Source organism: Nonomuraea sp. K271, from assembly GCF_009908215.1.
GTDB lineage: Bacteria > Actinomycetota > Actinomycetes > Streptosporangiales > Streptosporangiaceae > Nonomuraea > Nonomuraea longispora.
This window is the reverse complement of sequence record NZ_JAAAHR010000013.1, coordinates 1-96,913: the sequence shown is the minus strand read 5'-3', so window position 1 is coordinate 96,913 and position 96,913 is coordinate 1. Positions and strand designations below refer to the sequence as shown.

The following is a 96,913-nucleotide window of genomic DNA, read 5'->3' as shown; positions in this document are numbered from 1 at the left end:
CCCGGACACCTGGCGACCTGCCGCCCCAGAACCCGCGGCTGACGAGCCCGGCCCCGCAGCCCCGGACACCTCCGGAGACTCCTGGTTGTTCTCGGAGGGCGAGCCGGTGCCGCACACGTTGGGCGACCCGAACCCGGACGCCCCCCGTTGAGGTCTTGGCCGTTTCCCGTACGGGCGATCGGCCTTGGCCACGTCAGAGGTAGCGGGCGATCGACGTCATCACCGAGCCCCGGTTGCGACAGCCCAGGAGCGGCCGGGCGCCGCCGTCAGCGCAGCGGGCGTTCCAGCTCGGCCCGATGCTCGGCGACCCAGTCGTGGCAGGCGCGGATCCGGGCCACCACCCCGTCGTCACGCAGTCTGATCGCGTGCGGCATCCCGGCGGCCGCGTCCGTCTCGATGCCACGCGCGCAGCGGTCCTGCCACCACAGGATCGCCTCCACCAGGCCACCCCGCCCAAGCAGCCCGTACGCGTCGCAGATGAGCCGGATCCGCCTCCCGGCGTCGACGGCTCCTGGACCGAGGCCGAGGTACTGCCAGCAGACGTGCGCCACGTCGTGGATCCGCCGTCCCGGCGCCGCGATGTCCCAGTCGATGAACGCCACCGGCCGCAGGCCCGCGCCCTCGTCGCGGTAGACGGTGTTCTTCGGGGACAGGTCGTTGTGGCAGACGACCTCGTCGTCGCCGGCCAGGGGTGTGCCCGCGGTCAGGTCGTGGAACGCGCGTACGAGCTCCGCCACCCGCGCCAGGCTCTCGTCGGAGGTGACGCCGTCGGGCTGGACGTCCTCCCAGGCCACGTGGCCGTCCACGAAGCTGAGAATCTCGCGCCCGCGCTCGTCCGTCCCCAGGAATCTCGGCGCGCCCGGCCATCCGCCGCGTTCCAGCAGGAGCAGCAGCTCGTGCACGTACGCGGCCCGGTGCGCGGGCGGGCGGCGGACGGTGTCGCCGACCCGGACGACGGTGTTCACGTACCCGCCGGGCAGGTGTGTTTCGGACATGCGTCCCAGCCTGCCCGATCAGGCCGGGGGACGCCGCTCCATCGGCCGGACCGCGGCTTCTTTTCATGGACTCCACAAGCGACCGGCCCGCGCGGGCTCCTGCTCAGGGGCTCGCGGTGGCCAGGGCGCCCGCGACCGTGAGGCTGTCCTCATAGATGTGGTAACGGGTGATCAGACCGTCCTCGACGGTGAGGTGCAGCGCGAACGGCGACCTGTAGGCGGTGCCGCTTCCTCTCGCGGTCTGCGCGATCTCCCCGAGCACCACGGCGTCGGCCCCGTCGACCAGGACCCGGTCGACGGACGTGCCGTTCAGCTCGGGCACGTGGTGAGCCTCCAGCACGCGGAAGTGGTCGGCCACCTCGGCCCTGCTCGATCGGGGCCGGATCCAGGGCGCCTGCGGGCACCCTTCCTCGGGCCAGCTGAGCCGCCAGTCGATGGGCTCGGCGAACAGGTCCGCCGCGCCGTCGTGGTCGCCCTCCGCGATGCGCCGCAGCAGTTCCCGCACGGTGCCGCGGGTGTCCTTCGTCTCGTGCGTCATGCCGCACAGCCTGCCCGGCCCCGGGCACGCCCGTCGATTACCTGCCGGGTAAGCGTGACTGCGCAAACGGGCCTGGCCGCCCGTACCTGAGAGTGCGCTGTGAACCTCCGCCAACGTCTTTCTGACGCTGACCCCATACGTTACTTTTGTCCGACTACGGCGGCCGTTACCTCTGGTTTCGGCTGCCCATTCCCAGGGGGAATGGGGAACGCGCGGGGAGAGAGAGGGTCGCAGGCGCGCATGGGCGTTGTGAGAACCGGCATCAAGAGAAGGTTTCGGCTCCTGAACGAGGCGCTGCGCCCTCCACGCCAGCTGACGCCGCCGGAGACGAGTCCGATGAAGGTCTCCCGCCCGCGTCCCCCGAAGCGCACGCACGTGGTCGACTACTCCATCCCGATCCTGCCGCGGCAGGTGGACTCCCCGGTCTTCGTGATCGCCTCGGTGCGCTCCGGCTCCACGCTGCTGCGCATGCTGCTGAACAGCCACTCCCGTATCCGGGCCCCGCACGAGCTGCACCTGCGCACCATCGGCGTGCAGCTGACGCCCGACTTCTCGGAGCAGTCCATGCAGGAGCTCGGGATGGACAAGGTGGAGCTGGAGCACGTGTTGTGGGACCGCATCCTGGAGCTGGAGCTGGAGCGCAGTGGCAAGGAGATCATCGTCGACAAGACGCCGGGCAACGTCTTCGTCTGGGAACGGCTGCACTACGCCTGGCCGAAGGCCAAGTTCCTCTTCCTGCTACGCCACCCGGAGGGCGTGGTGTCCTCGCTGCAGAACCGCAAGGGCAACACCTCGACCCGCGAAGCGCTGGAGACGAACGCGCTGAAGTACTTCAAGCCCATGGAGGAGGCCCGCCGCACGCTCGACGGGCTGACCCTGCGCTACGAGGAGCTCACCGCCGAACCGGAGCGGATCACCCGCGACGTCTGCGCGTACCTGGGTGTGGCATGGGAGCCGGAGATGCTCGACTACAGCAAGCACGATCAGGGCCGGTTCGTACCGAACCTGGGAGACCGCAGCGACACCATCAAGTCCGGGCGGATCCAGCCCGCCCGCACCTTCGACAACACCGACGCGCTCTCGCCCGAACTCGCCGAGTACGCCAAGGCCTGGGGGTATTCCTGACCTCGCGGAAACCCGCGTGACCGGCCGGGCGGCCGTGTGACACCATCCGACGATGAGCATCGAGTTCACCCCCTACTCCTCCGGTGACGTCGACGCGCTGGCGGACTTCCTGACAGGCAGCCACTGGCCCTTCCACGCGGGCACCCAGGACGCGGAGACGGTCAGGCAGCGGGCGGGGAGCGGGCTCTACTGGAACGACGAGAGCAGGACGTTCTGGGTGCTGGCCGACGGGGAGCGCGCCGGCCTGGTGCGGCTGCAGGACCTCGCCGACGACACGCCCATGTTCGACCTGCGGATCCGCGCCGACCGGCGCGGCAAGGGCCTCGGCACGGCCGCGGTCGCGTGGCTGACCTCCTACCTGTTCACCGAATTTCCGCACGTCACGCGGATCGAGGCCACGACCCGCCAGGACAACCACGCCATGCGCGCGGCCCTGCGCAGGAGCGGGTACGCCAAGGAGGCCCACTACCGCGAGGCCTGGCCGGCCCCGGACGGCGGCACCCCGCACGACTCGGTCGGCTACGCCGTCCTGCGGCACGACTGGATCTCCGGCACCGTGACGCTCCCCGACTGGCACGACGAGCCCGCGACCCGGTCGAGCTGATGAACGTCCGCCCGGCGGTCCCGCAAGGAAGGTGATCAGGTGCGCTGGCTCTGGTGGGTGGGGGCGCCGGTGCTCGCGGGCATGCTGCTGTTCCTGGCCGTACGCGACGTGGTGCCCGCCTACACCGCCCAGTTCGGTTCCGGCGTCACCGGCGTCTTCACCGCCACCGAGCACGACTGCGGCGGCCGCTCCTGTTCGTGGGTGGGCTACTTCACCGCCGGGGACGGCTCGGCGCCCCCGCGGCGCGTCACTCTGTCGACGGGCGGCGACCTGGAGCGGGTGGGCGACGCCATCCCCGCCGTGGACACCGGCAACCCGTACACCGTCTACCCGGCGACGGGTTCCGCCGACTGGCTGCTGATCACCATCCTCGGCGCCGCGAGCATCGTCACGCTCGGCGTCTGGCTCTGGGGTGTGATCCGCGCGATCCGCCGTACTTCCGGGGCGTGACGGGGGCGCCGCCTCACATTCCGGACCGCTGCGTCGTCGATCCGGTGAGACACCGTCCACGCCCGGAGGAATCCCCCATGTCCAGCTACAAGGCGACGTTCCAGCGTTTCCACAAGGCCTTCAACAGCGGCGATGCCCGGCTCATCGCGGCGACGATCGACGAGGTCTTCCATCCTGACGTGATCTTCCACGCCCCCGTGCCGACGGACGTGACGGGGACGCAGGCGCTCAAAGAGGTGTGGACGGTGCTTCTCAGCGCTTTCCCCGACATCCACGTGGAGGTCGAGGACGTGATCGCCGAAGGTGACCGGCTCGTCTCCAGGCACACGGTCACCGGCACCCACCAGGGCGAGTTCAGGGGGCTGCCGCCGACCGGCCGCTCTGTCGCGTACAACGAGATCTTCGTCTACCGCTTCGCGAACGGCCGGATCGTCGAACTGTGGGGGGTCGTGGACATCCTGACGCAACTGCGCCAGCTCGGCGCCGTCCCGTCCTGACGGCTACGGCAGGCCGCGCTCCGGGCGGTCCAGCCAGACGTACTGGCCGCCCTGGGTGACCGTCATCCCGAACCGGTCCCGTCCGGGCCCACCCCAGCCCACCCACCGGAAGTAGGCGGCGGTCACCTCGTCCCACAGAGGGCGCTCGCCTACCTGGTAGACCTCGTACTCGGTGCTGCCCGGGCGCCACTTCACCGTTCCCCAGGCGTAGGGATCGGCGGGGTCCGACAACCACAACCGGTACAGCTCGCCGTCCTCGTCCCGGTCGGCGCCGCCTTCGGAGGTCAGCCCGGTCAGGGCCGCGATGGCCAGGTCGGCGCCGGCGGGGGCGAAGGCGATCGTGCGCGGATCGATGCCGGTCGTCGAACGACGCCTGTCCTCGGACCCGCGCGGCAGCCGGTCGGCGGGGTCCCGCTGGGAACGCATCATCATGTAGTCGGCATAGCCGGCGAAGCGCCCGTGCGCCGCGCCGTCCGGCGTGACGGTCAGGCGCAGCTCGTGGCCCTCGCCGAAACCGGGACAGTACGGCACCACGTTCACAGCGCCGGGCCGGCACTGCTCGATCCAGGCATAGGGAACGTCACGGACGCCGCAGGTGACATGCACCCGGTCGTACGGGGCTCCTTGCCGGTGCCCGGCCGCGCCGTCACCGGCGAGCAACAGCGGGCGGGCGCCGACGGTGCGCACGGAGCGGCGCTGACCGCGTCGGCCAGCGCCTCGATCTTGCCGGCGACGTCGGCCGTCAACCCTTGCCGCCGGCGTTTCCGCCCTCACCGGCGTTGCCCTCGCCACCACCGTGTTTGCCGCCACCCGCTTGGCCGTCTGGATGCGGCTTCCGCGGCTTACCACCCATGTAGTTCCCTCCCACCCGCAGTCACTTAAAGTAAGAGTAGGATTACGTCGAGGGTCGGGCAAGGGCGGTCAGTCGCTCCGGCGGGTGCCGGTGTCCTTCAGCGCGGCGCGGCCGGCTTCCAGGCGGGCCACCGGGATGCGGAACGGGCTGCAGGAGACGTAGTCCAGCCCCACCTCGTGGCAGAAGTGCACGGAGCCGGGGTCGCCGCCGTGTTCGCCGCAGATGCCCAGGTGCAGGCCGGGCCGGGCGGCCCTGCCCTCCTCGGCCGCGATCTCGATCAGGCGGCCGACGCCCTCCCGGTCGATGGTCTCGAAGGGAGAGGTGCCGAAGATGCCGAGGTCGAGGTAGCGCGAGAAGAACGACGCCTCCACGTCGTCCCTGGAGAAGCCCCAGGACATCTGGGTGAGGTCGTTCGTGCCGAAGGAGAAGAACTCCGCCGCCTCGGCGATCCTGCCCGCGGTCAGCGCCGCCCTCGGGACTTCGATCATGGTGCCGATCAGGGCGTCGACGCCGGCCTCCGCGAGAATCTTGACGGCCTCCTCGCGTACGGACTCCAGCTCCTGTACGGCGGCCACCAGCGGGATCATGATCTCCGGCCGGGAGCCCGGCACCTTCTTGGAGGCCTGGGCGATGGCGCGGACCTGCATGGCGAACAGGCCGGGGATCACGAGGCCGAGGCGTACGCCGCGCAGGCCGAGCATCGGGTTCTGCTCGTGCAGGCGCTTGACGGCGGCGAGCAGCCTGCGGTCCTTGTCGGTGGCGTCCGGTGACGTGGCGACCCTGACGGACAGGTCCACGATGTCGGGGAGGAACTCGTGCAGGGGAGGGTCGATGAGGCGGATGGTGACGGGATCGCCGTCCATCGCCTGAAATATGGCTACGAAGTCGGCTTTCTGGAGGGGCTCCAGGGCGTCCAGCGCCGCCTGGCGTTCGTCGTCGTCCGACGCCAGCACCAGGTCCTCCACCAGCCGCCTGCGCTCCCCCAGGAACATGTGCTCGGTACGGCACAACCCGATCCCCTGCGCGCCGAACCGGCGGGCCCGCGCCGCGTCCCGCGGGGTGTCCGCGTTGGCGCGTACGCCCAGCCGGCGGTTGGCGTCCGCGTGGCGCATGATCCGGTCGACGGCCCTGACCAGCTCGCCGTCCGGCTCGGCGCCCTCGAAGTATTCGACGACCTCCGAGTCGACCACGGGCACCTCACCGAGGAACACCTCCCCCGTGGTCCCGTCGATGGAGATGAGGTCGCCCTCGGAGACGACCACGCCGCCCGGCGCGGTGAACCTGCGCTCGTCCGTGGACACCTCCAGGTCCTCGGCCCCGCACACGCACGTCTTGCCCATGCCGCGGGCGACCACGGCCGCGTGGGAGGTCTTGCCGCCGCGGCTCGTCAGGATGCCCCTGGCGGCGATCATGCCGGCCAGGTCGTCGGGATTGGTCTCGCGCCGGACCAGGATGACGTCCTCGCCCTGCTCCGACAGCTCGATGGCCCGCTCGGAGCAGAAGACGGCCCTGCCGACGGCGGCGCCGGGGGAGGCGTTCATGCCTTTGGCGATCGTCTTCCTGCCGGCGCCGGCGTCGAAGCGCGGGAACATGAGCTGGGCCAGCTGGTCGCCGGTAACACGGGTGACGGCTTCGTCAAGCGTGATCAGGCCCTGGTCGACGAGCTGGGTGGCGATACAGAAGGCGGCCGCCGCCGTGCGCTTGCCGACGCGCGTCTGCAACATCCAGAGCTTGCCGCGCTCGATCGTGAACTCGATGTCGCACAGGTCCTTGTAGTGGTTCTCCAGGGTCTCCATGATGGCGAGCAGCTCGTCGTACGCGTGCTTGTCGAGGCGTTCGAGCTCCTGGAGCGGGATCGTGTTGCGGATGCCGGCCACCACGTCCTCGCCCTGGGCGTTCTGCAGGTAGTCGCCGTAGATGCCCTGCAGGCCCGAGCCGGGGTCGCGGGTGAAGGCGACGCCGGTGCCGGAGTCGTCACCGTAGTTGCCGAAGACCATGGCCATGATGTTCACGGCGGTGCCGAGGTCGGCGGGGATACGTTCCTGGCGGCGGTAGAGAATGGCGCGTGGCGCGTTCCACGAGTCGAAGACGGCGGCGACGGCCAGGCGCATCTGCTCGCGCGGGTCGGCGGGGAAGTCGCCGCCCGTCTGCTCGCGCACGATGCCCTTGTACGTCTCCACGAGCCGCTGCAGCTCGCCCGCGTCGAGGTCGGTGTCCTGGCGCTTGCCCTTGACGGCGTCGAGCGCCCGCTCGAACAGCTCGCCGTCGATCCCGAGCACGGTCTTGCCGAACATCTGGATGAGCCGGCGGTAGGAGTCCCACGCGAAACGTTCGTTGCCGACCGCCTGCTTGGCCAGGCCGTGCACCGACTCGTCGTTGAGCCCGATGTTGAGCACCGTCTCCATCATGCCCGGCATGGAGAATTTCGCCCCGGAGCGCACGCTGACGAGCAGCGGGTCGTCGGCCTGCCCGAGTTTCCTGCCCATTCGGCTCTCGAGCGCGTCCAGATGCTCCGCGACTTCCTGCTCCAGACCTCCCGGTGTCGAGCCTTCCGCCAGGTAGTGGCGGCAGGCCTCGGTGGTGATCGTGAATCCGGGAGGAACGGGGAGCCCGAGGTTGGTCATTTCGGCGAGGTTGGCTCCCTTACCGCCGAGAAGATCCTTGAGATTCCTGTTGCCCTCGGTGAAATCGTAAACGTACTTGGCCACCACAGCTCCAATCCGACGCCTCTGCACCGGACTCTACCGACGAAATTGATGACGAAACTGCACCCCCCTCACTAGTTGGCATTTACGCAGGTGAACGGCCTTGAACAGGTCTAATCCAATTGTACGGCCAGAAGTCGAGAAATTGGATTAGACCAATTGGTTTAAACCAATTCTTGGGAAAGGCGCGGAAAGGCGGGGCGTTGTCCCGGGCGCGCGGACGGGCGCCCCTGCCTGCCCGATGACGGGGCGCCCTACGACGCTTCAGACGAGCGGGTTGTCCTCGGGCGGCGAGCCCGGCATCCCGCCGCGCGGCGGCAGCCAGAGCACGAACGTCGCGCCCGCCCCCAGTTGCGAGTACACCGCCACCCGCCCCCCGTGCGACTCCACGATCTGGCGGACGATGGCCAGGCCCAGTCCCGTGTGGCGGTCGCGGCGGCTGGCCTCGCCTCGCCAGAAACGGTCGAACACGCGCTGCTGGTCCGCCTCTCCCAGCCCGGGCCCGTCGTCGCGGACCGCCACCCACAACCAGCCGTCCGCCCGCCCCGCCGCCACGCGGATCGTGCCGCCCGGCGGCGAGAAGCGCACGGCGTTGGAGAGCAGGTTGGCCACGGCGCGGCGCAGCGCGTCGGAGTCGCCGGTCATCTCCAGGCCGGCGCCCAGGTCGCGGATGATCCGCACGTGGCGGGCCGCGGCCGGGGTGGCGTGCTCCTCGCACGCCTCCGCCGCCACCCTGGCCAGGTCGAGATCGGCGTCGGCGAACGCCGTGCCCTGACGCCTCGCGCTGGCCAGCAGGTCCTCGACGAGCCTGGTCATGCGGGTGGTCGCGCGGTCCACGATGGCCACGGCCCTGGTGCGCTCCTCGTCGCTGGCGTCGGGCGCGGACAGTACGGCGTCCACGTTCGCCCGGATGATCGTCAGCGGGCTGCGCAGCTCGTGCGAGGCGTCGTCGATGAGCTGGCGCTGCGCGCTGAACGCCTCCTCCAGCCGGTCGAGCATGGTGTCGATGGTGTCGGCCAGGTCCTTGAGCTCGTCGCGCGGCCCGTCCAGCTTGATGCGCCGGGTCAGGTCGGTCGCCTGGATCTCCTCCGTGGTGCGGGTGATCGACCTGACCGGACGCAGCACGCGGCCGGCCAGCACCCAGCCGATGCCCAGGCTGGCGAGATAGAGGCCGACGAGCGTGACCAGCGAATAGTCGCGCAGCGTGGCCAGCGTCTTGACGTTGACCGCGTTCTCCACCTCCTGGACGAAGACGACCTCGCGCCTGCCCAGGTACTGGTCGCCCGAGTAGGCCTTGGCGTACTCGGTGGTGTAGGGGCGTTGTTCGGTGGATTTCGAGACGGCGACGTAGATGCCGCCGAGCACGAGCGCGGCCAGCACGAACAGCAGCCCGGAGTAGAGCACCGTGAGCCGGAAGCGGATGGTGTGGATCATGTCGGCTCCTTGAGCCGGTAACCCCGGCTGATCACCGTCTCGATGAGGCCGTCCTCCTGGAGCTTGCGCCGCAGGTTGCCGACCGTGACGCGCACGGTGTTGGTGAACGGGTCGGCGTGCTCGTCCCAGACGTGCTCCAGCAGTTCCTCGCTGGACACCACGTGGCCCGGCCTGGTCATCAGGTAGTGCAGCACTCCGTACTCCTTGGGGGTGAGCGCCAGCGACCTGCCGTCCAGCGACACCTCCAGCCTGGCCGTGTCGATGCGCAGCCCGCCCACCTCCAGCACGGAGGTGCCGCCGACGCTTTCCCTGCGCAGCAGCGCCCGCACCCGGGCCAGCAGCTCGGGGAAGGCGAACGGCTTGACCAGGTAGTCGTCCGCCCCCTCGTCGAGCCCGCGCACGCGGTCGTCGAGCCGGTCGCGGGCGGTCACCATGATGATCCGCACCCCCTGCCCCGCCGCGCGGACGGTGCGGCAGAGCTGGAAGCCGTCGCCGCCAGGCAGGTTCAGGTCGAGCAGGACCAGGTCGTACGTGTTGACCTGCAACTTCTCGTTGGCGGACGGCGCGTCGTAGGCCACGTCCACCGCGTAACCGGCGCGGACGAGGCCGACCCGCAACGCGTCGACCAGGTCCTCCTCGTCCTCCACCACAAGCAGTCGCATGCTTTCGACCCTAATTTCGCATGATGCGTTCCGCGATGGGCGCGGCCCGGTCGATGGGGATGGCGAAACCGATGCCGATGTTCCCGCCCCCTCGCCCGGCCGCGATGGCGGTGTTCACCCCCACGACCTCGCCCCGGTCGTTCACCAGCGGCCCACCCGAGTTGCCCGGGTTGATGGACGCGTCCGTCTGCACGGCCGTACGCTGGGCACCGCCCAGCCATACCCCCCTGTCCAGGGCGCTGACGATGCCCGCGGTGACCGTGCCGGACAACCCCAGCGGCGAGCCGATGGCCAGCACCCGGTCACCGACGGACAGATCGGACGAGCGGCCGAGGGTGGCGGGCGTCAGCTCACCCGGGCGGTCGACCACCAGCACGGCCAGGTCCTCGTCGTCGTCCGCGCCGACCACGCGGGCGCTCAGCCTGCGGCCGTCGTTCAGCACCACGGTCGCCATGCCGCTCGCGCCCACCACGTGCGCGTTGGTGAGGATGTGGCCGCTCCCGTCCACCACGAAGCCGGACCCGCCCCGGCTGCCGGCCTCCACGGAGACCACGCTGGGAAGCACCCGCGCCGCCGTCGCGCTCAACCCGGTCAGACCGGACGACGGCGCGGGCGCGACCCGGGGCAGGGCCGCGACGGGGGCCGGCTCGGACACCCCGGAGAGCCGGGCTCCCGCCACTCCCGCCGCCGCGCCGGCGAGCGCCGCGACGAGCGCGGCGACCACCAGCAGGCGTCCTCTGGGCGCCACCGCGCCCTGCCCGTGCCGCGTCCCCGGCACCGGCGGCTGTCCCTGCACGGGGAGCCCCTGCGTGCCGAGCTGTCCCCGTATGAGCGGCTGTCCCTGTGCGGGCAACCGCCCCTGCGTGGCAAGCCCCTGCGCAAGGGGGCCCTGCGCGGGCGGACCCTGCGCGGGCCGTGGCTCCAGGATGGGCGGCGGCTGCGCGGGAGGCTGCCGCGGAGGCGGTGGCCCCGGCACGGGTGGCGGGCCCTGGACGGGCTCCTGGGGGCCTCCGAGCGGCACCGTACGGAACCCCGGCCCGCTCGGCCGGCCGAGGCCCTTCACGGCAACCTCGAGAACCACACCATCGACGTCACCGCCGCGATCAGTCCGGACATCAGCCCCGCCGCCACGAACCACTGCCATACCTCCTGCTGCTCGGTGCGGTAGCCGACCGACGTGCCGATGTCCTCGTACACCGCCTGCAGCTCGCTGCCGCTGGCCGCCTCGTAGAACCCGCCGCCCGCCGACTCGGCCAGCCCGCGCAGGGCAGGGCCGTCCACCGGCACAGGGACCTCCTGGCCGGAGAGGCTGATGGTGCCGTCCGCGGTGCCGTAGGCGATGGTGGTGACCGGGACGCGTCTCGACTGCGCCTCGGCCGCCGCGTCGTTCAGCGTGCGGCCGGTCGTGTTGGAGCCGTCCGACAGCAGCACGATGTGCGCGGGCGGCGCCTCCTCATCCGAGTCGAGCGCGGCGATGGCCTCCAGCGAGGAGTAGACGGCCTCGCCGATGGCGGTGCCCGAGGCCGTGCTGAGCCGGTCGAGCGCGCTCAGCACCGCCTGCCGGTCCGTGGTCGGCGGCACCGCCACGGAGGCCGACGACGAGAACGACACCAGTCCCAGGTTGAACCTGTCAGGCAGGCCCTCCACGAACTGCCTGGCCGCCTGCCGGGCCACCGAGAACCGGTCGGGGTTGACGTCGGTGGCGCTCATCGACGCCGACACGTCGAACGCCACCATGATCGTGGCTCGTTCCCTCGGCACCTGCACCTCGGCCGTCGGCCTGGCGAAGCCCACAACCGCCAGCGCGAACATGAGCAGCAGCGCCGACGCCGGAACATGCCTGCGCCACCCCGGGCTTCTCGGAGCCACCCGGTCGAGCAGGTCGAGGTTGGTGAAACGGACGGCGTACGCGCTGCGCCGCAGCGACATGAGCACGTAGGCGACGGCGAGCAGCGCCACGGGGATGAGCAGCAGCAACCAGACGGGCGAGATCAGCCTCACGCCACATCACCTCCTGTGCCGGGCGTGCCGCCACCACGGGCGGGCAACATCGGGCTCGGGGCCAGCGCGGCCAGGCGGCGCTGGCGCATGACGTGCTGAACCAGGTCACGCACCCAGTCCCGGTCCGTACGCAGCCGCAGGTGCGTGGCTCCGGCCCGGCGCAGCGCCTGCGCGATGGCGTCGCGCTGCCCGGCCGCCGCCTCCGCGTACCGGCGGCGCAGCCGGGCGTTGCCGGTGGCGACCTCGCGCCGCCGTCCCGTCTCCGGGTCGATCAGCGTGAGGATCCCCACGTCCGGCAGGGTCAGCTCGCGCGGGTCGACCACCTCCACGGCCAGGACCTGGTGTCTGGCGGCGAGCCTGCGCAGCGGCGGCTCCCACGTCTCGGGCGCGTCCAGGTAGTCGGACACGACCACGACCAGGCCGCGCCGCCGTACGACCCGGGCGAGTTGTTCCGCCGCGACGCCGAGCAACGGCTCGGCCACCCCCGGCGGGGTGCGCGGCAGCGCGAACGCCGCCTGCAGCAGCGCCATCAGGTGCGGCCGGCCCGTCCTGGCGGGCAGCGTCCTGACGCCGCCGCCGTGCAGCAGGTGGGTGCCGATGCGGTTGCCGGTCCGCTGGGTGAGGAAGCCGACCGCCGCCAGCGCGGACAGGGCGAGTTCCCTCTTCTCCAGCACGGCGGTCCCGAAGTCCATGCTCGCGGTGACGTCGAGCAGGGCCCACATCTCCAACTCCCGGTCGGCGACCAGATCCCGCACGTGGGGCTCGTTGGTGCGGGCGGTGACGTTCCAGTCCATCCGCCGCACGTCGTCCCCCGGCTGGTACGGCCGCGACTCCGCCGGCTCGCTCCCGGGACCTGGCACCAGGCCGAGGTGTTCGCCCTGGAGCAGTCCGTCCAGCCTCCTGGTGATCGTCAGTTCGAGCCTGCGCAGCGCGGGCTCCGCGATCAGGTACGGCTTCATGCCACCGCGTCCTGCCGCACCGATTCCTGCCGCACTGATTCCTGCTGGGGCGCGATGAGGGGCAGCGGTACGGTGGCCAGCACCCGGTCCACGATCTGCCGGGGCTCGATCCCGTCGGCCAGCGCGTCGAAGGAGAGCACCAGCCGGTGCGCCATCACGTCGTGCGCCAGGTCGCGTACGTCCTCCGGCAGCACGTAGTCGCGCCCCCTCACAAGCGCCAGCGCCCTGGCGGCCGCCAGCAGGCCGAGCGTGGCCCTGGGGCTGGCCCCGAACGCCAGCAGCCTGCGTACGTCCTGCACCCCGTACCGGTCGGGGTCGCGGGTGGCGTAGACGAGGCGGACGGCGTACTCGGCGATGGCGTGGTGCACGAAGACCTCATCGGCCCGCCGCTGGAGCGCGAGAACCTGCGCCGGGTCGAGGACGGCGGTCGGCTCGGGCGGGTCCACGCTCATGCGGTAGACGATCGCCAGCTCCTCCGATTCGCTGGGATAGCCCACGTCGATCTTCATGAGGAAGCGGTCGCGCTGCGCCTCGGGCAGGTGGTAGACGCCCTCCGACTCGATGGGGTTCTGGGTGGCCAGCACCAGGAACGGCCTCGGCACATCGTGGGTGACGCCGCCGATGCTGACCTGCCGCTCGGCCATGATTTCCAGCAGGGCGGACTGCACCTTGGCGGGCGCCCGGTTGATCTCGTCGGCGAGCAGCAGGTTCACCATGACGGGGCCCAGCTCGATGTCGAACGACTCGGTCGAGGGCCGGTAGATCCGCGTGCCGATGATGTCGGACGGCACCAGGTCGGGCGTGAACTGGATGCGGGCGAACGTCCCTCCGACCACGCTCGCCGTGGTCTCGGCGGCCAGTGTCTTGGCGATGCCCGGCACGCCTTCGAGCAGACAGTGCCCCTTGGCGATGACCGCGACGAGCAGCCGCTCGACCATGTGGTCCTGGCCGACGATCACCCGCTTGACCTCGAAGAGCGCGCGTTCGAGCAGCGCGGGGTCGATCATGGCTGCACGATCTTGTCGGGGCAGTTGTCCACGACCAGCCGCAGTTCCAGCGCGGTCGGCTCAGGTTGGGCGAATGCGGCGCTCCCCGTCATGAGCACCGCGCCCGCGGCGAGCAGCACAAGAGCGAAACGTGATGTACGCATGGTTACCCTCGTCCCTCGTATGGCCGTTTGTCGGCTTACGAGGCATGTCATCAGGCAACCGCGAAAACCCGCGTAACCCCCGCCTTTACACGATTTTTCGGTCAGCCAGGCCGTCACGAATGGCCACGGAGCCGGGCAAGAATGCGCGCGTCACGGCGGTGAGGCGGTGAGGCGGAGGAGCGTCTCCCTGGAAGGCCGCAGCACACGGCGGCGGGTGGGGCCCAGACGGCATGCCGTAAGACAGCACCGCCCACCCCACCCGAACGCAGACCAGCGGACATGCACCTACCGAAGTACGGCGGTCAGTCGTTCAGGTGCTGGCGCAGGTAGGCGTCGACGCCGTCGATGGAGATGCGCTCCTGGGCCATGGAGTCACGCTCGCGGATGGTCACCGCGTTGTCCTCCAGGGTGTCGAAGTCGACGGTGATGCAGAACGGCGTGCCGATCTCGTCCTGGCGGCGGTAGCGGCGGCCGATGGCGCCGGCGTCGTCGAACTCGACGTTCCACCGGCGGCGCAGCTGCGCGGCCAGGTCGCGTGCCTTCGGCGACAGGTCGGCGTTGCGCGAGAGCGGCAGCACCGCGGCCTTGACCGGAGCCAGCCGGTGGTCGAGCCGCATGACCGTGCGCTTCTCCATGACGCCCTTGGCGTTGGGCGCCTCGTCCTCGCTGTAGGCGTCGATCAGGAAGGTCAGCGTGGCCCGGTCGACGCCGGCGGCCGGCTCGATGACGTAGGGGACGTAGCGCTCCCCGCTGTCCTGCTCAAAGAAGCTGAGGTCGGCGCCGGACGCCTTGGCGTGGGAGGTGAGGTCGAAGTCGGTGCGGTTGGCGATGCCTTCGAGCTCACCCCACTCGGAGCCGACGAAGTTGAAGCGGTATTCGACGTCGACGGTGCGCTTGGAGTAGTGGGACAACTTTTCCTGCGGGTGCTCGTAGAGACGCAGGTTGTCCTTATTGATGCCGAGGTCGGAATACCACCGGAAGCGCTCGTCGATCCAGTATTGGTGCCATTCCTCGTCGGTGCCGGGCTTGACGAAGAACTCCATCTCCATCTGCTCGAACTCGCGGGTGCGGAAGATGAAGTTGCCCGGCGTGATCTCGTTGCGGAAGGACTTGCCGACCTGGCCGATGCCGAACGGGATCTTCTTGCGCGCCGACTGCTGAACGTTGAGGTAGTTGATGAAGATGCCCTGCGCGGTCTCGGGGCGCAGCCAGGCCAGGCCCGACTCGTCCTCGACCGGGCCGAGGTAGGTCTTGAGGAGGCCGCTGAACTGCCGGGGCTCGGTGAAGGTGCCCTTGTTGCCGCAGTTAGGGCAGGTGATGTCGGCCAGGCCGCCCTCGGGTGTCTTGCCGTTCTTCTCTTCGTAGGCCTCGATCAGGTGGTCGGCCCTGAAACGCTTGTGGCAGGACAGGCACTCGGTCAGCGGGTCGGTGAAGGTGTCGACGTGGCCGCTGGCCCGCCACACCTCGGGCGCCAGGATGACGCAGGAGTCGAGGCCCACCACGTCGTCGCGCGACTGCACCATCGACAGCCACCACTGCCGCTTGACGTTGTTCTTCAGCTCGACGCCCAGTGGACCGTAGTCCCACGACGCGCGCAGTCCGCCGTAGATCTCGCTCGACGGGTAGACGAGCCCGCGGCGCTTGGCGAGGCTGACGATGGTGTCCAGGACGTCGGTGCGTCGTGCCATGTTGGTTGGTTCTCTTTCCGGCTGGAGGTCGGCGAGTGAAATCGGTGAGATCCCAGCTTAGGGGACGCTCGAACGCCTTCGCGCGCGAGTATTGTTACGCGCCGTCCCGAACGTGAACGTCCTCATATGCGCTGGGTTCGTTGACCATGAGGATCATCAGCGGATACATCGTCATCCGGGCGGCGGAGAGCGCTCTGCGGTAGAAGCCGGCGCCCTCCCACTCGCTGACCAGCGCCCACAGGTTGGGCTCGTCGACCGAGCGGGCCAACCGGCCGCGCCGGTAGCCCGGCTGGGTGGCGAGCAGGTCGAGGATGGCGTGGCCCTGTTTGACGAAGTCCTGCGACTGGGACTCTGGAACGGAGTATCGGATCACGGCGAGCACGCGACCAGCCTAGAGGCCCGTCCAGAAGCGCCGCGCCCGCGCGACACGCGTAGGCTCTTCCCGTGACCCCTGACAGTAAGCGCGGCGACAAGCGCACAGGCAGGCAGGGCGGCAAGCGTGCGGTCCCGCAGGGTGAGCAGTTCTTCACGCCGGGCGCGACCGGCCTGCGCAAGGCCGTCGAGCAGCGCAGCGCCGTGCCGATGACGTTCCTGTTCACGCAGGTGCCCCGGTGGGTGGCGCCGGCCGTGATGGTGATCCTGCTGCTGGCGGGGTTCGCCGTGACCAATCCGCTGGGTGGCGTGGCCGTCCTGCCGGTGATCGCGTTCATCGGGTGGCTGGCCTATCTGTCCTGGCCGTCGCTGACCGTCGGCGGGAAGCTGTTGCGGGTCGCCATGCTGACCTTTCTCGTCCTGCTCGCGGCGACCCGCTTCGGCGCCTTCTAGAGGGTTCGCCTCAGGGCACCTTGTCCGGTTCCTGGTGGCCTTGCGGGTGGCTGGTCCGGTTCCTGGTGGCCTGGCGGGACCCGTTCTGGGGTAGCGCCTCAGGGCCGTTCTGGGAGAGCGCCTCAGGGCAGGAGCGTGTAGTGCGGGAAGTTGCCCGGCAGGCGTTCGCCGTCGGAGCCGCTCGTCGCGGCGCGCACCAGCAGCTCGCCGCCGACGAACGCGCCGCGCCACGACGCGCCGAGCCCGCCGAACAGCTCCTCGCGGTCGCCGCGCGAGCGGGGTTTGTTGTGGCCCACCTTGAACGCGCGCACCTGGGGTGCGAGGCGGTGGAAGGTCTCCTCCTCGTCGCAGGAGAGGGTGGCGACGAGGGCGCCGTTGCTGGCGTTCATGGCGGCCAGCAGTTCGGCCTCCGTGTCCACCAGGACGATCGTGTCGACGGGGCCGAACGGCTCGGCGTGGTGCAGGGGCGAGGACGGGGGCGGGTTGAGGATCGCGGTCGGAGCGAAGTACGCCGAAATATCCTGCCCCGGGAGGAAATGTCCGGACTCGATGGCCGCACGGTGGACCGGCACGCCGCCCCGCGCCACGGCCTCGTCCACCTGGTCGGCCAGCTCCTTGGCCTTCGAGGCGTTGATCAGAGGGCCGAAGGCGAGCTCCGGCAGCGGGTCGTCCGGCTCGGCCACCGCGAGCGGATGGCCGAAGCGCAGCGACCCCACGGCCGACAGGTACGCCCCCAGGAACTCGTGGAACGCCGACCGCTGCACCACGAACCGCGGATAGGCGGTGCACCGCTGCTTGGCGTAGTCGAACGACGCCCGGATCTGCGTCGTGAGCAGGTCCCAGTCGCCGTACTCCCACACCCCCCAGCAGTTCAGCCCTTCCTGCTCCAGCACGTGCCGGCGCCCGAGGTCGGCCAGCGAGGTCGCCACCTTGGCCCCCGCGTCCCTGCCGCCCACGAACGACACGCAGCCCAGCGCGCGCCCGGCCACCAGCACCGGCGACAGCTCGGCCCCTCCCCCGCTGACCAGCGTGAACGGCAGCCCTTCCCGCACGGCCAGCGCGCAGGCCAGCGTGAGGCAGCACAATCCGCCGTCCGTGGGCGTCTTGGCGATCACCGCGTTGCCGGCCAGCGCCTGCACGAGCATGGCGTGCATGAGCACGCTCATCGGATAGTTCCAGCTCGCGATGTTGCTGACCGGGCCGGGCAGCGGCGTGCGTCCCGCGACCATGCGGTCGATTTCGTCGAGGTACCAGCGCACGCCGTCCAGGCAGCGGTCCACGTCGGCACACGCCGTCTTCCACGGCTTGCCGATCTCCCAGACCAGCAGCAGGGCGAGCAGGTCGCGGTGCGCGGCCATGGACTCGACGGCCGCCGCGACCATCGCCTTGCGCTCGGCCATCGGCAGGTAGCGCCACCGGTTGTGCTCCTCCACCGCGCCCGCCACCGCCCGCGCGGCCCCGGCGCGGTCGAGCCGCGGCAGGCCGGCGATGGCGGTGCCGTCGAGCGGCGAGAACCCCGGCACGGGACGACCGTCGCGGCGCCACATGCCGCCCCAGTGGTTCAGCACGCGGTCGTCGTGGAAGGCCTCAGGGGCCGCCGCGTGGCATCGGCCATAGGCGTCCTGCCAGGCCGTACCCGGTTTGAGCTGCATGAGAGCTCCTCTCAGTCGGACCAGTCGGCGGTGATGAGCTCGGGCAGCGGCTCGAACTCCTTGATCTCGTCGAGCGAGGGCCCCATGGCGGCGTTGGCCTCGCGTTCGACCATCACCTCCACCAGCACCGGCACCCGCTCCCGCGCCGACGCGGCCGACGCCCACGCCAGCGCGTCCGGCAGGTCACCCGGCAGCTCCACGCGACGCGCCGGGCAGCCGAACGCCTCCATGGCCTTGACATGGTCGATGCCGCCCTCCCCGTAGTGCAGGTCCACGGCGAAGTTCATGCCGTACGGGATCTCGGCCTGCCGGATGAGGCCCAGATACTCGTTGTTGATCATCACGATGACGAACGGGATGCGGTACTGGGCGGCCACCGCGACCTCCTCCATCAGGAACTGGAAGGAGTAGTCGCCCACCACGGCCACCACCTGCCGCTCGGGATGTGCGCACTTGACGCCCATGGCCGCGGGCACCTCCCAGCCCAGCGGCCCCGCCTGCCCGCAGACCAGGTAGCGGCGCGGCAGGTAGGTCGTCTGGAACTGCCCCGACCAGATCTGGTAGAGCCCGATGGCGGTAACGAACGTGGTGTCCCTGCCGAAATACGCGTTGATCTCCTTGAACACCCTGGGCGGCTTGATCGGCACGTCGTCGAAGTCGTCGCGGCGGGCCATAGTACGGCGCAGGTCGGCGACCTTGCGCACCCATTTGCCGGGCTCCTTCGGCCCGCCGCGCCCGCGCGCCTCGGCCAGCAGGTCGGCGAGCACCGGTTTGGCGTGGCCGACGATCCCCAGGTCGGGCTCGATGACCCGGCCGAGCTGCATGGGCTCGATGTCCACGTGCACGAATTTGCGCCCGCGGCGGTAGACGTCGAGGTCGCCGGTGTGCCGGTCGCCGAAGCGGGCGCCGACGGCGAGCACCAGGTCGCTTTCCAGGAAGGCGGCGTTGCCCCATCGAGTCTGCGTCTGGATGCCGGGCATTCCGGCGAACAGCGGGTGGTCCTCGGGGAAGGCGCCCTTGCCCATGAGCGTCACGTGCACCGGCACCTGGAGGTGCTCGGCCAGCGCGCGCAGCTCGTCGCAGGCGTCGGCGATGATCACGCCGCCGCCGGCCAGGATGACGGGTCGCTTGGCCGCCGTCAGCAGGTCCATGGCCTTGCGCACGGCTCCGGGCAGCGGGCGTGGGGTCTCGACGGGCAGCGGCGCGTCCACGTCGCGGTCGTACAGGCAGGTGCCGCGCTGGACGTCGATCGGCAGGTCGATGAGCACCGGCCCCGGCCGGCCCGACCGCGCGACCCTGAACGCCTCGCGGAACACCCACGGCGCCTGGGCGGGCTCCTTGAGCTGCACCGCCCACTTGGTCACGGGCCGGGCGATCTCCACGATGTCGACCGCCTGGAAAGCCTCCTGGTGCAGTTTCGAGGTGGCCGCCTGGCCGGTGACGCAGATCATCGGGATCGAGTCGGCCATCGCCGTGTAGAGACCCGTGATCATGTTGGTGCCCGCGGGGCCTGACGTGCCGATGCAGACGCCCACGTTCCCCGTCACCCTGGCCCAGCCGTCGGCCGCGTGGGTGCCGCCCTCTTCGTGGCGTACCGTGATGTGCCGGATCGAGCTGTTCTGGAGTGCCGCGTAGAGCGGCAGGATGGCCGCGCCCGGGATGCCGAAGACGGTGTCCACGCCCTCCGACTCCAGCACCGCGACCACGGCCTCCATGCAGGGAATGCGAGTCATCCATTCAGCCTTTCGATCACTTTGAGCAGGGCGGAGTGGTCGAGCGAGCCGTGGCCCTGCGCCCTGGCCGCCGCCATGAGCTGGGCGATCTGACCGGTGAGCGGCAGGCTCACCCCGGCCTCGCGGGCTGCGGCGACGGCGATGCCCATGTCCTTGTGGTGCAGGTCGATGCGGAACCCCGGGGCGAACTCGCGTCTGACCATGGTGTGCCGTTTGAGATCGAGGATCCTGGAGCCCGCCAAGCCGGCCGCGAGCACGTCCAGGCCGGCGACCGGGTCCACGCCCGAGGCCTCCAGCAGCACGATGGCCTCCGACACGAGCCCGTACACGCCGCCGACGACGAGCTGGTTGGCCGCCTTGACGGTCTGGCCTGCGCCCGCGGGGCCGACGTGCACCACGGTCGTGCCGAGGCTGCCCAGCACCGGCCTGGCCGCCTCGACGTCCTCGGTGGCGCCGCCCACCATGATCGACAGGGTGCCGTCGATCGCGCCGCGCTCGCCGCCGCTGACGGGGGCGTCCAGCGCCCGCACCCCGGCGGCCGCCGCCCGGCGGGCCACCTCGCGGGAGGTCTCCGGCCTGATGGTGCTCATGTCGACGTAGAGCAGGTTCGGCCTGCCGTACTCGACGACCAGCGGCGCGACCTCCTCCACCTGCGGCGAGTCGGGCAGCATGGTGATCACGACGTCCGCGCCGGCGACCGCGTCGACCACGCTCGCCGCGCCCTTGCCGCCCAGCCCGGCGAGCCGCTCGACCCGCTCGGTGCCGAGGTCGTACCCGGTCACGGTGTGCCCGGCCTTGACGAGGTTGGCGGCCATGGGGCTGCCCATGATCCCCAGGCCGACGAAGCCGATGTTCATGTGCGCCTCCAGTCGAATGCGCCCGGCCCCTCGTGCCGGTACTCCAGGCCGACGTGGCCGCGGTAGCCCGCGGCCGTCAGCCGCGCGAAGATCTCCTGGTACGGCATGCGCCCGCTGCCCGGCCGCCCCCTTCCGGGGTCGTCGGCGATCTGTACGTGGCCGAAACGTCCCGCGTGCCCGTCGATGAGCGCGAGCACGTCCTCGCCCATCCGGTGCAGGTGGTAGAGGTCGGCCAGGAAGGCCACGTTGTCCCTGCCGGCCTCGTCGATCAGGTCGAACGCCGCCCGCGACGACGTGATCGGGTATTTCGGGTTCTCGTGGGAGTTGAGCGCTTCGACGACCACGGTCGCGCCGATCCCCGCCGCCGCGTCCGCCGCCCTGCGCAGGTTCGCCACGGCCAGGTCCCTGTCGGTGCCCGGGCCGTTGCCGTACAACGCGTTGAGCACCCCGCAGCCCAGCTCGCCCGCCAGCCGGACCGCGACGTCGATGTTGGCCTGGAACCTGGCCGAGTCGCCCGGCCTGGCCAGCAGCCCGCGATCGCCGGCCGCCATGTCACCGGCGTCGAAGTTGAGCCCGGTGAGACGCACTCCGGCGTCCTCTACGGCCTGGCGCAGCGCCGCGAGCTCGGCATCGCCGGGTTCGGGGCCGTCGAACGGCCACCACAGCTCCACGGCGTCGAACCCCGCCTTGGCCGCCGCGGCCGGACGTTCGAGCAACGGCAGGTCGGTCAGGAGAATGGACAGATTGACGGCGAACTTCACGACGACACCCCGGCGCGGAGGAGACGGGCCGTTTCCGAGGGGGTGCGGCCGACGCGGACGCCGACGGCCTCCAGAGCCTCCTTCTTGGCCTGGGCGGTGCCGGACGAGCCGGACACGATCGCGCCCGCGTGCCCCATGGTCTTGCCCTCCGGCGCGGTGAAGCCGGCGACGTAGGCGATGACGGGCTTGGTGACGTTCGCCGCGATGTAGGCGGCGGCCCGCTCCTCGGCGTCGCCGCCGATCTCGCCGATCATGACGATCGCGTCGGTGCCGGGGTCGTCCTGGAACGCCTTGAGGCAGTCGATGTGGGTGGTGCCGACGACCGGGTCGCCGCCGATGCCGACGGCGGTGGAGAAGCCGAGGTCGCGCAGCTCGTACATCAGCTGGTACGTCAGCGTGCCCGACTTCGAGACCAGCCCGATGCGCCCGGCGGAGGTGATGTCGGCGGGGATGATGCCGGCCGACGACTGGCCGGGGCTGATCAGGCCGGGACAGTTGGGCCCGATGATCCTGGTGCGGCCGCTCGCCAGGGCGCGGAAACGTACGGCGTCATGCACGGGGACGCCCTCGGTGATGACCACGCACAGCGGGATGCCCGCCTCGACGGCCTCCTCCACGGCCGAACCGGTGAAGCGGGGCGGCACGAACACCACGGAGACGTCCGCCCCCGTCTCGGCCATCGCCTCGGCCACGGAGCCGAAGACCGGCACCGCGCGTTCGCCGAAGTCCAGCGAGCGCCCGCCCTTTCCGGGGGTCACCCCGGCCACGATGTCGGTGCCCGCGGCGAGCATGCGGGCCGTGTGCCTGCTGCCTTCCGCGCCTGTCATGCCCTGCACGAGCACCCGGCTGTCCTTGGTCAGGAAGATCGCCATCACGCACCTGCCGCGAGTCTGGCCGCCGTCTCGGCGGCGCCGTCCATGGTGGAGACCTGGCGGACGGCCGGGTGCCTGGCGTCGCTGAGGATGCGCCGGCCCACCTCGGCGTTGTTGCCGTCCAGCCGTACGACGATGGGCCTGCCGTGGCCGCGTTCGCCGAGGAGTTCGAGTGCGGTGACGATGCCGCTGGCCACCGCGTCGCAGGCCGTGATGCCGCCGAAGACGTTGACCAGCACCGAGCGCACGTCGGGGTCGGCCAGGATGATCTCCAGCCCGTCGGCCATGACCTTGGCGGACGCGCCGCCGCCGATGTCGAGGAAGTTGGCGGGGGCGGCCCCCGCTCCCGCGACCACGTCGAGCGTGCTCATGACGAGGCCGGCCCCGTTGCCGATCACGCCGACGCGTCCGTCGAGTTTGACGTAGTTGAGTCCTTTGGCCCGGGCGCGGGCCTCCAGGCCGTCCGCCTGTTCCTCCGGCTCCCACGAGTGCCGGAACGCGGCGTTGTCGTCCAGGGTCACCTTGCCGTCGAGCGCCACGATGCGCTGGTCGGTGGTGCAGATCAGCGGGTTCACCTCGACCAGCAGGGCGTCCTCCGCGACCAGCACCCGCCACAGCTGCTCCAGCACCCCGGCCGCCTGCTCGGGCAGGCCCGCCTTGGCGGCGAGAGCCCGCGCGGTCTCCGCGTCCACCCCGGACACCGGGTCGACGGGCAGCTTCACCAGAGCGTCGGGGTCGGTGGCCGCGAGCTCCTCGATCTCCATGCCTCCCTGGCTCGACACCATGGCCAGGAACCCGCCCTCGGCCCGGTCGACCAGGAAGGCCGCGTAGTACTCCTCGAACGGCACGGTCGCGGTCTCGACCAGCACGGTGCGCGCGACGTGCCCCTTGATGTCCATGCCGAGGACGCGGTCGGCCTCCACCTCCGCGGTGACCGGCCCCGCCGCGCTCCTGATGCCACCCGCCTTGCCGCGCCCACCGGTCTTCACCTGGGCCTTGATGACAACGGGCGCGTTCAGCTCGGCCGCGATCGCGCCGGCCTGCGCGGGGGTGGTGGCGACCCTGCCGGCGGGGACCGGGATCCCGTGACGCCCGAAGAGCTCCTTCGCCTGGTATTCGTACAGGTCCATTCGAGCCTCCTTTGTAGACGGTATACCGTATGGAATATCCCTCGTCTAGGGCTCGACAGGGAGCCGTCTACTGGATATTCCATACAGTATGGAGAATGCAGTCAGAGATTGGCGCGGCCGCTCGTACCTTCCCGGGCCCGTCCCCGCCGACCGCACGCGCATGTTCCGGCTGGCCTGGGCCGCGATGGCCGCGATCAGCCCGCTCCAGTACGGCTACGCCGCGCTGCTCGCCCAGAAAAGCGCCGGGCTGACCCTGCTGGCCGTCTGGATCGCCTGTCAGGCGGCGGGCGCGCTGCCCGCCCTGCACATGGTGCGGCGCGGGCGCCTCAGCGTACGCGTGAGCCTGGCGCTCGGGGCCGCGCTGAGCGGGCTCGGCCTCGTCACGGCCGCCCTCACGAGCGGCGCGTCGCTCGCCGCGGCCGGGCAGGCGGCGCTCGCGGGCGGCGGCCCCGTGAGCCCGGCCGCCCTCGTCGGCTACGGGCTGCTCGGCGGGCTGGGCGCGGGCCTGGTCTACGGCGTCTGCGGCGAGGTGGTCTCCTCCTGGTTCCCTGAGCGGCCCGCCGCCCGGGTCGGCCTGATCACCGGCGCCTTCGGGTACGGGGCCGTGCCACTGCTGGTCTGGGCCGGGATCGCCCCCGACGCCACGCCGGCCGCCTTCCTGACCGCCGCGGCCGTCGCCGTGGCCGTCATCGGGACGGCGGCCCGCCACCTGCGGCTGCCCCCGGCCCTGTGGTGGCCCGCCGACGTGGACCCGCGTACGCACGCCCTCGACGCCGCGCGGCTGCGCGTCACCCCGGAGGCGGCCAAGCAGTTCCTGCTCGCCCAGGCGCTGCGCACGAGGACGTTGCCCGCGCTCGCCCTGATCCTGACGTGCGCCGGCGCCGTGTCGGTCTTCGACGTGATCGTGGTCGCGGGCACGGGGACGTGGGGCGCGGTGGCCCTCATGGTGGCGCTGAACGGCGCCAGCAGGGCGGTGGCCATGCGCTGCTCGGAGTTGTTCGGCCGCAGGCGGGTGCTGGCCGCCGTGCTGGGCGCGCTCGCGGCCGGCCAGGTGCTGCTGACCGCCGGCGGCGCGCACGTGGGCGGCCTCCCCGGGCCGGCGAACGTCAGCGCTCCCCTGCTCTGGCTCGGCGCGATCGCGGCCGGGCTGGGCGGCGGCGCCTTCTACCCGCTGCTCGCCAGCCTCGTACGCGAGTTCTTCGGCACCGAGCGGGCCGGCGAGATCCACGCCGTCATCTACAGCGCCAAGGCCCTGGCAGGTGTCGGCGCCGTGGCCCTGGCCACGGCGGCCCTGGCCGCCCCCGGCGCCGCGCTGCTGGTCGCCGCCGTCCTGGCCGCGCTGCCCGCGCTGGCCGCCTCCCGCCTGCGTCTACCCGGCCTGCCCGCGACGATCCCCCTGTGATGAGACTCACGACCATGGACAACGCGCGGCCGGTATGCTGTAGGCAGTCGACTAAAAACTTTTCAGCTCAGTCCTGGAGACGTGCCCATGTTGCTGTCGGATCAGGCCGGTCAGACGGCGGCCGCGAAGATTCCCCGTCCTGCCACGCTCCGTGAAAGCGTCATAGAGGCTATCCAAGAGCTCATCGTCTCCGGGCAGCTCAAACCCGGCCAGCACCTCGTCGAGAGCGAGCTGGCCGAGCTGCTGGGGGTCTCCAGGCAGCCGGTCCGCGAGGCGTTGCAGCAGCTCAGCGGCGAGGGCTGGGTCGATCTGCACCCGGGTCAGGGCGCGTTCGTGCACGTCCCGACATTGGAGGAGGCCGACCAACTGCTGGCCGTCCGCACCCTGCTCGAGACCGAGTCCGCCCGGCTGGCCGCCGAGCACGCCGGCGAGGACGGCGTGAAACGGCTGCGCGCGTTGTGCGCCCGCGGCATCGCCGCGGTGCAGTCCGACGACGTCGACGCGGCCGTGGCCACCAACTCGGAGCTGCACGCGCTGGTGACCGACCTGTCTGGCAACAAGGTCCTGGCCGAGCTGGCCGCCCAGGTGGCCAGGCGCGTGCGGTGGTATCACACGCCCGTGGCCCGCCAGCGCGGCATGGCCTCATGGGACGAGCACACCTCGCTGATCGACGCCATCGAGGCGGGCGACGAGCGCCGCGCCGCGAAGATCATGCGTGAGCACACCGAGCACACCCGCGCCTCCTACATGGAGCAGCGGGAGAACGAGCCCGTGGAGCCCGCGCCCAAGCCGGTGCGCCGGCGACGTCCGCGCACCCCCTCCGCCGGCTGACGACCCCGAAGACCCTCGCGGGGCGTCCCGCGAGGTGCGTCGAGCACGCCTGCGCGAAATCGCCGTGGGGTGACCTGCGGGGACGACCGCGGGGAGATCTGACGTTCACAGAAGACGACATGCTGCGTAACACCTCGGGCAGAGGATGCGTAGCAGAGATTGGAGGTGCATGACCGTGAAGGCGTTCATCCGCTTTCTCCTTGGTGATCCGGCAGGCCATCCGGCCGACGGCCGGGTGATCGGCCTCGGCCTCAGCACGGCGCTCAGGAAACACCACTCCGCCGACGACGCGGAGCGCTACCTGCGCCAGTGGACCGCCGAGCACGACGTACGCAAGAGTCCCCGGCCGTAAAACGTCCGGTGAGACACGTCCCGTGAGCACGGTCGTCGCGGGCACGCCGCAGAGCCGCGGCAGGGGAGGGTTCGCCCCCGCGCGCGGCCCCGGTTCGGGGGGGTCAGCGATCGGCGGTTTCCGGCTCCACCACCTCCGCCCTGGCACGAGCCGACTTCACCAGGCTCAGCACCGTGGTGACCGCGAGGGTGCCGACGATGACGCCGAGAGAGACCAGGATCGGGATCTCCGGCGCCCACGACACACCGTCGTGGTGCAGGGCCTCGAGGATCAGCTTCACCCCGATGAAGGCCAGCACCACCGACAACCCCTTGCTCAGGTAGACGAGCCGGTCGAGCAGCCCGCCGATGAGGAAGAAGAGCTGCCGCAGCCCCATGAGGGCGAAGGCGTTGGCGGTGAAGACCAGATAGGGCTCCTTGGTGAGCCCGAAGATGGCCGGGATGGAATCGGGGGCGAACAGCAGGTCGGTCGTCCCGATGGCGACCATCACGATCAGCATCGGGGTGACCATCCTGCGGCCCAGGTGCACGGTGAGCCGGGCGCCGTGATAGGTGTCCGTGGTCGGGAGCACCCGGCGCACCGTGCGCAGGGCGATGTTCTCGGAGAATTCCGCGTCGTCGTCCTCGTGACCGATCAGCTTCCACGCGGTGTAGACGAGGAACGCGCCGAAGACGTAGAAGAGCCAGTCGAACCTGGTGACCGCCTCGGCGCCGGCCGCGATGAAGACGCCGCGCATCATCAGCGCCAGGATGATGCCGATGAGCAGCACCTTCTGGCGATATTCGCGCGGCACCCGGAATCGGCTCATGATCAGCAGGAAGACGAAGAGGTTGTCCACGCTGAGCGAATACTCGGTGATCCACCCGGCGAAGAACTCCCCGCCGTGCGCGGGGCCCGACAACAGGAGCAGGCCGACGCCGAAGGCCGCGGCCAGGCCCACGTAGAACGACACCCAGCCCACACATTCCCTGAACGAGGGTTCGTGCGGGTTGCGGGCGACGAGGTAGAAGTCGAACGCGAGCACGATGCAGAATCCGCCGATCGTGGCCAGCCAGACCCAGACGGGCAGGTTCATCGACGCGACCCCTTCCTGGTCGCCTGCAGCGCCTGGGCGTGCTTGATGTACTGGCCGAGCAGCGCCTTGGCCTCAGGGTTCGCGCCGGCCCTGCGCATCAGCCAGTGCGGCATGAGCCGCTCGTGCAGCCAGACGAAGCCGATCGCGAAGCCGAGCGCCACCATCGCCTGGTATGCCAGGAACGGCAGCACGCCGTCGGCCATGCCGACCCCGGCCAGACTCTCCTGGACGAGCCGGGACACGGGGAAGGCCACCATCCAGAACAGTCCGACGGGGCCGAAGGTACCCGGCCGGAACACGCCGTGGCCCAGGAGCACCCCGTACAACCCGCCGAAGAGGCCGAGCGGCACGGAGAGCGCGAGGGCCGACAGCGCGGCCATCCCGGTGGGCTGCCCCGCGAGCAGGGTCAGCCCACCGGCCATGGCACCGGCGGCGGCTCCGATCGACGCCCCTGGCAGGGCGAGTTCGAGGCTGTGCCGTCCGATCATCAGCCCACGACCACGCCATAGGCGAACAGGCTGTAGAACAGCATCCCCAGGTAGAACACCGCGCCGAATCCGATGATCACGTTGGTCCACCACTTGGGCCTGATCGGTTTGGGCAGCATGCGGTTGTTCACCAGGAGCAGCGTCACGCAGTACGCGCCCATCGCGAACGTCGACAGGAACGCCAGCGTGTCGAGGATCCCGCTGGGTCCGTCGGCCGGGCCGAACAGCAGGATCAGGATGCCGAAGATGATCACGCCCCAGAGGAAGATGGCGTACAGGTGCGACATGCGGACCTTCTTCGCGCCGGGCACGAAGTTGTACGTCATGTCGGCCTGACCTCTGGAGAAGGAGTCGAACAACCCCAGCGTCGCGTTCAGGCCGATGAGCGCGATGAACCCGAGGAAAACGACCCCGAGTACCGAGCTGCCCGCGGAGGAGACCGCGTCCGCCATCGCGGTGAGGGCCACCTCCCGGTCATCGCCTGCGATCACGTCGCGCACGCCCGGGTTCTGCCGCACCGCCGACTGGGCGATCACCGTGAAGGAGATCGTGACCAGCATGGTGATGCCCCAGAACAGCAGGAGGGCGTCGAAGGTGACCCAGCGCCGCCACCCCCTCCACTTGGCCATCTCCGCCGGGTTGTCGGTGTCGAACATGAACCCGCGCGCGGGCATCTCCTCCTGCTCGCCCGCGTGCCGCAGCCCGCGGACCTTCGGCATGTGCGCGCCCATGCCGGCGCCGGAGTCACGCAGGTGCAGCGTGTACCACATCTGCTGCATGCCCGACGGGCCGGCGAACGCGCACGCCCCGACGATCACGGGGAACCAGGCCGCGGTCATGGCCTCCGGCGGCAGGTAGCCGAAGGAGAACATGCCCGTGATCGTGGTGACCACGTCGTTCCAGGTGCCGACCATGGCGGCGACCACGGCGGTGCCGAGCACGAGTGCGCCGATGAGCAGCGACAACACGTTCTCCAGCACGTTGTAGATCACCTTGGCCAGGCTGAAGATCACTCCGACGAGGATCAACCCGGCGACCGCGGTCACCACCCAGGGGATTCCGGTTATCTCCTCGAACGCCGCCGCTCCCGCCGACAGGTGTCCCGGCCAGATGTAGACGGCGATGGCGACGATGAAGAAGAACCACATCAGCGGCTTGAACACCCTGGCCGCGCCGGAGAAGATGCTCTCCCCCGTGGCCATGGCGTAGCGCGCCATCTCCAGCATCACCACGGCCTGCAGGCTGACGCCGATCAGGAACAGCCACCGGATCTCCGGCCCGAACAGCAGCACCAGCCGGGGCCACATGTACGACTCGCCCATGCCCACGCCCAGGGCGACGAGAAAGACCGTCGGCCCGAGAATGTGCACCGAGGGAGGCGCGTCGGGGAGCTTCCTGATGGGCATCGGCTCAAGCCGGCCCGCTTTCCATACTCGTTCGTCCTCTGCCGGTGGCGCGGTCTGCGCCGCCGGTGGTGTGTTCGATGTGTCCACCTACGGACCTCCTGGGGGGTTGTTGCCTTTCTGCGCTGCTGCCCCGAAATGGCCCCCTCGCCTGGCTGCTGTGCGGTCAATCGGCTCTAGCGCAGCAGTCCGGCAGCCCTGGCCCAGCGGTACTTCGCACCGAGGACCGCCACGGGCTTCTCTGTCGTGTACGGGTACGCGACCACGCCATGCTCGAACAGGTACTCGCTGGCCTCCTCAACTTCGGTGTCCCCGGCGAGCGACGCCACGACCGGCTTGACGTTGCCCTTCTGCCGCTCCTCCGCCACGACGCTGGCGATGAGCTCGGCGAAGACCATCGGCGGCGTCACGATCGTGTGCCAGTAGCCCAGGACGAGCGCGTGGATGCGCTCGTCGGCCAGGCCGAGGCGGACCGTGTTCTCGTACGTCGATGGCGGTTCGCCGCCGGTGATGTCGATGGGGTTGCCCGCCGCCCCGAACGGGGGGATGTAGGCGCGGAAGGCCTCGTCCAGGTCGGGCGGGATGTCCATGAGCGTCAGGCCCGCGTCGACGATGGCGTCGGAGAGCAGCACGCCCGAGCCGCCGGCCCCGGTGATGATGACGACGTTCTCGCCCTTGGGCGCGGGCAGGATCGGCAGCGCGCGGGCGTACTCCAGCATGTCGTTGAGTCCCGGCGCGCGCACCACCCCGGCCTGCCGGAGGATGTCGTCGTAGACCTTGTCGTTGCCGGCCAGGGCCCCGGTGTGGGAGCCGGCCGCCCGCGCGCCCATCGCGGTGCGTCCCGCCTTGAGCACGATGACCGGCTTCTCCTTGACCACGCGGCGGGCGGCGTCGACGAAGCCGCGCCCGTCCTTGAGGTCCTCCAGGTGCATGGCCACGGCCTTGGTGTTGTCGTCCTGCTCGAAGAAGGTGAGCAGGTCGTCCTCGTCCACGTCGGCCTTGTTGCCGACGCCGACGATGGCGGAGACGCCCATCTTGGTGGTGCGGCTGAAGCCCAGGATGGCCATGCCGATACCGCCGCTCTGCGAGGTCAGCGCCACGCTGCCCTTGACGTCGTACGGCGTGCAGAACGTCGCGCAGAGGTTCTCCGGCGTGTAGTAGTAGCCGTAGATGTTGGGCCCGAGCATGCGCACGCCGTGCCTGCGCGCGATCTCGACGATCTCCTGCTGACCCTCGACGTTGCCGGTTTCGGCGAAGCCCGACGGGATCATGACGGCGCCCGCCACGCCCTTCTTGCCGGTCTCCTCCAGCGCCGCCGCGACGAACTTGGCGGGGATGGCGAACACGGCCACGTCCACGTCGCCGGGGACGTCGGAGATGCTCTTGTACGCGGGCAGCCCCATGATCTCGTCGGCCTTGGGGTTGATCGGCAGGATCTGCCCCTGGTAGCCGCCGTTGATGAGGTTGCGCATGACGGAGTTGCCGATCTTGCCGGTCTCGGCGGAGGCGCCGATGACCGCGACCGAGCGCGGCTTGAAGATCCGCGTCATCTGCCGGAGGATCTCCTCGCGCGACAGCCGGGCGACCTCGGCGGGCTTGTCGCCGATGAGGATGCGCACGTCGGCGGCGACCGCTCCGCTCGCGTCGGCGAAGACCGGGTTGAGGTCGATCTCGACGATCTCGGGGACGTCGGTGACCAGCCGGCCGACCCGCTCGATCAGGCCCGCGAGCGCCTCCCGGTTGGCGGGTTCGGCGCCGCGAGCACCACGGAGGACCTCTGCCGCCCTGATGTCGTCCAGCATGCCAAAGGCATCTTCACCCGAAAGTGGGGCAAGCCTAAAGGTAACGTCTTGCAAAACTTCGACCAGGACACCGCCAAGCCCGAAGGCGACGACCTTGCCGAACGTGGGATCGGTGACGGCGCCGACGATGACCTCGTGGCCGCCGCCGACCAGTTGCTGCACCTGGATGCCGTCGATCTTCGCGTCGGGGTTGTAGGCGCGGGCGTTGGCCAGGATCGTGTCGTAGCCCTCCCGCACCTCGTCGGCGCTTCTGAGGCCGACCAGCACGCCGCCGGCGTCCGTCTTGTGCAGGATGTCAGGCGAGACGATCTTGAGAACGACCGGGAGCCCGATCTTCTCGGCGACCTCCGCCGCCTCCGCCGCCGACGTGGCCAGCCCTTCGCCCGGGGTCGCGATGCCGTACTCCTCGCAGAGCCTGCGCCCTTCCGGTGCGGTCAGAGCCGTCCGCCCTTCGGCGAGCGCCTTGTCGATGACCTCCCTGGCCACGCTTGTGGTCGCCACTTAGATGACTCCGTTCGTCTTGAGTTCGGCGAGCTCGTCCGCGCTGACGCCCAGCTCGCCGTAGATGTCCTGGTTGTGCTCACCGAGCAGCGGCGGGGTGACGACGTCCACCGGCGAGTCCGACAACTGCAGCGGGCTGCCGACCGTCACGAACTCACCGCGTTCCGGGTGGTCGACCTTGACGACGATGCCCTCCTCGCGCAGGCTCTCGTCCTCCACCAGCTCCTTGGTCGACAGGATCGGCCCGCACGGGACGTTGGCGCCGTTGAACCGGTCGAGCACCGTCCACTTGTCGTGGCGGATCGTCCACTCCTCGATGAGCTGGAACATCTTGTCCAGCTTGGTCAGCCGCGCCTCCGGCGTCGCCCACTCGGGGTCGGCGGCCAGCTCGGGACGGCCGATGATGTTCGCGATCGGCTCCCAGCCGACCGGCTGCACGATCACGTAGATGTAGTCGTTGGGACCGCCGGGCGCGCAACGCACCGCCCAGCCCGGCTGGCCGCCGCCGCTGGCGTTGCCCGAGCGCGGCACCTCGTCGCCGAACGTCTTGTTCGGATATTCGCGCAGCGGGCCGTGCGCCAGCCGCTGCTGGTCGCGCAGCTTGACGCGGCACAGGTTCAGCACGGCGTGCTGCATGGCCACCTGGACGCGCTGGCCGCGCTGGGTCTGCTGGCGCTGGTAGAGGGCGGCCAGGATGCCGGCGACCGCGTGGATGCCGGTGCCCGAGTCGCCGATCTGTGCCCCGGTGGCCAGCGGCGGGCCCTCCTCGAAGCCGGTGGTGCTCATCGAGCCGCCCATCGCCTGCGCGATCACCTCGTACGCCTTGAACTTGGCGTACCGGCCGGGGCCGAAGCCCTTGATCGAGGCGTAGATGAGGCCGGGGTTGAGCTCCTGGAGGCGTTCCCAGGTGAAGCCCATGCGGTCGACGGCGCCCGGCCCGAAGTTCTCCACCAGGACGTCCGCGCTCTTCACCAGTTCGGTGAAGAGCTCCTTGCCGCGCTCGCTCTTCATGTTGAGGGTGATGCTGCGCTTGTTGCAGTTCAGCATCGTGAAATACAGGCTGTCTACGTCTGGCACGTCACGGAGCTGCTGTCGGGTGATGTCGCCTTTGGGGGCTTCCAGCTTGACCACGTCGGCGCCCAGCCACGCGAGCATCTGGGTGGCGGACGGGCCCGACTGGACGTGGGTCATGTCGAGGACGCGGACACCTTCGAGAGCCTTCATGTCGCTGTTTCCCCTACTTGTACATGGTCTGGTTCATCGTTCCGGGGGCGTAGACGTCCGGATCGACCCATACGTTGATCAGTGAGGGCTTGCCCGACTCCCTGGCCCGCTCCAGCGCGGGCCGGATCTCGGACGGGTCGCGGACCTCCTCGCCGTGGCCGCCGAGGAGCTTGGCGAACTCGCCGTAGCGGATGTCGCCGAGGGTGTTGCCGACGCGCGCGCGGTCCTCGCCGTACTTGGCGGCCTGGCCGTACCTGATCTGGTTCATCGAGGAGTTGTTGCCGATGATCCCGATGAACGGCAGGTCGAAGCGGACCATCGTCTCGAAGTCCCAGCCGGTCAGGCTGAAGGCGCCGTCGCCGAACAGGCACAGCACCTCCTTGTCCCGCCGCGCCTGCTTGGCCGCCATCGCGAAGGCCGTGCCGACGCCGAGCGTGCCGAGCGGTCCCGGGTCCATCCAGTGGCCGGGCGACTTCGGCTGCACGACCTGGCCGGAGAAGGTGACGATGTCACCGCCGTCGCCGATGTAGATGGTGTCCTCGGTGAGGAACTCGTTGATCTCGTGCACGAGGCGGTAGGGGTCGATGGGCCGGGCGTCGGAGTGCTGGCGGGGCAGGCGCTTCTCGTACGCCTGGGTTTCGACCGTGCGCAACTCCTCCAGCCACGCCTTGCGCTTGGCTGCGGCGTCCCCGATGCGGCCGCTCGCGGCCTGGGCTGCGGCGGACAGGACGAGGCCGGCGTCGCCGACGATGCCGAGGTCGATGTCCCTGTTCTTGCCGACGGTGCGGTAGTCGAGGTCGATCTGGACGACCGTCGCGGTCGGCGACAGGCGTTTGCCGTAGCCCATCCGGAAGTCGAACGGGGTGCCGACGATGATGATCAGGTCGGCCTCGGTGAAGGCGTACCTGCGGCTGAGCTGGAAGTGGTGCGGGTCGCCCGGCGCGAGCGTGCCGCGGCCCGAGCCGTTCATGTACGCGGGCACGTTGAGCGACCTGACGAAGCCGGTCGCCGCGTCCGTCGCCCGGCACGTCCAGACCTGGCTCCCGAGCAGGATGGCCGGCTTCTCGGCGTGCGCGAGCAGGTCGGCCAGCCGCTCGATCGCCTCGGGGTCGCCCGCCTGGCGGGTGGAGGCGCGGTAGCGGCCGGCCTCCGGGATCCGCGCCTTCTCCAGCGGGACCTTCGCGTCGAGCACGTCGCGCGGGATCTCCAGGAACGACGGGCCGGGAGCGCCGTGGTAGCACTCGCGGAAGGCCATGGACACGATGTCGGCCACCCGTTCCGTGCTGGGCACCGTGGCCGCGAACTTGGTGATGGGCGCCATCATGTCCACGTGGGGCAGGTCCTGGAGCGAGCCCATCTTGTGCTGGCTCAGAGCCCCCTGGCCGCCGATGAGCAACATGGGGCTCTCGGCGCGGAAGGCGTTGGCCACGCCGGTGACCGCGTCGGTCGTGCCCGGTCCGGCGGTGACCACCGCGCAGCCGGGCTTGCCGGTGATGCGCGCGTATCCGTCCGCGGCGTGCGCGGCTACCTGTTCGTGGCGTACGTCGATGACCTCGATGCCCTCATCGACGCAGCCGTCATAGATATCGATGATGTGGCCGCCGCAGAGCGTGTAGATCACTTCTACGCCCTCGGCCTTGAGTGCCTTGGCTACGAGATGACCGCCAGAGATCGTTTCCGACATCCTTCAAACCCTTTCCCGGGGACGGATCGCCTGTCTTCCGCATACTGCATACCGTATGAACGCAATGGTTACTCCCTCCTGAACGGCCTGTCTAGCCCCCCAGGGGCAACTCGATCAGCTCGACCTGCTCACCGGACCACCCCGGAGGCACCACGGCCAGCGCATCCGCGAGCGCTGCGCCCCACAACGAACCCGGCCGGTCATGTCCCACAGGCACGGCCCCGCGGCCGGATCTCCTGACCGGCACCAGCCGGGTGTCCCTCGGGTGCACCCTGACCGGGCCGGCCAGCGCGCTCGTCTCCCGGCCCGCCGCCGTGCCGGCCGCCTCGCGTACCAGCGGGGCCAGCAGCGTGAGCGCGGCGGCGAGGGCCGCGAACGGGTTGCCGGGCAGGCCCACGACGAGCCCGCCGCCCGGCAGGCGGGCCAGCATCTGCGGATGCCCAGGACGTACGGCGACGCCGTCGACGAGGAGCTCCGCCCCGAGCCGCGCCAGCACACCCCGGAGGTGGTCGGCCGGCCCCTTCGACGACGCCCCGCACACGACGGCCACCTCACCCGCGCCCGTTCCCGGCGCCCCATCCGCGAGAGCGGCGCGGAGAGGGCCGGGGCCGTCGGGGAGGCGGGTCTCGCCGGCGACCCGGCCGCCCGCCCACTCCACGAGGGCGGGCAGGAACGGCCCGATGGCGTCGCGGACCCGGCCCGGCGCGGGCAGCCCCGCGTGCACCACCTCGTCGCCGGTGACCAGCACCGTCACCCGGATCCGCGGACGTACGAGCAGGGTGTCGTGACCGAGCGAGGCGGCAAGCCCGAGTACGGCGGGGGTGACCATGGCGCCCGCGCCGAGCACGACCGCGTCCTCGGCGATGTCCTCGCCCCGCCGCCGGATGTGCCGCCCGGCCTCGACGGCGCCATCCACCCACGTGACGGGTTCGTGCCCGGCGCCCCCATGCCCTGAAGACGGTGCCGCGACCGTGTGCTCGTAGGGCAGCACCGCCTCCGCCCCCGCCGGGGCCGGGGCGCCGGTGGCGATCTCCACCGCCTCCCCGGCCCGCAGCACTTCCCCGTACGGCGCTCCCCCGGCCAGGACGCCGCCCACGACCAGCCACGGGCCCCGTCCCGCCACGGCGTAACCGTCCATCGCCGCCACGTCCACGCCGGGCACCGGCACGAGCGCCGCCAAGGGGGCGGTCAGGCGGCGGCCGAGCGCCTCCTGGAGCGGCACCCGCGCCGGCTCCAGCCGTCCCGCCGACCGCGCCGCGAGGGCCCGCGCGGCGGCCCATGGCATCGCTTCCACCACTGGTTCATGCCGAACAACGGTCACAGCTACGCTCCTTGACCCGACTTTTTCCATACTGTATACCGAATGCACAGTCGCTCGCCTCCAGCGGGCCGCGTGAACGGTCGGCCGCGGCGGCGGCCCACCGCTGTACGGGGCCGTACAGACAGTCCGACGCGAGAACGGAGCGGATGATGAAGGTCGCTGTTCTTGGCGCCGGCGCCATCGGCGCATACGTGGGGGCCGCCCTCCACAGAGCGGGAGTCGAGGTGCACCTCATCGCCAGAGGCGAGCACCTGCAGGCGATACGCTCCGCCGGTGTGCGGGTGCTCACCCCCAGGGGCGATTTCGTCGCCCATCCCCATGCCACCGACGACCCCACCGAGGTCGGCCCGGTGGACCACGTCTTCCTGGGCCTCAAGGCGAACAGTTACGCCGCCGCGGGCCCCATGATCCAGCCGCTTCTGCACGAGACCACGAGCATCATCGCCGCGCAGAACGGCATCCCGTGGTGGTACTTCCACGGACTGAAGGGCCCGCACGAGGGCTACCGCATCGAAAGCGTCGACCCGGGCGGCGCGGTGACGGCCGCGCTGCCGCTGCACCGGGCGATCGGCTGCGTCGTCTACGCCGCCACCGAGATCGAGAGGCCGGGCGTGATCCGCCACCTCGAAGGCACCAGGTTCTCCATCGGCGAGCCGAACGGCGAGCCGACCGAGCGATGCGCCGCCTTCAGCCGGGCGGCGGTCGAGGGCGGCCTGAAGTGCCCGGTGGAGCCGGATCTCCGCCGGGATGTTTGGATCAAACTCATGGGCAACATCGCCTTCAACCCCATCAGCGCGCTCGCCAGAGCGACGATGGCCGGGATCTGCCGCCACGACGGCACGAGAGGGCTGGTCGTGGCCATGATGCGGGAGACGGTCGAGGTCGCGAGGCGGGTGGGCTGCGATCCGGGCATCTCGATCGAGCGCCGTCTGCGAGGCGCGGAGAAGGCCGGCGAGCACAAGACGTCCACGCTCCAGGACCTGGAGAAGGGGAAACCGCTGGAGCTCGACGTGCTGCTGGCTGCGGTGGTCGAGCTGGCCGATCTCACTGGAGCGGAGGTGCCGACGCTGCGCGCGATCCACGCTGTGAGCGATCTGCTGAACGCGAACCTTGTCCGCGCGGTCTAGCTGGGAATACCGTGATTGTATACAGAATGGAGGGATCATGAGCTATGACCGCCTGACCCATCCACTGGTGCGCGAGAACGGCGTACTGCGCCAGGCGAGCTGGGAGGAGGCGCTGGAGCGCGCTGCGGAGGGCTTCCGCCGCAACGTCGCCGAGCACGGCCCCGACTGCTTCGCCATGTTGTCGTGCGCCCGTTCCACCAACGAGATGAACTACGTCGGGCAGAAGTTCACCCGCGTGGTAATAGGCACCAACAACGTGGACTCCTGCAACCGCACCTGCCACGCGCCCAGCGTGGCGGGGCTGTCGGCGGTGTTCGGCAGCGGCGGCGGCACCTCCTCCTACCAGGAGGTCGAGGACACCGACGTGATCGTCATGTGGGGTTCGGCGGCCAGGAACGCCCACCCCATCTTCTTCCAGCACGTGCTCAAGGGCATCCGCAAGGGCGCGCGCATGTTCGCGGTCGACCCCCGCCGCACCGGAACGGCCCAGTGGGCCGACCTGTGGCTGGGGCTCAACGTCGGCACGGACATCCCGCTCGCCCACGCGGTGGCCCGCGAGATCATCCACGCCGGCCTGCACAACGAGGCGTTCATCGAGCGGGCCACAAGCGGCTTCGAGGAGTTCAAGGAGTCGGTCGAGCCGTGGACGCTCAGCGTGGCCGAGCAGGTCACCGGCGTGCCCGCGGCCGCCATCCGCGAGCTGGCCCACTCCTACGCCCGCGCCGACCGCGCCCAGCTGTGCTGGACGCTCGGCATCACGGAGCACCACAACGCCACCGACAACGTACGTGCGCTCATCAACCTGTCCCTGCTGACCGGCCACGTCGGCCGCTACGGCTCGGGCCTGTCGCCGCTGCGCGGGCAGAACAACGTGCAGGGCGGCGGCGACATGGGAGCCATCCCCAACCGCCTGCCCGGCTTCCAGGACATCCTCGACCCCGGCATCAGGGCCAGGTTCGAGAGCGCGTGGGGCCGGCCGATCCAGCCGAGGTACGGGCACAACCTCACCGAGATGCTGGAGGCGATGGCCGAGGGCGAGGTCACCACGTGCTATCTGATCGGTGAGAATCCCGTGCAGTCGGAGGCCGACTCGCTGGCCTGCATCAAGCGCCTGTCGATGCTCGACCACCTGGTGGTGCAGGACATCTTCCTCACCAAGACCGCCCAGATGGCCGACGTCGTGCTGCCGGCCAGCGCCGCCTGGTGCGAGGCCGACGGCACGTTCACCAACAGCGAGCGCCGCGTCCAGCGGGTGCGCAAGGCCCTGGAGCCGCCGGGCGAGGCCCGCGACGACATCTGGATCATGTGCGAGATCGCGCGCAGGCTGGGCCACGACTGGCACTACGACGGCGCGGAGGAGGTCTGGAACGAACTGCGCGCCCTGTCCCCGCAGCACACGGGCATGACCTACCAGCGGCTGGCCGACCTGCAGGGCATCCAGTGGCCCTGCCCGTCGGAGGACTCGCTGGAGCCTCCCTACCTGCACGGCAGGCTGTGGGAGAACGACCCGTCGAAGCGCGGCACGCCGGCGCCGTTCGCGGTGCTGCGGCACTCGCCGCCGGTGGACCTGCTCGACGACGAATATCCGCTGCGGCTGACCACCGGCCGCCGGCTCGACTCCTACAACACCGGGGTGCAGTCGTCCGGGTTCGCCTCGCCGCTGCGCCGTGGCGAGACCGTCGAACTCTGCCCCGAGGACGCCGAGCGGCTCGGCCTCACCGAGGGCGAGGAGGTGCGGATCACCTCGCGGCGAGGCTCGGTGACCGCGCCGGTCTACATCGACCCCGCCCTGCGGCCGGGGCTCGTGTTCATGACGTTCCACTTCCCCGACGAGGTGGACACCAACTCCTTGACCATCGAGGCCACCGACCCGATCTCGGGCACGGCCGAGTTCAAGGCCGCCGCCGTACGTGTCGAGAAGCTCGTCAAGGCCGGGTGATCAGATGGATCTGAGATTTCGTGGGGCGGAGCCGTCCGAGGAGGAGCGCGCGGCGGTCGACGCCCTGCTCGGGCCGCCCGCCTCCGCCTGGGACGGCGGCGCGAGGACCGAGCAGGACCTGCGCTTCGCCGCCCGCGCGGAGGCCGCCCGGGACCAGTTGCTGCCCGCGCTGCACGCGGTCAACGACCGGGTCGGGTGGATCAGCGAGGGGGCGCTCGAGTACATCTGCCGGCGCCTGACGATCCCCCCGGCCGAGGCGTACGGCGTGGCCACGTTCTACGCGCTGTTCTCCGTGCAGCCGAGGCCGAAGCGGGTGCTGCACGTCTGCACCGACCTGGCCTGCCAGGCGAAGGGCGCGGAGTCCGTACGCAGGCGCGTCGAGGACCACTTCGGCCCGGCGGGCACGTCGTGGCAGGAGAGCCCCTGCCTGGGCATGTGCGAGCGGGCCCCGGCCGCGCTCGCCCTGGAGGCCGGCACGCCCCCCGTGGCGCAGGTGTACGCCCCCGCGACCCCTGAAACGATCACCACCATGGCCGAGGCGCCGCCGAACTCCAACGGCAGCACGCCGAGCGTCAAGGTCACCGGCGAGACCCCGGAACGGGCGGCGGTGCCGCAGACCGGGCAGGACGGACTGCTCCTGCTCAGGAGAATCGGCACCGTCGACCCGGCCAGCCTGGACGACTACCGGGCGGCCGGCGGCTACACCGCGCTGCGGCGGGCCTTCGAGCTCGGCCCCGCAGGCGTGATCCGCGAAGTGCTGGAGTCGGGCCTGGTCGGCAGGGGCGGCGCGGCGTTCCCGACCGGGCGCAAGTGGGACGCCACGGCCCGCCAGCCGGACCACCCCCACTACCTGGTCTGCAACGCCGACGAGAGCGAGCCGGGCACGTTCAAGGACCGGGTCATCATGGAGGGCGACCCGTACGCGCTCGTCGAGGCCATGACGATCGCCGCCTACGCCACCGGCTGCGCCCGGGGATACCTCTACATCAGGGGCGAATATCCCCGGGCGGTCGCGCGGCTCCAGCACGCGATCGCGACCGCCCGCGCGCGGGGCCTGCTCGGCGACGACATCCTCGGCAAGGGCCTGTCCTTCGACATCGAGCTGCGGAGGGGCGCGGGCGCCTACATCTGCGGCGAGGAGACCGCGATCTTCAACTCGATCGAGGGGCAGCGGGGCGAGCCGCGCAGCAAACCGCCGTTCCCGGTGGAGAAGGGGCTGTTCGGCAAGCCGACCGTGGTCAACAACGTCGAGACGCTGGTCAACGTGCTGCCGATCCTGGAGCGCGGGGCGCAGGCGTACGCGGCGGCCGAGCCCAAGCTGTTCTGCGTCTCGGGCGCGGTGGAACGCCCCGGCGTCTACGAGCTGACGTTCGGCGCCACGCTGCGCGAGCTGCTCGACCTGTCGGGCACCACCGGCACGACCAGGGCGGTGCTGCTGGGCGGCGCGGCCGGCGCGTTCGTCACCGATCTGGACATCCCGCTCACCTTCGAGGGCACCAGGGCCGCCGGCGCGACGCTCGGCTCGGGCGTGGTGCTCGTCATCGACGACGGCGTGGACCTCAAGAGCCTGCTGCTGCGCATCGCGGAGTTCTTCCGCGACGAGTCCTGCGGCCAGTGCGTGCCCTGCCGGGTGGGTACGGTACGCCAGGAGGAGGCCCTGCACCGGTTGTCGCGCCGGGTCGACGACGATGATCTCGTGCTGCTGCGCGAGGTCGGGCAGACCATGCGTGACGCCTCCATCTGCGGCCTCGGACAGACCGCCTGGAACGCCGTCGAATCAGCCATCGACCGCCTGGGAGTTTTCAGATGATCCCGCTCCAGCCGCCCCGCCGGCTCATCGACGTCGAGATCGACGGCGAGACCGTGCGCGTGCCAGAGGGCTCGACGATCCTCGACGCGTGCGCCGTGGCGGGCAAGGACATCCCGACGCTCTGCTACGGCGACACGCTCACCCCGAAGAACGCCTGCCGGGTCTGCGTGGTGGAGGTGGAGGGCGCGCGGACGCTGGCGCCCGCCTGCTCCAGGAAGGCCGAGAAGGGCATGAAGGTCGGCACCGACACCGAGCGCGCCCGGCAGAGTCGCAAGGTGGTGCTGGAACTGCTCGGGTCCTCGGTGGACCTGTCGACCACCCCGAGGGCGGCCGAGTGGACGGAGGAGTACGACGCCGACCCGGCCAGGTTCGGCGACGACGCCGCCACCGTCGAGCAGCCCGCCAAGGTCGACAACGAGCTCTACGTACGCGACTACAGCAAGTGCATCATGTGCTACAAGTGCGTGGACGCCTGCGGCGACCAGTGGCAGAACACCTTCGCCATCGGCGTCGCGGGCCGGGGCTTCGACACGACGATCTCCACGGAGTTCGACGCCCCGCTCACCGACTCGGCCTGCGTCTACTGCGGCAACTGCGTCGAGGTGTGCCCCACGGGCGCGCTGTCGTTCAAGAGCGAGTTCGACATGCGGGCCGAGGGCACCTGGGACGAGTCGAAGCAGACGGAGACCACGACGATCTGCAGCTACTGCGGTGTGGGCTGCAACCTGACCCTGCACGTGCAGGACAACAAGATCGTCAAGGTGACCTCGCCGCACGACAACCCGGTCACCAAGGGCAACCTCTGCGTCAAGGGCCGCTTCGGGTACGGCTATGTCTAGGGTCTCCGTCAAACGCCGCATCCTGCGGGTGAAGGACACCGCCCGCACCCGCAGGATCGACTCGCTGGCCGCCGAGGAGCCGCTGGAGATCCGGCTCAACGGCACGCCGCTGACGGTCACCATGCGCACGCCCGGCGACGACTTCGACCTGGCCGCGGGCTTCCTCGTCAGTGAGGGCGCCGTGGGATCGCCGGACGACATCGCCACGATCCGCTACTGCGCGGGCGCGACGGTGGACGGCGGGAACACGTACAACGTGCTCGACGTGCGGCTCGCGCCCGGCGTCCCGGCGCCGGAGCCGCGTAACTTCTACACCACCTCCTCCTGCGGCGTCTGCGGCAAGGCGTCGCTGGAGGCGGTGCGCACCGTGGCGCGCTGGAGCGCCGGCGACGACCCCGTCGAGCTGACGCAGCCGGTGATCGCGTCGCTGCCGCTGCGGCTGCGGGCGGCCCAGCGGGTCTTCGACAGGACCGGCGGGCTGCACGCGGCGGGCCTGTTCACGGCCGACGGCGAGGCGTTGTGCGTGCGCGAGGACGTGGGCCGGCACAACGCCGTCGACAAGCTGCTCGGCTGGGCGCTCAGGAACGGCCGGCTGCCGTTGCGGGGCACCGTGCTGATGGTGTCGGGGCGGGCGTCGTTCGAGCTGGTGCAGAAGGCGGTCATGGGGGGCGTCCCCGTGCTCGCCGCGGTGTCCGCGCCCTCCTCGCTCGCGGCCGAGCTGGCCGCCGAGGAAGGGCTGACGCTCATCGGCTTCCTCCGGGGTGACTCGATGAACGTCTACGCGGGCGAACACCGGCTGAGCGAGGAGGCCCTGCTCCCCGACTGATCACCCCATTCCGCGAGGCGCGGCCGGGCCGGCCGGCGCCTCGCGGCCGCGAACGTCGCTCCGGGCACCGGCAACGGCTCTGCCGGCGCACGACCACCGGGGCGACCGCGGGATGCCGAGCGGCGTGCCCGGGCCCCCAGCCGCCGTCCGGCATCCTGTCCTCCTGGCCTGGAACGCTCCCGCCGCCGCGTCACCCTGCGTGGAGATTTTGACAATCATTTTCATTCTGCAGCATACTGGGTGCATGATTTCAGGATTTTCCCGGTCTTGTGCTGCACGCTTGCTGGCGGGAGCCGCGCTGGTCACCACCACCGCCGCGTGCGGCGCCGGCTCCGCCACCACAGAGGCGGAGGGCGGCAGGCCCGAGGTGGTCGCCGCCTTCTACCCGCTCCAGTGGCTGACCGAGCAGGTCGGGGGATCCGACGTGCAGGTGACGAGCCTGACCGCGCCCGGCGTCGAGCCCCACGATCTGGAGCTGGGCATCCAGCAGGTCACCGCGGTCAGGAACGCCGCGCTCACCGTCTACGTCAAGGGTGTGCAGCCGGCCGTGGACGACGCCGTGGAGCCCGACACGAGCTTCGACGCCGCGACCGCCGTCAAGACGATCCCGGCGGCCGGCGGGCACGCGGAGGAGCACGGACACGCCGAGGAAGGCGCCGAGGAGCATGAGCACGAGGTCGCCTACGACCCGCATCTGTGGCTCGACCCGTCCCGCCTGGCCACCGTCGCCACGAAGCTGGGCGAGCGGCTGGCCGCCGCCGACGCCCCGCGCGCCAAGGCGTACCAGGACCGCGCCGCGAAGACGGCCGCCGCGCTCGGCACACTCGACCAGGAGCTCGCCCAGGGCCTCGGCACATGCAAGACGAGGACGCTGGTCACCGCGCACGAGGCGTTCGGATATCTCGCGGATCGTTACAAGCTCAAGCAGGTCGGCATCACGCTCGACCCCGAGACCGAGCCGTCGCCCACCCGCATCTCCGAGGTGGCCAAGCTCGCCAAGGCCGAGGGCGTGACCACGATCTTCACCGAGACCCTGGTCAGCCCGAAGGTGGCCGAGGTGCTCGCGAGCCAGGTCGGCGCGAGGACGGCAGTGCTCGACCCGCTGGAGAGCAAGCCCTCGGGCGATTACATGTCGGCCATGCGCGATAACCTCAGAACCCTACAAACAGCACTGGGGTGTACGGCATGAGCGAAACGGCCTTCGCGATGACCGGCGGCCGGGTCTCCTTCGAGGGCAAACCCGTCCTCCAGGGGATCGACCTGACCGTCCGTCCCGGGGAGGTCGTCGCCCTGCTGGGCGCCAACGGCTCGGGCAAGTCCACGCTGGTCCGCGCACTGCTCGGCCTCACGCCGCTGTCCGGCGGCTCGACCCTGCTGTACGGCTCGCCGCCCGCCAGGTTCCGCGAGTGGTGGCGCATCGGCTACGTGCCGCAGCGGCTCCACGTGGGCGGCGGCGTGCCCGCCAGCGTGCGTGAGGTCGTGGCCTCCGGCCGGATCGCCAGGCAGAGCAGGTTCCGCAGGACCAGCGTGGCCGACAGGGCCGCCGTGGCGAGCGCGCTGGAGGCCGTCAGGCTGGCCGACCGCGAAGGTGATCCCGTCCAGTCGTTGTCCGGGGGCCAGCAGCAACGGGTGCTCATCGCCCGCGCGCTGGCCGGGGAGCCGGACACGTACGTCATGGACGAGCCGACCGCGGGCGTGGACGCCGAGACGCAGAAACTGCTCGCCGACACCCTGGCCGCGCTGGTGCTGGACGGCAAGACCGTGGTGCTGGTCGCGCACGAGCTGGGCCCGCTGGAGCCGATCATCACGCGCGGCGTCGTGATCCGCGAGGGCCGGGTCGTGCACGACGGCAGGCCGCCGCGTCCCGAGGGCGACTGCGCCCGGCCTGGGCACGAGCACCAGCACCCGCACGCGCCCGTCGAGCCGGGTGCGGGACCGCTCACGGGGTGGCAGGGGGACCCACGATGATCATCGAGTTGCTTCAGGAGGAGCTGTTCCAGCTCGCGCTGATCGCGGCGCTGCTGGTGGGGCTCTGTGCGCCCGCGGTCGGCACGTTCATCGTGCAGCGCAGGTTGTCGCTGCTCGGCGACGGCATCGGGCACGTGGCGCTGACCGGCGTGGCGCTCGGGTTCCTCACCGGCACCGCGCCCGTGCTGACCGCGGTGATCGTGTCCGTGCTCGGCGCCGTGGCCATCGAGCTGGTCAGGGCGCGCGGCCGCACCAGCGGCGACGTGGCGCTGGCGCTGCTGTTCTACGGCGGGATCGCGGGCGGCGTCATGCTCATGGGCATCGCGCCCGGCGGCAGCACCACCAAGCTCAACTCCTACCTGTTCGGCGCCATCGCCAGCGTCACCCCCGGGGACATCTGGGTCATCGCCGCGCTGGCCGCCGCGGTGATCGCGGTCGTGGTGATCTTCGGCAGAGAGTTGTTCGTGCTCTGCCAGGACGAGGAGATGGCCAGGGCCAGCGGCCTGCCGGTGCGTTTCCTCAGCCTGCTGATCGCTGTCACGGCGGCGCTCACCGTCGTCATCGCCATGCGCGTGGTCGGCCTGCTGCTGGTCAGCGCGCTGATGGTGATCCCGGTGGCCACCAGCCAGCAGCTGACGCGGGGCTTCCGCACGACGATGCTGCTGGCCATGGTGTTCGGGGTGCTCGCCTCCGTGGGCGGTCTGCTGGCCTCCACCTACTCGGCCAAGGTCCCGCCGGGTGCCGCGATCGTGCTTCTTGCGCTCGCCGGCTTCGTCCTGGCCCTCGGGGTCGGTAGATTCGTACGGCGAGGCCGTACCCAGGAGTCACCATTGAGCGAGCGACCAAAGCTGCGCGTCGAGGAGGTCGCATGACGACGAGACGCGATGCCGTGCACGACACCCTGCGCAGGAGCGAGGGTTTCCGCAGCGCGCAGGACGTCTATGCCGAGATGCGCCTGCACGGCGCCAAGATCGGCCTGACCACGGTCTACCGCGCTCTGCAGGCGCTGGCCGACGGCGGCCAGGTCGACGTGCTGCGCACCGACGAGGGCGAGTCGGTCTACCGCGCCTGCGCGAGCGACACCCACCACCACCACCTGGTGTGCCGCCGCTGCGGCCGCACCGTGGAGGTCGACGGGCCCGCGGTCGAGCGCTGGGCCGAGACGGTCGGCAGCGAGCACGGGTTCACCGAGATCACTCACACGGTCGAGGTCTTCGGCACCTGCTCGTCCTGCTCGGCCCCGGCCAGGACGGGCTGAGCCCGGCGCGAGCCGTAGAGCACGCCGAGCACGATGATCGCGCAGCCCGTGAGCTGCAACACCGACGGGCGCTCCCCGAGCGCCAGCGCGGAGATGCCCACGGTCGTCATGGGCTGGATCAGCAGCAGCAGCGCGGTGAGCGCGGCGGGCTGGCGCGGCAGCGAATACGTGATCAGCGACCATCCGAGCACCTGCGGTCCCAGCGCGAGCAGCAGCAGCCAGCCGTGCGCCGGCTGGTCCGGAGTGAAGTCCGCGCCGCCGAACACGGGGCTGAGCAGCGCGATCGTCGCGGCGGTCACCACGGTCGCGTGCGCCAGCGGGCCCGCGCCACGATCCGGCCCCGCCTTCATCAGCAGCAGGAAAACCGCGTACGACAACGACGTGGCGACCCCCGCGAGCACCCCCATCATGGGGTCGCTGCCGTAGGCCGCGCTGTCGAACACCCCGGAGATCAGCACCACGCCGCCGAACACGACCGGCGTCCCCGCCATCAGCCGCGTGGACGGCCGCTCCCCGAACACCGCCCAGGCGGCGAACGCCACGATGAACACCTGCAGGTTGCCCAGCACGGTGGCCAGCCCCGCGCCGACGTACTCGATGGCGTGGTGCCAGAACAGCAGGTCGAGCGCGAACACCGCGCCCGCCGAATAGGCCGTCAGGAGCGCCTTGCGCGGCATCGGGCCTAAGCGGCGCCGCTCCAGCCAGGCCAGCACGAGCATCGGCGGCACGGCGTACGCGCATCGGAAGAACGCGGAGGTCGCGGGTGACACGTCGGCCATGCGGACCATGGGGCCAGAGGTGGAGATGATGAGCGCCCCGGCGATCGCGACCATGACGATACGCCGATGTGCACTCACGGAAACCCCCGATGCCCCGAGCAGGAGATACGCTGCGACAACGCTAGAACCCGGCGCGTACAGGAGTCAACATGCCGTTTGGCCATGACATGGTGCATTCGTTGGCCACCGTTGTCGAGCTGGTCAACACCTCGCCCTCCACCGGCGGCGACGAGGGCCTGGCCGGCCTGGCCGAACTGCAGGCGTTCGTTGAGTCCCGCGAGATCAGCGGCGTGGGCCGGCTCACGGCCCGCGACCTGGGGCAGGTGCGGATGGTGCGGGAGGCGTTCCACCGCGTCTTCACCGCCACCGACCAGCCGAGCGCCGTCCGCCTCCTCAACGCCCTGCTGTCGGAGACGCGCATCACGCCAAGGCTCACCGAGCACGACGGGCATCCGCTGCACGTGCACTATTTCGCCGCCGACGCGACGCTGGCGGAGCACGTGGCGGCCGACTGCGGGGTGGCACTGGCCCACCTGCTGGTCGAGGGCGAGGCCGAGCGCCTGCGCACGTGCGCGGCGCCCGACTGCGACCGGGTGTTCGTCGACGAGTCCCGCAACCGCTCGCGCGTCTACTGCGACAGCCGCACGTGCGGCAACCGCATGCACGTCGCCGCCTACCGCGCCCGCCGCCGGGCATGAGCCGCTAGACCTGGTTGGGCATGGCCCCGCCGTAGCGGCGGTCGCGCTTGGCGTAGATTTCGCACGCCTCCCACAAGTCTCTGCGGTCGAAGTCGGGCCAGAGCCGGTCGAGGAACACCATCTCGGCGTAGGCCGACTGCCACAGCAGGAAGTTGGAGAAGCGCTGCTCTCCCGACGACCGTACGAACAGGTCGACCTCGGGAATCCCCGGCTCGTCGAGATAGCGGGCGAACACCTTCTCGTTGACCTTGGACGGCCTGACCCGCCCGGCCGCGATGTCCTCGGCCATCCGCACCGCCGCGTCGACGATCTCGGCCTGCCCGCCGTAGTTGACGCAGAACTGGAGCGTCAGCGTACGGTTGTCGACGGTCATCTCCTCGGCCGTCTGCAGCTCGGAGATGACGCTCTTCCACAACCGCCCCGGCCGGCCGGCCCAGCGCACGCGCACGCCCATGGCGTTGAGCTCGTCGCGGCGCCGCCGGATCACGTCGCGGTTGAAGCCCATGAGGAAACGCACCTCGTCGGGAGAGCGCTTCCAGTTCTCCGTCGAGAACGCGTAGGCGCTCAGATAGGGGATGCCCAGCTCCAGAGCCCCCTCGATGACGTCGAACAGCGATGACTCGCCTGCCTTGTGCCCCTCGGTGCGCGGCAGCCCCCGCGCCTTGGCCCAGCGGCCGTTTCCGTCCATGACGATGGCGACGTGCCGGGGCACCAGCTCGCGCGGGATCGGCGGCGGCGTCGCGCCTGACGGATGCGGGGACGGTGGTCGGACGTTCACGCGGGCTCCCTTTCGACGTGTCGGAGAGAGCGTATGCCGTGTTCGAGGTGCCACTGCAGATAGGCGGCGACCAGACCGCTGCACTCGCTGCGATGGCGCGACTCCGACACGTCGGCCGCCGCCCAGTCGCCCCGCAGCAGCGCCGCCATGAGCCCGATCGTCTCTCCCGCGGGCACGGCCGACCCGGACGGTTTGCACGCCCCGCACACCACGCCGCCCGCGACGATGGCGAACGCCCTGATCGCCGGGGCCCGGCACTTGGCGCACGCGTCGAGCGCGGGGGCGTAGCCCGCCACGGCCAGGGAGCGCAGAAAATAGGCGTCCAGCACCAGCCTGGCCTCGTGGTCCCGGTCGGCGAGCGTGCGCAGCCCGCCCACCAGCAGCAGGAACTGCCGCAGCGCCGGCTCCTTCTCCCCGTGCGTCAGCCGGTCGGCGGTCTCCAGCATCGCGGTGCCCGCGGTGTAGCGGGGATAGTCGGCGGCCAGCGCCTCCCCATAGGGTCTCAGCGTCTCCGCCTGGGTGACGACGTCGAGGGTGCGCCCGGTGTGCAGCTGCAGGTCGACGTGCGTGAACGGCTCAAGCCTCGCCCCGAAACGCGATGTCGTGCGGCGCACGCCCTTGGCCACCGCGCGGACCTTGCCGGTGCGCTTGGCCAGGATGGTGACGATGCGATCGGCCTCACCGAGTTTCTGTGTACGCAGGACCACGCCTTCGTCACGGTAGAGACTCACTCGGACATCTTACGGCCACTCTCGGTACCGACGGGCGAACGTTACGGGCATGCTCTGTTGACGCAACTTTGCGTAACCCTCACTAGACTTTGACGCCTGTCCCCGCATCACCCGTTGTTCAACCCCCCGCAACCGCCTCGAAAGGGAGACATGACCCGCGTGGTCCTGCTGGGCGCCTCGCCCGGCCCCGAAACCTCTCCGACCGGCCTGAGGCTGGCCGCGCTAGCCGGCAACCCGACTGTGGCCGAGCGACTACGCAGCCAGGTCACCTCCATGGATCCGCGGCCCGCCACCATCGAGTCAGGCGATGTGGCCGCCGCCCTGCGAGCCCTGGCCGATGTCGCAGCATCAGCAACGGAAAACCTCTTCATCATCCCCACCAACTCCGTCGTCCACGACGAGCTGATCTACCAGATCACCAAGTCCAAGCGCGGTGCGCTGGCGCTCGTCGCGAAGGAGCCGCGCTACGGGATCTCCGAGGAGGCGCAGGAGGACACCGGTCAGGAGGACAACGGTCCTGAAGACGGCGACGACGAGCCCGCCCAGGAGGGGCGCGTCCCGATCTCGGAGGCGGAGCCCGAGATCGGCTACGAGCGCCTCGAAGGCCTGCCCGTCCGCGCCCGCATCGGCAAGTCCTCGCGTGTGGTCTCGGTGGGCACCGCCTACCACGCCGTCACCAGGCCCAACGCGGCCCTGCTCGGCCCGCTGCACGTGAGCGCGCGCAACGCCCCCGTGCTGGCGCAGACCTGCCGCGAGCTGGCCGAGATCGCCCACCGCTTCGGCGATGACGACGACCTGGTGCAGCTCATTGTGTTCGGGCTCGTGCGCAACGGCGTGTCGGTCGGCATCCGCGGCCGCCGCGACCTGTTCTACCGCCGGGTCACCACCCAGGAGGAGGTGAACGAAGCGGGCGCCGAGATGACCGGCATGAACGAAGACCGCTCCAGGCTCAACAACGCGGTCAAGGGCGCCGACGGCTTCTTCACCACCTACTTCGTCTCCACCTACTCCCGCTTCATCGCCCGCTGGGCGGCCAGGCGCGGGTGGACACCCAACCAGGTCACGCTGATCTCGATCGCGCTCGGCGTGGCGGCGGCCGTCTGCTTCGCGACGGGCGATCGCCCGTGGATGGTGGCGGGCGGCATCCTGATCTACTTCGCGTTCGTCTTCGACTGCGTCGACGGCCAGGTGGCCCGCTACGCCCGCAAGTTCGGCGTGCTGGGGGCGTGGCTGGACGCCACGTTCGACCGGTTCAAGGAATACGTGGTCTTCGCCGGCCTGGCCATCGGCTGGGTCGTCTCCGGCAACAGCGAGGACATCTGGATCCTGGCGCTGGCCGCGATCGGCCTGCAGTCGGTGCGCCACCTGCTCGACTTCTCCTTCGGCATCTCCAACCGCCGCAAGCCCCCGGCCAAGCTGCCCACCCTGGCGCTCGACGTGCCTGACGACCGCGACCTGCGCGAGGCGCTGACGCGGCGCAAGGTCGAGCGCAACCAGGGCGTGCGGGGCGTGCTCAAGATGTGGAGCAAGGCGGGCAAGCACCGCGCCGTCCACTGGGCGCGCAAGATGATCGTGTTCCCCATCGGCGAGCGGTTCGCGGCCATCGCGATCACCGCCGCCCTCTTCGACGCCCGGATCACCTTCCTCACCCTGGTGATCTGGGGCTCCGTCGCCGCCATCTACACCCTCACCGGACGCCTCATGAGGTCGCTCGTATGATCACCCAACCGCAGGCCATGGCCACTCCCACGCCGGACCCCGACGAGGAACGCCGCCGCACCCAGACCGCCCGCCTGCTCGCCTACCGCGACGACGGACCACTAACCCACGCGCTGGCCGGCAAGCTCGGCAAGGGCCTGCCGCCCGTCCCAGCCACGCTCGTCGCCCTGCTGGCGATCGTCGGCCTCATCGTCGCCGGCGTGCTGGAGCCGGGCCCGGTCCTGCTCCTGCCCGTGGCGATCATGCTGCTGCTGGTGCTGCCCACCGCGCCGCGCGACCACCTGGGCCGCTTCGACTGGCTCACCCCGCCGCTGTTGCGCGGCACCGAGTTCCTCACCATGATCGCCGTCGGTCTCGTGGCCGACGCGCCGAGGTGGCTGCTGTTCGTGCTGGTGTACGTCGTGGGCTACCACACCTACGACACCGTCTACCGCACCCGGCAGAGCATCTGGCCGCCCGCCTGGGTGTTCTACGCGGGGCTCGGATGGGAGCTTCGGCTGCTCATCATCGGCGCCGGGGCCGCGCTGGAAGCGCTGACCCCGGTGCTGGCGGTGCTGACGGCCTACCTGTTCGTGTTGTTCGCGGTGGAGAGCGTGACGAGCTGGGTCCGCCTCGACAAGGCCTCCGCCGCGGGCGCCGACGCCGAGCAGGACCTCGAAGCCTCTCCGGAAGAGGCGATGGAGCAGGCGCAGGCCAACGGCGAGGCCAAAGGCTGACCGGGTCACCGCCGCGGCACCGGCCCCGCTCGGTGCCGCGGCGTCCCCCCGCGCTCCAGACAGTGGCCCGGGATGCGCTTTCCTTGTCTGAAAGGCCGGTCTCCAGGGCCTGTCTCAAGCCACACCGGCGCAGAACCACCCGTGCGTGCCGCCATCACCCGGAAATGAGCACTTAGTCTGGGGGCCAGGGACACTCGGGCCGGGTTCCGGTCCGGCCGGAGCCAGGAGAGACGCGGATGGCGTTCTTGTCACGGCTGTTCAGGCGGGGCGATCCGCTGGCCGAGCGTGAAGAGGCACGCCGGCAGGGGATGCGGGACGCCCGGCGGCATCCCCTGGGCGAGTTCACCGATCCGGAGTTCCAGCCCGCGTACGTGACGGAGATCCGTGCCCGGGCCCGCGAGCAGATCACCGAGGTCGACCGGCGGCTGGCCGCCACCCGGACGGCGCTGACGGAACGCGCGCTCGGCGAGCGGGAGATCATCCTGCGGGAGCTGGGCAGGAGCGACACCCTGCCCCAGCCGTCCCCGAACGGCCACACTTCCGAGCCGCACCCGGGCACCACCCCCGGGGCCCCGCCCCGCGCCGCCCTCGAGAACCACCAGGGCACCGCCGAGGCCCGGCCGGACGCCGGGCCCGGCGCGGCGGCTGAGGGGGCACGATCCACGCAGCGGGATCCGTTCATCTCGATCGCCGAGGCCAGGGCGCTGCGGGCGGAGGCGCGGCGGCGGGCCCTGGTCGAGGAGGCGAACGCCGGCGTGCAGCGGGCCAGAGCCCGCATCGAGCACCTCACCCAGGAGTGGGAGAGCGCGCTGATGCAGCGCGACCACGAGGTGGAGGCGGTGCAGGCTAGGGCCGAGCAGCTCATCGCCGCGTACAAGAGCGGCGTGCTGCGGGCCCATCCCCGCAAGGAGGAGGTCCCGTCGTTGTGGAAGGGCGAGATCATCGCCATGGACGCCACGGCGGGCAACCCCACGGCGGTCTCGGGCCGGCGGGAGATCGGGCGGATCCTGCGCGAGGTGGAGAACCGCATCGAGGTGTGGCACGCCGAGGTGCTGCCCAGGGAGTTGCCCGGCCGCTCCCGCCGCCGGCTCTCACCGGGCGGACCACCCGCTGACGACGCCGGCGCGGAGGACGACCCGGGCGGGAGAGCCGGCGCGGACCCGGAGGACGGTGACGAACCACCGCGCGGGCAGCACGACGACCCGCCTTCCCTTCGCGATCAGGAGGACGGCGCATGAGGAGGAAGGCCGCGCGGGCACGGCGACGGCTGACGGCATCTTCACACGATCGGGAGGACGGCGGGTGGCGGAGGACAGCGGCGGGGCCCGGGCGCGGCGCGTGGCCCCGGGACGAGCCCGTACGGCGCGTCGCGTGGTCGCGGCGTTGGCGGTGCTGCCGGTGGTCGCGGCCGGCGTGACGGCGTGCGGGACGGAGGCCAGGGGGCTCTGCGGCGTGGTCGTCGACTCGACCAGCTACGCCGATCCGGCCACCTCCAGGAACGACGTCACCTCCAAGATGCCGGCGTTCGCGGAGGGGTGCGACTGGATCGGGTTCGCGGCCGTCACGGGCAGTTCGGAGAGCAGCGCCTGCCGCCAGGACCCGGTGCCCGTCGCGGCTACCCGGGCGGAGAACCCTAACGACAACCCCGTGGTCGAGGATCGGGTCAGGAAGCACCGGATCACGCAGGTGGTGCCGAGGGCGGTCGAGCTGTTCGACTGCCCGACGGAGGGCGAGGGGTCGGACGTGCTGGGGGCGCTGCGCTACGTGGCCAAGCAGCTCGCCGCGCAGCGGCAGCCGGACAAGGCGCACCGGCTCATCGTGTTCAGCGACCTGATCAGCAACCGGGGCGAGCTGGACGTCAACAAGCTGGACCTCGGCGAGGACGCCCGCCGGCAGAAGATCAAGGAGTTGCGGGACGCGCGCCTGCTGCCCGACATGAACGGGTACGCGGTGGTCGTGCATGGGTTCCTGCGGAAGAAGACGTCGAGCCCTGACCGGTTCCCGCAGCTGGAGGCGTTCTGGCAGGAGGCGTTCGAGGCGGCCGGCGCGGCCACCGTGGACCTGCTGTGAGGCGCGACCCCTCGCCGAGAGCGCTCTCTGACCTGTGACGCGCACCTGCCCACGCAGCCGCTGTGCGGATTGTTGACACGGGGTAAGCCGTGTGTTCACATCGTTGAGAGAGCGCTCTCTCGCATCCACACCCCCCATGGAGCGATGATGACAACAGCGAACAGGCGCCGGCGCCGCCTGGCACCCGTGGCCGTGGTGCTCATTGCACTTACCGGCCTGCTCGTCCAGATGACCGCCGGAGCCTCGGCCTCCGTGCCGCCCCCGCCGGCCGGCTGGTCCCTGGTCTGGGCCGACGACTTCGAAGGCCCGGCGAACACCCTGCCCTCATCGAACAACTGGATCATCGACACGGGCCACGCGTACCCCGGAGGACCGGCCAACTGGGGCACCGGCGAGATCCAGAACTACACCTCCAGCACCTCCAACCTCAGCCTCGACGGCTCGGGCAACCTGCGCATCACCCCGCTCCGGAGCGGCTCGGGCGAGTGGACCTCGGCCCGCATCGAGACCCGGCGCTCGGACTTCAAGCCCGCCGACGGGCGCGTCCTGCGCATCGAGGGCCGCATCCAGATGCCGAACGTGACCGGCAACGCCGCGCTCGGCTACTGGCCGGCGTTCTGGGCGCTCGGGTCGCCGTACCGGGGGAACTACTGGAACTGGCCGGGGATCGGCGAGTTCGACATCATGGAGAACGTCAACGGGCTCAACTCCGTGTGGGCCGTGCTCCACTGCGGCGTCGCCCCCGGCGGCCCCTGCGAGGAGAACAACGGCCTCGGCGCCAGCCGTGCCTGCCCCGGCGCCTCCTGCCAGTCGGCCTTCCACACCTACCGCTTCGAGTGGGACCGCAGCACGAGCCCCAACCAGCTGCGCTGGTACGTCGACGGCCAGCTGTACCACAGCCTCAGCCAGTCCCGGTTCGACGCCACGACCTGGAACAACATGACCGGCCACGCCGGCTACTTCCTGCTGCTCAACGTGGCCATGGGCGGCGCCTTCCCCAACGGCGTGGCGGGCTTCGGCACCCCGACCGGGGACACCGTGCCTGGCAGGCCGATGCTGGTGGACTACGTCGCGGTCTGGCAGAGCGGCACGGGCGGCGGCGATCCCGACCCCGACCCGAGCGACCCGCCCGGCAGTGTCGACGCCCGCTCCACCATCCAGGCCGAGCGCTACACCGCCCAGTCGGGCACCATGGTCGAGTCCACCACCGACTCGGGCGGCGGCCAGAACGTCGGCGGCCTCTCCAACGGCGACTGGCTGCGCTTCGACGGCGTCACGTTCGGCTCGCAGGCCGCCCGCCAGTTCAAGGCCAGGGTGGCGTCCGGGGCGGGCGCCGGGGTCAGCGGGCTGGTGCAGGTGCGGCTCGACAGCCCCACCGCCGCCCCCATCGGCGACTTCGCCATCGGGAACACCGGCGGATGGCAGAGCTGGCGCACCGTCCCGGCCAACATCTCCGGCGTGACGGGAACGCACACGGTCTACCTGACCTTCAGCAGCGGCCAGCCGGCCGACTTCGTCAACGTCAACTGGTTCACCTTCTCCACCTCCTGACCGCCTGTCCCGGCCTCCGCCGGCGGGCCCGTACGCGCGTGAGCCCCGTGCGTACGGGCCCGTGCGCGGTCAGGAGCGGGTGCGGCGCTGGAGGACGATGCGTTCGGCCCAGCTGGCGGCCTCTGGGTCTTTCAGGCCCTCCACCACTCCCCCGAGGTAGGCCGTGGCCAGGCTGTCGAAGCCGCTGTCCAGTTGCCGCAGCCGGCTCGCCCGGCGGCGCTCCGCCGCCTCGACGTAGTGGACGATGCTCTCCGCGTAGCCGGCGTCGTGCTGGTAGGCCGCCTGGGCCTCGGCGAAGACGCGGGCCTCGGCGTCACGTTTGGCCCGCAGCTCCCTGAGGCGGCGGTCGTTGGGGTTGTGCATGCGGCGGCCCAGGTCGGCGGCGATGAGCGCGGTGGCCACGAGCAGCGCCAGCAGGAGGACCATGGTGGGCAGCTGGCCGACGCCCTCGGAGGTGGGGCCGATCTCCTGCCCGTCCACGACCAGGGGCCTGACCAGGGCGTCCCGGCGCAGCACGGCCACGGCGACGATGAGGCCGAGCCAGACCGTCGCCACGCCGATCAGCAGCCAGCGCCCCTGGGACGAGCTGCCGTGCTCCTGCCAGGAGCGGAACGCGCGACCGTACATGTGCGGCGCCACCAGCATGATGAGGGCGGCGCCCGCGGCGAGGAGCGCGGTCATCGCGACGCTGTCGCCCCAGCTGAGGATCACCTGGTAGAGGATGGGCACCTCGACGACCAGCAGGAGCAACAGGAGGAGCGCGGCGGGCAACCAACGGCGGACGACCGGCCAGCGGCTGCCGGAGACCGCGATCGAGCTGGGGCGTCCGTCGCCGGGACGCCTGCTGGGTTGTTCGAGCTCGGTGACGCGCTGCCTGCTGTCGTCGAGGGCCTTGCGTGCCTCCCCGAACGCGCGCTGCGACTCCGCCAGGCGGATCTTCTGCGCTTCCAGCTCGGCGCGGGCCCGCTGGATCTCCCGTTCCGTGCACTCGTCGATCCTGGCCAGCTCTTCCAGGCGTTCGTCCTCCAGCTCGTGGAAGCGGGGCACGCTGCCGGTCTGGAGCGTGAGCGTGTCGAACTGGCCGCCTTCGGCGTGGGCGCGGCCCAGCGCGCGTTCCTCGCCGCGGCGCCGCGCCCACTCGGGCAGGCGGTAGAGGTCGCCGTCGTACGCGGCCGCGGGCGCGACTCGGGTGACCTCGCCGTCGGGCTCGGCGGATGCTTCCTGCTTGCGGCGGACGAAGCGCATCTGGCCTCCCTGCGGGGTCCTGCCCTCGATGCTAAGTCGCCGGGCCGCTGATCGACGGCTGGAGCCCGTACGGGAAATCCGGGTGCGGCCGGGCGGCCGTCAGGTGGAGTCCCTGACCACGAGCCGGGCCGGCAGCACGACGGATGTGGCGTGGCCGCCGTCCAGGCGCGACATCAGCAGCCGGGCGAGCGCCAGCGCCTGCTCGGCGACGGGGACGCGCACGGTGGTGAGCGGCGGGGTGGTGGCGGAGGCGGCGTCGATGTCGTCGAAGCCCACGATCGCCAGGTCGTCCGGCACCCGCCGCCCGGCCTTCCGCGCGGCCCGCAACGCCCCGATGGCGAGCTGGTCGCCGGCCGCGAAGATCGCGTCGAGTGACGGGTTGTCCTCGATGAGCCGGCGTGCGGCCGCCGCGCCGGAGGCGCGGGTGTAGCCGTCGGCCGGGGTCAGGAGCGGTCTCAGGCCGGCGCGGTGCAAGGCCGCGCGGTGGCCGGCCAGGCGGTCCTGGATGGAGATGAGGTCCATGGGGCCGCAGACCATGCCGATGCGTCGGCGCCCGCGTGCGACGAGGTGCTCGGTGGCGGCCGCCGCTCCCCCGGCGTTGTCGACGTCCACGTACGGCACCAGGGAGGCGACCGCGGGTTTGCCGAGCAGCACGATCGGCACGCCGGTCCGCGAGAGCCGCTCGGCCAGGGTGTCGCCTCGGTCGGGCGGCAGCAGCACGACGCCGTCCGACAGCCGCCCCTCGACGTGGGAGACGATGCGGCGGTGGCTCTCCGCGGTGTCGGCCAGCATGAGCGTGATCTGTTTGCCCGCGCCCTCCAGCATGCTGGTGACGTACTGGACGACGGCCGCGGTCAGCGGATCGCCGCCCTGCCGGGGCACCGACAGGACGAGCGCGACCGTGTTGGTGCGCCGGGTGACGAGGCTGCGGGCGGCCGCGTTGGGCACGTAGCCGAGCTCTCTGACGGCCCGCATCACCGTCGCGCGGACCTCGGGGCTGACGGAGGTCTCGCCGTTGACGACGCGCGAGACGGTGGCCCTGGAGACGTGGGCGCGGGCGGCCACGGTCTCCAGCGTGGGCCGCCTGGCGCGGGTCCCTGGCAGGCCGTTGCGCGCGATGACGTCGCGATACCACCGGGCGCTGTCCTTCGGCCGGCGTCGCTGGGTGGCGAAGTCCACGTGCACGAGTCCGAACTTGCGCTGGTAGCCGTCGGTCCATTCGAGGTTGTCGAGCAGCGTCCAGACGAAATATCCGCGGACGTTGGCGCCGTCGTCGATCGCAGTTTTCAGAGCGCGCAGGTGTTCCTCGATGAAACCGATTCTCTCGAGGTCGTGAATGCCGTCGCCGGTCGCCACGTCGACGAAGTCGGCGCCGTTCTCGGTGATCAACAGCTCGGTCTGCGGATATTCCCGGGAAAGGCGCCCGAGCAGCTGGGAAAGGCAACCGGGCACGATGGGCCAGCCCATTGCGGTGACCGCCGTGGGCACCGTGCAGAAAAGCACACCCTCGCTTCCCGGGAAAGCAGGGTCCGCGGGTTCGCTGGGCTGCGCCTGCACCACCAGCGGCGCATAGTAGTTGACGCCGAGCAGGTCGACGGGCTGGGCGATGACGTCGAGGTCGCCGTCGCGGACGTGACCGAGCCCCGCGTGCCGCTCGATGAGCGGGACCAGGTCGGCGGGGTAGGCGCCGCGCAACATCGGGTCGAGGAACTGCCGGTTCACCAGGGCGTCGATCCTGGTCACGGCCTCGGTGTCCTCCTCGGTCAGCTCCCTGCCGAAGTCGCTAACCTGGGCGGGCGTGAGCACGGGCGAGATGTTGAGCGCGGCGCCCACCTCGGAGGCCCCGGCGGCGCGCAGCGCCTGGACGCCCAGCCCGTGGGCGAGCAGCATGTGGTGCGCGCTCATGAAGGCGTCGGCCGTCGACGTCCTGCCGGGCGCGTGAATGCCCGAACCGTACCCGAGGAAGGACGCCACCCACGGTTCGTTCACCGTGAACCACGTGCCGACCCGGTCGCCGAGCCGTTCGTGCACGACCGTGGCGTAATCCGCGAAATGGTGTGCCGTGTCGCGAACCGGCCAGCCGCCTCCATCTTCCAGCGCCTGCGGCAGGTCCCAGTGATAAAGGGTGGCATAGGGCGTGATGCCCGCGGCTATCAACTCGTCGACCAGCCGGTCGTAGAAGTCGAGCCCCGCCGCGTTCACCTTTCCGCGGCCGTCGGGAATCACCCTGGCCCAGCTCACCGAGAACCGGTAGGCGGCTATTCCGAGGTCTTTCATCAACCGCACGTCCTCGGCATGGCGGTGATAGTGGTCGCAGGCCTCGGCGCGGTCGGCGGAGAAGCCGTCCCAGATGGACGGGCCGCGGCCGCCGGCGGTCGTGGCCCCCTCGATCTGGAAAGCGGAAGTCGACACCCCCCAGACGAAACCCTCGGGGAAACTCGCTGCGCTCATCGTGGTGAAAACCCTCCGGACAATGTACGAGCGCCCAGTCTCCCGCGCGCCGCGCGTCGCGCGCCAGCCTGGCCAGGCTGTATACAGAGCGCGTGGAACTGGACCGGCTCGATCGTGACATCATCGCGGCGCTCGTCGACGACGCCCGTGCGACGTACGCGGACATCGGCGCCCAGGTGGGGCTGAGCGCGTCGGCGGTCAAGCGACGGGTCGACCGGTTGCGGGCGACGGGGGCGATCACCGGGTTCAGCGCCCGGGTGGCGCCCCAGGCGCTGGGCTGGACGACCGAGGCCTACGTGGAGCTGTTCTGCCAGGGCAAGACCAAGCCGTCGGACATCGCTCTGGCCGTTGCCAGGTTCCCCGAGGTGGTGGGCGCGGCCACGATCACGGGCGAGGCCGACGCGCTGCTGCACATCAGGGCGACGGACGTGCGCCACGTGGAGCGGGTGATCGAGCGCATCGCGGCGGAGACGTTCGTGGTGCGGACCAAGAGCGTCATCGTGCTCTCCAGGCTGGTCGACGCACCACCCGGCACCACTGTGCCGGAACCGCGCAACGGACCACGCACGGACGCCTGAAAGTCGCAACAGACCTGCGCGTATGCGCAATGTCGGAGTCTTGGCCGCCACCGGCAGCGGTTCCTAGGCTGGCTGCGTCACCCCGGGAGGGGATTTTCCCTGGTCAACGATGATGGAGCGCTGCATGCCCAAACACTTCCTCATGTGTCGCCCTGAGTTCTTCGCCGTCGAATACAGCATCAATCCGTGGATGCGCCCAGAGGCGGGCGCGTCGCGCGACGTCGCGGTGCTGCAGTGGGAAGGGCTCAAGGCCGCGTACGAGGAACTCGGCCATCGCGTCAGCCTGATCGACCCGATCGACGGGCTGCCCGACATGGTGTTCGCCGCCAACGGCGCGCTGGTCGTCGACGGGCGCGTCTACGGCGCCAGGTTCGCCTACCCGCAGCGCGGCCCCGAGGGCCCCGCCTACCTGCGCTGGTTCGCCGCGCGCGGATACCCGGTGCACGAGCCCCGTCACGTCAACGAGGGCGAGGGCGACTTCCTCGCGCTCGACGAGGTCGTGCTCGCCGGCACGGGGTTCCGCACCGACGTGCGCGCCCACCAGGAGTCGCAGGAGGTCCTGGGCCGCCCGGTGATCTCGCTGACGCTGGTCGACCCGCGCTTCTACCACCTGGACACGGCGCTGTTCCCGCTGGACGGCAGGAACGTGGCCTACTACCCGCAGGCCTTCTCGCTGGGCAGCCAGGAGGTGCTGCGCCGCATGTTCCCCGACGCGGTCCTGGCGACCGCCGAGGACGCCGAGGTGCTCGGCCTGAACGCGGTCAGCGACGGCACCCACGTGGTGATGAACGCCGAGGCCTCCACCCTGCAGTTGGAGATCAAGCGCCGAGGGTACGAGGTGATCCCGGTCGACCTGTCGGAGTTGCGCAAGGCGGGCGGGGGTCCCAAGTGCTGCACACTGGAGATCAGGGGGAACAAGTGACCATGACCACCAGCGCGGAGCTAATCGAGGTCAGCGAGAGCCGCAGCGCGCACAACTACCATCCACTGCCCGTGGTGATCCACGAGGCGCACGGGGCGTGGGTCACCGACGTCGAGGGGAAACGTTATCTGGACTGCCTGTCCGGCTATTCCTCGCTCAACTTCGGCCACGGCCATCCGAAGATCATCGAGGCGGCGCGGGACCAGCTCGAACGGCTGACCCTGACCAGCCGCGCGTTCTACCACGACCAGTTCGCGCGGTTCTGCGCCGGGCTCGGCGACCTCACGGGCAAGGACATGATCCTGCCCATGAACACCGGCGCCGAGGCGGTCGAGACCGCCATCAAGGTGGCGCGCAAGTGGGGCTACCAGGTCAAGGGCGTCGAGCCCGACCAGGCCAACATCATCGTGATGGAGAACAACTTCCACGGCCGCACCACCACGATCATCAGCTTCTCCACCGACCCGGACGCGCACGACGACTTCGGCCCCTACACGCCGGGCTTCAGAACCGTGCCGTACGGCTCGGCCGAGGCGGTCAGGCAGGCCGTCGACGCCAACACGGTCGCCGTGATGGTCGAGCCCATCCAGGGCGAGGCCGGGGTGCTGGTGCCGCCGGAAGGCTACCTGACCGAGCTCAGGCAGTTGTGCTCGGACGGCGGGATCCTCATGATCGCCGACGAGGTCCAGTCGGGTCTGGGACGCACCGGGCAGACGTTCGCGTGCGACGTCGAGGGGGTCGTGCCCGACATCTACGTCCTGGGCAAGGCCCTCGGCGGCGGCGTCGTACCGGTTTCGGCCATCGCGGCCGACCGCGACGTGCTCGGCGTCATCCACCCCGGCCAGCACGGCTCCACGTTCGGCGGCAACCCGCTGGCGTGCGCGGTCGGCATCGCCGTCGTCGAGCTGCTGAACACCGGCGAGTTCCAGGCCAGGGCCGCCAAGCTCGGCGAGAGCCTGCACAGCCGGCTGCGCGGGCTGCTCGGCAGGGGCGTCACCGAGATCCGCGGGCGGGGCCTGTGGGCGGGCGTGGACATCGACCCGTCGCTGGCCACCGGGCGCGAGGTGTCAAACTCACTGCTGAAGCGGGGCGTGCTGGTCAAGGACACGCACGGCTCCACGATCCGGCTGGCCCCGCCGATCGTCGTCTCCGAGGACGACCTGATCTGGGCGATCGACCAGCTCGCCGACGCGATTCACGCCATGAAGGAGCAGTAGGAAGAAGGCATGGCGTCAGCCCCGGGAGCGGTGACGGTCTTCGTCTCAGCCCACGCGTACGGACTCGATCGGCTGCATGACGTCGTTGCGCGACTCGTACCAGGTGAGCGTGCCGGGGAGGGTCAGCGTGGCCAGCGCGTTCTGGAACCAGGGGCCCTTGATGATCTTCCAGCGGAACGGCGGCCGCGGGATGCCCGCCGAACGCGCCAGCAGGCCGCCCACCAGCGTGGCCAGGCCGAACTGGGTGACCACGTTGGCCCAGCGCAGTAGCCGGCTGAGCGGGTTGCGGATGGGCGAGCACACGACCTGGTAGATCGGTCCCGAGTCGGCCTTGGCCAGGTAGGAGTAGTGCACGTCGCCGGAGAGGATCAGCACGGGCTTGCCGAGCTCGACCAGCATTCCGGCCAGGTCGTCGAACGAGCGCCGGAACGCCGCCCAGTGCTCCAGGTCGAAGGCCTGCCGGAGCGCCTCGGAGCACCTGGCGACGAGGCGGCCCCACGTGCCGTCGCACAGGGCCTCGTTCCAGTTCTGCACCCCGTGGACACCCTCGGGCAGCAGGAACGGGATCGACGAGCCGATGATCAGGCGCTCGGCCGGGCGGGTGACCTGCTCCTGCAGCCAGGCCCACTCTTCGGGGTCGAGCATGCGGCGGTCGCCCGGGGTGAGCTGCCTGGCGCACCGCGTGTCGACCATGATCAGGCGGGTGTCGCCGAGGTCGCGGGCGTAGCTCCAGCGGTTGCTGCTCGGCTCGGTGTCGGCCTTGTCGGCGAACGCGTCGAGCGCGTCCCCGGCGTCGCCCTCGCCGCTCAGCAGCTTCTGCAGGAGCGGATCCTCGGCGCGCTCGGCCGGCGAAAGATTGCCGAGATGCTGGTAGACGTAGTACGCCCCGAGCCCGGCGACGACCCTGCGGCGCCACCATGGTGTCCTGGCCATCTGCTCCCGCCAGGTTTTCGAGGTGTTCCAGTCGTCGCGCACGTCATGGTCGTCGAAGATCATCGCAGTCGGCACGGTGGACAGCACCCAGCGGATGTCGGGGTGGGTCCACGCCTGGCGGTAGAGCTCGGCGTATTCCTCGAAGTCGGCGATCTCGCCCTGCGGCTCGGTGTCCCGCCGCGCCCTGATGTAGGCCAGGATCTCGGGTGACGGGCTGTCGGCGTAGACCTGGTCGCCGAGGAACAGCAGCAGGTCCGGCCACTCCTCGTCGCCGGCCTGCGCGAGATGGGTGCCGAGCTCGCCCAGCATGTCGTAGCCGTGCGTGATCACGTGCGGGGCGTCGCGCGGCACGCTGGTGCGGCAAGAGCCGAACATCAGCTTGCGCATTCCCTCCGCGGGCAGCAACCGGATCCGGCTGGGCGGGTGACTCTCCAGGGGCCATACGGCCTCCCCGTCGAGTGTGACGGAATAGGACCCGATATCCTGGGTGAGTCCAACGAGATCCACGATCGCGTAGTGGTGTCCGTGCACGGTGAAGGTAGGCGACCGGTAAGCCCTGCCGTCCGCTTCGACGGTGACCGTGCAAGGGTCGGCGGTCTCCACCCAGATCGAAGCGCTGTCACGATCGACATAACGCAGCATCGGCCCCACCACGAGTGCGGGCATTCCACTCCTCAGATCGACGATTCGGCACACATCCGCACGCAAGCCTGCCAGAGTGGCGACGCTCGTGACACCTCTGATCACCGGCTGGGATTTGTCCAACACCTAGGCAAGATCAAACCCCCGCCATAGGATGATCGTAACAAGATCGCCCAAAAAGGAAGGCAAAGGCGCCTTCCCTACATAAAGGGCGTAAATACCAGGAGGAAACTCTTCGATGAGCATCATGGTGCCGTCAACGACGCCGGCCCTGATCACACCGGGGCGTCAAGCACTCGACTCCGCTCTCCACCAACTCGACCAGGCCGCCGAGCATCTCGGGCTCGACGACGGGCTCCGTACGATGCTGGCGACGCCCCGCCGCTCCCTGACCGTCTCGGTCCCGGTGCGGCGCGAGGACGGACGTCTCGACGTCGTCCAGGGCTACCGGGTCCAGCACAACGTCTCACGCGGCCCCGCCAAGGGCGGGCTCCGGTTTCATCCCGGCACCGACATCCACGAGGTCACCGCGCTCGCGATGTGGATGACGTGGAAGTGCGCACTGGTCGGCATCCCGTACGGCGGCGCCAAAGGCGGCGTGGCCGTGGACCCGTCCGGGCTCACCACCCGCGAGCTGGAACGGCTGACCCGCCGCTACGTCAACGAGATCCTGCCGCTGATCGGCCCGGAGAAGGACATCCCCGCGCCCGACGTCGGCACCGACGAGCAGACCATGGCGTGGGTCATGGACACCTACAGCGTCAACGCCGGCTACTCCGTGCCCGGTGTGGTCACCGGCAAGCCGATGACGCTGGGCGGCTCGCTCGGTCGCGCGAGCGCGACCTCGCGCGGTGTGCAGATCGCGGCGCTGGCCGCGCTGGGCGGCTCGCCCGAGGGCGTGACCGTGGCCGTGCAGGGCTTCGGCAAGGTGGGGGCGCTCGCCGCCCAATACCTGTCCGACGCCGGCTGCAAGGTCGTGGCCGTCTCCGACGTCACGGGCGCCGTCCACGCGAGCGGCGGCCTCGACATCGCCCGGCTGCGCGCCTGGGTCGCCGAGGCCGGCGGCGTGCACGGCTACCGCCATGCCGACGCGCTGGCCCGCGACGACCTGCTCGAACTGGACGTCGACCTGCTGGTCCCGGCCGCGCTGGAAGGCGCGATCACCGAGGCCAACGCGCCCAGAATCCGGGCCAGGCTGATCGTCGAGGGCGCCAACGGCCCGACCACGCCGCAGGCCGACGAGATCCTCGCCGCCTCCGGCACCATGGTCGTGCCCGACATCCTGGCCAACGCGGGCGGGGTGATCGTGTCGTACCTCGAATGGGTGCAGAACATGCAGGCCTACTCCTGGAGCTCCAGCGAGGTCGAGCTGAAACTGCGCGACCTCATGCAGGGCGCCTACTCCGAGGTGAAGTCGCTGGCCGCCGAGCGCGGGCTGACGCTCAGGCAGGCGGCGCACGTCATCGGTGTGGGCCGAGTGGCCGACGCGCACCAGATGCGCGGCCTCTACCCGTAACGTCCAGCGAGTTCAGACCAGCGGTGGTCAAGGACGACCGCCGGCCTGAACGACCGGGGCCCGCCGTCCGGGGCGGGCCCCGGCGCTCTTCTTGGACTTATTTCCGCAGCTCCGCGTAGTCGAGCGCGGCCACCAGGCCCTCCAGATCGCGCATGAGCCGCTCGGTGCGCTCGGCGCCGAACGCGACCGCGACGAGCCCGTGGTGCTCGGCCACCGCTCCGTCGACCCGCGCGAGCAGCTCCGCGCCCCGGTCCGAGACGAACACCGCCACCCGCCGCCGGTCGCCCTTCGACGGCCCGCGGTAGACCAGCGCCCGCTCGATCAGCCGGTCGATCGCCTTGGTCAGGGTCGGATGGGGCATGAGCACGGCCGCGGCCAGCTCGCCCATCGAGTCGCCCCGCCCGTCGGCCAGCGCGCGCATGATGCGCCACTGCTCGACGGTGACGTCCTCGCCCGCCAGCGCGGCCGCCAGCCCTCGGTTGACGCTGCGCTCCGCGCGGCTCAGCAGATAGGCGAGCGAGGACCCGAGGCCTGAGGAGGTCATGGGAGGAGGTCCTTTCGTCGGAGAGCTTGAAGGGAGGATACTCGTCGGCGTGGCGGCGACCGTCGATCCTCTCGAAGCGCGGCTCCTCCCGTCGGGTGCGATCAGGATCGGCCTGGTCGTGCCCGTGTCCGGGGTGCTCGGCCTGATGGGGCCCTGCGCCATCAACTGCGCCGTGCTGGCGGCGGAGGAGCTCAACGCCGCGGGGGGCCTGCTGGGCAGGCCGGTCGAGCTGGTCCTCGTCGACGGCGGACGACCCGCGCGGCAGGTGGCGGCCGAGGTGTCCGAGCTGGTCAGGACGGGCACGGTGCAGGCCGTCACGGGCGCCCACGCCAGTGACGTGCGGGTCGAGGTGGTGGCCGCGATCGCCGGGCGGGTGCCGTTCGTCTACGGGCCTCCGTACGAAGGCGGGGGGCACGCGCCGGGCGTCTACTTCCTCGGCGAGACCCCCGACCGGCAACTCGCGCCGGGCATCGAGTGGCTGGTCGGCACCCGACGGGCACGACGGTGGTTCCTGCTGGGCAACGACTACATCTGGCCGCGCCTGGTGCACGCGAACGCCCGGCCGCTGCTGCGCGCGCTCGGCGCCACCGTGGTGGGTGAGAGCCTCGTCCCGTACGGCGACGCGGCGCGGCGGCTCGACCGGGTGGCGGACGCCCGTCCCGACGCCGTCCTGCTGACGCTGATCGGCAGCGACCTCATGGACTTCAACCGCGCGTACGCGGCCGGCGGGCTCGGCGCGACCCGGCTCTGCGGCGCGCTGGAGGAGCACGGCCTGCTGGGCATCGGCGGTGACGTCACCGGCGGGCTGTACGCGTCGATGGGCTACTTCCGCGACCTGCCGACCGAGGCGAGCCTCGCCTTCGCCCAGCGGTACGCGGCCCGCTTCGGCCCCGACGCCCCCATGCTGAACGCCCACGGCCACGGCTGCTACGAGGCCGTCGCGATGCTGGCCGCGCTGTGCGGGCGGGCGGGTTCGCTGGCCGTGCCCGCGCTCGACGCGGTGGCCGACGGCGCCACCATCACCAGCGCACGCGGGACGCTCACACTGCTGGGACGGCAGGTGCACCATCCCGTTCACCTCGGCAGGGCGGACGGCCTGAGTTTCTTTCTAGAGAAACCTTTTCACTAGAAAGCTTTGGATCTAAGGTGCGAGACGCCCCCGACGCACAAGGAGCCGTCCCATGAGCACGATCGAGCAGTTCGGCTACCGCCAGGAGCTCCAGCGCTCGCTGGGCTTCACCGACCTGATGATCTACGGCCTGATCTTCATGGTGCCGATCGCACCGTTCGGGATCTTCGGCAACGTCTTCTCCGTCTCCCACGGCATGGTGGCGCTGGCGTACGTGATCGGGTTGGTGGCGATGGCCTTCACGGCACTGTCGTACGCGCAGATGGCCAAGGCGTTCCCGATGGCCGGGTCCGTCTACACGTACGCGGGCCGCGGCATCGCCGCCCCCGTCGGGTTCATGGCCGGCTGGGCCATCCTGCTCGACTACGTGCTCGTGCCGTCGCTGCTCTATCTGGTGGCCAGCGTCGCCATGAACTCGTTCGTGCCCTTGATTCCCGTCTGGGCGTGGCTGGCGGCGTTCGTGGTGCTCAACACCGTCGTCAACTACCTCGGTATCCAGATGACGGCCAGGATCACCCGGATCATGCTGGCGGCCGAGCTGGTCGTACTGGCGATCTTCCTGGTGGTCGCCGGCGTCGCGCTGGCGCAGGGCAAGGCGCAGACCGGCGCACTCACGCCGATCTTCGACTCGTCCGGGTTCACGTTCAGCGTGGTGTTCGCCGCCGCGTCGGTGGCCGTGCTGTCGTTCCTCGGCTTCGACGGCATCTCCACGCTGGCCGAGGAGAACCGGGAGGACGCCCGCAGGCTCGGCAGGTCCATGCTGGCCGCACTCGGCCTGGCGGCCGTGCTGTTCGTCACGCAGACCTGGGTCGCGGCCCTCCTCACCCCCGGCCGCGACGCCCTGATCGCCGACGGCGACCCGGCGGGCAACGCCTTCTACGACACGGCCGCGTACGCCGGCGGGCCGTGGCTGGCGGTGCTCACCGCCGTGGCGACCGCCGTCGCCTGGGGCTTCGCCAACTCGCTGGTCGCGCAGGCCGCCACGTCGCGGCTGCTGTTCGCGATGGCCCGCGACCGGCAACTGCCCGCCTTCCTGTCGCGGGTGAACGCGAAGCACAAGGTGCCGGTCAACGCGACCCTCGCGGTGGCCGCCGTCTCGCTGGTCCTCGGCGTCTTCATGAGCACCAGGGCGAACGGCGTCGGCGAGCTGGCCTCGCTGGTGAACTTCGGCGCCATGTCCGCTTTCCTGGTGCTGCACGTCTCCGTCGTCGTGCACTACGCGGTCAAGCAGCGCAGCACCAACTGGTGGGCCCACCTCGTCGCCCCGGTCATCGGCTTCGCCGTCCTCGTGGCCGTCGTGTACAACCAGAACGTCGCGGCCCAGTGGGTCGGCGGCGTGTGGCTCGCCATCGGCCTGGCCATTCTGGGCATCACCTACCTGATCGGCCGTAAGCCCACACTTCCCACGGAGGTCTCGTGAACGTCGTCTCCTACCACCCCGCGCCGGAGGACCTGAGCTACACCTTCGGCGGGCGCACCGCCGTCGGTAAGGTGCGGCCGGGCACGATCGTGGAGCTCTACACCGAAGACTGCTTCGGCGGCCTCGTCCGGCACGTTGACGACCTGCCGTCCCAGGTGTGCGAGTTCCCCTACCTCAACCCCGTGACCGGCCCCTTCCACGTGGAGGGCGCCGAGCCGGGCGACACGCTGGCCCTGCACTTCATCGCCATCACCCCGGCCAGGGACTGGGCGGTCTCCACGACGTTCCCCCACTTCGGCGCGCTGACCGGCACCCACACCACGGCGATGCTCCAGCCGCCGCTGGAGGAACGGGTCTGGCGCTACGACATCGACCTCGCCAAGGGCGTGGCCGTCTACCACGCCCGCAACAGCGACTTCAGCGTGGAGCTGCCGCTCGACCCGATGCACGGCACCGTGGGCGTGGCCCCGGCCGCGAACGAGGCCCGCATGACGATCACCCCCGACGCGCACGGCGGAAACATGGACACCCCCGAGCTGCGCGCCGGCGTCACCGTCTACCTGGGGGTCAACGTCGAGGGAGGGATGTTCTCGATCGGCGACGGCCACGGGCTGCAGGGCCACGGCGAGGTCTGCGGCACCGCGGTCGAGGCGGCCATGAACACGGTCGTCGCGGTCGATCTGATCAAGGGGGTCGCCACGCCGTGGCCCCGGATGGAGGACGACCTGCACCTGATGTCCACCGGGTCGGCCAGGCCCCTGGAGGACGCGTACCGGATCAGCCAGCACGACCTGGTCACGTGGACGTCGGAGCTGACCGGGCTGGACACGCTCGACGCCTACCAGCTCGTCAGCCAGGCCGGGCAGGCGCCGGTCGGCAACGTGTGCGACACCAACTACACGATGGTCGCCAAGCTGCCCAAGGCGTACACGGGTGGCGCGGCGGTCTACGACTCCACGCACGCCCGCCTGCGCGCTCTCGCCGCCCAGTACACGACTTAGTAAAGAGGAATGTCGCAGGTCAGAGGTCTGATCATCTTCGCCGTAGGCTGGCCGGGTGCTCAGGTTGGTGTTGTCCCTCGCCCTGATCGACCCGACCGCCGTCACCGAGGTGTCCCAGCGCAACGTGCCCTCCGCCCGTGTCCTGACGCCTGACGGGGACCGCCTCGGCTACGCGCCGGTCGCGCGCCCCTACGCGGGGGCGCGGCGCCTCACCGGGGTGCTGCTCGGTCACGACCCCGTCTCCCGGCGGGACGTGTTGTGCGGCGGCACGGTGATCGGCTCGCGCAGCCGCAGCCTCGTGCTGACGGCCGCGCACTGCCTCTACAACCACGGCCGGTCGCTCGAGAACCTGGCCTTCCTGCCCGGCTACGACGGCGGGCGGCCGGGGCTCGGCGTCTGGCCCGCCGTGCGCACGTGGGTGCCGGCGAGGTGGCGCAACCGGCCGTACTCGCCGGGGCTGCTGCCGTACGACATCGGGCTGGTGGGGGTCGGGCGCGGCAAGCGCCCGCTGGAGGCCGTGACCGGCCGGGGGCTGCCGACGATGACCACGGCCAAGGGCGCCACGTTGGAGGGCCTGGAGTTGCTGGGCTACCCGGCGGGCAAGGGTTATCCGGGCACCCGGCTGTACCGGTGTGTGGGTGACGCGTCGGAGGCGATCTTCGAGGGGCCGGGGCTGATGGTCACCCGCAACTGCCACGCCGCCGCCGGCGGCAGCGGCGGGCCCGCGATGTACGGCGGCTCCGTGGCGGGGGTCGTGTCGTCGTCCAGCCCGCTGAGCGACTCGAAGGGGTACACCGTGCTCGCCCGGCTCGGTGAAAAGCCGTTCAAACGCATGTTCGCCAGGGCCGACCGGACGATGCGGCTCAGGCAGCGCGGCTGAGCCGTCCGGACGCGGCTCGGGCACACGCGGCGGGGCCGCCCGTCGCGGGCCGGGCGGCGTCCGGCGGGCACCGCCCAGATGTCAGGCGGCGTGCTCGGCGATCTGCTCGCAGAGCGCGTGGGTGGCCAGGGCGTCGCCGGCGTCGATCACCCGGCCCTCGCGTACGGCGGCGAGGAACTCCAGGCAGATCTGCTCGATGCCGCGCTGCCTGGCCACCGGCACCCAGTCGGGCCGCCTGACGAGGCTCTCGCCGCCCTTGTACTCGATGACGTCGCCGAGGTTGACCACGCGCCGCTTGCCGCCGTCGCCCATGGCCTCGCAGGACTCCTCGGAGGCCCCGCCGACCCGGTTCATGACGCCGATGGCGGTGAAGCCGTCGCCGGACAGCTCCAGGACGATGTGCTCGATCAGGCGCTCGCGGACGCGGGTCCTGATCGTGGTGTCGGTGACCGGGCCGGGCGCGAGGAATCTGAGGGTGTCCGCCACGTGGATGAAGTCATCAAATATCACCCGGCGGGGCGTGTCGGGGTGATTAGCGCGATTTTTCTCCATGAGGAGGAGATGGCGCGGATGAGAGGCAAGTCCGACATATCCGGGCGCGTGCCGGCGGTTGAACCCCACCATCAGAGACCGGCCCTCGGACCTGGCCAGCCGCACGAGCCGCTCGGACTCGGCGAGGGTGTAGGCGATCGGCTTGTCGACGTAGACGTGCACACCCGCCCTGAGCAGCGGCTCGACGATCTCGGGGTGGGCGTCGGTGGCGGCGTGCACGAACGCCGCCTCGACGCCGGCCTTGATCACTTCGTCCACGCTCGACGACCGGGCGGCGATCCGGTAGGTGTCGCCGAGCCGGTCCAGCCGGGCCGTGTTGCGCGTACAGAGGTGCAGGTCGAGGGCGGGCTGGGCGGCGAGCACCGGAAGGTAGGCCTTCTCCGCGATGTCGCCCAGGCCGATCAGGGCTGTCTTCACGCGTCGAGCGTAGCCTTGAGCGCGTCCTCGATCGGGGTGGGCGCCACGCCGAACGTACGCTGGAACGCCGAGGAGTCGAGCACGTACGGCGCGACGAACTGGTAGCGCGTGTGCTTCAGCTCGCCGAGGAAGGGCGAGAACAGCCCCACCGCCCGCAGCAGCGGCCAGGGCAGCTGCCTCATCCGGGGGGCGGGCCGCCCCAGCAGCGCGGCCATCTTCTCCCCCAGCTGGCGGAAGGTCAGCGGCGCGCCGGTGGGCACGTGCCACGGCCTGCCCCAGGCCCGCTCGTCACCGCCCGCCGTGATCAGCGCGTCGGCCACGTCCGGCAGGTACGTCCAGCTGTGCGGCATGTCGGCCGGCCAGACGAGCGGGACGGTCTTGCCCGCCCTGAGCGGCCCGATGAAGCGTTCGCCCAGGTAGGACTGGTCGGTCGCGCCCGGCCCGAAGTAGTCGGAGCCGCGCACCTCGGTCACCCTGATCCGGCCGGCCTCGTGCGCGGCCAGCGCGTCGGTCCACATCTTCGCGCGTACTCGCATCTTGGGGGTGGTGGAGGCGAGCGGCAGGTCCTCCGTCATCGGCACGGAGACCGGCCCGTACGGGTAGAGGTTGCCGAGGATCACCAGCACGGCGCCGCTCGACTCGGCGGCGGCCAGGAATGACGCGGCCATCGGCGGCCAGTCGGTGAGCCAGCGGTGGTACTGAGGGTTGACGCAGTTGTAGAGAACGTCGGCGCCCTTGGCGAGCTCGGTGAGCCTGGCCTGGTCGGCGACGTCGGCGGCCACCTTGACCGCCCCGTCGGGACCGCGGCCCGAGCGGGTGACGACGACGACCTCGTGTCCCTGCGCGACGAGCTTGGCGGCCAGATGCGTGCCGACCTGGCCGGAGCCCACGACGACGTGCTTACCCATGTGCAGACCTGCTTCCAGATGATGCGGAGAACCGCGTTGACGAAGAGCGCGGCGAAGGCGTCCGCGGGGTGGCCGGCCCGGCTCGGGGCCTGCAGTGACCACCCGTTCCCTTACGAGAGCAATGCTCTCCCAAAAGAGCGATGTTCGTCAAGAGCGGCGCTCTCGTTTTTTTGCACCGCTCTGATAATCTGGGGAGCATGACTGCCAGCCGTACCGCAAGAGAACGTGTCAGGGCCGAGCTCACCAGGGAGATCACCGACATCGCGCGGCGCCAGCTCGCCACGGAGGGAGCGGGCGGCCTGTCGCTGCGGGCCGTCGCACGGGAGATGGGCATGGTCTCCTCGGCCATCTACCGCTATTTCCCGAGCCGCGACGACCTGCTCACCGCACTGATCGTCGACGGTTACAACGCCCTGGGGGAGGCCGTGGAACAGGCCGGGTCCGCCTGCCCCCGCGACGACTTCCCCGGACGGTGGCTGGCCGCCTGCCACGCGGTGCGCGAGTGGGCCGTCGCACACCCGCACGAATACGCCCTGATCTACGGCTCCCCCGTACCCGGCTACCAGGCGCCCCAGGACACCATCGCGGCCAGGGTGCGCGACGTCGCCGTGTACGGCCGGATCATCTCCGACGCCTGGGAGGCCGGCGCGATCACCCCGCCCGCGGACCACGCCCCCGAGGAGCTCGAACGCGACGCCGGCTCCTTCCGCGAGCTCATGCCGGGCGTGCCCGACGCGGTGATCTGGCGAGCCGTCTCGGCGTGGACCGCACTGTACGGGTGGGTCGGCTTCGAGGTGTTCGGCCAGTTCAACAACGTGATCGAGAACCGCAGGACGGCGTTCGAGCACGCGATGCGACTCGCGGCGGACACGATGGGGATTGCTCAGTGACACTTACTAAGTTTTACTGACTATATGGCACGGAAGACATCCGAGCTCGGCCGCTTCACCGACGTGGCGCTGCTGGTGCTCATCAGCCTGGCCGAAGGGCAGAAACACGGCTACCGGATGATCCACGACATCGAGAAGTTCTCGGGCACCGCGCTGGAGCCCGGCACACTCTACGGCGCGCTGATGCGGCTGGAGGAGCGCGCGTGGATCGAAGCGGTCGAGACGGCCGAGCGGCGCAAGCCGTACCGGATCACGGAGAGGGGGCGCGAGGCGCTGCGGGAGCAGCTCGCCACGCTGCGGCGCATCGAGCAGGCGGGCGCACGGCGCACCGCGATCGTCTGGGGGACGACATGATCCTGCGCGTCATCGCCAAGTCGACGGTGAGCCTCTATCCGCACGCGTGGCGGCAGCGCTACGGCGACGAGGTCGCCGACCTGGTCGCCTCCCGGCCGGTGCGCGTACGCACGGTGCTCGACCTGATCGGGGGCGCGGCCGACGCGTGGCTCCACCACCGGCGCATCCCGGGACGGCGGCCGTTCCGCATTCCCGCCACCGCCGTCCTGTACGTCCTGGGCGCCGCTCTGTGGTTCCTGTGGAATCCGAGTACGCGCGACCGGCAGAGCCTGCACCGCGTCTGGGCCGAGGCCACCGACATGGGGACGCTCGCCCAGACGCTGCAGGGCATGGCGACGTCGTTGTTCGTCACGGCGGGCGTCATGGGAGCACTGGCGATGACGCCGGTCGTGCTCGCCGCCCGCGGCGCCATGGACGACCCCGTGCATGGGCTCGTGACGCGTGAAAGGGCTCGGCGCGTGGTCACGACGGCGCTCTCCGTCGCCGTCCCCATCGTGCTGCTGGGCCACCTCTCCTACGCGACGACCTCGGCCGGGCCTCTTGGCGACGCGATGACGGGCGGCTTCTTCGTCCCGGGCATCCTGGCGTTGTCGTTGCCCGTGTTCACGGTGGCGGCGGAGGTTCCCTCGCTGACGTCCGAGGCCGGGACCGGCGCCAAGGTGCTCGCGGTGGCGGCCATCGTCACCGCGCTGGCCTGGTTGCCCGTCGCGGCTCTGACGCTGCTCGGTCTGGCGCAGGCGCCGTGGACGTTCGCGGCGGCGGTCACCGTGAGCGCGCTGGTCAGCGTCTGCATGGCCGGGCTGGCCGCGCGGCACGCGCTCAGGCGGAGCCGGACCGTGACAAGCCCGCTCACCGCCGTTTGAGCAGCGGCACCAGCACCTCGTCCACGATCTCGACCACGAGGCTGTCCGGGATGGGCGTGCCCTGGAAGAGAAAATGGTGCCGTAGCAGCGCCTGCCCGGCGTCGAGCCGTCGAGGGGTGACGTCGCGGGGATCGACCTCACCCCGCTCGACGGCCCGGCGGACGACCTCCTCCATCATCTTCCTCCCGACGCCCTGCGTGCTCCTGCGCATGGCGCTCAGCGGCGACTCGCTGCGCAGCGCCTCACCGAGCAGGCCGCGCATCGCCTCGCCGGCCGGACCCGACAACGCCTGCGCCGTACGGCTCAGCATCGCCACCAGGTCGTCGCGGAGGTTGCCGGTGTCGGGCGAGGACTCCGGGGTGGGCAGCGAGCTGTAGACCGCCTCCATCACCAGCTCGATGCGGGAGGGCCAGCGCCGGTAGAGCGAGGCCTTGCTGGCCCTCGCCCGCTCGGCGACCCGTTCCATGGTCAGCCCGGCGTAGCCGACCTCGGCCAGCTCGTCGAGCGTCGCCTGGTAGATGGCCGCGTTGAGCGCCTCGCCCCGGCGCCGCGGCAGTTTGCGGTGGTCGGTGACCATGACACGCATCTTAGGTAGCGCGGGCGACCGTGCCCGCGCCGCCGTCGACGGTGACGATCTCGCCGTCCTGGAGCACCGACGTGCCCGTGCCCGTGCCCATGACGGCCGGGATGCCGTACTCCCTGGCCACGATCGCCGCGTGCGAGCCCGCGCCGCCCGTGTCGACGACCACGGCCGCCGCCTGCTGGAAGAGCGGCGTCCACGAGGGGTTCGTGTACGGGCAGACGAGCACGTCGCCGCCCTTCAGCTTGCCGAAGTCGGCCGGCTCCCTGATCAGCTTCACCGGCCCGGTCGCGACGCCGCCGCTCGCGGGCGACCCGGTGAGGAGCGCGTCGCCCGTCGCGCGGGACGGGAAGACCGCGGCCGGGTCGATCAGCCGCACACCGGACAGCTCCTCCCGCTTGGCCGCCCGCGCCCTGACCTTCTCGCGCAGCCGCTCCCTGTCGTCCACGGACAGCGCGGTGACGTCCCCGATCGCTTCGAGCTCCTCCAGCCGCAGGTGGAAGACGTCCTCGGGCCGGTCGAGCACCCACACGTCGGCCAGGCGGCGGCCGATCTCCACCAGCGACCTGCGCAGGACGGGCTGCGGCAGCGTGAAGGAGAAGTGGCTGTCCTCGCGGAAGGCGACGCCCGCGCGGGCCGCCGCCGCCCAGCGCCGCACCCGGGCGCGGCGGCGCTCGGAACGCAGGCGCGGGTGACGGAGCAGGCGGTCGAGCGCGTCCTCGCCCTCCTTCTTCCCGGGTGGGGCGCCGGCCAGCGCCCTGACCAGGCCGAGCACGGCCTCAGGAGCGTCCGCCCAGGTCGGCGGGGTGACGAGGACGGGGCTCGACGTCTCCCGGTGACCGTACTCGGCGAGGAACTCCCGCAACTCGCCCTCGAACTCGGCCGGCAACGGGTCCGCGTCAAGCGCTCCGGTGCGCCTGGCCACCCGCGCGAGCCGCTCCAGCGCCTCGTTGGCGTCGGTGGTACGGGTACGCGCCCCGTACAGCAGGTCGCCGAACAGCTCGCGGCGGCCCAGCAGCCGGACCGCCATCAGCAGCCGCAGCAGCGCGAGCCCCGAGCCCGGCAGGTAGTCCATGCGCAGGCCGGCCACCGGCTGCACGACGTCGAGCACCTCCCTCGGCACGCGGACCAGCCGCTCCCACGGCATCGACCCGAGATCGCGCGAGGCCAGCTCCCTGGCCCGGTGGAGATAGTCGCGGTAGCGCGGGTCCTCGGTCCAGCGGGCGGGGTCGTACCGTCTGGCCCTGGCGAGGAGCCGGAACGGGGTGAGCAACATCCTCGGCGTCGGATGCGGCTTCGGCGGCACGAGCTGGTAGACGACCCCGTCCTCCTCGCGCAGGAAGTTCTCGAACGCGCCCCGGATCCCGTACGAGGACGTGATCTTGCGCATGAGCCCGGCCGGGCCGTACGGCAGCCAGGTCGTCACGTCAATCGGGTACGGCCGCTCAGGGAGGTATTCGAGCAGAACGGTCACCAGCCGGCGCTGGATCGGGTTGAGCTTCCCGACCGGTGGCGGCGGCAGCGCGGTCATCGGCCGCGCCTGCAGCAGGTGCACCCGGCCGCCCGCGTAGGCCCACTCGATGTCCTGGGGGCGCCCGAAGTGCGCGGCGACGTCTCTGCCGAGCCGGGCCAGTTCCTCCACCACCGCATCGGGCAGCCGCTCGGCGGCGTCCGCCGCGCCGGTCTCGCGGCTGACGCCGCCGCCGGAGGTACCCCGGATGACCACCTCGCGGCGGCCCGGAGTGAAGTCGACGTGCCCAGAGGCGCCGACCACATAGTGGTCGGGCGTGACGAGCCCGGAGACGACGGCCTCCCCGAGGCCGCTGCTGGCGTCGATGACGAGTTGCGCGCGGTCGCCGGTGACGGGGTTCGCGGTGAACATGACCCCGGCCGTCTCGGCCTCCACCATGCTCTGCACCACCACCGCGATCCGCACCCCTGAACCGTCGATGGCCAACCTCGCGCGGTAGGCCTTCGCGCGATCGGTCCACAACGAACCCCAGCAGCGGCGCACGGCGTCGAACAGCGCCTCCTCGCCGACCACGTTGAGGTAGGTGTCCTGCTGACCGGCGAACGCGGCCCCCGGCAGGTCCTCGGCGGTGGCACTGGAGCGCACGGCCACGGGCCCGCCGCCGAGACCGGCGTAGGCGTCGGCGATCGCCTCCGCCAGGTCGGCGGGCAGCTCGGCTTGCTCGAAGTACTCGCGCGTGTCATGGCCCTGCGCGACCAGCCCGTACGCGTGGGTGGTGACGATGAAACCACCCGGCACCGGCAGGCCCTTCCTGACCAGCTCCCCCAGGTTCGCGCCCTTGCCGCCGGCCACGGCCAGATCGTCATGGCCGAAGGCGTCCAGGGGTGCGACGAGGCTTCCGGTCGCTTCCCGGCTTTCACGGTTTCTCTCGGCTTTCACGTCATCTCCTCGTCATCCACTCCGGAGTGGCGACCACGACAGTGCTTCCGGCGTACGGCCGCGGCGCGGTCACCACCGCTCCTCGCCTTCCATCACCCGTTCTCCTCGCATTCACGAACCACTCGCCATGGGCGCCCGGTCCTCAGCGCTCACGGCCGGTTCCCGGCGTCCACCGCTTCATCCTCGGTGTGGGCGGTGGTGCGCAGTGGCCGCGCCGGCAGCGCGAGCGCGAGCACGAACGCCACCACCAGCAGCGGCGCCATGGCCGCGAACACCGACGGCACGGCGGCGGTGAAGGCTTCGCGCACGCCGGCGGGCAGGGCCGCCGGATCGGTGGCGGCGATGCCGGACCTCATGGTGATCAGGGCCCCTACCAGCGCGACCCCGGCCGAGGCGCCGATCTGGCGCAGGAACGTCACCGACGAGGTGGCGGTGCCGAGGTCGGCGTACCCCACGGCGTTCTGCGCGGCCAGCACCATGGTCTGCATGACGAGCCCGACGCCCAGCCCGGTCAGCAGCATGGCCAGGGCGAGCCCGAGCGCCGAGCCGCCGGCCAGACCGATCAGCCCGAGTCCGGCCGCCGCCACGGCCGTGCCGGCGACAGGGTAGGCCTTGTACTTCCCGGTCCGCGTGATCAGCCGGCCGGACACGATGGTCGTGACCAGCACGCCGCCCATCAGTGCGGTCACCAGCAGCCCCGCCTGCGTGGCGCTGGTGCCCGTGGCGATCTGCAGGTAGGCCGGCATGTACGTGATCGTCCCGAACAGCGCGAACCCGATGAGCAGGCTGATCGCCACGGGGATCGCGAAGGCCCGGTCACGGAAGAGCCGCAACGGCAGGATCGGGTCCTTGGCGTACCGGGTGCTGACCAGCCAGGCCACCAGCCCGGCAGCGGCCACGACCAGGTATACGGGGTCGCGGGTCTGCCCCACCATGACCACGCCGACCACGGCGACGGCCAGGGTGAGCGCGCCCGCAACGTCGAGCGGCGCCCGCGTACGGGGCTTCGGCAGCCGCAACGTCACGCTCAGCACGATCAGGGCGATCAGGCCGAGCGGTGGGTAGATGGCGAAGATCCACCGCCAGCTCAGCCGGTCGATGAACAGCCCGCCGATCAGCGGTCCGCCCACGGCGGCCACGACGTAGGCGGCTCCGATGAAGCCGAGATAGCGGCCCCTTTCGCGCGGGCTGACGATCTCGCCGATGATGGCCTGGGCGCCGATCATGAGCCCGCCACCGCCCAGCCCCTGCAGGGCGCGGAAGGCGATGAACTGCGGCATCGAGGTGGCCAGCGCGCACAGCACGGCTCCGGCCACGAACACCACGATGGCCACCTGCATGGCGGGCTTGCGGCCGTACCTGTCGCCGAGCTTGCCGTAGACAGGCATGACCACGGTGGCGGCGACGAGGTAGGCGGTGACGACGACCGGCATCTGGTCGAGCCCGCCCAGGCTGCCCGCCACGGCCGGGAGCGCGGGCGCCATGATCGTCTGGTCGAGCGCGCCCAGCAGCATCGTCAGAATCAGGCCCGACAACACGACGGCCATGACACCCCACCTCTTAGAGAACGAAGCGTTCTCTACGTAGCATAGGCTTCACCTATTGAGAACGCAACGTTTTCTATTTGGCCAGGACCTGGCCACCGGATACGCGGGCCACCGGACCGCGCGGAACGGCTGGGCGCACACCATGACAGGACCGCCGCCGATGCCCGTGCCGCGCGGTCCGCAGGATCAGCGCAGGCCAGGAGACCAGTTCGCCGTGGCGGCGCGGTCCTCGGCTGAGCGCGTACAACACCACGACCGGCCACTTGTCGGCGATCACTTCGACCGCCGGCCGAGCGGGGGAGTCAGCGAGAAAAACGTCGCCGGGACGACGGCTCGCCCCAGGTCAGCCTCATGTGGTGTCACAGGACGGGGACGACCTTGTGCTCGGCACGGAGGGCCACCGGGTCAAGGTCCGCAACCTGCGGACGAATCCCCAGGTCACGGTGCTCATCGAGGACGACAGGAACTCTCCCGAAGGACGGCGGCAGCGCCTGGTCGTACGCGGCACCGTGACCTTCGAGGGGCCCGGCATCCCTGACCGGTTCGCCGCCTTCATGGATCGGCAGGCCCGGCGCTACCTCGGCACCGACCATCCCTTCGCCAACCGGACCTCCACTACCGCGCTGATCGGCCGCATCCGGACAGAACGGATGTCTGGCGTCGGTCCCAGGGCCGCCTGACGGGAGGCCGCACGAGCGCCCGGCAACGCGTGATCAAGGTGAGGATTTGTTCCTCTTCGTTCACCGCATTCCTGCCTATGCGAAGCTTGGAATGGCAACTCGCGCCGGTGGGCGGGGCAAGTTTGACGGTGAGCATAGTGACACACAGCCGAAATTCATGCTGGTCATCACCCGTGCCCGGGTGCAGTTCTCTCTCCCGGAGTCTGGCGTGTTTCTCCCCAGGAATGTGATCTGGTGTGGGCGGCTGGAGAGCGAAGAGGAGACCCGTCCCCGGCGGACAGCGGCGTTGCCTTCGCCTCCACGGGTTCAGGCCACCATTTCTATCAAGGTGATCAGGCCGCCAACCAGTGCAAGGAGGCTCGCCATGCGGCTGGCCATCGGGCGGTGGCCACCTGCCTCGACATGCTTGCCGTGCGCTACGAAGACATCGCCCACATTGCCGCGATCATATGTCGCACATCGGCCGAATCGTACCGTTGACCTCGCACTTCGCAACCCTGAAGCCAAAGTGTCACATCAGGCGAAACACCTATTCACGGATGAAGTGCAAACGCGCCATACCTTTCACCGGGGTTCAACTTGTTTTGTTGATGTGCTGTTGATTACCGTGCGAATGAGGTGGGCGACGTGCCGCCTCCTGACCTGTTCTGGCGCGGCGAACCGGGCGAGGGAATCATCGTGGCTGACCTCGATCGCGAGGCGATGCGTGCCGTGGCGCAGCGGATCCAGCGGCTGTCCGACGAGCACTGGTGGTCGCTCGATCCGTCCTGCCGCCTGATGGAGAAGGACGCGTGGGTGGGGCCGACGGGCGGCCGGTTCGGTGCCCAACTCCACGCCGACCAGCAAGAGCTGCGCCACCTGCTCGCCCAGGCCGTTCACAGCGCGAATCAGAAGCTGGCGTCCATCCCGGACAAGCCATGACCGAGTTCACCGGGGTCAAGCAGCCCGCTTTCGACACGATGACGAGCAAGCACACCGAGGCCGCCAGGCGGCTGGAGGAACTGGCCCGGGCTTTGCACAGTGAACTACGGAGCGCTGGACTCGACACCTCACCGGCGGCGCGGCTGCGGCAGTTGGCCGGTCGAGTCACCACACAGGCCGAAGATCTACGGCGGCGGCAGAAACTCGTCCACGAGTTGCAGCGGCAGAAGATCGCCTTCGGCCGGAGCACGCCCGCCGGAAGCTATCTCGAGATGCCCGACGGTTTGGAGGCGGCCACAGGGTTGCTGGACGGCACGCTCGCCGGCCGCGCGGCGCTGAAGGCCGCGGACGGTGATGCCGAAGCACTGGCCGAGCTGGAGAAATACGTATCGAGAGGAGGGGATGCCGAGTTCGTCAAGGCGTTCCTCGGCACGCTGGGTGCCCAGGGCCTGACGCGGCTCCCCGGCTCGCTCGCCGCCCAACTACGCGACGCCAGAGCCCACGGCGACGCCAAACGCGTCGCTCAACTCTCCAACGGAGGCAGCAAGACGCTGCGCATGCTGAGCGCCGCTCTGGCCAGAGGAACGAGTCCGAAGAATCCGGCGTACGCGGGCGCCGGTTTCTTTCAGCAACTGGTGCAGCAGGGCCGGGCCCAGCACAGGACGGGTGGCACGACGTACTCCGGCTACCAGGCGCTGGCGCTCATCTGGCGTGCCCACGACGGGAACCCCCCGTACTCGAAGGAGTTCATGGAAACCGTCGGACGTGACGTGATCGTCTACGAGTACGAGCAGCGAAAGGGCGAGTGGGCGGCGAGCAGGCAGCCACTGGGCCGTGTCTTCGCGGGCATCCAGCTTCCCATCGTCGACTTGGCCGGCGCGCTCGGCCTCGGCACCCTGCTGAGACCGGAGGCGCAGGCGGGTGCGCCGGGCGCCAAAACCCAGTCGTCCGTGGTCGACGACCTGTTCCACGCGGCCAGGTCCAGCCGGGAAGCGTCCCATGCCCTGCTGAACCACACTCCACCCGGGTGGAAGGAATCCGTCCTGGACTACCTGCTGACGACCCGCTGGAAAGCTTCCTTGTTCACGAAGGACTACGCGCCGTTCAACGACCTGCTGGTGACCGCCACCACCGGCCAGGACGCCACGTCCCAGAAGCTGGCTGCCGACCTGACGCAGATCCTCTCCAACGAGGTACGCGGCGCCTTTGGCAAGGCCGACAGCGGCAACCTGGAAATCAGGAACCGGGAAGCTTTCGACCGGTACGCGGCGCTGAGTCACCCACTCGCCCGGGCGATCTCGGCCAACATCGACCAGCTCTCCCGGCTCTACCTGAACCACGCGACCTTCGGGCAGGTCGCGGCGCAGGACATGTCCTATGCGTTGCTGCTCGCCACCTCCAACGACGCCGGGTTCGAGGCGCTGATACGCGCACAGACCGAACACATGCGAGCGGCACTCGACACCGTGCCACCGGTCGGCCTAAACACGTCCAACGCGAAAAGGCTGGGATTCACCGAGGCGGATGTCAAGCGCTTCGATCTCAATGAGAATGGACGGGTTGACCGGACGGATGTAATGCAGTTCCTTACAGACCGGTCGGTGGAAGAGGCACGTCCTTTCTCACACATCGTGGAGAGCCGCCGCCAGATGCTGATCGCCAAAGGGCTAGACGAAAAGAAGGCGGATGAGGCGTTGAAGACCATGGTGAGCAACGCACTGGGGCTGCTTCCAGTCCCGGGCGCCAAGCAGGTAGGCCAACTGGCCACGGGAGCCTTCAGTGAACTGATTGACAGGGGATACGACAAACTCACCGGAAGCGCATACGATCAACTCGCTGGTCAGGTTGCACATCGAATGTCCGACCAGGAACAGAGCCTCGACGAGACACAACAGCGACTAGCGGACAACCGACTGGCGGTGGAGAGGCTAGCAGAGCAGATGCTCTCCACAGCCATGTTGAACAAGGGATTGCTCGACGGGCTGGACCTGAGCAAGCAGACATTTACGGTGGGGCTGCCGCACAGGATCAAGCCTTTCACCGATATGACTCCTCAGCAGTACAGCGCCTTCCTCGAATGGACTCGCGAAACGGGAGGAAGTAGCGAGCTGTACAACATTTTTAGCAAGACTTTTCGAAGTACGAGTGAGGTGGACGATTACCTTGACCTCGGGACAGCCTCATTTGGAGGTAGCAGATGAGGCATTACCGATTTCCCATTGCGGTTATTGCTCTCGTGTTGATCGCCGCTGCCTGTACCCCACAGAATCAGATTGCCTCCACGCCAGCGCCAGCTCCGCAACGAGTCATGGATTCCGCACCATATGTCTGCAACCTTATACCTGAACAGGCGTTTCGCCTTACCAGTGGCATGACCGAACCTCTCATTGAGAGGGCCAACGGCACTAAAAGGAACGGCGACTGCCGAGCTCCTGAGACAGCGTCCCGCCCTCTTAAGGTGTGGTGGAGACAAGAAGGTCCCGGAATGCCATTGCGGCACCTGAACTTCCTCATGATTGAGGATAGGATTCCACTCTACACCGACCACGAAGGAGTAAGACTTCCTCCGGAGCTCGGTGAAGGCATGGCCGCATACGTTTCGAGCGCCCCGTTCACCGACCAGCCGTACCGAGTCAGCGCCATGTTCCGCTGCGGCGACAGACAACGAATGATTGATATCTACTTGCCCCAGATCGTCAAGGGTAGGGATGGGATCCTGGATTTGATCGCGCTCATGCGTATCGCTCAGAAACGCTATGGCGAGCTGTACGACTGCACACCCGGCACCTAAAAAGCACGGAGGCCACTCGACACGGACCCCCGGGTAGGGAGCGGTCGAGTGGGTGGTGGGCGGCCTTGTGAGCGCGTGCCGAGAGGGCCGGGGCCTCGCAGGTCCGTACGAGGCCCGGCGGTGAGGATCCGTGGTCAGCGGAAGGCGCGGTTGACGGCGGAGATGATGGCCTTGAGGGAGGCCGTCGTCGCGTTGGCGTCGATGCCCACGCCCCACAGCACCTGCCCGTCCACGTCGCACTCCAGGTATGAGGCGGCCTTGGCGTCGGTGCCCGCGCTCATCGCGTGCTCCACGTAGTCGAGCACGCGCGCCCCCATGCCGATCTGGGCCAGAGCGTCGATGAAGGCGGAGATGGGGCCGTTGCCCGTGCCGGTCACCTCGCGGATCTCGCCGTCGAGGCGGATGTCGGCGCTGATGCGGTCGTGTTCTTCGGTGGACTCGTGGCGGTGGGCGAGGAGGCTGAGCCGGCCCCACCGGTTGGCGGGGTTGGGCAGGTATTCGTCGCGGAAGACGTCGTACATGGCGGCCGGGCTGATCTCGCCGCCCTCGGTGTCGGTGCGGGCCTGTACGACCTTGGAGAACTCGATCTGCAGCCGGCGCGGCAGGTCGAGCTGGTGGTCGGCCTTCATGATGTAGGCGACCCCGCCCTTGCCCGACTGGCTGTTGACCCGGATGACGGCCTCGTAGGTGCGGCCGATGTCCTTCGGGTCGATCGGCAGGTAGGGGACGGCCCACGTGTGGTCGTCGACCGGCACGCCCGCCGCCACGGCGTCCTTCTCGAGGTGTTCGAAGCCCTTCTTGATGGCGTCCTGGTGGGAGCCGGAGAAGGCGGTGTAGACGAGTTCGCCGCCCCACGGGTGGCGGGGGTGGACGGGCAGCTGGTTGCAGTATTCGGTGACGCGGCGGACCTCGTCGATGTCGCTGAAGTCGATCTCGGGGTCGACGCCCTGGGAGAACAGGTTCATGCCCAGGGTGACCAGGCAGACGTTGCCGGTGCGTTCGCCGTTGCCGAACAGGCAGCCTTCGATGCGGTCGGCGCCCGCCATGTAGCCCAGTTCGGCGGCGGCCACGGCGCTGCCGCGGTCGTTGTGCGGGTGGAGCGACAGGATGATCGAGTCGCGGCGCTTGAGGTTGCGGTGCATCCACTCGATCTGGTCGGCGTAGACGTTGGGCGTGGCCATCTCGACGGTGGCCGGCAGGTTCATGATGGCCTTGCGGTCGGGGGTGGGCTGCCACACTTCGGTGACGGCGTCGCACACCTCGACGGCGTATTCGAGCTCGGTGCCGGTGAACGACTCCGGGGAGTACTGGAGGCGCACGTCGACGTCGGTGGCGTCGGCGAGCTTCTTCACCAGTTTGGCGCCCTCGACCGCGATGGCGGTGATGCCGTCTTTGTCCTGGCCGAAGACCACGCGCCGCTGGAGGGTGGAGGTCGAGTTGTACAGGTGGACGATGGCCTGCTTGGCGCCCTCGATCGACTCGAAGGTGCGCTCGATCAGCTCGGGCCTGGCCTGGGTCAGCACCTGGATGACCACGTCGTCAGGGACGTGGCCCTCCTCGATGATCTGCCGGATGAAGTCGAAGTCGGTCTGCGAGGCGGCCGGAAAGCCCACCTCGATCTCCTTGTAGCCCATGCGTACCAGCAGCTCGAACATCTGGAGCTTGCGGTGCGGGTCCATCGGGTCGATCAGGGCCTGGTTGCCGTCGCGAAGGTCCACCGCGCACCAGCGGGGCGCTTTGGTGATGACCTGGTCGGGCCAGGTGCGGTCGCGCAGGCGAACGGGCTCGAACGGTTGGTAACGATGGATCGGCATGGTGCTGGGCTGCTGAGCGGTCATGACTGCTGCTCCTGAGTCGGACGGAAGAAAGCGGCCGACGCGCACGACAGGCTCCGCGGCGAGGGAGCCGGCCTTAGAGGCCCCCGCCGCGGCAGCTAAGCAGGAGGCCGCGCAGCATGACAGGAACGCTACCAGATGTCTCGCCATGCGCCGTCCCGGGTCCCAGATCCTGAGAAGCGGGTCGAGGCCGAGCCGGGTAGGGCCCAGGGGAACCGCCGCGGTTCGGAGTTCGGATCTCGGGTCGATCCGGAGGCGGGCCCAGGAATCCGCCGGGGTTCAGAATTCGGATCTCGGGTCGGTCCGAGGGCGGGCCCACAGCTCTGCCGGGGCCGATGCTCAGTCGGGGATGAGGACGCTGAGGCAGGTCACGCAGCCTTCGAGTTTCTCGTACTCGGAGATGTCGACGGTCGTCACGGCGAGTCCGCGCTGTTCGAGCATGGCGGCGGTACGCGGCGCCGACGCGGCCAGCAGGACGCGGTCGTCCCCGAGCGGCACCACGTGCGCGCCCGGCTCCTCCTCCGGCACGAGCAGCTTGGGCAGGTCCACGTGGCGGGGGTCGCCGATGAGGGTCCCGTCGGGCAGCGCTGTCACCCCGGACTTCAGGTGCAGCACGCCCCGCATGGTCACGGGCACGACCTCGCGTTCGGGAAGGAGGGCGGCCAACTGGGCGATGCCCTGGTCGTTGGAGCGCACGGACCTGCCGGCGTACAGGGTGTCGCCGGTCTGCAGCACGTCGCCGCCGTCGAGCGTGCCCGGCTCGGCGATCCTGACCGCCGTCAGCCCGAGGTCGTGTACGGCCGCCGCCACGGAGTCCACCTCCGGCCGCCGCTCCGGCGCACCCGGCCTGGTCAGCACCGCCAGCCGCCCCGACACCACCACGGTGTCCTCCACGAAGGGCGCGTCGGGCAGATCGTCGGCGGGCGGCACGTGGACGGGCCGCCACCCGGCGTCCGCCAGGGCCTCGACGTACGCGTCATGCTGGGCGAGGGCCCGCCGGTGATCCACGGGTTCGCGTTCGATGTGGGTGACGATTCCTTCGGCGATTCGGGGACCGGGCTTTCTTACCAGCGCAATACCAGGCATAGGGCGTCTTCTATCACGAGGTGATTAGAGTCTTGGGCATGCGGGACGACGAGATTCTCACCAGGATCAGCGCTCTGGTCAGCGAGGAGCACACGCTCCGCGACAAGCTGGCCGCGGGCGAGGTGACCACCGACGAGGAGCACGCGCGCGTCAAGGAGCTGGAGACGGCCCTCGACCAGTGCTGGGACCTGCTCAGGCAGCGCCGGGCCAGGCGTAACGCGGGTGAGGACCCCGACGACGCCGCGGCCAGGCCGGTCCGCGAGGTGGAGAACTACCGCCAGTAGGCGGCGGAAAACCTGTCGCCCGGCCGCGGCGGGTGCGCTTGGCTGACCTCATGCGGATCCAGCCGATCGATCTCGACGACCAGCCGGACGACCTGGTCGCGGGCCTGTACGACGCCTACGTGGCCGCCGCCGCGGCCGACGACCGCGGCCCTCTGCCGCGGCTCGCCCGCTTCCACCGGGATTTGTGCACCCCCGACCTGGGCAGGCGGGCCGAGGCCTGGGTGGCCGTCGAGGACGGCAAGGTCGTGGGCGGCTACGGGCTGTCGCTCCCGTTGGTCGACAACGCTCACCTCGGGGTGATCTCCGCGCTCGCCGTCCACCCTGAACGCCAGCGGCGCGGGCTCGGGACGGAGTTGTTCGCGCACGTGCTCGGCCGCCTGCGTCACCACGGCAGGCGGCTGCTGCTCGCGGAGACGCCCGTCACCGGCGACGGCGCCCGTTTCGCGCGGGCCCGCGGCATGGAGGTGGCGCTGGCCGAGGCCCGCCGCGTGCTCGACCTGCGCAGGGCGGACTGGGCGGCGCTCGAACGCATGATCCCCGAGGTCGACGGCTACCACGTCGAACGGTTCGAGGGACCGGCGGGTGCCGAGCTGGCGCCCGATCTCGCCACCCTGATGGACGGCATGAACGACGCCCCGCGCGACAGCGGCGTCGAGGACGGAGTCTTCAGCCCGGAGCGCGTACGCCACCGGGAGGAGGGCATCGTCCCCGGTGGCCAGACCTGCTACACCTCGATCGCCCGCCGCGACAGCGACGGCGCCCCCGCGGGTTACACGCGCATCTACGTCAACGCCGACCGCTCCGACGGCTGGGCGGGCCAGGCCGACACGACGGTGCTCGGCGCGCACCGCGGCCACCGCCTGGGCCTGCTGCTCAAGGTGGGCAACCTGCTGTGGTTGCGCGAGCGCGAGCCGCACGTCGAACGCATCCTCACCTGGAACGCCACCGGCAACAGACACATGCTCGCCATCAACGAGGCCATGGGGTTCGAGCTGTTCGACGAATGGAACCAGTGGCGTATGGAGGTCCAGGCGCGCGTGGAACCTGGGGCGCACGAGGGCTAACCTGACCGTCTATGACCATGGAGGCGCTGAGAGACGGAGACCCCAGGCAGGTGGGCCCGTACACCCTCCTGGGCCGGCTTGGTGAGGGCGGCATGGGCGTCGTCTACCTGGGCCGCGCCCCTGACGGCACGCGGGTGGCCGTCAAGCTGATCCACGCCAGGATGGACGCGGACCCCGGCTTCCGGCGCCGTTTCGCCCGCGAGGTGTCGGCCGCCAAGCGGGTCGCCCGTTTCTGCACCGCTCCCGTCCTCGACGCCGACGTCGAGGGCGACGTGGCCTACCTGGTCACCGAACACGTCGAGGGGCCGAGCCTCGGTGACGTCGTGCGGTCCTCGGGGCCGCTCAAGGGCTCGGCTCTCGACGGGCTGGCCGCCTCGATGGCCATGGCCCTGCGCGCCATCCACGGGGCCGGGGTGGTGCATCGCGACCTCAAGCCGTCGAACGTGCTGCTGTCGCAGGTGGGGCCGAAGGTCATCGACTTCGGCATCGCGCAGCTCGCGGACGCGGAGGTGAGCAGCGCGATCGTGGGGACGCCGTCGTACATGTCGCCCGAGCAGGTGTCGGGCGCCACCATCGGGCCGGCGTCGGACATCTTCTCGTGGGGCTGTACGGTCGCCTTCGCCGCCGGGGGCGTGCCGCCGTTCGGGTCGGGTTCGGTGCCGACGGTCCTGCTGCGCGTCATCAACGAGACCCCCGACCTGCGCGGGCTCACGGGGCCGCTGCGGGAGCTGGTGGTGGCGTCGCTGGCGAAGAACCCGGCGCTGCGCCCCACGGCGCAGGACCTGTTGGACCACCTCAGCGCCTCGGACGTGCCGGGCACCGCCGCCTCCGGATCCGTGGGCGGTACGGCGCCGACGGGAGGAGGCGGGCGGCCGACCGCTCCGGGCGTCGATGCGGGTACGACCGGCCCGAGCAGCCGCGCCGGTGACGACGCAGATTCCGGAGACCACGACCCGCCGGACGTTCCCGGGGACGGAGACCCCGGGCGCGGGCCTACGGCGGGCAGGCAGCGCAAGGTGGTGGCGGTCGCGGCGGCCGTGGTCGTGGCGGTGGCCGGGGTGTGGGCGGCGCTCATGTGGCGTGACCAAGGCACCGCGGGCGCCGGCTCCTCCCCCGCCCGGAACGACGCCGAGGCTTCGCGCCAGGCCCCGGTTCCCCGCAACCCGCTCAGGGCCCCGGCCGAGGTCTCGTTCTACTCTCCTCCCGAGCCGGGCGCGAGCCGGCAGGCGGCTCTGTGGGCGAAGGAGCGCCCCGCGGACGCGGAGCTGATGAGCAGGCTGGCCGCGGTCCCCCATGCCATCCGCCTCGGCCGGCCCGAGGTCAGGTCGAAGGTCGACGAAACGATCAGGGCGGCGGGCGAGCGGGGAGGCGTCCCGGTGTTCCTGGTCAACCGCCTGCCGGGCGGCGACTGCCTGCCGGTCGAGCCGGCGGAGCTGGCCGCGTACCAGGAGTGGATCAAGGGCGTCGCCCACCAGATCGGCCAGGCCGGGGCGGTGGTCATCCTGGAGCCGTCGAGCCTGGTCAAGCTGCCGGGGACGGAGAAGTGCGACAAGGACGGCTCCCCCGACCAGCGTTACCGGGACCTCCGGCAGGCCGTAGCAGCCTCAAGTCCAACCCCCGCACGGCGGTCTACCTCGACGGCAGCCAGGACTTCTGGCCGGGGACCGACGTCATGGCGCGGCGGCTGATCGCGGCGGGGATTGAGGAGGCGGACGGGTTCTTCGTCAACACCGCCGGATTCGAGCGTACGGACGAGAGCGTCGAGTACGGCAAGGCGCTGTCGGCCTGCGTCAGCGTCCAGCTGAGCACAGGCCGCGACGCGTGCCCGAAGGACGTGCCGGTCGACCGGTCGAGGATGCCGCACTTCGTGATCGACACGGCCAGGAACGGCCAGGGTTCGTGGGAGCCGGCGAAGAAGTACGACGACCCGCAGGTGTGGTGCAACCCTCCGGGCAGGGGCGTCGGCCCGCGGCCCACCACGGCAACGGGCGAGGAGCTGGTCGACGCGTACCTGTGGATCGCGCGGCCGGGCACGTCGGGCGGCCGGTGCAGGCGCGGCACCGACGGGGAGAAGGATCCCGAGCGCGGCGTCGTGTCCCCGGAGCTCGGTGAGTGGTGGGCCGACCTGGCGCTGGAGCGGGCGAAGAACGCGAATCCGCCACTCCGGTGAGCCCGCGCCGGGAGATATCAGCATGAACTCCCGCGGTCCGGTCCTCCACAATGGGGATGTGACTGCACGCCTGCGCATCGCCTCTGAGCTGAGGATGTTCCTGCCGGTGAGCCGGCGACGCGAGTGGCAGGAGGTGGCTCCCGACGGCACCTCCACGCTGGGGCACCACGTCGAGTCCATCGGCATCCCGCTGACGGAGGTGGGCCCGCTGATCCTGGCCGGCGATCGTGGCGTGCCGCCGTCCTACCAGCCCGCGCCGGGCGACGTGGTGGAGGTTCACCCGGTGCCGCGCCCGCAGCAGCTGCCCGAGGGGCCGCGCTTCCTGCTGGACGTGCACCTGGGGACGCTGGCGCGGCGGCTGCGGCTGCTCGGCGTCGACACCGCCTACCACAACGACATGGACGACCCGGCGCTGGTGGTGCAGGCGAACGAGGAACGCCGGGTGCTGCTGACGCAGGACCGCGGCCTGCTGCGCCGCCGCGCGTTGTGGCTGGGCGCGTACGTCCGCGGCTCGCGCCCCGCCGACCAGCTCCGCGACCTGCTGGAGCGCTTCGCGCCGCCGCTGCGCCCGTGGACCCGCTGCACGGCGTGCAACGGCGAGCTGGAGCAGGTCGACAAGGTCGAGGTCGAGCCGCTGCTGGCGGCCGGCACGCGGCGCAGCTACGACGCCTACGGCCGGTGCGGGGAGTGCGGTCAGGTCTACTGGCACGGCGCGCACAGCGGGCACCTGGAGGAGATCGTACGCACGGCACGGGCGTGGGCGTCCTGACGCTCCCCGGTGTGCCATCCTGATCGGCATCTCTCTTCGTAAGCTCGAAGGAAGGGTCGTGTGGACTTTCGCATCATGGGGCCGCTCGAGGTGCGCGACGGCGAGCGGGATCTGACGCCCACGACGCCCAAGCTCCGCGATCTGCTGGCCATGTTCCTGCTCAACGCCGGTCACCCGCTGACGGTCGAGCGGCTGCGGCGGCTGTTGTGGCCCCGCGAGGGAGGCGACCGCTCCGACTCTCTGGTCCGCGGTTACGTCGGCCGGCTCAGGCAGTTGCTCGGCAAGGACGTGATCGGCACCGTGTCGGGATCGTACGTGTTGTCCGTCGGCGACGGCGGGCTCGACGTCGACCGGTTCCGGCTGCTGGTCGACAGGGGCGCCTACGACGAGGCGCTGACGTTGTGGCGGGGCGAGGTCTTGGAGGACGTCGACCCGGAGGGCGAGCGGTGGTCGGAGACGCGCCGGCTGCGCGAGGAGTTCGGCGAGCTGCGGCTGCTCGCCCTGGAGCGCAGGCTGCAGGCCGGTCTGGACGCGGGCCGCCACCGCGAGCTGCTGGCCGAGCTGCGCGGACTGACCCGGCTGCATCCGACGTGGCAGCGCTTCCGCGGCCAGTACATGCTGGCCCTCTACCGCAGCGGCCGCCGGGTGGACGCGCTGGCCGCGTACGCGGTGCTGCGTGACCAGCTCGACGGCGGCCACGCGATCGAGCCGGACGCGGAGTTACAGCTGCTCTACCACCGCATGTTGTACGACGACGCGTCGCTGCACGTGTCGGCGGGCCCTCCGGTGCTGCTGCCGCCCGACGTGGCGGGTTTCACGGGCCGGGCCGCCCTGCTCGACCAGGTGATCGGCGGCCAGGTCGTGGTGCACGGGCAGGCGGGCGCGGGCAAGTCGGCGCTGGCCGTGCACGCGGCCTGGCGGGGGCGCGAGGCTTTCCCCGACGGCATCCTGTACGCCGACCTGCGCGAGACGACGGCGCCGTCGGCGGTGCTGGAGGACTTCCTGCGCTGGCTGGGCTGCCCGTCCCAGGCGATCCCCGCGTCGCTGGAGCAGCGCGAACGGCTCTTCCGCACGTACGTGGCCGCCCGCAAGCTGCTGGTGGTGCTCGACAACGCGGTCGGCGAGGCGCAGGTGCGGCCGCTGCTGACGTCCTGCCCGACGGTCGTGACCAGCCGTTCCTCGCTTGGTGGGCTGACCGGGGCGCGTCGGTTGTCCATCGGCGTGCTGGACGACGGGGAGGCGCTCGACCTGCTGGCGAGGTGTTCCGGCCGCGCGGCGGACGACGCCATGCGCAGGCTGGCGCGGTTCTGCGGCGGCCTGCCGATCGCGCTGCGCATCGCCGGCTCCCGGCTGGCGGCCAGGCCGGAGTGGACCGTCGACTACCTGGTGCGCCTGCTGGAGGACGAGCACGAGCGGCTCGACCGGCTGCACGCGGGCGACCAGACGGTGCGCAGCGTGCTCGCCATCGGCTTCGACGGACTGCCGGAGCCGGCCAGGCTGACGTTGCGCGGGCTCAGTACGTTGTCGGCGCCCGACGTCGCCGACTGGGTGACCGAGCAGCTCGGCGGGCATGCCGAGACGCTGGTGGACGCGGGCCTGCTGGAGACGTGCGGGGTCGACGTGGCGGGCCAGGTTCGTTATCGCATGCACGATCTGACCAGGTTGTTCGCCCGTGAGCAGCCCGTCTCCGGGGTGCTGGCGAGAGTGGCGGCCGTGGTGCTGGACAGGGTGCGGACCTCCCGGTTCTCGCTGGTGTCGGGCGATCCAGCCACGGCCGTGGCCACCAGGGACATCAGGGAGTCGGTCGAATGGCTGGCGGCCGAGCGGGCGTTCCTGGCGAGCCTGGTCGCCGACCTGCACATGGCGGGGCTGGACGACGAGTGCTGGCGGCTGGCGCACCTGCTGGGCCCCTTCCTCGAACGCCACCGCTACCTCGACGACTGGCGTTCGGTGACCGGACCAGCGCTGGAGTCGGCACGGCGGTCGGCCGACGACCGGGGCGAGGCGCTGATCCTGCTGGATCTGGGTGATCTTCATCTGGCCGAGCGGGAGTGGCAACGCGCGTACGAACGGCTTGAGTACGCGCTGGACATGGTGAGGCGACAGGGCCGCGCCCGCGACGTCCACCACGCCGTACGCCGCCTGGCCCGGGTCCACCTGGAGCTGGGGCGGCTGGAGGAGGCCGAGCGGACACTGCGCGCCTGTCTGAAGGAGGCCGGCAACGAGCGCGACACGGCCGACGCCGAGCGGGTGCTGGGCGCGGTGCTGCGCCGCGCCGGCCGGCTGGACGAGTCCGGCGAGCTGCTGGCCGCCGCCATCGGACGCCTGGCCGAGCTGGGCGACCGGCACCGGCAGGCCGACACCCTTCTCGACCTGTCGGCGGTACGCCTGGCGCAGGCCGCCAAGCCGGCCGCCAGGGCCGCCGCCGAGCAGGCCAGGAGCATCGCCGTACGCCTCGGCGACCGGCGGCTCGACGCGCACGCGCTGCTGGCCCTGGCCCGGGTCAACCGGGCGGAGGGCGCGACCGGGCGGGCGTGCGAGCTGGCCGGGGCGGCGCTGGAGGTCTTCGAGCAGACCGGCGACCGGCAGGCCGCCGCCAACACCCGGGCGTTCCTGGCGCAGATTCCGCGGTGACGCCCGCAGTGACGTTCGCAGTGACCCCGCAAGTGACCCCGCAAGTGACCCCGCAGTGGGCGCGGGGTCTCACACGGCCAGCAGGCGGCGGACGTCCTCGCGGTGCAGGTCCTGGGCGGTACCGGTGCGCACCACGTGCCCGCCGTCGAGGATGGCGAACGTGTCGGCCAGCCGCAGCGCGATGTCGAGGTACTGCTCCACGAGCAGCAGGGGCAGGCCGTCGGCGTGCAGGCGTTCGATGGCGGCCTCGATCTCCAGGATGATCGACGGCTGGATGCCCTCGGTCGGCTCGTCGAGGATGAGCATCCTCGGTCTGGTCACGAGGGCGCGGGCCATGGCGAGCTGCTGCTGCTGGCCGCCCGACAGGTGGCCGGCGCTCCGTTTGAGCAGCGGCTTGAGCGCGGGGAAGAGGTCGAGGGCCTCGTCGAGGGCCTGCTTGGGCTGCTTGGCGGCCTCCAGGGTCACCAGCAGGTTGCCCTGGACCGACAGCTGGGGGAAACACTGGTGGCCCTGCGGCACGTACCCCATGCCGAGCCGCACCCGCTCGTGCGGCTTGAGCTTCGTGACGTCGCGGCCGTCGAACGTGACCGTGCCGGCGACCGCGGGCAGCACGCCCATGACGGTGTTGAGCAGCGTGGTCTTGCCGACGCCGTTGCGGCCCATGACGCACACGAGCTGCCCGGCGCCCACCTCCAGCGAGACGCCGAACAACACGCGCGCCCTCCCGTACCCGGACTCAAGGCCTGTGACCGACAGCATCGCTCGCCTTCCTCCCCAGGTAGACCTCCTGCACGCGGGGGTCGGCGCTGACCTGGTCGACCGAGCCCTCCACGAGCACCCTGCCCTCGTGCAGCACGGTCACTGTCGAGGCGTGCCGCCGCAGGAACTCCATGTCGTGCTCCACCACGACCACCGTGTGGTCGTCGGCGATCCGCGTGAGCAGCTCGCCGGTGCGCTCGCGCTCGTCCTTGGACATGCCGGCGACCGGCTCGTCCAGGAGCAGCAGCCGGGGACGCTGCGCCAGCAGCATCCCGATCTCGAGCCACTGGCGCTGGCCGTGGGAGAGAACCCCGGCTGAACGTTCGGCGAGGTCTTCGAGCCCGGTTCTGGCGAGCGCCTCGGCGACGGCCTCCGAGACGCCCCTGCGCCGCCTGGCCAGCGTCCACAGCGGCCTGCGGAAGCCGGCGGCGAGGTCGAGGTTCTCGATCACGGTGAGCTCCTCGAAGACGACGGACGTCTGGAACGTGCGGCCGACGCCGAGCCGTACGATCTGGTGCTCTTTCCTGCCCACCAGGTCGTGGCCGGCGAACCGCACGCTGCCCGCCGCCGGCCTGGTCAGACCGGTGATCACATCGATCAGGGTGGTCTTGCCCGCTCCGTTGGGCCCGATGAGGAAGCGCAGTTCGCCGTCGGGCACGGTCAGGTTCACGCCGTCGAGCGCGCGGAAGCCGTCGAACACGACCTGGACGTCACGTAGTTCGAGCACGTCGCCACCTCTCCGCCACCCCGATGATCCCCTTCGGGGCGAGCGTCATGACCAGGATGAACAGGGCGCCCTGCAGGTAGAGCCAGCCGTCGGCGAACTGCTCGCTGAACGCCGTCTGCGCGTAACCCATGACGACTGCGCCGAGCACGGCCCCGGCCAGCGCGTGCCGGCCGCCGACCGCCACCGCGACGACCAGCTCCAGCGACGGCACCACGCCGAGCAGGGCGGGCGAGATGATGCCGACGACGGGGACGAACAGCGCGCCCGCCAGTCCCGCCATGCCCGCCGACAGGGCGAATGTGACGGTCTTGACCAGGGCCGGGTCGTAGCCGAGGAAGCGCACCCGGTCCTCACCGTCCCTGATCGCGACGAGCAGCCGGCCGTACCGGCTGTTCACCAGTTGCCGGGTGGCGAGGTAGAGCACGCCCAGTGCGGACGCCACCACCAGGTAGAGCGCGCGCTGCGTGGAGTCCTCGGCGAGGTCCTGGCCGAACACGTCGAAGAAGTTCGTCATGCCGTTGGTGCCGCCGGTCAGGCCCTGCTGCCCGACCAGCAGGATGACCATGGCGGCGGCCAGCGCCTGGGTGAGGATCGCGAAGTACGCGCCGCGTACGCGCTGCCGGAACACCAGCGTGCCGAGCACGGCGGCGATCAGCGTCGGCCCCAGCACGGCCGTGGCCAGGGCGAGGACCGGGTCGCCGAACGGCACCCACAACGCGGGCAGCTCCTCCACCCCGCTCCACACCATGAAGTCGGGCAGCCCGCCGCCCTCGGTGAGCTTGAGGTGCATCGCCATGGAGTAGCCGCCGAGCCCGAAGAACACTCCCTGGCCGAGGGTGAGCATGCCGGCCTGCCCCCACGCCAGCCCGATGCCGAGCGCGACGATCGCGTAACACAGGTACTTGGCCAGCAGGCTCAGCCGGAAGGGCTCCAGCAGCAGCGGAGCGGCCACGAGGACGATCACCGCCACGGCCGCGAAGGGCAGGTTCCTCCTGATCATGTGAGCGCCCGCGATCTGAGCACGAACATGCCCTGCGGCCGCACCTGCAGGAACGCGATGACGGCGGCGAGCACGATGACCTTCGCGAGTGAGGCGTCCGACCAGAACTCCGCGTACGAGTTGAGCAGGCCCAGCCCGGCGGCCGCGAGCACGGCCCCCCGCAGTTGCCCGAGCCCGCCCGCCACGACGACGAGGAACGCGTCGACGATGTAGTACGTGCCGAGCGCCGGCCCGACGGGCCCGATGAGCGTCAGCGCCACCCCGGCCACGCCCGCCAGCCCAGACCCCACGAAGAAGGTCAGCATGTCCACCCGGCCGGTGTCGATGCCGCTGGTCGCGGCCAGCCGCCGGTTCTGCACGACGGCCTGGGTCCTGCGCCCGAGCCTGGTGCGGGTGAGGTAGGCCCAGACGGCGACGACCCCGGCCACCGCCAGCCCCATGATGAACAGCCGGTTGTACGGCAGGATGCCGACCCCTCCCGACAACCACGCGGGGGCGGGCACCTGGACGTTGGGTGCGCCGAACAGGTCGCGGGCGAGCTGCTGCAGCACCAGGCTGACGCCCCAGGTCAGCAGCAGCGTGTCGAGGGGGCGGCCGTAGAAGTGCCGGATGGCGGCCCGTTCGAGGATCAGCCCCATGGTCCCGGCGACCAGGAACGCCGCGGGCAGTGCCGGCACGAGGTCGCCCAGCAGGAACGCGGTGTACGCCCCCGCCATGATGAACTCGCCGTGCGCCATGTTGATCACGCCCATCTGCCCGAAGGTGAACGTGAGCCCGAGCGCGATGAGCAGCAGCACCGCCCCGATGGACAACCCGATCGGCAGCTGGTTGGCGAAGGCGGACATCACTGACCGGCCAGCCCGGCCGCCCACGGGTAGCCCTTGAGGTAGGGGTCCGGCTTGATCGGCTCGCCGGAGTCCCACACTTGCTTGATCAGGCCGTCGGGCTGGACGATGCCGATGCGGGCGGTCTTGTACAGGTGCTGGCTCTCGCCGTCGATGGTGACCAGGCCCTCGGGGCGTTCGAGCGCGATGCCGCCCGCGGCCTTCCTGACCGCCTCGACCTCGGTCGTGCCGGCCTTCTTGACGGCCTCGGCCCACAGGTAGACGGCGTTGTAGCCGGCCTCCATGGGGTCGCTGGTGACCTTGTCCTGGCCGTACTTGGCCTTGTAGGCCTTGACGAACGCCTTGTTCGCGGAGGTGTCGGTGGTCTGGTAGTAGTTCCAGGCGACCGGCTGGCCGACGACGTTGTCCACGCCGATGCCGGTGACCTCCTCCTCGGCGATGCTGACCGACAGCACGGGCATGCTTTCGGCCGTGGCTCCCGTGCTCTTGAGGGCCTTGAAGAACGCGACGTTCGAGTCGCCGTTGAGCGTGTTGAAGACGGCGTCCGGCCTGGCCTGCGTGACCTTGTTGACCAGCGTGGAGTATTCGGTGTGGCCGAGCGGCGTGTACTCCTCGCCGAGGATCTCCATGCCGTTCGCGGCCGCGTACGCCTTGATGATCTTGTTGGCGGTGCGGGGGAAGACGTAGTCGCTGCCCACCAGGAACAACCGTTTCTTGCCCTGTTCCTTCAGGTAGTCGAGGCCGGGGATGATCTGCTGGTTGGTGGTGGCGCCCGTGTAGAAGATGTACGGCGAGCTCTCCAGCCCTTCGTACTGCACCGGATACCACAGCAGCGCCTTGTAGCGTTCGAAGACCGGCAGCATCGCCTTCCTGCTGGCCGACGTCCAGCCGCCGAAGACGGTGGCGACCTTGTCCTGCCTGATCAGTTTCGTGGCCTTCTCGGCGAACGTGGGCCAGTCGGAGGCGCCGTCCTCCACCACGGGCACGAGTTGCTTGCCGAGCACGCCTCCGGCCTTGTTGATCTCTTCGATGGCGAGAAGTTCGGCGTCGCGCACGGTGACCTCGCTGATGGCCATCGTGCCGCTGAGCGAGTGGAGGATGCCGACCTTGATGTCGCCGGAGTCGCCGGCCGGCCGGGCGTCTGATCCGCAGGCCGCAAGGGACAAGACGAGGATCGCGGAGACAATCGGGCGGGGGATGCGCACAGCCGTTCCTTCCTGCCGACCGGTACTGCGAGAAAGGTGGACCCGCGAGATTTCCCGGGAAGATCCCGCGCGTTAAGACACGATTGCCGGATGTTCACAAGCGCACTTATTCCGACATACGGCAGTGCGGCGCGACGGCGAAACCCGCCCGACATCACCCGGCAACAGCCAGGAAACGGCCGGTTCCTATGGTCCGGCCATGCGGCTAACCTCACACGAGCAGGAACGGCTGCTCATCCACGTCGCCGCCGGGGTGGCGCGCGAGCGGCAGGCCAGGGGCCTGCGGCTCAACCATCCCGAGGCTACCGCCGTCATCGCGTCGTTCCTCATGGAGGGCGCCAGGGACGGGCGCAGCGTCGCCGACCTGATGGAGGCGGGGCGGTCGGTGCTCGACCGCGCCGACGTCATGGACGGTGTGCCCGAGATGCTGGAAAGCGTCCAGGTCGAGGCCACGTTCCCCGACGGCACGAAGCTCGTCACCGTGCACAGGCCGATCCCGTGATCCCGGGCGAGTACGTGCATCCCGAGGGGGCGATCGAGCTCAACCCGGGACGCGAGCGGGTCACGGTGCGGGTGGTCAACACCGCCGACCGGCCGGTGCAGGTGGGTTCCCACTACCATTTCGCGGCCGCCAACCCGGGGCTGGAGTTCGACAGGAAGGCGGCCTGGGGGATGCGACTCGACGTGCCGTCCGGGACGGCGGTCAGGTTCGAGCCGGGCGTCGAGCGCGACGTGCGGCTGGTGCCGATCGCGGGCGGGCG

General features: G+C 70.6%; 90 protein-coding genes and 1 pseudogene. 45 read left to right on the top strand and 46 right to left on the bottom strand.

All coding sequences use genetic code 11. The annotated features are described in order from the left end of the window. Positions 1-266: 266 nt before the first annotated feature. Positions 267-995, bottom strand: coding sequence for a phosphotransferase (locus GUY59_RS07005; RefSeq protein WP_138199228.1), 729 nt, complete (start codon positions 993-995; stop codon positions 267-269). A 103-nt stretch (positions 996-1,098) separates the two neighbouring features. After that, entirely contained in the window at positions 1,099-1,533 is a 435-nt protein-coding gene (locus tag GUY59_RS07000; RefSeq protein ID WP_138199229.1) for a nuclear transport factor 2 family protein, read from the bottom strand. Between the two features lie 336 nt (positions 1,534-1,869). On the opposite strand from GUY59_RS07000, the gene GUY59_RS06995 reads away from it, so the two are divergent. From GUY59_RS06995 to GUY59_RS06980, 4 genes are all read left to right on the top strand, one after another. Next, the gene (locus GUY59_RS06995) at positions 1,870-2,658 is read left to right on the top strand and encodes a sulfotransferase family protein (protein ID WP_201760571.1); all 789 of its coding nucleotides are present in this window, start codon (positions 1,870-1,872) and stop codon (positions 2,656-2,658) included. Positions 2,659-2,710: 52 nt separating this feature from the next. After that, positions 2,711-3,262: a GNAT family N-acetyltransferase gene (locus GUY59_RS06990; RefSeq protein WP_138199231.1), complete on the top strand. Its 552-nt coding sequence runs from the start codon at positions 2,711-2,713 to the stop codon at positions 3,260-3,262. A gap of 39 nt (positions 3,263-3,301) precedes the next feature. Next, positions 3,302-3,712 carry a hypothetical protein gene (locus tag GUY59_RS06985; RefSeq protein ID WP_138199232.1) on the top strand — a complete coding sequence of 137 codons (411 nt, stop codon included), beginning with the start codon at positions 3,302-3,304 and terminating at the stop codon, positions 3,710-3,712. Between the two features lie 77 nt (positions 3,713-3,789). Then, a complete protein-coding gene (locus tag GUY59_RS06980; RefSeq protein WP_132341197.1) occupies positions 3,790-4,209 on the top strand; it encodes an ester cyclase in 420 nt (139 codons plus the stop codon). 3 nt (positions 4,210-4,212) lie between these two features. Here the strand turns inward: GUY59_RS06980 and GUY59_RS06975 are convergent, their stop codons facing one another. The 11 genes from GUY59_RS06975 to GUY59_RS06925 all read right to left on the bottom strand — a co-directional run bounded on the left by GUY59_RS06975 (position 4,213) and on the right by GUY59_RS06925 (position 16,043). Continuing rightward, positions 4,213-4,896: a hypothetical protein gene (locus tag GUY59_RS06975; RefSeq protein WP_161714434.1), complete on the bottom strand. Its 684-nt coding sequence runs from the start codon at positions 4,894-4,896 to the stop codon at positions 4,213-4,215. A gap of 234 nt (positions 4,897-5,130) precedes the next feature. After that, a complete protein-coding gene (gene ppdK, locus GUY59_RS06970; RefSeq protein WP_138199234.1) occupies positions 5,131-7,770 on the bottom strand; it encodes a pyruvate, phosphate dikinase in 2,640 nt (879 codons plus the stop codon). Between the two features lie 261 nt (positions 7,771-8,031). Beyond that, positions 8,032-9,201, bottom strand: a complete 1,170-nt coding sequence (locus tag GUY59_RS06965) for a sensor histidine kinase (protein ID WP_138199235.1) — start codon at positions 9,199-9,201, stop codon at positions 8,032-8,034. Then, positions 9,198-9,863, bottom strand: a complete 666-nt coding sequence (locus GUY59_RS06960; RefSeq protein WP_165959659.1) for a response regulator transcription factor — start codon at positions 9,861-9,863, stop codon at positions 9,198-9,200. The genes GUY59_RS06965 and GUY59_RS06960 overlap by 4 nt, the downstream gene beginning before the upstream one ends. Positions 9,864-9,873: 10 nt before the next feature. Further along, positions 9,874-10,944 (bottom strand): S1C family serine protease, encoded by a 1,071-nt coding sequence (locus GUY59_RS06955; protein WP_252374827.1) that lies wholly within the window; start codon positions 10,942-10,944, stop codon positions 9,874-9,876. After that, a complete protein-coding gene (locus GUY59_RS06950; RefSeq protein ID WP_138199237.1) occupies positions 10,923-11,864 on the bottom strand; it encodes a VWA domain-containing protein in 942 nt (313 codons plus the stop codon). The genes GUY59_RS06955 and GUY59_RS06950 overlap by 22 nt, the downstream gene beginning before the upstream one ends. Continuing rightward, positions 11,861-12,823, bottom strand: a complete 963-nt coding sequence (locus GUY59_RS06945) for a DUF58 domain-containing protein (protein WP_138199238.1) — start codon at positions 12,821-12,823, stop codon at positions 11,861-11,863. The genes GUY59_RS06950 and GUY59_RS06945 overlap by 4 nt, the downstream gene beginning before the upstream one ends. Further along, positions 12,820-13,830, bottom strand: a complete 1,011-nt coding sequence (locus tag GUY59_RS06940) for an AAA family ATPase (protein ID WP_138199239.1) — start codon at positions 13,828-13,830, stop codon at positions 12,820-12,822. Before GUY59_RS06940 ends, GUY59_RS06945 begins: the two co-directional genes overlap by 4 nt. After that, complete coding sequence (locus GUY59_RS06935; RefSeq protein ID WP_161714433.1) at positions 13,827-13,973, bottom strand: hypothetical protein; 147 nt, start codon at positions 13,971-13,973, stop codon at positions 13,827-13,829. The genes GUY59_RS06940 and GUY59_RS06935 overlap by 4 nt, the downstream gene beginning before the upstream one ends. A gap of 302 nt (positions 13,974-14,275) precedes the next feature. Then, positions 14,276-15,661, bottom strand: coding sequence for a glycine--tRNA ligase (locus tag GUY59_RS06930; RefSeq protein WP_171055300.1), 1,386 nt, complete (start codon positions 15,659-15,661; stop codon positions 14,276-14,278). Between the two features lie 94 nt (positions 15,662-15,755). Continuing rightward, a complete protein-coding gene (locus GUY59_RS06925) occupies positions 15,756-16,043 on the bottom strand; it encodes an antibiotic biosynthesis monooxygenase family protein (protein ID WP_132333694.1) in 288 nt (95 codons plus the stop codon). A gap of 62 nt (positions 16,044-16,105) precedes the next feature. On the opposite strand from GUY59_RS06925, the gene GUY59_RS06920 reads away from it, so the two are divergent. Further along, entirely contained in the window at positions 16,106-16,486 is a 381-nt protein-coding gene (locus tag GUY59_RS06920; protein WP_132333695.1) for a DUF6703 family protein, read from the top strand. Between the two features lie 122 nt (positions 16,487-16,608). Here GUY59_RS06920 and GUY59_RS06915 read toward each other — a convergent pair whose 3' ends face one another. The 6 genes from GUY59_RS06915 to sucC are packed head-to-tail and all read right to left on the bottom strand — an operon-like array spanning position 16,609 to position 23,491. Continuing rightward, positions 16,609-18,138: an aldehyde dehydrogenase family protein gene (locus tag GUY59_RS06915; protein WP_138199240.1), complete on the bottom strand. Its 1,530-nt coding sequence runs from the start codon at positions 18,136-18,138 to the stop codon at positions 16,609-16,611. A gap of 11 nt (positions 18,139-18,149) precedes the next feature. After that, a complete protein-coding gene (gene gcl, locus GUY59_RS06910; protein ID WP_138199241.1) occupies positions 18,150-19,871 on the bottom strand; it encodes a glyoxylate carboligase in 1,722 nt (573 codons plus the stop codon). Next, the gene (locus tag GUY59_RS06905) at positions 19,868-20,728 is read right to left on the bottom strand and encodes an NAD(P)-dependent oxidoreductase (RefSeq protein WP_138199242.1); all 861 of its coding nucleotides are present in this window, start codon (positions 20,726-20,728) and stop codon (positions 19,868-19,870) included. The genes gcl and GUY59_RS06905 overlap by 4 nt, the downstream gene beginning before the upstream one ends. Continuing rightward, positions 20,725-21,489 (bottom strand): hydroxypyruvate isomerase family protein, encoded by a 765-nt coding sequence (locus GUY59_RS06900; RefSeq protein WP_138199243.1) that lies wholly within the window; start codon positions 21,487-21,489, stop codon positions 20,725-20,727. Before GUY59_RS06900 ends, GUY59_RS06905 begins: the two co-directional genes overlap by 4 nt. Further along, a complete protein-coding gene (gene sucD, locus GUY59_RS06895) occupies positions 21,486-22,361 on the bottom strand; it encodes a succinate--CoA ligase subunit alpha (RefSeq protein WP_138199244.1) in 876 nt (291 codons plus the stop codon). The genes GUY59_RS06900 and sucD overlap by 4 nt, the downstream gene beginning before the upstream one ends. Further along, entirely contained in the window at positions 22,361-23,491 is a 1,131-nt protein-coding gene (sucC, locus tag GUY59_RS06890; protein ID WP_138199245.1) for an ADP-forming succinate--CoA ligase subunit beta, read from the bottom strand. The genes sucD and sucC overlap by 1 nt, the downstream gene beginning before the upstream one ends. Before the next feature lie 88 nt (positions 23,492-23,579). Here sucC and GUY59_RS06885 point away from each other — a divergent pair, with 88 nt between their 5' ends. The 3 genes from GUY59_RS06885 to GUY59_RS06875 all read left to right on the top strand — a co-directional run bounded on the left by GUY59_RS06885 (position 23,580) and on the right by GUY59_RS06875 (position 26,076). Further along, on the top strand, positions 23,580-24,893 hold the full coding sequence (locus GUY59_RS06885; RefSeq protein WP_138199246.1) for an OFA family MFS transporter: 1,314 nt from the start codon (positions 23,580-23,582) through the stop codon (positions 24,891-24,893). A gap of 87 nt (positions 24,894-24,980) precedes the next feature. Continuing rightward, on the top strand, positions 24,981-25,724 hold the full coding sequence (locus GUY59_RS06880) for a GntR family transcriptional regulator (protein WP_132333703.1): 744 nt from the start codon (positions 24,981-24,983) through the stop codon (positions 25,722-25,724). A gap of 175 nt (positions 25,725-25,899) precedes the next feature. Then, positions 25,900-26,076 (top strand): hypothetical protein, encoded by a 177-nt coding sequence (locus GUY59_RS06875; RefSeq protein ID WP_161714432.1) that lies wholly within the window; start codon positions 25,900-25,902, stop codon positions 26,074-26,076. 103 nt (positions 26,077-26,179) lie between these two features. Here GUY59_RS06875 and GUY59_RS06870 read toward each other — a convergent pair whose 3' ends face one another. The 7 genes from GUY59_RS06870 to GUY59_RS06840 form a co-directional block, all read right to left on the bottom strand. Then, positions 26,180-27,151, bottom strand: a complete 972-nt coding sequence (locus GUY59_RS06870; protein WP_138199247.1) for a TerC family protein — start codon at positions 27,149-27,151, stop codon at positions 26,180-26,182. After that, positions 27,148-27,639, bottom strand: a complete 492-nt coding sequence (locus tag GUY59_RS06865; protein WP_132333705.1) for a hypothetical protein — start codon at positions 27,637-27,639, stop codon at positions 27,148-27,150. Before GUY59_RS06865 ends, GUY59_RS06870 begins: the two co-directional genes overlap by 4 nt. Continuing rightward, positions 27,639-29,132, bottom strand: coding sequence for an Nramp family divalent metal transporter (locus GUY59_RS06860; RefSeq protein WP_252374828.1), 1,494 nt, complete (start codon positions 29,130-29,132; stop codon positions 27,639-27,641). Before GUY59_RS06860 ends, GUY59_RS06865 begins: the two co-directional genes overlap by 1 nt. Before the next feature lie 86 nt (positions 29,133-29,218). Continuing rightward, on the bottom strand, positions 29,219-31,345 hold the full coding sequence (locus GUY59_RS06855; protein ID WP_138199248.1) for an acetate--CoA ligase family protein: 2,127 nt from the start codon (positions 31,343-31,345) through the stop codon (positions 29,219-29,221). Beyond that, positions 31,346-32,569, bottom strand: coding sequence for a formyl-CoA transferase (gene frc / locus GUY59_RS06850; protein WP_132333707.1), 1,224 nt, complete (start codon positions 32,567-32,569; stop codon positions 31,346-31,348). 13 nt (positions 32,570-32,582) lie between these two features. Then, positions 32,583-34,253, bottom strand: a complete 1,671-nt coding sequence (locus tag GUY59_RS06845) for a thiamine pyrophosphate-binding protein (RefSeq protein WP_138199249.1) — start codon at positions 34,251-34,253, stop codon at positions 32,583-32,585. Between the two features lie 91 nt (positions 34,254-34,344). Then, a complete protein-coding gene (locus tag GUY59_RS06840) occupies positions 34,345-35,538 on the bottom strand; it encodes a molybdopterin-binding protein (protein ID WP_138199250.1) in 1,194 nt (397 codons plus the stop codon). Positions 35,539-35,723: 185 nt separating this feature from the next. Here GUY59_RS06840 and GUY59_RS06835 point away from each other — a divergent pair, with 185 nt between their 5' ends. The 9 genes from GUY59_RS06835 to GUY59_RS06795 all read left to right on the top strand — a co-directional run bounded on the left by GUY59_RS06835 (position 35,724) and on the right by GUY59_RS06795 (position 45,341). After that, positions 35,724-36,701 (top strand): 2-dehydropantoate 2-reductase, encoded by a 978-nt coding sequence (locus GUY59_RS06835; protein ID WP_138199295.1) that lies wholly within the window; start codon positions 35,724-35,726, stop codon positions 36,699-36,701. Between the two features lie 37 nt (positions 36,702-36,738). Then, the gene (locus tag GUY59_RS06830) at positions 36,739-38,640 is read left to right on the top strand and encodes a molybdopterin oxidoreductase family protein (RefSeq protein ID WP_132333710.1); all 1,902 of its coding nucleotides are present in this window, start codon (positions 36,739-36,741) and stop codon (positions 38,638-38,640) included. Positions 38,641-38,644: 4 nt separating this feature from the next. Continuing rightward, on the top strand, positions 38,645-40,450 hold the full coding sequence (locus GUY59_RS06825) for an NAD(P)H-dependent oxidoreductase subunit E (RefSeq protein WP_138199251.1): 1,806 nt from the start codon (positions 38,645-38,647) through the stop codon (positions 40,448-40,450). After that, positions 40,447-41,289 (top strand): 2Fe-2S iron-sulfur cluster-binding protein, encoded by an 843-nt coding sequence (locus tag GUY59_RS06820; RefSeq protein WP_138199252.1) that lies wholly within the window; start codon positions 40,447-40,449, stop codon positions 41,287-41,289. Before GUY59_RS06825 ends, GUY59_RS06820 begins: the two co-directional genes overlap by 4 nt. After that, entirely contained in the window at positions 41,282-42,115 is an 834-nt protein-coding gene (fdhD, locus tag GUY59_RS06815) for a formate dehydrogenase accessory sulfurtransferase FdhD (protein WP_132333713.1), read from the top strand. Before GUY59_RS06820 ends, fdhD begins: the two co-directional genes overlap by 8 nt. Before the next feature lie 280 nt (positions 42,116-42,395). Further along, entirely contained in the window at positions 42,396-43,304 is a 909-nt protein-coding gene (locus GUY59_RS06810; protein WP_138199253.1) for a metal ABC transporter substrate-binding protein, read from the top strand. Further along, positions 43,301-44,083, top strand: a complete 783-nt coding sequence (locus tag GUY59_RS06805; protein WP_138199254.1) for a metal ABC transporter ATP-binding protein — start codon at positions 43,301-43,303, stop codon at positions 44,081-44,083. Before GUY59_RS06810 ends, GUY59_RS06805 begins: the two co-directional genes overlap by 4 nt. Continuing rightward, positions 44,080-44,955: a metal ABC transporter permease gene (locus GUY59_RS06800; protein ID WP_201760570.1), complete on the top strand. Its 876-nt coding sequence runs from the start codon at positions 44,080-44,082 to the stop codon at positions 44,953-44,955. The genes GUY59_RS06805 and GUY59_RS06800 overlap by 4 nt, the downstream gene beginning before the upstream one ends. After that, a complete protein-coding gene (locus tag GUY59_RS06795) occupies positions 44,952-45,341 on the top strand; it encodes a Fur family transcriptional regulator (protein ID WP_132333715.1) in 390 nt (129 codons plus the stop codon). Before GUY59_RS06800 ends, GUY59_RS06795 begins: the two co-directional genes overlap by 4 nt. Here the strand turns inward: GUY59_RS06795 and GUY59_RS06790 are convergent. Further along, positions 45,281-46,198, bottom strand: coding sequence for a DMT family transporter (locus GUY59_RS06790; RefSeq protein WP_252374829.1), 918 nt, complete (start codon positions 46,196-46,198; stop codon positions 45,281-45,283). The genes GUY59_RS06795 and GUY59_RS06790 overlap by 61 nt on opposite strands. A gap of 92 nt (positions 46,199-46,290) precedes the next feature. Here GUY59_RS06790 and GUY59_RS06785 point away from each other — a divergent pair, with 92 nt between their 5' ends. Then, positions 46,291-46,818 carry a CGNR zinc finger domain-containing protein gene (locus tag GUY59_RS06785; RefSeq protein ID WP_330849141.1) on the top strand — a complete coding sequence of 176 codons (528 nt, stop codon included), beginning with the start codon at positions 46,291-46,293 and terminating at the stop codon, positions 46,816-46,818. A gap of 4 nt (positions 46,819-46,822) precedes the next feature. On the opposite strand, the gene GUY59_RS06780 is transcribed toward GUY59_RS06785, so the two are convergent. Both GUY59_RS06780 and recO read right to left on the bottom strand, forming a co-directional pair. Continuing rightward, complete coding sequence (locus GUY59_RS06780) at positions 46,823-47,596, bottom strand: isoprenyl transferase (RefSeq protein WP_138199255.1); 774 nt, start codon at positions 47,594-47,596, stop codon at positions 46,823-46,825. Further along, the gene (gene recO, locus GUY59_RS06775) at positions 47,593-48,327 is read right to left on the bottom strand and encodes a DNA repair protein RecO (protein WP_132333717.1); all 735 of its coding nucleotides are present in this window, start codon (positions 48,325-48,327) and stop codon (positions 47,593-47,595) included. The genes GUY59_RS06780 and recO overlap by 4 nt, the downstream gene beginning before the upstream one ends. 150 nt (positions 48,328-48,477) lie before the next feature. On the opposite strand from recO, the gene GUY59_RS49850 reads away from it, so the two are divergent. The 5 genes from GUY59_RS49850 to GUY59_RS06750 all read left to right on the top strand — a co-directional run bounded on the left by GUY59_RS49850 (position 48,478) and on the right by GUY59_RS06750 (position 54,383). Next, positions 48,478-50,046, top strand: coding sequence for a CDP-alcohol phosphatidyltransferase family protein (locus GUY59_RS49850; protein ID WP_138199256.1), 1,569 nt, complete (start codon positions 48,478-48,480; stop codon positions 50,044-50,046). After that, positions 50,043-50,762: a DUF5941 domain-containing protein gene (locus GUY59_RS49845; protein ID WP_138199257.1), complete on the top strand. Its 720-nt coding sequence runs from the start codon at positions 50,043-50,045 to the stop codon at positions 50,760-50,762. The genes GUY59_RS49850 and GUY59_RS49845 overlap by 4 nt, the downstream gene beginning before the upstream one ends. 236 nt (positions 50,763-50,998) lie before the next feature. Continuing rightward, positions 50,999-52,000 carry a hypothetical protein gene (locus GUY59_RS06760; RefSeq protein WP_138199258.1) on the top strand — a complete coding sequence of 334 codons (1,002 nt, stop codon included), beginning with the start codon at positions 50,999-51,001 and terminating at the stop codon, positions 51,998-52,000. Positions 52,001-52,133: 133 nt separating this feature from the next. Beyond that, positions 52,134-52,832, top strand: coding sequence for a vWA domain-containing protein (locus GUY59_RS06755; RefSeq protein ID WP_138199259.1), 699 nt, complete (start codon positions 52,134-52,136; stop codon positions 52,830-52,832). Between the two features lie 147 nt (positions 52,833-52,979). Beyond that, positions 52,980-54,383 carry a glycoside hydrolase family 16 protein gene (locus GUY59_RS06750; RefSeq protein ID WP_138199260.1) on the top strand — a complete coding sequence of 468 codons (1,404 nt, stop codon included), beginning with the start codon at positions 52,980-52,982 and terminating at the stop codon, positions 54,381-54,383. Between the two features lie 69 nt (positions 54,384-54,452). Here the strand turns inward: GUY59_RS06750 and GUY59_RS06745 are convergent, their stop codons facing one another. Together GUY59_RS06745 and GUY59_RS50555 are read right to left on the bottom strand one after the other, a co-directional pair. Beyond that, on the bottom strand, positions 54,453-55,628 hold the full coding sequence (locus GUY59_RS06745) for a hypothetical protein (RefSeq protein ID WP_138199261.1): 1,176 nt from the start codon (positions 55,626-55,628) through the stop codon (positions 54,453-54,455). A gap of 99 nt (positions 55,629-55,727) precedes the next feature. Then, positions 55,728-58,040: a GH1 family beta-glucosidase gene (locus GUY59_RS50555; RefSeq protein WP_442938961.1), complete on the bottom strand. Its 2,313-nt coding sequence runs from the start codon at positions 58,038-58,040 to the stop codon at positions 55,728-55,730. Positions 58,041-58,171: 131 nt separating this feature from the next. On the opposite strand from GUY59_RS50555, the gene GUY59_RS06735 reads away from it, so the two are divergent. From GUY59_RS06735 to rocD, 3 genes are all read left to right on the top strand, one after another. After that, positions 58,172-58,657, top strand: a complete 486-nt coding sequence (locus GUY59_RS06735) for an Lrp/AsnC family transcriptional regulator (protein WP_138199263.1) — start codon at positions 58,172-58,174, stop codon at positions 58,655-58,657. A gap of 124 nt (positions 58,658-58,781) precedes the next feature. Continuing rightward, a complete protein-coding gene (ddaH, locus tag GUY59_RS06730; RefSeq protein WP_132333967.1) occupies positions 58,782-59,579 on the top strand; it encodes a dimethylargininase in 798 nt (265 codons plus the stop codon). A gap of 2 nt (positions 59,580-59,581) precedes the next feature. Beyond that, positions 59,582-60,796: an ornithine--oxo-acid transaminase gene (rocD, locus tag GUY59_RS06725; protein ID WP_138199264.1), complete on the top strand. Its 1,215-nt coding sequence runs from the start codon at positions 59,582-59,584 to the stop codon at positions 60,794-60,796. 45 nt (positions 60,797-60,841) lie between these two features. Here the strand turns inward: rocD and GUY59_RS06720 are convergent, their stop codons facing one another. After that, positions 60,842-62,395, bottom strand: a complete 1,554-nt coding sequence (locus GUY59_RS06720; RefSeq protein ID WP_171055304.1) for an alkaline phosphatase D family protein — start codon at positions 62,393-62,395, stop codon at positions 60,842-60,844. A 214-nt stretch (positions 62,396-62,609) separates the two neighbouring features. Between GUY59_RS06720 and GUY59_RS06715 the strand changes: the two genes are divergently transcribed. Next, positions 62,610-63,887, top strand: a complete 1,278-nt coding sequence (locus GUY59_RS06715) for a Glu/Leu/Phe/Val family dehydrogenase (protein ID WP_132333966.1) — start codon at positions 62,610-62,612, stop codon at positions 63,885-63,887. A 97-nt stretch (positions 63,888-63,984) separates the two neighbouring features. Here the strand turns inward: GUY59_RS06715 and GUY59_RS06710 are convergent, their stop codons facing one another. Then, positions 63,985-64,431 (bottom strand): MarR family winged helix-turn-helix transcriptional regulator, encoded by a 447-nt coding sequence (locus GUY59_RS06710; protein WP_132598133.1) that lies wholly within the window; start codon positions 64,429-64,431, stop codon positions 63,985-63,987. 49 nt (positions 64,432-64,480) lie between these two features. Here GUY59_RS06710 and GUY59_RS06705 point away from each other — a divergent pair, with 49 nt between their 5' ends. Genes GUY59_RS06705 through GUY59_RS06690 form a run of 4 tightly spaced genes read left to right on the top strand, consistent with a single transcriptional unit; the run spans position 64,481 to position 68,861 of the window. Beyond that, the gene (locus GUY59_RS06705) at positions 64,481-65,560 is read left to right on the top strand and encodes a substrate-binding domain-containing protein (protein WP_252374830.1); all 1,080 of its coding nucleotides are present in this window, start codon (positions 64,481-64,483) and stop codon (positions 65,558-65,560) included. Between the two features lie 52 nt (positions 65,561-65,612). Next, the gene (locus GUY59_RS06700) at positions 65,613-66,980 is read left to right on the top strand and encodes an APC family permease (RefSeq protein ID WP_138199266.1); all 1,368 of its coding nucleotides are present in this window, start codon (positions 65,613-65,615) and stop codon (positions 66,978-66,980) included. Next, positions 66,977-67,981 carry an acetamidase/formamidase family protein gene (locus GUY59_RS06695; RefSeq protein ID WP_138199267.1) on the top strand — a complete coding sequence of 335 codons (1,005 nt, stop codon included), beginning with the start codon at positions 66,977-66,979 and terminating at the stop codon, positions 67,979-67,981. Before GUY59_RS06700 ends, GUY59_RS06695 begins: the two co-directional genes overlap by 4 nt. Positions 67,982-68,036: 55 nt before the next feature. After that, positions 68,037-68,861, top strand: coding sequence for a trypsin-like serine peptidase (locus tag GUY59_RS06690; protein WP_138199268.1), 825 nt, complete (start codon positions 68,037-68,039; stop codon positions 68,859-68,861). 81 nt (positions 68,862-68,942) lie between these two features. Here the strand turns inward: GUY59_RS06690 and GUY59_RS06685 are convergent, their stop codons facing one another. Continuing rightward, positions 68,943-69,830, bottom strand: coding sequence for a Gfo/Idh/MocA family protein (locus tag GUY59_RS06685; RefSeq protein WP_138199269.1), 888 nt, complete (start codon positions 69,828-69,830; stop codon positions 68,943-68,945). Beyond that, positions 69,827-70,738 carry an NAD-dependent epimerase/dehydratase family protein gene (locus tag GUY59_RS06680; RefSeq protein WP_138199270.1) on the bottom strand — a complete coding sequence of 304 codons (912 nt, stop codon included), beginning with the start codon at positions 70,736-70,738 and terminating at the stop codon, positions 69,827-69,829. Before GUY59_RS06680 ends, GUY59_RS06685 begins: the two co-directional genes overlap by 4 nt. Positions 70,739-70,935: 197 nt before the next feature. Between GUY59_RS06680 and GUY59_RS06675 the strand changes: the two genes are divergently transcribed. Genes GUY59_RS06675 through GUY59_RS06665 form a run of 3 tightly spaced genes read left to right on the top strand, consistent with a single transcriptional unit; the run spans position 70,936 to position 72,845 of the window. Continuing rightward, on the top strand, positions 70,936-71,628 hold the full coding sequence (locus tag GUY59_RS06675) for a TetR/AcrR family transcriptional regulator (protein WP_138199271.1): 693 nt from the start codon (positions 70,936-70,938) through the stop codon (positions 71,626-71,628). A gap of 24 nt (positions 71,629-71,652) precedes the next feature. Then, positions 71,653-71,982 (top strand): PadR family transcriptional regulator, encoded by a 330-nt coding sequence (locus GUY59_RS06670; RefSeq protein WP_138199272.1) that lies wholly within the window; start codon positions 71,653-71,655, stop codon positions 71,980-71,982. After that, positions 71,979-72,845, top strand: a complete 867-nt coding sequence (locus GUY59_RS06665; RefSeq protein WP_138199273.1) for a hypothetical protein — start codon at positions 71,979-71,981, stop codon at positions 72,843-72,845. The genes GUY59_RS06670 and GUY59_RS06665 overlap by 4 nt, the downstream gene beginning before the upstream one ends. On the opposite strand, the gene GUY59_RS06660 is transcribed toward GUY59_RS06665, so the two are convergent. The 3 genes from GUY59_RS06660 to GUY59_RS06650 all read right to left on the bottom strand — a co-directional run bounded on the left by GUY59_RS06660 (position 72,832) and on the right by GUY59_RS06650 (position 77,382). After that, positions 72,832-73,431: a TetR/AcrR family transcriptional regulator gene (locus GUY59_RS06660; protein ID WP_201760569.1), complete on the bottom strand. Its 600-nt coding sequence runs from the start codon at positions 73,429-73,431 to the stop codon at positions 72,832-72,834. The two genes, GUY59_RS06665 and GUY59_RS06660, sit on opposite strands and share 14 nt — an antisense overlap. Before the next feature lies 1 nt (position 73,432). After that, positions 73,433-75,835, bottom strand: coding sequence for a PEP/pyruvate-binding domain-containing protein (locus tag GUY59_RS06655; protein ID WP_138199275.1), 2,403 nt, complete (start codon positions 75,833-75,835; stop codon positions 73,433-73,435). 149 nt (positions 75,836-75,984) lie between these two features. Next, positions 75,985-77,382: an MFS transporter gene (locus GUY59_RS06650; RefSeq protein WP_138199276.1), complete on the bottom strand. Its 1,398-nt coding sequence runs from the start codon at positions 77,380-77,382 to the stop codon at positions 75,985-75,987. A gap of 356 nt (positions 77,383-77,738) precedes the next feature. Between GUY59_RS06650 and GUY59_RS06640 the strand changes: the two genes are divergently transcribed. Next, positions 77,739-78,062 carry a pyridoxamine 5'-phosphate oxidase family protein gene (locus GUY59_RS06640; protein ID WP_161714431.1) on the top strand — a complete coding sequence of 108 codons (324 nt, stop codon included), beginning with the start codon at positions 77,739-77,741 and terminating at the stop codon, positions 78,060-78,062. Between the two features lie 306 nt (positions 78,063-78,368). Here the strand turns inward: GUY59_RS06640 and GUY59_RS49840 are convergent, their stop codons facing one another. After that, positions 78,369-78,497 carry a hypothetical protein gene (locus GUY59_RS49840; protein ID WP_269128722.1) on the bottom strand — a complete coding sequence of 43 codons (129 nt, stop codon included), beginning with the start codon at positions 78,495-78,497 and terminating at the stop codon, positions 78,369-78,371. A 183-nt stretch (positions 78,498-78,680) separates the two neighbouring features. On the opposite strand from GUY59_RS49840, the gene GUY59_RS06635 reads away from it, so the two are divergent. The 3 genes from GUY59_RS06635 to GUY59_RS06625 all read left to right on the top strand — a co-directional run bounded on the left by GUY59_RS06635 (position 78,681) and on the right by GUY59_RS06625 (position 81,774). Further along, complete coding sequence (locus tag GUY59_RS06635; RefSeq protein ID WP_138199277.1) at positions 78,681-78,983, top strand: hypothetical protein; 303 nt, start codon at positions 78,681-78,683, stop codon at positions 78,981-78,983. Next, complete coding sequence (locus GUY59_RS06630) at positions 78,980-81,184, top strand: hypothetical protein (protein ID WP_138199278.1); 2,205 nt, start codon at positions 78,980-78,982, stop codon at positions 81,182-81,184. Before GUY59_RS06635 ends, GUY59_RS06630 begins: the two co-directional genes overlap by 4 nt. Before the next feature lie 284 nt (positions 81,185-81,468). Continuing rightward, positions 81,469-81,774 (top strand): hypothetical protein, encoded by a 306-nt coding sequence (locus GUY59_RS06625; protein WP_138199279.1) that lies wholly within the window; start codon positions 81,469-81,471, stop codon positions 81,772-81,774. A gap of 134 nt (positions 81,775-81,908) precedes the next feature. Here the strand turns inward: GUY59_RS06625 and leuA are convergent, their stop codons facing one another. Together leuA and ddaH (GUY59_RS06615) are read right to left on the bottom strand one after the other, a co-directional pair. Beyond that, positions 81,909-83,612 (bottom strand): 2-isopropylmalate synthase, encoded by a 1,704-nt coding sequence (leuA, locus tag GUY59_RS06620; RefSeq protein WP_138199280.1) that lies wholly within the window; start codon positions 83,610-83,612, stop codon positions 81,909-81,911. Between the two features lie 336 nt (positions 83,613-83,948). Next, a complete protein-coding gene (gene ddaH / locus GUY59_RS06615; protein WP_138199281.1) occupies positions 83,949-84,695 on the bottom strand; it encodes a dimethylargininase in 747 nt (248 codons plus the stop codon). Positions 84,696-84,733: 38 nt separating this feature from the next. Between ddaH (GUY59_RS06615) and GUY59_RS06610 the strand changes: the two genes are divergently transcribed. The 5 genes and pseudogenes from GUY59_RS06610 to GUY59_RS06585 all read left to right on the top strand — a co-directional run bounded on the left by GUY59_RS06610 (position 84,734) and on the right by GUY59_RS06585 (position 91,616). Continuing rightward, positions 84,734-84,979: a DUF2630 family protein gene (locus tag GUY59_RS06610; RefSeq protein WP_138199282.1), complete on the top strand. Its 246-nt coding sequence runs from the start codon at positions 84,734-84,736 to the stop codon at positions 84,977-84,979. A gap of 50 nt (positions 84,980-85,029) precedes the next feature. After that, positions 85,030-86,043 (top strand): GNAT family N-acetyltransferase, encoded by a 1,014-nt coding sequence (locus GUY59_RS06605; RefSeq protein ID WP_138199283.1) that lies wholly within the window; start codon positions 85,030-85,032, stop codon positions 86,041-86,043. An 11-nt stretch (positions 86,044-86,054) separates the two neighbouring features. Then, positions 86,055-88,213: pseudogene (locus GUY59_RS06600) on the top strand (glycoside hydrolase family 6 protein). 22 nt (positions 88,214-88,235) lie between these two features. Then, positions 88,236-88,982: a Mut7-C RNAse domain-containing protein gene (locus GUY59_RS06590; protein ID WP_138199286.1), complete on the top strand. Its 747-nt coding sequence runs from the start codon at positions 88,236-88,238 to the stop codon at positions 88,980-88,982. A gap of 60 nt (positions 88,983-89,042) precedes the next feature. Next, positions 89,043-91,616: an AfsR/SARP family transcriptional regulator gene (locus GUY59_RS06585; RefSeq protein ID WP_138199287.1), complete on the top strand. Its 2,574-nt coding sequence runs from the start codon at positions 89,043-89,045 to the stop codon at positions 91,614-91,616. Between the two features lie 69 nt (positions 91,617-91,685). On the opposite strand, the gene urtE is transcribed toward GUY59_RS06585, so the two are convergent. From urtE to urtA, 5 genes are read right to left on the bottom strand one after another with little or no spacing between them, the layout of a single operon-like run. Continuing rightward, positions 91,686-92,375 (bottom strand): urea ABC transporter ATP-binding subunit UrtE, encoded by a 690-nt coding sequence (gene urtE / locus GUY59_RS06580; protein WP_138199288.1) that lies wholly within the window; start codon positions 92,373-92,375, stop codon positions 91,686-91,688. After that, a complete protein-coding gene (gene urtD, locus GUY59_RS06575; RefSeq protein ID WP_138199289.1) occupies positions 92,353-93,102 on the bottom strand; it encodes an urea ABC transporter ATP-binding protein UrtD in 750 nt (249 codons plus the stop codon). Before urtD ends, urtE begins: the two co-directional genes overlap by 23 nt. Then, a complete protein-coding gene (gene urtC / locus GUY59_RS06570; protein ID WP_138199290.1) occupies positions 93,086-94,102 on the bottom strand; it encodes an urea ABC transporter permease subunit UrtC in 1,017 nt (338 codons plus the stop codon). The genes urtD and urtC overlap by 17 nt, the downstream gene beginning before the upstream one ends. After that, entirely contained in the window at positions 94,099-94,947 is an 849-nt protein-coding gene (gene urtB, locus GUY59_RS06565) for an urea ABC transporter permease subunit UrtB (RefSeq protein ID WP_132340129.1), read from the bottom strand. Before urtB ends, urtC begins: the two co-directional genes overlap by 4 nt. Beyond that, positions 94,947-96,152 carry an urea ABC transporter substrate-binding protein gene (gene urtA / locus GUY59_RS06560; protein ID WP_138199291.1) on the bottom strand — a complete coding sequence of 402 codons (1,206 nt, stop codon included), beginning with the start codon at positions 96,150-96,152 and terminating at the stop codon, positions 94,947-94,949. Before urtA ends, urtB begins: the two co-directional genes overlap by 1 nt. A 199-nt stretch (positions 96,153-96,351) precedes the next feature. On the opposite strand from urtA, the gene GUY59_RS06555 reads away from it, so the two are divergent. Together GUY59_RS06555 and GUY59_RS06550 are read left to right on the top strand one after the other, a co-directional pair. Further along, positions 96,352-96,654: an urease subunit gamma gene (locus GUY59_RS06555; protein WP_132340133.1), complete on the top strand. Its 303-nt coding sequence runs from the start codon at positions 96,352-96,354 to the stop codon at positions 96,652-96,654. Continuing rightward, positions 96,651-96,913 (top strand): urease subunit beta (locus tag GUY59_RS06550; RefSeq protein ID WP_161714430.1); only part of this gene is annotated, 263 nt, incomplete at its 3' end. The genes GUY59_RS06555 and GUY59_RS06550, both read left to right, overlap by 4 nt.

Excerpts from the sequence above, each read along its gene's own strand:
- GUY59_RS07005 (WP_138199228.1), bottom strand. The coding sequence starts at position 995 with ATGTCCGAAACACACCTGCCCGGCGGGTACGTGAACACCGTCGTCCGG.
- GUY59_RS07000 (WP_138199229.1), bottom strand. The coding sequence starts at position 1,533 with ATGACGCACGAGACGAAGGACACCCGCGGCACCGTGCGGGAACTGCTG.
- GUY59_RS06995 (WP_201760571.1), top strand. The coding sequence starts at position 1,870 with ATGAAGGTCTCCCGCCCGCGTCCCCCGAAGCGCACGCACGTGGTCGAC.
- GUY59_RS06990 (WP_138199231.1), top strand. The coding sequence starts at position 2,711 with ATGAGCATCGAGTTCACCCCCTACTCCTCCGGTGACGTCGACGCGCTG.
- GUY59_RS06980 (WP_132341197.1), top strand. The coding sequence starts at position 3,790 with ATGTCCAGCTACAAGGCGACGTTCCAGCGTTTCCACAAGGCCTTCAAC.
- GUY59_RS06965 (WP_138199235.1), bottom strand. The coding sequence starts at position 9,201 with ATGATCCACACCATCCGCTTCCGGCTCACGGTGCTCTACTCCGGGCTG.
- GUY59_RS06960 (WP_165959659.1), bottom strand. The coding sequence starts at position 9,863 with ATGCGACTGCTTGTGGTGGAGGACGAGGAGGACCTGGTCGACGCGTTG.
- GUY59_RS06945 (WP_138199238.1), bottom strand. The coding sequence starts at position 12,823 with ATGAAGCCGTACCTGATCGCGGAGCCCGCGCTGCGCAGGCTCGAACTG.
- GUY59_RS06940 (WP_138199239.1), bottom strand. The coding sequence starts at position 13,830 with ATGATCGACCCCGCGCTGCTCGAACGCGCGCTCTTCGAGGTCAAGCGG.
- GUY59_RS06935 (WP_161714433.1), bottom strand. The coding sequence starts at position 13,973 with ATGCGTACATCACGTTTCGCTCTTGTGCTGCTCGCCGCGGGCGCGGTG.
- GUY59_RS06930 (WP_171055300.1), bottom strand. The coding sequence starts at position 15,661 with ATGGCACGACGCACCGACGTCCTGGACACCATCGTCAGCCTCGCCAAG.
- GUY59_RS06915 (WP_138199240.1), bottom strand. The coding sequence starts at position 18,138 with ATGCAGCTCAAACCGGGTACGGCCTGGCAGGACGCCTATGGCCGATGC.
- gcl (WP_138199241.1), bottom strand. The coding sequence starts at position 19,871 with ATGACTCGCATTCCCTGCATGGAGGCCGTGGTCGCGGTGCTGGAGTCG.
- GUY59_RS06905 (WP_138199242.1), bottom strand. The coding sequence starts at position 20,728 with ATGAACATCGGCTTCGTCGGCCTGGGGATCATGGGCAGCCCCATGGCC.
- sucD (WP_138199244.1), bottom strand. The coding sequence starts at position 22,361 with ATGGCGATCTTCCTGACCAAGGACAGCCGGGTGCTCGTGCAGGGCATG.
- sucC (WP_138199245.1), bottom strand. The coding sequence starts at position 23,491 with ATGGACCTGTACGAATACCAGGCGAAGGAGCTCTTCGGGCGTCACGGG.
- GUY59_RS06885 (WP_138199246.1), top strand. The coding sequence starts at position 23,580 with ATGGAGAATGCAGTCAGAGATTGGCGCGGCCGCTCGTACCTTCCCGGG.
- GUY59_RS06880 (WP_132333703.1), top strand. The coding sequence starts at position 24,981 with ATGTTGCTGTCGGATCAGGCCGGTCAGACGGCGGCCGCGAAGATTCCC.
- GUY59_RS06870 (WP_138199247.1), bottom strand. The coding sequence starts at position 27,151 with ATGAACCTGCCCGTCTGGGTCTGGCTGGCCACGATCGGCGGATTCTGC.
- GUY59_RS06865 (WP_132333705.1), bottom strand. The coding sequence starts at position 27,639 with ATGATCGGACGGCACAGCCTCGAACTCGCCCTGCCAGGGGCGTCGATC.
- frc (WP_132333707.1), bottom strand. The coding sequence starts at position 32,569 with ATGAAGGCTCTCGAAGGTGTCCGCGTCCTCGACATGACCCACGTCCAG.
- GUY59_RS06845 (WP_138199249.1), bottom strand. The coding sequence starts at position 34,253 with ATGTCGGAAACGATCTCTGGCGGTCATCTCGTAGCCAAGGCACTCAAG.
- GUY59_RS06840 (WP_138199250.1), bottom strand. The coding sequence starts at position 35,538 with ATGCCATGGGCCGCCGCGCGGGCCCTCGCGGCGCGGTCGGCGGGACGG.
- GUY59_RS06835 (WP_138199295.1), top strand. The coding sequence starts at position 35,724 with ATGAAGGTCGCTGTTCTTGGCGCCGGCGCCATCGGCGCATACGTGGGG.
- GUY59_RS06830 (WP_132333710.1), top strand. The coding sequence starts at position 36,739 with ATGAGCTATGACCGCCTGACCCATCCACTGGTGCGCGAGAACGGCGTA.
- GUY59_RS06825 (WP_138199251.1), top strand. The coding sequence starts at position 38,645 with ATGGATCTGAGATTTCGTGGGGCGGAGCCGTCCGAGGAGGAGCGCGCG.
- GUY59_RS06820 (WP_138199252.1), top strand. The coding sequence starts at position 40,447 with ATGATCCCGCTCCAGCCGCCCCGCCGGCTCATCGACGTCGAGATCGAC.
- fdhD (WP_132333713.1), top strand. The coding sequence starts at position 41,282 with ATGTCTAGGGTCTCCGTCAAACGCCGCATCCTGCGGGTGAAGGACACC.
- GUY59_RS06805 (WP_138199254.1), top strand. The coding sequence starts at position 43,301 with ATGAGCGAAACGGCCTTCGCGATGACCGGCGGCCGGGTCTCCTTCGAG.
- GUY59_RS06800 (WP_201760570.1), top strand. The coding sequence starts at position 44,080 with ATGATCATCGAGTTGCTTCAGGAGGAGCTGTTCCAGCTCGCGCTGATC.
- GUY59_RS06795 (WP_132333715.1), top strand. The coding sequence starts at position 44,952 with ATGACGACGAGACGCGATGCCGTGCACGACACCCTGCGCAGGAGCGAG.
- GUY59_RS49850 (WP_138199256.1), top strand. The coding sequence starts at position 48,478 with ATGACCCGCGTGGTCCTGCTGGGCGCCTCGCCCGGCCCCGAAACCTCT.
- GUY59_RS49845 (WP_138199257.1), top strand. The coding sequence starts at position 50,043 with ATGATCACCCAACCGCAGGCCATGGCCACTCCCACGCCGGACCCCGAC.
- GUY59_RS06760 (WP_138199258.1), top strand. The coding sequence starts at position 50,999 with ATGGCGTTCTTGTCACGGCTGTTCAGGCGGGGCGATCCGCTGGCCGAG.
- GUY59_RS06750 (WP_138199260.1), top strand. The coding sequence starts at position 52,980 with ATGACAACAGCGAACAGGCGCCGGCGCCGCCTGGCACCCGTGGCCGTG.
- GUY59_RS06745 (WP_138199261.1), bottom strand. The coding sequence starts at position 55,628 with ATGCGCTTCGTCCGCCGCAAGCAGGAAGCATCCGCCGAGCCCGACGGC.
- ddaH (WP_132333967.1), top strand. The coding sequence starts at position 58,782 with ATGCCCAAACACTTCCTCATGTGTCGCCCTGAGTTCTTCGCCGTCGAA.
- rocD (WP_138199264.1), top strand. The coding sequence starts at position 59,582 with ATGACCACCAGCGCGGAGCTAATCGAGGTCAGCGAGAGCCGCAGCGCG.
- GUY59_RS06720 (WP_171055304.1), bottom strand. The coding sequence starts at position 62,395 with ATGCCCGCACTCGTGGTGGGGCCGATGCTGCGTTATGTCGATCGTGAC.
- GUY59_RS06715 (WP_132333966.1), top strand. The coding sequence starts at position 62,610 with ATGAGCATCATGGTGCCGTCAACGACGCCGGCCCTGATCACACCGGGG.
- GUY59_RS06710 (WP_132598133.1), bottom strand. The coding sequence starts at position 64,431 with ATGACCTCCTCAGGCCTCGGGTCCTCGCTCGCCTATCTGCTGAGCCGC.
- GUY59_RS06700 (WP_138199266.1), top strand. The coding sequence starts at position 65,613 with ATGAGCACGATCGAGCAGTTCGGCTACCGCCAGGAGCTCCAGCGCTCG.
- GUY59_RS06680 (WP_138199270.1), bottom strand. The coding sequence starts at position 70,738 with ATGGGTAAGCACGTCGTCGTGGGCTCCGGCCAGGTCGGCACGCATCTG.
- GUY59_RS06675 (WP_138199271.1), top strand. The coding sequence starts at position 70,936 with ATGACTGCCAGCCGTACCGCAAGAGAACGTGTCAGGGCCGAGCTCACC.
- GUY59_RS06670 (WP_138199272.1), top strand. The coding sequence starts at position 71,653 with ATGGCACGGAAGACATCCGAGCTCGGCCGCTTCACCGACGTGGCGCTG.
- GUY59_RS06665 (WP_138199273.1), top strand. The coding sequence starts at position 71,979 with ATGATCCTGCGCGTCATCGCCAAGTCGACGGTGAGCCTCTATCCGCAC.
- GUY59_RS06660 (WP_201760569.1), bottom strand. The coding sequence starts at position 73,431 with ATGCGTGTCATGGTCACCGACCACCGCAAACTGCCGCGGCGCCGGGGC.
- GUY59_RS06650 (WP_138199276.1), bottom strand. The coding sequence starts at position 77,382 with ATGGCCGTCGTGTTGTCGGGCCTGATTCTGACGATGCTGCTGGGCGCG.
- GUY59_RS06630 (WP_138199278.1), top strand. The coding sequence starts at position 78,980 with ATGACCGAGTTCACCGGGGTCAAGCAGCCCGCTTTCGACACGATGACG.
- GUY59_RS06625 (WP_138199279.1), top strand. The coding sequence starts at position 81,469 with ATGCCATTGCGGCACCTGAACTTCCTCATGATTGAGGATAGGATTCCA.
- leuA (WP_138199280.1), bottom strand. The coding sequence starts at position 83,612 with ATGACCGCTCAGCAGCCCAGCACCATGCCGATCCATCGTTACCAACCG.
- ddaH (WP_138199281.1), bottom strand. The coding sequence starts at position 84,695 with ATGCCTGGTATTGCGCTGGTAAGAAAGCCCGGTCCCCGAATCGCCGAA.
- GUY59_RS06610 (WP_138199282.1), top strand. The coding sequence starts at position 84,734 with ATGCGGGACGACGAGATTCTCACCAGGATCAGCGCTCTGGTCAGCGAG.
- GUY59_RS06605 (WP_138199283.1), top strand. The coding sequence starts at position 85,030 with ATGCGGATCCAGCCGATCGATCTCGACGACCAGCCGGACGACCTGGTC.
- GUY59_RS06590 (WP_138199286.1), top strand. The coding sequence starts at position 88,236 with ATGAACTCCCGCGGTCCGGTCCTCCACAATGGGGATGTGACTGCACGC.
- urtE (WP_138199288.1), bottom strand. The coding sequence starts at position 92,375 with ATGCTGTCGGTCACAGGCCTTGAGTCCGGGTACGGGAGGGCGCGCGTG.
- urtC (WP_138199290.1), bottom strand. The coding sequence starts at position 94,102 with ATGATCAGGAGGAACCTGCCCTTCGCGGCCGTGGCGGTGATCGTCCTC.
- urtB (WP_132340129.1), bottom strand. The coding sequence starts at position 94,947 with ATGTCCGCCTTCGCCAACCAGCTGCCGATCGGGTTGTCCATCGGGGCG.
- GUY59_RS06555 (WP_132340133.1), top strand. The coding sequence starts at position 96,352 with ATGCGGCTAACCTCACACGAGCAGGAACGGCTGCTCATCCACGTCGCC.